The 115,343-nt window shown below is 56.7% G+C and carries 99 protein-coding genes, 2 tRNA genes and 1 other RNA gene (1 of these 102 running past the window's edge); 54 read left to right on the top strand and 48 right to left on the bottom strand.

What is annotated here, in order from left to right; all coding sequences use genetic code 11:
- The 3 genes from IEX86_RS09975 to IEX86_RS09965 all read right to left on the bottom strand — a co-directional run.
- Positions 1-627: the 5' end (the start) of a GMC family oxidoreductase gene (locus IEX86_RS09975; protein WP_188865981.1), read on the bottom strand. 978 nt of this gene lie to the left of the window's left edge; only the first 627 of its 1,605 coding nucleotides appear in the window; the start codon lies at positions 625-627; its stop codon lies off the left edge, out of view.
- A 3-nt stretch (positions 628-630) separates the two neighbouring features.
- Entirely contained in the window at positions 631-1,173 is a 543-nt protein-coding gene (locus IEX86_RS09970; RefSeq protein ID WP_188865980.1) for a sugar dehydrogenase complex small subunit, read from the bottom strand.
- A 165-nt stretch (positions 1,174-1,338) separates the two neighbouring features.
- Positions 1,339-1,548, bottom strand: coding sequence for a hypothetical protein (locus IEX86_RS09965; RefSeq protein ID WP_188865979.1), 210 nt, complete (start codon positions 1,546-1,548; stop codon positions 1,339-1,341).
- Positions 1,549-1,559: 11 nt separating this feature from the next.
- On the opposite strand from IEX86_RS09965, the gene aptA reads away from it, so the two are divergent.
- Together aptA and IEX86_RS09955 are read left to right on the top strand one after the other, a co-directional pair.
- On the top strand, positions 1,560-2,903 hold the full coding sequence (aptA, locus tag IEX86_RS09960) for an omega-aminotransferase AptA (protein WP_188865978.1): 1,344 nt from the start codon (positions 1,560-1,562) through the stop codon (positions 2,901-2,903).
- A 61-nt stretch (positions 2,904-2,964) separates the two neighbouring features.
- Positions 2,965-4,461: a CoA-acylating methylmalonate-semialdehyde dehydrogenase gene (locus tag IEX86_RS09955; protein ID WP_188865977.1), complete on the top strand. Its 1,497-nt coding sequence runs from the start codon at positions 2,965-2,967 to the stop codon at positions 4,459-4,461.
- Between the two features lie 38 nt (positions 4,462-4,499).
- On the opposite strand, the gene IEX86_RS09950 is transcribed toward IEX86_RS09955, so the two are convergent.
- The gene (locus IEX86_RS09950) at positions 4,500-5,009 is read right to left on the bottom strand and encodes a hypothetical protein (protein WP_188865976.1); all 510 of its coding nucleotides are present in this window, start codon (positions 5,007-5,009) and stop codon (positions 4,500-4,502) included.
- A gap of 227 nt (positions 5,010-5,236) precedes the next feature.
- Between IEX86_RS09950 and IEX86_RS09945 the strand changes: the two genes are divergently transcribed.
- Positions 5,237-6,487, top strand: a complete 1,251-nt coding sequence (locus IEX86_RS09945; protein WP_188865975.1) for an acyltransferase family protein — start codon at positions 5,237-5,239, stop codon at positions 6,485-6,487.
- 408 nt (positions 6,488-6,895) lie between these two features.
- A complete protein-coding gene (locus IEX86_RS09940) occupies positions 6,896-7,597 on the top strand; it encodes a DUF1294 domain-containing protein (RefSeq protein WP_188865974.1) in 702 nt (233 codons plus the stop codon).
- Between the two features lie 55 nt (positions 7,598-7,652).
- Here IEX86_RS09940 and dctM read toward each other — a convergent pair whose 3' ends face one another.
- From dctM to dctP, 3 genes are all read right to left on the bottom strand, one after another.
- Positions 7,653-8,936, bottom strand: a complete 1,284-nt coding sequence (dctM, locus tag IEX86_RS09935; protein ID WP_188865973.1) for a C4-dicarboxylate TRAP transporter large permease protein DctM — start codon at positions 8,934-8,936, stop codon at positions 7,653-7,655.
- On the bottom strand, positions 8,933-9,562 hold the full coding sequence (locus IEX86_RS09930; RefSeq protein ID WP_188865972.1) for a TRAP transporter small permease: 630 nt from the start codon (positions 9,560-9,562) through the stop codon (positions 8,933-8,935). The genes dctM and IEX86_RS09930 overlap by 4 nt, the downstream gene beginning before the upstream one ends.
- Positions 9,563-9,670: 108 nt before the next feature.
- The gene (gene dctP / locus IEX86_RS09925; RefSeq protein WP_188865971.1) at positions 9,671-10,663 is read right to left on the bottom strand and encodes a C4-dicarboxylate TRAP substrate-binding protein DctP; all 993 of its coding nucleotides are present in this window, start codon (positions 10,661-10,663) and stop codon (positions 9,671-9,673) included.
- A gap of 651 nt (positions 10,664-11,314) precedes the next feature.
- Between dctP and IEX86_RS09920 the strand changes: the two genes are divergently transcribed.
- Positions 11,315-12,013 carry a hypothetical protein gene (locus IEX86_RS09920; RefSeq protein WP_188866332.1) on the top strand — a complete coding sequence of 233 codons (699 nt, stop codon included), beginning with the start codon at positions 11,315-11,317 and terminating at the stop codon, positions 12,011-12,013.
- A gap of 58 nt (positions 12,014-12,071) precedes the next feature.
- On the opposite strand, the gene IEX86_RS09915 is transcribed toward IEX86_RS09920, so the two are convergent.
- The 3 genes from IEX86_RS09915 to IEX86_RS09905 form a co-directional block, all read right to left on the bottom strand.
- Positions 12,072-12,413: a zinc ribbon domain-containing protein YjdM gene (locus tag IEX86_RS09915; protein ID WP_188865970.1), complete on the bottom strand. Its 342-nt coding sequence runs from the start codon at positions 12,411-12,413 to the stop codon at positions 12,072-12,074.
- 71 nt (positions 12,414-12,484) lie between these two features.
- Complete coding sequence (locus tag IEX86_RS09910; RefSeq protein ID WP_188865969.1) at positions 12,485-13,108, bottom strand: YdcF family protein; 624 nt, start codon at positions 13,106-13,108, stop codon at positions 12,485-12,487.
- Positions 13,109-13,200: 92 nt separating this feature from the next.
- Entirely contained in the window at positions 13,201-13,740 is a 540-nt protein-coding gene (locus tag IEX86_RS09905; RefSeq protein ID WP_188865968.1) for an invasion associated locus B family protein, read from the bottom strand.
- A gap of 188 nt (positions 13,741-13,928) precedes the next feature.
- On the opposite strand from IEX86_RS09905, the gene IEX86_RS09900 reads away from it, so the two are divergent.
- Complete coding sequence (locus IEX86_RS09900; RefSeq protein WP_188865967.1) at positions 13,929-14,408, top strand: GNAT family N-acetyltransferase; 480 nt, start codon at positions 13,929-13,931, stop codon at positions 14,406-14,408.
- 202 nt (positions 14,409-14,610) lie between these two features.
- Here the strand turns inward: IEX86_RS09900 and IEX86_RS09895 are convergent, their stop codons facing one another.
- Entirely contained in the window at positions 14,611-15,450 is an 840-nt protein-coding gene (locus IEX86_RS09895; protein WP_188865966.1) for a DMT family transporter, read from the bottom strand.
- 130 nt (positions 15,451-15,580) lie between these two features.
- On the bottom strand, positions 15,581-16,648 hold the full coding sequence (locus IEX86_RS09890) for an NAD(P)-dependent alcohol dehydrogenase (RefSeq protein WP_188865965.1): 1,068 nt from the start codon (positions 16,646-16,648) through the stop codon (positions 15,581-15,583).
- A 260-nt stretch (positions 16,649-16,908) separates the two neighbouring features.
- Here IEX86_RS09890 and IEX86_RS09885 point away from each other — a divergent pair, with 260 nt between their 5' ends.
- Positions 16,909-17,826 (top strand): AraC family transcriptional regulator, encoded by a 918-nt coding sequence (locus IEX86_RS09885; RefSeq protein WP_188866331.1) that lies wholly within the window; start codon positions 16,909-16,911, stop codon positions 17,824-17,826.
- 78 nt (positions 17,827-17,904) lie between these two features.
- Here IEX86_RS09885 and IEX86_RS09880 read toward each other — a convergent pair whose 3' ends face one another.
- A complete protein-coding gene (locus IEX86_RS09880) occupies positions 17,905-18,399 on the bottom strand; it encodes an LEA/WHy family protein (protein WP_188865964.1) in 495 nt (164 codons plus the stop codon).
- A 363-nt stretch (positions 18,400-18,762) separates the two neighbouring features.
- Positions 18,763-19,533 (bottom strand): phytanoyl-CoA dioxygenase family protein, encoded by a 771-nt coding sequence (locus tag IEX86_RS09875; RefSeq protein WP_188865963.1) that lies wholly within the window; start codon positions 19,531-19,533, stop codon positions 18,763-18,765.
- A 244-nt stretch (positions 19,534-19,777) separates the two neighbouring features.
- Between IEX86_RS09875 and gabP the strand changes: the two genes are divergently transcribed.
- The 9 genes from gabP (at position 19,778) to IEX86_RS09830 (ending at position 32,251) form a co-directional block, all read left to right on the top strand.
- Positions 19,778-21,190 carry a GABA permease gene (gene gabP, locus IEX86_RS09870; RefSeq protein ID WP_188865962.1) on the top strand — a complete coding sequence of 471 codons (1,413 nt, stop codon included), beginning with the start codon at positions 19,778-19,780 and terminating at the stop codon, positions 21,188-21,190.
- A gap of 506 nt (positions 21,191-21,696) precedes the next feature.
- Complete coding sequence (locus tag IEX86_RS09865; RefSeq protein ID WP_188865961.1) at positions 21,697-21,912, top strand: DUF1127 domain-containing protein; 216 nt, start codon at positions 21,697-21,699, stop codon at positions 21,910-21,912.
- Between the two features lie 319 nt (positions 21,913-22,231).
- A complete protein-coding gene (locus IEX86_RS09860) occupies positions 22,232-23,410 on the top strand; it encodes an efflux RND transporter periplasmic adaptor subunit (RefSeq protein WP_188865960.1) in 1,179 nt (392 codons plus the stop codon).
- Positions 23,407-24,480, top strand: coding sequence for an efflux RND transporter periplasmic adaptor subunit (locus IEX86_RS09855; RefSeq protein WP_188865959.1), 1,074 nt, complete (start codon positions 23,407-23,409; stop codon positions 24,478-24,480). Before IEX86_RS09860 ends, IEX86_RS09855 begins: the two co-directional genes overlap by 4 nt.
- A complete protein-coding gene (locus tag IEX86_RS09850) occupies positions 24,480-27,530 on the top strand; it encodes an efflux RND transporter permease subunit (protein WP_188865958.1) in 3,051 nt (1,016 codons plus the stop codon). Before IEX86_RS09855 ends, IEX86_RS09850 begins: the two co-directional genes overlap by 1 nt.
- A gap of 242 nt (positions 27,531-27,772) precedes the next feature.
- Positions 27,773-28,711 (top strand): LysR family transcriptional regulator, encoded by a 939-nt coding sequence (locus IEX86_RS09845; RefSeq protein WP_188865957.1) that lies wholly within the window; start codon positions 27,773-27,775, stop codon positions 28,709-28,711.
- A 122-nt stretch (positions 28,712-28,833) separates the two neighbouring features.
- On the top strand, positions 28,834-29,022 hold the full coding sequence (locus IEX86_RS09840; protein WP_188865956.1) for a hypothetical protein: 189 nt from the start codon (positions 28,834-28,836) through the stop codon (positions 29,020-29,022).
- A gap of 308 nt (positions 29,023-29,330) precedes the next feature.
- The gene (locus IEX86_RS09835) at positions 29,331-31,139 is read left to right on the top strand and encodes an aminopeptidase P family protein (protein WP_188865955.1); all 1,809 of its coding nucleotides are present in this window, start codon (positions 29,331-29,333) and stop codon (positions 31,137-31,139) included.
- Positions 31,140-31,210: 71 nt separating this feature from the next.
- Positions 31,211-32,251: a threonine aldolase family protein gene (locus IEX86_RS09830; protein WP_188865954.1), complete on the top strand. Its 1,041-nt coding sequence runs from the start codon at positions 31,211-31,213 to the stop codon at positions 32,249-32,251.
- Positions 32,252-32,476: 225 nt separating this feature from the next.
- Here the strand turns inward: IEX86_RS09830 and IEX86_RS09825 are convergent, their stop codons facing one another.
- Both IEX86_RS09825 and IEX86_RS09820 read right to left on the bottom strand, forming a co-directional pair.
- The gene (locus IEX86_RS09825; protein WP_188865953.1) at positions 32,477-32,893 is read right to left on the bottom strand and encodes an organic hydroperoxide resistance protein; all 417 of its coding nucleotides are present in this window, start codon (positions 32,891-32,893) and stop codon (positions 32,477-32,479) included.
- A 207-nt stretch (positions 32,894-33,100) separates the two neighbouring features.
- Positions 33,101-33,535 (bottom strand): MarR family winged helix-turn-helix transcriptional regulator, encoded by a 435-nt coding sequence (locus IEX86_RS09820; protein ID WP_188865952.1) that lies wholly within the window; start codon positions 33,533-33,535, stop codon positions 33,101-33,103.
- A gap of 185 nt (positions 33,536-33,720) precedes the next feature.
- Between IEX86_RS09820 and gcsR the strand changes: the two genes are divergently transcribed.
- The 5 genes from gcsR (at position 33,721) to gcvT (IEX86_RS09795) (ending at position 44,001) form a co-directional block, all read left to right on the top strand.
- Positions 33,721-35,259, top strand: coding sequence for a transcriptional regulator GcsR (gcsR, locus tag IEX86_RS09815; RefSeq protein ID WP_188865951.1), 1,539 nt, complete (start codon positions 33,721-33,723; stop codon positions 35,257-35,259).
- Positions 35,260-35,400: 141 nt separating this feature from the next.
- On the top strand, positions 35,401-39,060 hold the full coding sequence (locus IEX86_RS09810; protein ID WP_229685299.1) for a hybrid sensor histidine kinase/response regulator: 3,660 nt from the start codon (positions 35,401-35,403) through the stop codon (positions 39,058-39,060).
- Between the two features lie 344 nt (positions 39,061-39,404).
- Positions 39,405-39,773, top strand: a complete 369-nt coding sequence (gcvH, locus tag IEX86_RS09805; protein WP_188865950.1) for a glycine cleavage system protein GcvH — start codon at positions 39,405-39,407, stop codon at positions 39,771-39,773.
- Positions 39,774-39,783: 10 nt separating this feature from the next.
- The gene (gene gcvP, locus IEX86_RS09800; RefSeq protein ID WP_188865949.1) at positions 39,784-42,642 is read left to right on the top strand and encodes an aminomethyl-transferring glycine dehydrogenase; all 2,859 of its coding nucleotides are present in this window, start codon (positions 39,784-39,786) and stop codon (positions 42,640-42,642) included.
- 240 nt (positions 42,643-42,882) lie between these two features.
- A complete protein-coding gene (gcvT, locus tag IEX86_RS09795) occupies positions 42,883-44,001 on the top strand; it encodes a glycine cleavage system aminomethyltransferase GcvT (protein WP_188865948.1) in 1,119 nt (372 codons plus the stop codon).
- 191 nt (positions 44,002-44,192) lie between these two features.
- On the opposite strand, the gene IEX86_RS09790 is transcribed toward gcvT (IEX86_RS09795), so the two are convergent.
- The 4 genes from IEX86_RS09790 to IEX86_RS09775 form a co-directional block, all read right to left on the bottom strand.
- Entirely contained in the window at positions 44,193-44,384 is a 192-nt protein-coding gene (locus IEX86_RS09790; protein WP_188866360.1) for a hypothetical protein, read from the bottom strand.
- 301 nt (positions 44,385-44,685) lie between these two features.
- Positions 44,686-46,179 (bottom strand): aldehyde dehydrogenase, encoded by a 1,494-nt coding sequence (locus IEX86_RS09785; protein WP_188865947.1) that lies wholly within the window; start codon positions 46,177-46,179, stop codon positions 44,686-44,688.
- A 161-nt stretch (positions 46,180-46,340) separates the two neighbouring features.
- Positions 46,341-46,994 (bottom strand): FKBP-type peptidyl-prolyl cis-trans isomerase, encoded by a 654-nt coding sequence (locus IEX86_RS09780; RefSeq protein ID WP_188865946.1) that lies wholly within the window; start codon positions 46,992-46,994, stop codon positions 46,341-46,343.
- Positions 46,995-47,005: 11 nt separating this feature from the next.
- On the bottom strand, positions 47,006-47,470 hold the full coding sequence (locus tag IEX86_RS09775; RefSeq protein ID WP_188865945.1) for a TIGR02444 family protein: 465 nt from the start codon (positions 47,468-47,470) through the stop codon (positions 47,006-47,008).
- Between the two features lie 164 nt (positions 47,471-47,634).
- On the opposite strand from IEX86_RS09775, the gene IEX86_RS09770 reads away from it, so the two are divergent.
- From IEX86_RS09770 to IEX86_RS09750, 5 genes are all read left to right on the top strand, one after another.
- Positions 47,635-49,545, top strand: a complete 1,911-nt coding sequence (locus IEX86_RS09770; RefSeq protein WP_188865944.1) for an ATP-binding cassette domain-containing protein — start codon at positions 47,635-47,637, stop codon at positions 49,543-49,545.
- Complete coding sequence (locus tag IEX86_RS09765; RefSeq protein WP_188866329.1) at positions 49,545-50,129, top strand: mechanosensitive ion channel family protein; 585 nt, start codon at positions 49,545-49,547, stop codon at positions 50,127-50,129. Before IEX86_RS09770 ends, IEX86_RS09765 begins: the two co-directional genes overlap by 1 nt.
- 15 nt (positions 50,130-50,144) lie before the next feature.
- Entirely contained in the window at positions 50,145-50,777 is a 633-nt protein-coding gene (gene rhtB, locus IEX86_RS09760) for a homoserine/homoserine lactone efflux protein (RefSeq protein WP_188865943.1), read from the top strand.
- A 202-nt stretch (positions 50,778-50,979) separates the two neighbouring features.
- The gene (locus IEX86_RS09755) at positions 50,980-52,893 is read left to right on the top strand and encodes an FTR1 family protein (protein ID WP_188865942.1); all 1,914 of its coding nucleotides are present in this window, start codon (positions 50,980-50,982) and stop codon (positions 52,891-52,893) included.
- A gap of 9 nt (positions 52,894-52,902) precedes the next feature.
- Positions 52,903-53,358: a YaiI/YqxD family protein gene (locus IEX86_RS09750; RefSeq protein ID WP_188865941.1), complete on the top strand. Its 456-nt coding sequence runs from the start codon at positions 52,903-52,905 to the stop codon at positions 53,356-53,358.
- Between the two features lie 28 nt (positions 53,359-53,386).
- On the opposite strand, the gene phaC is transcribed toward IEX86_RS09750, so the two are convergent.
- The gene (phaC, locus tag IEX86_RS09745) at positions 53,387-55,087 is read right to left on the bottom strand and encodes a class I poly(R)-hydroxyalkanoic acid synthase (RefSeq protein WP_188865940.1); all 1,701 of its coding nucleotides are present in this window, start codon (positions 55,085-55,087) and stop codon (positions 53,387-53,389) included.
- Positions 55,088-55,216: 129 nt separating this feature from the next.
- Entirely contained in the window at positions 55,217-55,963 is a 747-nt protein-coding gene (gene phbB, locus IEX86_RS09740; RefSeq protein WP_188865939.1) for an acetoacetyl-CoA reductase, read from the bottom strand.
- Positions 55,964-56,402: 439 nt separating this feature from the next.
- Between phbB and phaP the strand changes: the two genes are divergently transcribed.
- Complete coding sequence (phaP, locus tag IEX86_RS09735; protein ID WP_188865938.1) at positions 56,403-57,068, top strand: TIGR01841 family phasin; 666 nt, start codon at positions 56,403-56,405, stop codon at positions 57,066-57,068.
- A gap of 33 nt (positions 57,069-57,101) precedes the next feature.
- Here the strand turns inward: phaP and phaR are convergent, their stop codons facing one another.
- The 5 genes from phaR to IEX86_RS09710 all read right to left on the bottom strand — a co-directional run bounded on the left by phaR (position 57,102) and on the right by IEX86_RS09710 (position 62,946).
- Positions 57,102-57,632: a polyhydroxyalkanoate synthesis repressor PhaR gene (gene phaR, locus IEX86_RS09730; protein WP_188866328.1), complete on the bottom strand. Its 531-nt coding sequence runs from the start codon at positions 57,630-57,632 to the stop codon at positions 57,102-57,104.
- A gap of 151 nt (positions 57,633-57,783) precedes the next feature.
- Positions 57,784-58,911 (bottom strand): patatin-like phospholipase family protein, encoded by a 1,128-nt coding sequence (locus tag IEX86_RS09725; protein WP_188865937.1) that lies wholly within the window; start codon positions 58,909-58,911, stop codon positions 57,784-57,786.
- 56 nt (positions 58,912-58,967) lie between these two features.
- Positions 58,968-59,957, bottom strand: coding sequence for an SDR family oxidoreductase (locus tag IEX86_RS09720; protein ID WP_188865936.1), 990 nt, complete (start codon positions 59,955-59,957; stop codon positions 58,968-58,970).
- A 143-nt stretch (positions 59,958-60,100) separates the two neighbouring features.
- Positions 60,101-62,242 carry a putative bifunctional diguanylate cyclase/phosphodiesterase gene (locus tag IEX86_RS09715; RefSeq protein WP_229685297.1) on the bottom strand — a complete coding sequence of 714 codons (2,142 nt, stop codon included), beginning with the start codon at positions 62,240-62,242 and terminating at the stop codon, positions 60,101-60,103.
- Positions 62,243-62,391: 149 nt separating this feature from the next.
- On the bottom strand, positions 62,392-62,946 hold the full coding sequence (locus IEX86_RS09710) for a DedA family protein (RefSeq protein WP_188865935.1): 555 nt from the start codon (positions 62,944-62,946) through the stop codon (positions 62,392-62,394).
- Positions 62,947-63,235: 289 nt separating this feature from the next.
- Between IEX86_RS09710 and hemB the strand changes: the two genes are divergently transcribed.
- Entirely contained in the window at positions 63,236-64,207 is a 972-nt protein-coding gene (gene hemB, locus IEX86_RS09705) for a porphobilinogen synthase (RefSeq protein WP_505909228.1), read from the top strand.
- A gap of 18 nt (positions 64,208-64,225) precedes the next feature.
- Positions 64,226-66,463 (top strand): polyphosphate kinase 1, encoded by a 2,238-nt coding sequence (gene ppk1 / locus IEX86_RS09700; protein ID WP_188865933.1) that lies wholly within the window; start codon positions 64,226-64,228, stop codon positions 66,461-66,463.
- On the opposite strand, the gene ppx is transcribed toward ppk1, so the two are convergent.
- Positions 66,450-67,955 carry an exopolyphosphatase gene (gene ppx, locus IEX86_RS09695; RefSeq protein ID WP_188865932.1) on the bottom strand — a complete coding sequence of 502 codons (1,506 nt, stop codon included), beginning with the start codon at positions 67,953-67,955 and terminating at the stop codon, positions 66,450-66,452. The two genes, ppk1 and ppx, sit on opposite strands and share 14 nt — an antisense overlap.
- 534 nt (positions 67,956-68,489) lie before the next feature.
- Between ppx and trxA the strand changes: the two genes are divergently transcribed.
- From trxA to IEX86_RS09675, 4 genes are all read left to right on the top strand, one after another.
- Positions 68,490-68,816, top strand: coding sequence for a thioredoxin TrxA (gene trxA / locus IEX86_RS09690; RefSeq protein ID WP_010796694.1), 327 nt, complete (start codon positions 68,490-68,492; stop codon positions 68,814-68,816).
- A gap of 240 nt (positions 68,817-69,056) precedes the next feature.
- Positions 69,057-70,316: a transcription termination factor Rho gene (gene rho, locus IEX86_RS09685; RefSeq protein WP_188865931.1), complete on the top strand. Its 1,260-nt coding sequence runs from the start codon at positions 69,057-69,059 to the stop codon at positions 70,314-70,316.
- Positions 70,317-70,432: 116 nt separating this feature from the next.
- Positions 70,433-71,899, top strand: coding sequence for a 4-hydroxy-3-polyprenylbenzoate decarboxylase (gene ubiD / locus IEX86_RS09680; protein ID WP_188865930.1), 1,467 nt, complete (start codon positions 70,433-70,435; stop codon positions 71,897-71,899).
- Between the two features lie 134 nt (positions 71,900-72,033).
- Positions 72,034-73,014, top strand: coding sequence for a CDP-6-deoxy-delta-3,4-glucoseen reductase (locus IEX86_RS09675; protein WP_188865929.1), 981 nt, complete (start codon positions 72,034-72,036; stop codon positions 73,012-73,014).
- A 43-nt stretch (positions 73,015-73,057) separates the two neighbouring features.
- Here the strand turns inward: IEX86_RS09675 and glpT are convergent, their stop codons facing one another.
- Positions 73,058-74,389: a glycerol-3-phosphate transporter gene (gene glpT, locus IEX86_RS09670; protein WP_188865928.1), complete on the bottom strand. Its 1,332-nt coding sequence runs from the start codon at positions 74,387-74,389 to the stop codon at positions 73,058-73,060.
- A gap of 285 nt (positions 74,390-74,674) precedes the next feature.
- Here glpT and IEX86_RS09665 point away from each other — a divergent pair, with 285 nt between their 5' ends.
- Entirely contained in the window at positions 74,675-75,700 is a 1,026-nt protein-coding gene (locus tag IEX86_RS09665) for a DUF5924 family protein (protein ID WP_188865927.1), read from the top strand.
- Between the two features lie 3 nt (positions 75,701-75,703).
- Here the strand turns inward: IEX86_RS09665 and IEX86_RS09660 are convergent, their stop codons facing one another.
- Complete coding sequence (locus IEX86_RS09660; protein WP_229685313.1) at positions 75,704-76,375, bottom strand: YoaK family protein; 672 nt, start codon at positions 76,373-76,375, stop codon at positions 75,704-75,706.
- 256 nt (positions 76,376-76,631) lie between these two features.
- Between IEX86_RS09660 and IEX86_RS09655 the strand changes: the two genes are divergently transcribed.
- Complete coding sequence (locus IEX86_RS09655; protein ID WP_188865926.1) at positions 76,632-77,042, top strand: flagellar basal body-associated FliL family protein; 411 nt, start codon at positions 76,632-76,634, stop codon at positions 77,040-77,042.
- A gap of 1 nt (position 77,043) precedes the next feature.
- On the opposite strand, the gene IEX86_RS09650 is transcribed toward IEX86_RS09655, so the two are convergent.
- Positions 77,044-77,478 (bottom strand): EVE domain-containing protein, encoded by a 435-nt coding sequence (locus IEX86_RS09650; RefSeq protein ID WP_229685312.1) that lies wholly within the window; start codon positions 77,476-77,478, stop codon positions 77,044-77,046.
- Between the two features lie 186 nt (positions 77,479-77,664).
- Here IEX86_RS09650 and IEX86_RS09645 point away from each other — a divergent pair, with 186 nt between their 5' ends.
- A complete protein-coding gene (locus IEX86_RS09645) occupies positions 77,665-77,808 on the top strand; it encodes a hypothetical protein (protein WP_188865924.1) in 144 nt (47 codons plus the stop codon).
- A 51-nt stretch (positions 77,809-77,859) separates the two neighbouring features.
- Here the strand turns inward: IEX86_RS09645 and IEX86_RS09640 are convergent, their stop codons facing one another.
- From IEX86_RS09640 to IEX86_RS09625, 4 genes are all read right to left on the bottom strand, one after another.
- Positions 77,860-78,474, bottom strand: a complete 615-nt coding sequence (locus IEX86_RS09640) for a 5-formyltetrahydrofolate cyclo-ligase (protein ID WP_188865923.1) — start codon at positions 78,472-78,474, stop codon at positions 77,860-77,862.
- A gap of 9 nt (positions 78,475-78,483) precedes the next feature.
- A non-coding RNA gene (gene ssrS / locus IEX86_RS09635) (6S RNA) lies at positions 78,484-78,661 on the bottom strand.
- A gap of 28 nt (positions 78,662-78,689) precedes the next feature.
- On the bottom strand, positions 78,690-79,001 hold the full coding sequence (locus IEX86_RS09630) for a cell division protein ZapA (RefSeq protein WP_188865922.1): 312 nt from the start codon (positions 78,999-79,001) through the stop codon (positions 78,690-78,692).
- Positions 78,998-79,219, bottom strand: a complete 222-nt coding sequence (locus IEX86_RS09625; protein WP_188865921.1) for a TIGR02449 family protein — start codon at positions 79,217-79,219, stop codon at positions 78,998-79,000. Before IEX86_RS09625 ends, IEX86_RS09630 begins: the two co-directional genes overlap by 4 nt.
- Before the next feature lie 106 nt (positions 79,220-79,325).
- On the opposite strand from IEX86_RS09625, the gene IEX86_RS09620 reads away from it, so the two are divergent.
- The 8 genes from IEX86_RS09620 to gcvH (IEX86_RS09585) all read left to right on the top strand — a co-directional run bounded on the left by IEX86_RS09620 (position 79,326) and on the right by gcvH (IEX86_RS09585) (position 88,275).
- Positions 79,326-79,880: a UPF0149 family protein gene (locus IEX86_RS09620; RefSeq protein ID WP_188865920.1), complete on the top strand. Its 555-nt coding sequence runs from the start codon at positions 79,326-79,328 to the stop codon at positions 79,878-79,880.
- A 46-nt stretch (positions 79,881-79,926) separates the two neighbouring features.
- Positions 79,927-81,276 carry a Xaa-Pro aminopeptidase gene (gene pepP / locus IEX86_RS09615; protein ID WP_188865919.1) on the top strand — a complete coding sequence of 450 codons (1,350 nt, stop codon included), beginning with the start codon at positions 79,927-79,929 and terminating at the stop codon, positions 81,274-81,276.
- An 11-nt stretch (positions 81,277-81,287) separates the two neighbouring features.
- Positions 81,288-82,484 carry a 2-octaprenyl-6-methoxyphenyl hydroxylase gene (gene ubiH, locus IEX86_RS09610; protein ID WP_188865918.1) on the top strand — a complete coding sequence of 399 codons (1,197 nt, stop codon included), beginning with the start codon at positions 81,288-81,290 and terminating at the stop codon, positions 82,482-82,484.
- A 48-nt stretch (positions 82,485-82,532) separates the two neighbouring features.
- Positions 82,533-83,756: a 2-octaprenyl-3-methyl-6-methoxy-1,4-benzoquinol hydroxylase gene (locus IEX86_RS09605; RefSeq protein ID WP_188865917.1), complete on the top strand. Its 1,224-nt coding sequence runs from the start codon at positions 82,533-82,535 to the stop codon at positions 83,754-83,756.
- Between the two features lie 95 nt (positions 83,757-83,851).
- On the top strand, positions 83,852-84,850 hold the full coding sequence (locus IEX86_RS09600; protein ID WP_188865916.1) for an extracellular solute-binding protein: 999 nt from the start codon (positions 83,852-83,854) through the stop codon (positions 84,848-84,850).
- A gap of 117 nt (positions 84,851-84,967) precedes the next feature.
- Complete coding sequence (locus IEX86_RS09595; RefSeq protein ID WP_188865915.1) at positions 84,968-86,578, top strand: ABC transporter permease; 1,611 nt, start codon at positions 84,968-84,970, stop codon at positions 86,576-86,578.
- Between the two features lie 122 nt (positions 86,579-86,700).
- Positions 86,701-87,783, top strand: a complete 1,083-nt coding sequence (gcvT, locus tag IEX86_RS09590) for a glycine cleavage system aminomethyltransferase GcvT (protein WP_188865914.1) — start codon at positions 86,701-86,703, stop codon at positions 87,781-87,783.
- Between the two features lie 111 nt (positions 87,784-87,894).
- Positions 87,895-88,275, top strand: coding sequence for a glycine cleavage system protein GcvH (gene gcvH, locus IEX86_RS09585; protein ID WP_188865913.1), 381 nt, complete (start codon positions 87,895-87,897; stop codon positions 88,273-88,275).
- Between the two features lie 62 nt (positions 88,276-88,337).
- Here gcvH (IEX86_RS09585) and IEX86_RS09580 read toward each other — a convergent pair whose 3' ends face one another.
- From IEX86_RS09580 to IEX86_RS09565, 4 genes are all read right to left on the bottom strand, one after another.
- A complete protein-coding gene (locus IEX86_RS09580) occupies positions 88,338-88,652 on the bottom strand; it encodes a DUF2388 domain-containing protein (RefSeq protein WP_188865912.1) in 315 nt (104 codons plus the stop codon).
- Positions 88,653-88,775: 123 nt separating this feature from the next.
- Positions 88,776-93,488 (bottom strand): PAS domain S-box protein, encoded by a 4,713-nt coding sequence (locus IEX86_RS09575; RefSeq protein ID WP_188865911.1) that lies wholly within the window; start codon positions 93,486-93,488, stop codon positions 88,776-88,778.
- Between the two features lie 118 nt (positions 93,489-93,606).
- Positions 93,607-95,388, bottom strand: coding sequence for a type IV pilus assembly ATPase TfpB (gene tfpB, locus IEX86_RS09570; protein WP_188865910.1), 1,782 nt, complete (start codon positions 95,386-95,388; stop codon positions 93,607-93,609).
- Between the two features lie 277 nt (positions 95,389-95,665).
- Positions 95,666-97,018, bottom strand: a complete 1,353-nt coding sequence (locus IEX86_RS09565) for a CYTH domain-containing protein (RefSeq protein WP_188865909.1) — start codon at positions 97,016-97,018, stop codon at positions 95,666-95,668.
- 239 nt (positions 97,019-97,257) lie between these two features.
- On the opposite strand from IEX86_RS09565, the gene argE reads away from it, so the two are divergent.
- A complete protein-coding gene (gene argE, locus IEX86_RS09560; RefSeq protein ID WP_188865908.1) occupies positions 97,258-98,418 on the top strand; it encodes an acetylornithine deacetylase in 1,161 nt (386 codons plus the stop codon).
- 75 nt (positions 98,419-98,493) lie between these two features.
- Positions 98,494-99,795: an amino-acid N-acetyltransferase gene (argA, locus tag IEX86_RS09555; protein ID WP_188865907.1), complete on the top strand. Its 1,302-nt coding sequence runs from the start codon at positions 98,494-98,496 to the stop codon at positions 99,793-99,795.
- A 37-nt stretch (positions 99,796-99,832) separates the two neighbouring features.
- Here the strand turns inward: argA and gshA are convergent, their stop codons facing one another.
- The 3 genes from gshA to IEX86_RS09540 form a co-directional block, all read right to left on the bottom strand.
- Entirely contained in the window at positions 99,833-101,416 is a 1,584-nt protein-coding gene (gene gshA, locus IEX86_RS09550) for a glutamate--cysteine ligase (RefSeq protein ID WP_188865906.1), read from the bottom strand.
- 181 nt (positions 101,417-101,597) lie between these two features.
- The gene (locus IEX86_RS09545; RefSeq protein WP_188865905.1) at positions 101,598-101,981 is read right to left on the bottom strand and encodes a PaaI family thioesterase; all 384 of its coding nucleotides are present in this window, start codon (positions 101,979-101,981) and stop codon (positions 101,598-101,600) included.
- Positions 101,982-101,983: 2 nt separating this feature from the next.
- Positions 101,984-104,311 (bottom strand): Tex family protein, encoded by a 2,328-nt coding sequence (locus IEX86_RS09540; RefSeq protein WP_188865904.1) that lies wholly within the window; start codon positions 104,309-104,311, stop codon positions 101,984-101,986.
- A 228-nt stretch (positions 104,312-104,539) separates the two neighbouring features.
- Here IEX86_RS09540 and ompR point away from each other — a divergent pair, with 228 nt between their 5' ends.
- Complete coding sequence (gene ompR / locus IEX86_RS09535) at positions 104,540-105,271, top strand: osmolarity response regulator transcription factor OmpR (protein WP_188865903.1); 732 nt, start codon at positions 104,540-104,542, stop codon at positions 105,269-105,271.
- Positions 105,272-105,294: 23 nt separating this feature from the next.
- Here the strand turns inward: ompR and IEX86_RS09530 are convergent, their stop codons facing one another.
- Positions 105,295-106,158 carry an undecaprenyl-diphosphate phosphatase gene (locus tag IEX86_RS09530; RefSeq protein ID WP_373290425.1) on the bottom strand — a complete coding sequence of 288 codons (864 nt, stop codon included), beginning with the start codon at positions 106,156-106,158 and terminating at the stop codon, positions 105,295-105,297.
- A 202-nt stretch (positions 106,159-106,360) separates the two neighbouring features.
- Between IEX86_RS09530 and IEX86_RS09525 the strand changes: the two genes are divergently transcribed.
- A complete protein-coding gene (locus IEX86_RS09525) occupies positions 106,361-107,674 on the top strand; it encodes an ATP-binding protein (protein ID WP_188865901.1) in 1,314 nt (437 codons plus the stop codon).
- A gap of 7 nt (positions 107,675-107,681) precedes the next feature.
- Here the strand turns inward: IEX86_RS09525 and IEX86_RS09520 are convergent, their stop codons facing one another.
- The 4 genes from IEX86_RS09520 to rimA are packed head-to-tail and all read right to left on the bottom strand — an operon-like array spanning position 107,682 to position 110,779.
- Positions 107,682-108,596 (bottom strand): S66 peptidase family protein, encoded by a 915-nt coding sequence (locus IEX86_RS09520; protein WP_188865900.1) that lies wholly within the window; start codon positions 108,594-108,596, stop codon positions 107,682-107,684.
- A gap of 3 nt (positions 108,597-108,599) precedes the next feature.
- Positions 108,600-109,505, bottom strand: a complete 906-nt coding sequence (gene rimK / locus IEX86_RS09515) for a 30S ribosomal protein S6--L-glutamate ligase (RefSeq protein WP_188865899.1) — start codon at positions 109,503-109,505, stop codon at positions 108,600-108,602.
- A complete protein-coding gene (gene rimB, locus IEX86_RS09510) occupies positions 109,502-109,978 on the bottom strand; it encodes a retropepsin-like aspartic endopeptidase RimB (protein WP_188865898.1) in 477 nt (158 codons plus the stop codon). The genes rimK and rimB overlap by 4 nt, the downstream gene beginning before the upstream one ends.
- A gap of 21 nt (positions 109,979-109,999) precedes the next feature.
- Complete coding sequence (gene rimA / locus IEX86_RS09505; RefSeq protein WP_188865897.1) at positions 110,000-110,779, bottom strand: S6 modification regulatory phosphodiesterase RimA; 780 nt, start codon at positions 110,777-110,779, stop codon at positions 110,000-110,002.
- Between the two features lie 77 nt (positions 110,780-110,856).
- Here rimA and IEX86_RS09500 point away from each other — a divergent pair, with 77 nt between their 5' ends.
- The gene (locus tag IEX86_RS09500) at positions 110,857-111,273 is read left to right on the top strand and encodes an RNA-binding S4 domain-containing protein (RefSeq protein ID WP_188865896.1); all 417 of its coding nucleotides are present in this window, start codon (positions 110,857-110,859) and stop codon (positions 111,271-111,273) included.
- A 5-nt stretch (positions 111,274-111,278) separates the two neighbouring features.
- Here the strand turns inward: IEX86_RS09500 and IEX86_RS09495 are convergent, their stop codons facing one another.
- Positions 111,279-112,079, bottom strand: a complete 801-nt coding sequence (locus IEX86_RS09495; RefSeq protein ID WP_188865895.1) for a phosphatase PAP2 family protein — start codon at positions 112,077-112,079, stop codon at positions 111,279-111,281.
- Between the two features lie 96 nt (positions 112,080-112,175).
- Here IEX86_RS09495 and hslO point away from each other — a divergent pair, with 96 nt between their 5' ends.
- From hslO to IEX86_RS09470, 5 genes are all read left to right on the top strand, one after another.
- Positions 112,176-113,069 (top strand): Hsp33 family molecular chaperone HslO, encoded by an 894-nt coding sequence (gene hslO / locus IEX86_RS09490; RefSeq protein WP_188865894.1) that lies wholly within the window; start codon positions 112,176-112,178, stop codon positions 113,067-113,069.
- A 118-nt stretch (positions 113,070-113,187) separates the two neighbouring features.
- On the top strand, positions 113,188-114,729 hold the full coding sequence (locus IEX86_RS09485) for a phosphoenolpyruvate carboxykinase (protein ID WP_188865893.1): 1,542 nt from the start codon (positions 113,188-113,190) through the stop codon (positions 114,727-114,729).
- 264 nt (positions 114,730-114,993) lie between these two features.
- Positions 114,994-115,067: transfer RNA gene (locus IEX86_RS09480), tRNA-Gly, on the top strand.
- A 14-nt stretch (positions 115,068-115,081) separates the two neighbouring features.
- Positions 115,082-115,157 (top strand) — tRNA-Thr (locus IEX86_RS09475).
- An 81-nt stretch (positions 115,158-115,238) separates the two neighbouring features.
- A partial coding sequence (locus tag IEX86_RS09470; RefSeq protein ID WP_043238044.1) for a GTP-binding protein occupies positions 115,239-115,343 on the top strand: 105 nt, incomplete at its 3' end.

The following is a 115,343-nucleotide window of genomic DNA, read 5'->3' as shown; positions in this document are numbered from 1 at the left end:
ATTGCCACAGCAGGCCGGACGACCGTCATAGTTACGGCTGTTTCGAGCCGTCGTATTGGTAATGACCTCGTAGCCGCCAGTGGCCAGTCGGTCACGAAAGCGTTGTTCCAGCCAGGACATGGCCACCGGCTCCATCGGGAACGGCTTGCTGCGCGGCGAGCCATTGTTCTCCGGGCCGGATACGCCCATCTTGACCTCGGCCTCGTAGTAAAACGCCTCTAGATCGTCATAGCTGATCGGCCAGTCACGTCCGACACCGTATTTGCTCTGAAGCACAAAGTCGTTGGGCAGCATGCGCCAGGCCTGCGCTGCCCAGTGCCAGGAGGTCCCGCCAACCATGCGAATATATTCAGCCGGATAGGGATAGGGACCCGCCTGCTCAAGGTAGCCATTGTCTTCAGGCTGGTAGATTGGATGAGGCGCCCACTCAGAGAAGGGGTAGGGCGACATAAAGTCGTTCTTGCGCGGCGAGTTGCGGAAGTTTGCCGCAATGGTGCCGCGGTCCACGCGCGGACCGGCTTCAAGAATAAGAACGGATGCGCCGGTCTGGGCAATCTTCTGGGCGGCCAATGAGCCGCAGATGCCCGAGCCGATGACGACTACATCAGCGGAAAGCTGTTCTGCCATGGATTAGGCCTCGGAAGGTTTGACGGCCCAGGAGCCATAACCGCCAAAGGCGTAGCTCGGGGGTTTGAGTTGATCGCTGACTACGGCGTACATGAGTGCATCTTCGAATGCGATGCAGCGTGCCTGTTTGCCTTCACCTACGATGCCCATGTACCAGGCGGTGGCGAGTTGGCGCGGCAGGGTAGTCAGGTCTTTCGCGTCGCGGTCAAGGGCAGCCTGAAGGTCTGCAGCGGCTATCTGATGCGCGACAATGTACTGATGCACCGCCTGAATGCGGTCCGTGAAAGCAGGATCGTTCTCGCTCAACGCGGTATACAGGCGCTGGCTTAGGCCGGGATCAAGCTGCGTGCGCCCTGTAATGACCTGTGAAACATTCATAAAGGCAGCCTTGGCTGGCTCCATGCCTGCTACATCAGCAGCATAAGCGAGCGGAGCTAGCTGACGGCCCATAACCCAGCCAGCCGCCGCAAGACTTCCGGCCAAAAACACACGCCGTGACAGCTGAGGCTTCAGCGGTGCGGCCGATTCTTCAGTGGGATACAACATGACAATCTTAAAAGCCCATAGTGGCAGTTTGTCGCACAATGTTGTCGTACAACTAATCTTTTAGCAAGCTATCTATTAGAAGGCTTTTGATATTTATAGTGCTCTATAAGTACCGTCCTTAAGCCGTTTAAAGAGAATAATATTCAATTGCTATTAGTAGGGCCATTAAGCCAAGAGATATGATGTCTTTAAGGGGCCATAAGGTAATGATTGATCTTTTAGATGAGTTTTTACTGGAGTGATGTTGAGAAAAATGCGCTTTAACTCATCTATGTTCAGCCGCAAGCTAGGCTTATAAAAACCGCCGCTGCGTACTGACACGCTGACTGCTTCAGCTGGCTGGGCTTGTGGCGGCACTTGCGTTCCTGTGCTCATCGAGGCCCTCCATGAACCAGCCCCTGACCGTATCGCCACCGCTTGCCAGCGAGCTTGATCTGACTCACCACTGGATGCCCTATACCGCCAACCGCGCGTTCAAGAAAGACCCGCGCATTCTGGTGGCGGCTGAAGGCGCGTACCTGACCGACGATCGGGGTCGCAAGCTGTACGACAGCCTGTCTGCCTTGTGGTGTGTGGGTGCGGGGCATGGCCGCAAGGAAATTGCCGAGGCGGTAGGTAAGCAGGCGCTGCAGCTCGACTATTCACCGGGCTTCCAGTACGGCCATCCGCTGTCCTTCAAGGTGGCCGAAAAGATCGCCAGCCTGACGCCGGGCGACTTGAATCACGTGTTCTTCGTCAACTCAGGCTCCGAGTGCGCGGACACGGCCGTGAAAATGGCTCGCGCCTACTGGCGTCTGAAAGGACAGGCCACCAAGACCAAGATGATCGGCCGCGCCCGCGGCTACCACGGCGTGAACATTGCCGGTACCAGCCTGGGCGGCATCGGCGCCAACCGCAAGATGTACGGCCAATTGATGGATGCGGACCACCTGCCGCATACCCTGCTGCCGGGCAACGAATTCACCAAGGGCATGCCCAAGACCGGCGTCGAGCTGGCGAACGAAATGCTCAAACTGATCGAACTGCACGATGCCTCTAACATCGCGGCGGTCATCGTCGAGCCTATGTCCGGTTCGGCCGGTGTAATCGTGCCGCCGGAGGGCTACCTGCAGCGCCTGCGTGAGATCTGCACGCAGCACAATATCCTGCTGATCTTTGACGAGGTGATTACCGGCTTTGGCCGCACCGGCTCCATGTTTGGTGCGGACAGCTTTGGCGTCACGCCCGACATCATGAACCTCGCCAAGCAGATCACCAACGGTGTGATCCCCATGGGCGCGGTGGTAGCGACCACCGAAATTCACGACACATTCATGAACCAGGGCACGCCGGATTACGCCGTCGAGTTTGGTCACGGCTACACCTACTCCGCGCATCCGGTCGCCTGCGCGGCAGGCCTGGCTGCGCTGGAAATTCTGGAGCGGGACAACCTCGTACAGCGCGTAGCCGAGCTGGCGCCGCACTTCGAGCAGCGTATCCACGGCGTGCGCGGTGCCAAGCACATCGTTGATATCCGTAACTATGGTCTGGCGGGCGCGATTCAGCTGGCCCCGCGTGACGGCGACGCCATTGTCCGCCCCTACGAGGCCTCGCTGAAACTGTGGAAGGCCGGTTTCTACGTCCGCTTTGGCGGCGACACCCTGCAATTCGGCCCACCCTTTATCAGCACGCCGGAAGAGCTGGATCGGCTGTTCGATGCCGTGGGCGAAGCGCTCAACGCCACAGCCTGATCATTTTTCGTACAGCGGCGCGTCACCGTTACTCGACGCGCCGCCTTTACAGGGAATCGACATGACCACCTTGAACCACCTCATCAACGGCGAGCCCTTCGCTGAAACCGGCCGCACGGCAGACGTCTACAATCCTTCGACCGGCGCAGTCATCCATCAAGTGCCACTGGCCAGCCGCGACACCGTACAAAAGGCCATCGACGCGGCCAAGGCGGCCTTCCCGGCTTGGCGCAACACCCCACCAGCCAAACGCGCTCAGGTCTTGTTCCGCTTCAAGCAACTGTTGGAGCAGAACGAACAGCGTATCGTGCAGCTGATCAGTGAAGAGCACGGCAAGACGCTGGAAGACGCCGCCGGTGAACTCAAGCGCGGTATCGAAAACGTCGAATACGCCACTGCCGCACCGGAGCTGCTCAAAGGCGAATACAGCCGCAACGCCGGTCCCGCCATTGATAGCTGGTCCGACTTCCAGCCGCTGGGCGTAGTAGCAGGAATCACACCGTTCAACTTCCCGGCCATGGTGCCCTTATGGATGTACCCGCTGGCGATTGCCTGCGGTAACTGCTTTATCCTCAAGCCTTCCGAACGCGACCCCAGCTCCACGCTGCTGATTGCTGAACTCATGTACGAAGCCGGCCTGCCCAAGGGCGTGCTCAACGTGGTGCATGGCGACAAGGAAACAGTCGATGCATTGATCCAGGCGCCCGAGGTCAAGGCGCTGAGCTTTGTCGGCTCCACCCCGATTGCCGAATACATCTATAAGGAAGGCGCTGCCCGCGGCAAGCGCGTCCAGGCCCTGGGCGGTGCGAAGAACCATGCGGTGCTGATGCCTGACGCTGACCTAGACAATGCCGTGAGCGCACTGATGGGCGCTGCCTACGGCTCCTGCGGCGAGCGCTGCATGGCTATCTCCGTGGCGGTGTGCGTGGGCGACCAGATTGCCGATGCGCTGATCGAGCGCCTGACGCCACAAATCCAGAGCCTCAAGGTTGGCCCCGGCACCTGCAAAGGCCTCGACATGGGCCCGCTGGTCACTAAGGCCGCGCTGGAAAAAGTCACCGGCTATGTACAAGACGGCGAAGCGGCTGGTGCCAAGCTGGTCGTCGATGGCCGCAGCCTCAAGGTTGCCGACCACGACAACGGCTTCTTCCTCGGCGGCTGCCTGTTCGACAACGTCACGCCTGACATGCGCATTTACAAGGAAGAGATCTTTGGTCCGGTGCTGTGCGTGGTGCGCGTCAATAGCCTGGAAGACGCCATCGCCCTGATCAATGCTCACGAGTATGGCAACGGCACCTGTATCTTCACTCGCGACGGCGAGTCCGCACGGCTCTTCAGCGACGAGATCGAAGTAGGTATGGTCGGCATCAACGTCCCGCTACCCGTTCCGGTGGCCTACCACAGCTTTGGCGGCTGGAAGCGCTCCATCTTTGGCGACCTCGCCGCCTACGGCCCGGACGGCGTGCGCTTTTACACCCGCCGCAAGACCATCACCCAACGCTGGCCGCAACGCGCCACGCATGAAGCGGCGCAGTTTGCATTCCCCAGTAACGGCTAGTTCACCCAGTGTCCAGGGGCTAGCCGAAAGGTTAGCCCTCAGGCCTGTGGCTCCGCCTTGATCACAGCCAGATATTTGGCTTGCAGGTCATTGATCTGCGTGTTTGAAACCGAGTACTGAACATTGCAGAGCTGAACGTTTAGGGTGTCATTACCCGCCAGCCGCTGCATTTGGGCGTTGCTCAGCGTCAGGTCGTAGGTGACGTTGTAGTCCGACTTGGTGTACTGCTGGCGTTGCACGACATCAGTCTGAAACTGCTCCTGACCAGAGGTAATCACCGCTGTGCTGCATTCGGAATAGGACGGGTGCTGCGCTGTTCTCGATACGCGCAAGGTGTATTGGCCGTCAGCGGGTTTAATGCTGTCCACGGTTAGCTGCCCACCGTTGGTTCTAACCGATGCCTGAGCATCGTTACCTTCCGGGGCGCCGTTAAACGGAGCACTTACTGCGCAGCCGGCCAATAACAGAGGCGCGATTAACAGGGCAGCCTTACTGTGTTTAATGAGCGCTTTCATGATTGCCTCAGCAAGAAGATTCAATGCGCTCATTATCGAGCCACTCTCCTGAAGCTAAAAATGAAGCACAGAGATACTGACCATCTCGGAAATTGATGCTTCGTAGATGGGATACCTGTTTGCGCCTGACTCAAGCGAGGGCATGTCACTGTCGCTAACGGGTGATGTGTTTCAGCGCGCTAACATATCTCGCAACGAGCCTGCTCCCAATGTTGGCATAATGACGGTTCGATGACTGTTCTGATCGTTTCGCCTTTACTATGACCAAGCATTACTACGGCCTTGAGTGGCTTCGCTTTCTAATGGCGCTTTACATGGTGGTCTACCACCTGGGCGGCTTGTACGGTGATGCACCGTGGCTATTTCAAAAGCTCGTGGGCATGGGCTTTTACGCGACTAGCACCTTCTTTCTGTTGTCCGGCTTTTTGCTGGCGCATGTCTGCCTGGATGACCAGGGTAAGATGAAGGGTAGTCAGGCTGGCTTTATTGCACGACGATTATGCAATCTCTATCCCATCCACCTCATGACGTTGGCTATTGCCTTGGGCGTGCTGGCGATGAATGCCCCTTCGGCAGACGGTGTGCCGGTATATTACAACCAGCATCCCTATGCTTCGCTGGAGGATGGGGAAGGGCTTGAAGAGCTGCTGCCTATTTCCTGGTTTATGGCGGGTGTTCATATCCTGATGCAGGTCCTGCTGCTTCAGTCCTGGGAGCCGCGCTTTCTCTGGCTCAACGGTGCGACCTGGTCCATTTCCGCCCTGCTGTTCTTCTATATCCTCTTTCCCCTGTTGGCACCACGCCTGATGGCGGCTCGCCGCTGGATACTGATAGGGTTCGCGTTATGGGGCGCCTACCTGTTGGTCCCACTGCTTGCGACGTGGCTGCATGCCTATGACTATGTGACCGTAGGCGTCATTCACCGCAACCCGGTGATCCGCCTACCGGAGTTTCTTATCGGCGTCATCCTGTACCGCGCCTTGCAGGAACCTTCACTGGCTCAGTTGGCGGGGCGTTACCGGTATTGCCTGATTGCGGTTGGCCTGAGCGGACTCTTCATCGGCGCATGGCTCTTGCAGCAAGATGGGCGCCGCTGGTTCTATCTCGTTCACAATGGTTTGCTAACGCCTTTCCAGGGGTTGCTACTGTTGGCGTGCGCTACCTTTCGTGCGCCTGAAAGCGCCTCCCTGCAACAACTGGCCCGGCGGCTGGGCGAGGCATCGTTGTGCATCTTTGCCATTCACACGCCCATGATCAGCCTGATTGACCCGTGGACACGGCATCTGCTGGCCTTCTTTACCCAGGCGCATGAGGCCGCTAGCGACGCGATCAGTGATGCTGTCAGCGATGTGCTGAGCGATGTAGTAGCCATCCCCCTGTGGAGCCTTATCCCGCACCTGATCGTGGTTATTGGTCTGGGCCTTTTGATACAACGCTTTCTGGTCGGGCCTTTGCGTCGCTGGCTGGAAGCACACCTGCCTCAGAAGTACAAAAGGAACCGAGGGGCATAGGACGTGTAGCTGACCTGATGTGAGTGACCTATAAAAAACCGCCTCTAATGGCGGTTTTTTATTGCGACCTCAACGCGCCCCTGGATGCCCTTGCAGGTTCTCTTGAGCACCTTCATCAGACCGGTTGAACATTACTGACGCCCCGGTAGGCTTCAAAGGCAAAGGTCGGCGACATAGGAGCATACTTGCCGGGTAGCGGTGTTCCTGATCGACCACTCTGCCAGTGCGCCGTTCAAGGCGTGCGCGCCGTGATCCAAGGGGCTGTATCGCTACGATCAGTCGCTCATAGGAGGGGGCGGTCTGAGGTATGGTGCAGGCTAAGCAACACGATACTCATCAGCCAATCACACCGTTACTGACGCTTATCGTTCCGGTAGCATGCCCGCTTTTTCCAGGCAGAACGGGTAAATGGAACAGCGCGGGACGTTAAAGAGCTGGAACGACCAGAAGGGCTTTGGGTTTATCCGGCCGAGCCAGGGTGGGGATGAGGTATTTGCCCATATCTCGGCGGTACGGGGTGATCGGTGGCCGGTTGCAGGCGACAAGGTCTTGTACATCGCTGCGCCCGATAGCAAAGGGCGCCTGCGGGCAGAGCATATTCGTCTGGATGTTGGGATGGCGCTGGATAAACCCTCGGCTCGCCAACGATCCAAGCCTGCCAAGACTGCCTCTAAACCTACACAGGCATCGCGCCCGCCTCGTCAGAGCCGTGAGGGCATTCGCGATCTGCCAATCAAGCTTGCCGTTTTTGCCTTGCTCTGTATATTGCCGCTTTGGGGAAGCTTGCATGTCCTGTCTACTCGGCATGGCTTCTTTCCGTTGGCCCTGTATGGTGGCGCAAGCCTTCTGGCGGTCCTCTTTTACTGGCATGACAAGCACAGTGCGCTAAAGAACCAGCGGCGTATCCCCGAAAATACCCTGCATCTGCTTGAGCTGGCTGGCGGTTGGCCGGGTGGACTCATTGCGCAGCAGGTCTTTCGCCACAAGACCCGCAAGGTGAGCTATCAGGCTGCCTTTTGGATTATCGTATTGCTGCATCAGGCGCTCTGGATCGATGAGTTGTTTTTGCACCGCTTGCATTTGCTGGACCGCCTGCCGCTGTTTTTCTAAGGGCAGAAAGAAGCAGCCCGGCATGTTAGCCGGGCTGTGGTATTGCAGGACGTAATCAGCTCATACCTAGCCAATTCGGCAAGGCCATCGAAATCGCCGGGATGTAGGTGATAATCAACAGGAAGCTGATCAGCAGCATCAACCACGGCATGGCCGCGCGGATGACGTTGGCCAGCGGCATGCCTGTCACGGCGGATGTCACGAACAGATTCAACCCTACCGGCGGCGTGATCAAGCCGATCTCCATGTTTACCACCATGATGATGCCCAGGTGGATCGGATCGATCCCCAGCTGCATGGCGATGGGGAAGAGGATCGGTGCCAGGATCAGGATGATGGCCGACGGCTCCATGAACGCACCGGCAACTAGCAGCAGAACGTTCACAACCAACAGGAACTGCCAGGGTTGCAGACCCATCTCGATTACCCAGGCAGTAATCTGCTGAGGAATCTGCTCCGTGGTCAGCACATGGGCAAACAGCATGGCGTTGGCAATAATGAACATCAGCATGATGCTCAGCTTGCCGGACTCCAGCAGTACCTTGGGGCAGTCACGTAGGGTCATGTCTTTGTAGACGAACAGGGCCACAAACCCGGCATACACTGCAGCGACGGCGGCGGCTTCGGTCGGGGTGAACATACCTGAGTAAATCCCGCCGAGGATGATCACCATCAACAGCAGGCCCCAGATTGCCTTGCGCGCAGTAGTGAGAAACTCACGAAACGTGGCGCGTGGCAGGGCGGGCAGGTTCATCTTTCGAGCGACAATGTAGATCGCCACCATTAGCACCACGCCCAGCAGCAAACCTGGGATGACGCCAGCCATGAACAGCTTGCCGACCGACTGCTCGGTGGCCGCTGCGTACACTACCATGACGATGGACGGCGGAATCAGAATGCCCAAGGTACCTGCGTTACACACGATACCTGCACCAAAGGCCTGTGGATAACCGGAGCGGACCATGCCGGCAATAGCGATGGAGCCTACCGCTGCAACCGTAGCGGGGGAGGAGCCGGACAGGGCAGCAAACAACATGCAGGCCAGTACGGCCGAGATGGCCAGGCCACCACGGATATGGCCCACGCAGGCATTGGCAAAGTCGATTAGCCGCTTTGCCACACCGCCCGTGGTCATAAAGGCGCCAGACAGCAGGAAGAACGGAATGGCCAGTAGTGTGTAATGCTCGGACGTCTCGAATAGCTTGATCGCCAGTGAGCGAACCGAATCGGGGCTGAACAGCATGATGGTGACCGAGCCGGCAAGGCCCAGCGACACGGCAATGGGTACGCCGATAAACATCAACGCGAACAGTACAACGAAGAGAAAGACGACAGTCATGGTTTCTCCCCCTCATGTTCTTTAAGTTTCAGGGCATCGGCGGCTTCGTCAGCCAACCCAAGGCCTGTCTGTTGGTTACGTATGATTCTGATAAAGATTTCCAGGAAGCGAATAAACACCATCGCGTAGCCAAACGGCACAATCAGGGTGATGTGCCACTGCTTGATCCCGAAGTGGCCCAAGTCTTCCGCGCCAATGCTGGCGCCTAATAAGGTGCTTACCCAGTCAAAGCTGGCAATGGCAATAAGGCCTGCATAGGCCAGGCAACACAGGCAGGCGATAAGACCAATGATGCGCTGAACCGGTTTGCTTGCAAGCTTGACCAGTGCATCGACGCCGATATGCCCGGCCGTGCGTACGCCATAGGCCAAGCCAAAGAAAATCAGCCAGGCAAACAGGGCTTTGGTGAGGGCGCTGCTCCAGGTCATGGACTGGGCCATGTCGAGGATCTTGTCGCCGATAGCCAGTAAGGTTTCGTTGCCGCCCAGGTAGTCACCCAGGCTATAGAAAGGCGTATAGAAGTTGTTGAGAATGACGTAGGTGAAGGTCACAAGCGTCATGGCCGCCAGGAGAAAAGCAATGAAGCCTTCCTCGAAGTGGTCCCAGATACGTCGTAGGGCGCTCATCGATTGATCTCCCGCCAAGCAGGGCAGACGTGAGATGGGTCTGCCCTGAGGCAGCCCATCCGTCATTGCGCGGGTAGCTTTTTAGCTTACCCGCGCTAAAGGGTGTGCTTAGTTCTGGTTGGAAGCGTCAGCGGCCTTGATCAGATCAGCACCGATTTCGCCCTCAAACTTCTTCCAGACCGGCTTCATGGCATCGCGCCACTTGGCACGCTCTTCTGGCGTCAGAGTGATGATCTCGGTGGTTTTGGCATCCAGGATACGCTGCTTGTCACCTTGGTTCAGGCTATCAGCCTGCTTGTTCACTTCGGCAGTCACTTCCACAATGATCTTGTCCAGCTCGCTGCGCACATCGGCAGGCAGGCCATTCCAGAACTTGGTGTTGGTGATCAGCATGTAGTCCAGAAGACCGTGGTTGGACTCCGTGATGTACTTTTGTACTTCGTACATCTTCTGGCTATAGATGTTGGAGTAGGGGTTCTCGGCACCGTTGACCACACCGGTCTGCAGGCCCTGATACACCTCGGCAAAGCTCATCTTGCGCGGATTGGCGCGCACGGCCTTGAACTGTTCTTCAAGCACGGCAGAGGCCTGTACCCGGAACTTCAAACCACGGGCATCCTTCGGCTCGCGCAGTGCTTTATTGGCGGATAGTTGCTTCAGACCGTTGTGCCAGTAGGCCAGACCGGTAATGTTCTTGTCTTCCATGGACTTGAGCAGCTTCTGGCCTTCAGGGCTCTGCTGAAAGCGGTCAACGGCAGCCATGTCCTGGAACAGGAACGGCAAGTCAAAGACCTGGATCTGCTTGGTATAGTGCTCAAACTTAGCCAGGGATGGCGCGATGATCTGCACGTCGCCTAGCAGCAGTGCTTCCATTTCCTTGCCATCGCCAAACAAGGACGAGTTCGGATAGACCTCGACTTTGACCTTGCCGGGCAACCGCTCTTCCGCCAGCTTCTTGAACAGGACCGCACCTTGCCCTTTAGGCGTGTGCTCGGCAACGACGTGGGAGAACTTGATGACAATGGGATCAGCAGCATGGGCCAGTCCGGCAATGCCAAGCGAGAGGGCGCAAGCCAGCGCCTTTACGGTCATTTTGAACATACCTTTATTCCTTTCTTGTGATTATTAGCACTGGGCGGTGAAGGCAGCGCGCGTACCCGCGTTCGTTATTCAATAACGACCTTAGACGGCACCTGCAAAGTTCGCCTCTACACATCGTACGGCAAGCTACATGCCGAGAAATAGAGAGGGTCTGCAGCGTGCAATATTGTGTCACAATGATTTCAAGACTAGCGTTCTAGAGCGCCGAATAGAGGCTTCTTGAATACCGTTAGTCCAGCCCGCTTAACCAAGCGGCAGAGCTTTTGCTAAGCGTTGGCGGCAAACCGCCATTATTGCAGTTATTTGGCGGTTTTCCGCCGCTTGGTAATTGTCCAATTACGACACTTTCTGCTCAGTTATGTCGTAATTGGTGTTTTTTGCAGGGTGCACCTGTGAATCAGTTCAAGCTTGTTGTTCATTTGTCCTTCTCTGTGCGCGCTCTTACTTCTAGTCTGCAGTCTCCATTTTTAGGCATATCGCACAGCATTAAGCGAGCACATCGTTTTTACTGTCTGGCTGAACTGGCCTGCCTTGCGCGGGACTAAGCGCCCGGGCAGTAATTGACGAAAATCGATGATTTCAGTGTTTCCCTGTTTCCCTTCTCTTGCCACGCTGGTCCGCTGTATACAGGCGTGCCGTCTTCGTAATGCGATGCTGCTGAGCTCTCTGGTGTTGGCACTGGCAGGCTGTGGACAGCTCAGTCATTCAGAGATCATGAGCAAAAGTGATTCGGCTGATGCTGGAGAGTTCTTCCAGACCAACGTAGACCGCATGGCAACACTTGCAATGCGTGACAACCTCAACAGCCTCTACCGCCTGCTGAATAAGCTCTATCGCCGTAATCCGGCAGAATGGCGCAAAACGGGCCAGCCAACGATCGAGGCGGCTGAAAAGGTTATTCAGACGGCCATCGAACAGAACCGCGATCTGCCTTCGCTCAATGGCCTACGAGATATCCAGGCGCTCAGCTATGCGCTAAGTCCCGAGTTTCAAGGCGACCGGGCCGGTGCATTCATCTATGCCATCGGTACCATGCTGATTACAGCTCACGGTGGCCGCATGGAGTTCTATATTACCGACACGATCAGCGCCGAATTCATCAATAACGCGGCGCGTAATATCGAAAAAGCTACTTGGATGCTGGGGCAGCGCAAGGATTTACAGGGCAAGCGGTTGCTGCTGGCCAATCAGCTATCAAAGGATGGGCGCAACCTGAGCTTTGCAGTGGAGTTTGGCAAGATCGTAGCGCGGCTCGATCTCATCAGTGAGGTACTGGATGAGCGCTATCGGCGGCTGGGGGTAAGCTATGCGCAAGGGCTCTTGTTCATGAATTTCTTGCCAGTCCAGTAACAGGTCATAGGCTTACACGCGCCCTACACATCTCTGTAGGGCGCATGGACATGGGGCGTTAGACCTTTCTTACGAACTCTGATTTGAGTTTCATCGCGCCAATACCGTCGATTTTGCAATCGATATCATGGTCGCCTTCAACTAGGCGGATGTTCTTGACCTTGGTGCCAACCTTCACGACGAGGGACGAGCCCTTGACCTTCAGGTCCTTGATCACCGTGATGGTGTCGCCATCCTGCAGTGTGTTACCCACTGAGTCCTTGATCACCTTACCGCTATCAGAGGCTTCTGCACTTTCGGTGGCAGACCATTCATGCCCACACTCAGGGCAAACGAGCTGGCTGCCGTCTTCATAGGTGAATTCGGAATTGCATTGAGGGCAGGGCGGCAATGTGCTCACTAGACTTCCTTGGTGGGCGTTAAAAGCCGGACATTATATAGGGTTTTACCACCTGCCGCTGGTCTTGGGCGTTAGTGGGTTGCTTTGGACGTACTTTTTCCTGATGTCAGTAGCGCTCTATAGAGCTGCTCGATGTCGGCTTGTGTATAAGGCTCGCCGGACGGTATTGAGGCAATCCATCCTCGGGCTGAGTAATCGAGTACCTTCTTTAACTCACCAATCAGTTTTTGTTTGAAGAACGGGTTACGCTGAAAGTCTTTTAACGCTTCTTCGAACAGGTTGACGGTAAAGACGTAGTGCTTATGTCCACTGCGGTAACGCTCGAAGGTAAGCCGGCATCTGAGGCTTGCGTAGTTCTTGCAGACGCAGCCTATGTGTCGGATCTCAGGTAGATTGTCTATAAGTGCCAGTGAGTACCTGACGTTTTCTTCCGTGTGACGCGCATACTGCTCCAGTACGAAACGCTCAGCAGGAGCACCGTGCTTGATACAGGCGTCGGCCAAAGCCTCAGCTTCGCCCTGATAGCCGCTTGGGATGACAACACTGGGCTTGGTCGTCTGGATGATCACGTTCGCCGCCTGTGCAATCTCATCAATATGATGCGGACTACCCATAATGATCAGCGCATCGACTGGCATTAGTGAGTCAGCACCAAAGAGCTGCGTGATGAGGGCGGTAATGCTGTCAGGGTTCATGGCTTGGCTTTCCGAGAGCGACAATCTCACACCGGGCAAGCGTGTGAGAGTGAAGGAGACTGCACCTGCAATCTCCTTCTAACGCCACTGGCTTATTTCATCAGCGCGCGGGTGCGCTCGTTGGCCTTGGTAAAGCCCTTGAGTGACAGCGGGCCATGAGCCTCGCCGCCGGTAGCGATAGCTGCCGTTACGTTGAGCGCCTTGCCTTTACGCAGGGCCTTGAGCTGGGTGTTATCGAAGTTCAGCGGAGCAATACAGCCAACCGGCAGGCAGGTATGGAAGTCGACTGTACGGGTATCCTGTTCGTCTACCTGCAAACGTACGCCCTTGGTTACGGCAACGCCAAAGGGCAACACCATGAAGCCGCCAAGACCCTCTTTCTCAGGACGTAGCTCAATGGCCAACATGCGCTGTCCATCCTTGTTGTTGATAACCTGAGACATGGCGCAGACCTTGCCTTCTTCAGGGATGTTCCGACAGATCACGGTCCAGTCACCATAGGTCTCAGTCGCGGTAGGCTTGCCCTGCGCATCGCCAGGAGCGGTTTGTGCCTGTACCGTAGTGGACAGGCCGGCTCCCGTCAGCAGCATGGTCGAAAAGGCCAGCGCCGGGAGAAAGCCGTTCTGTTTCATGTGTCTTCCTTGCGGTTGTGAAGAGTGATGGCCTACAGCATAGGTCATTTGACCCGGTTGGTGCTGCCCTTATGACGACACATGAAGTCCGGCGTGCTGTCAGGGTGAGCTTATGGCAAAGTCAGGGGATGCTCGGCGGCCTGGGTTTGCAGCTATATTGCCCTATTGATCTACCGTGAGGCCCACTGATGCCCCATTACCGCGAAGCGACAATCGATGACATCGCTGGTATTTCCAGGCTGGGGCATCTATTGAACGACATGCACCATCAGGCCTGGCCGCAGATCTTTGCGTCGGCTGAAGAGGTCCAGCGTGACGAGACGAACTGGCGGCGCTCCATTGGGGCGGCAAATGCCACAACTTTTGTGGCAGAAGAGGGCGGCGAGTTGGTTGGGTTTGTCAGTGTTTATCTCATCAGCGAGACCCACACATTCTTTAACCCTATTCGTTATGCCCATGTTGGGTCCATCTGCGTGGATGCCTCTCATCGTGGTGAGGGGATCGGTCGTACACTCATGACGCTGGCTGAGCAGTGGGCGCAGGAGAAGGGTGCGGTAGACATGCGCCTCACTGTTTGGGCATTCAATGAAGGTGCCCAGCGCTTGTATGAGGAACTGGGGTACGGCGTGCGTTCGGTTTCGATGGGGAAAACATTGTTGTCACGCTAGCGCGCACCGTTGAGGCGGTTGGTTTTACACCCACCGCTACGCGCTGGAGGTACTCCAATGCGCTATCAAGCCATGGTTCTATCAGGTTGCGTGCTGTGCTTAGGCTATCCAGGTATGGCGTCAGCCGAGGCGTATAGATACCTCTCTGATAAGCGATACTGGTGGGAGGCTAACCTCGAACCTCCCACCCAATAGGTAATATTCAGGCCTTTTGCCGGGTGCTCAATACCAGAGCTATACCACCTAGTACTGCTACGGTGGTCAGCAGCAGCCGCAGTGTCAGAGCTTCACCCAGCAGCAGCGCACCGGCTAGTGCCGTCAGCACCGGCACGCTGAGCTGTACTGTAGCCGCTTGCAACGAGCCTAGTCCCCGTAAGGCTGTGTACCAAAGTGCATATCCGATCCCGGAGGTCACGGCACCCGACAACACGGCATATAGCACTCCCATGAGATCCGTGTGGCTATAGGCAATTGAGGCCAGACTGATGAGCAGCGCAGGAACGGAGGCCAGCAGAAAATTACCCGCAGTGGCTGCAAGCGGACTGGCAACCCCCCGACCTTTCAGAGAATAAAACCCCCAGGCTATTCCAGAGGCCAGCATCAGCAAGGCACCCATCATCGAGGGTGCGGTCGCGCCGGGCAGGAGTAGCGCCAGCAGCCCTCCCAGAGCCACGAGCAATCCTGATGTTGCCCAGCGGTTCAGTCGTTCGCCCCGTAGCAATCCATGGCTGATCATGGTGATCTGCACTGCACCAAACAGCAGTAGTGCGCCTGTGCCTGCCTCCAGATGTGTATAGGCAAAGGAGAAGGCGGCTGCGTAGATAAAGAGGTAAATCGCCGAAGGCCAGTTGCCAGCTGGAGTACCGTTCTGTTTGCGTAGTAGAAGCCACAGCACCAGCGCGCCCGAGAAAATTCGCAGTGTTGTAAAGCTGGCCGGATCTATTTCAGCGTGCTTGAGTGCCAGGCGGCAGAGAAGGGAATTACCTGCAAAGGCCAGCATGGCCAGCGCGGTAAAGCTCAATGTGCGTATTGTTGTAGGCATGCGTGTTCTGCATCAGAAGACGTGCCCAGAGTGTAGGCTGAATTGCCGTTTGTGAAAGGAATTAAACGGGTTGGGTCATAGTGCATGACAGGAAAAGCAGCGGAGCGGCAAAGCCGCCCCGCATTAGGTATCAGGCCTGGGCCTGTGCCGCTTTCAGCGTCGCCATGTCAATGACGAAACGGTACTTCACATCACCCTTGATCATGCGCTCGTAGGCTTCGTTGATGTTGCGGATGTCCAGCATTTCGATATCGCAGGTGATGCCGTGCTCGGCGCAGAAGTCCAGCACTTCCTGGGTTTCTGCCATCCCGCCAATGAGCGAGCCAGCAATGACGCGGCGCTTCATGACCAGGTTGCCGGCATGAAGGGCGGGCTCGATAGGTTCAATCAGGCCGACCAGGATATGCACACCGTCAAAACGCAGGGTTTCGAGGTAAGGATTCAGGTCGTGCTGCACCGGGATGGTGTCAAGCAGGAAGTCGAAACGACCGGCTGCGGCGTTCATCTGTGCTTCGTCGGTAGAAACGATCACATGGTCCGCGCCCTGACGCTTGGCCTCGTCCACCTTGGACAGCGAACGGGTAAACACGGTGACTTCCGCGCCCATGGCCTTGGCGAACTTGATACCCATGTGACCCAGACCACCCATGCCCAGCACGCCTACCTTGTCGCCCGCCTTTACACCGTAGTGCTTGAGCGGAGAGTAGGTGGTGATACCCGCGCACAGGATAGGCGCTGCGGAGGCCAGATCCAGCTTCTCGGGAATGCTCACAACGAAACGATCGCTGACCACGATACTGTCGGAGTAGCCACCCATGGTGTTGCTGCCGTCTACGCGATCCGGGGTAGCGTAGGTCATGGTAGGGCCTTCCAGGCAATACTGCTCAAGATCCTTCTGGCACGCTTCGCAATGGCGGCAGGAGTCCACCATGCAGCCCACACCGACCAGATCGCCTACCTTGTAGCGGCTGACATCGGCGCCCACGGCAGTCACCCTGCCTACGATTTCGTGGCCAGGCATCAGCGGATAAACAGCAATCCCCCACTCGTTACGGGCCTGGTGGATATCGGAGTGGCACACGCCGCAGTACAGGATTTCAATAGCCACATCATCCTTGCGCGGCGAGCGGCGCACAAAGGAATGGGGAACGAGAGGCGTCGTGGGGGACAGGGCGGCATAGCCGAATGCGTTAGTCATGCAAAACCTCACAAGGAGCAACGTTAGGAGTCCGGCTGCCGCTTCGCCAATGCAAAGGCGCACCGCCGTAGGGCGATGACAGAGCCGCAGCAGACTCATCGAGAAAGGAATAGGGCTATTGTGAGGAACTATGGAGAGGGGGTCATGACGATTCCTCCTGACGTTATGCCTATTCCTCCAGCATTTGGTAGTTATAGACTTATTGCTCCCTTGTTTTTGCGATTATGACCGTGCCTGTTACTCCTTCCGGTACCGTTTCCATGCAGTTGACCCGCCATCTCGATGCCAATGCCACCCTGGTTTCTCTGATCCAGCCGCTTGCCACGCGCGAAGGGTTTTTACCAACGCCTATGGAGCAGGTCCGAATCGTGACTGCACGTAGCAATGTGTCGCGCTCGCCTCAGATCTACGAGCCCAGCCTTATGGTGATTGCCCAAGGCAGCAAGCTGGCGTATCTGGGTGAAAGGACATTGGAGTATGGAGCCGGTCATTATTTGGTTCAGGCTCTGCCGGTCCCCTTCGAGTGCGAGACGTTCGCTACACCCGAGGTGCCGTTGCTGGGTGTTTCCATTGACATCGACCGAAGCGTACTGGGTGAGCTGGTGCTGGCGATGGGACCGGAAGAGGTTCAGCCGGCCCGTGTGCAGACGCCGGAGTCCATGGTGTCTTCCCCGCTCGATACTGCCATGCGAGAGGCGGTAGAGCGGCTGCTGCGGTGTCTGCATGATCCGCTGGAACGCCGGATTCTGGGTGCAATGCGCCTGCGCGAAGTCTTGTTTGTAGCATTGCGCGGCCCGCAAGGGGGAGCGTTGCGGGCATTGGTCGAGCAGCGCGGGCAGTTTGCCCGGATCGCAGCTTCGCTGACCTACCTGCACCACCATTACGCGGAGCCATTGAATGTAGATCAGCTGGCGCGCTGCGCGAACATGAGCACTTCTGCGTTTCACGAGCATTTCAAGCGCAGCACGCTGGTATCACCCGTGCAGTATTTGAAGCGGCTGCGTCTGATCAAGGCGCAGCAACTGCTTGTGGCCCAGCGGCTTAATGTGGCCCAAGTAGCACTTCAGGTTGGCTACCAGAGTGCTTCTCAATTCAGCCGCGAGTACAAGCGTTACTTCGATCATAGTCCGGCCGCCGAGCGGCATGAGCATCAAGCTGCCGAAGCAGCGGTGTCGTGAGTCATGCTGCTTATATGTAACCGTTACCCTTGCGCCTATGGGGTTCAATAGCCGTCTGGGGCCAATCCATTGAGCCACTTACCAGGTGCCAGCCCCTGTCGATTCAGGCAGCGTCAGCTCACCTTTGTCCTTGAAGCGTACCGTTCCCAGGAGGCCTCCGGCCAGCTTGCCGTGGATGGTATAGGGCACGCTTTTGGTAGGGGTATGCTCGGCAAAGCCCCAGAACTGGCGCACGGCCGAAAAGGCTGAGACGGTGACGGGAACGGTCAGTACCGTCTCGCCATAGCGGGGCACGCTGCCACTCTGGCTGCTGACACCACTGGCCAGCGGCTGGCCGTTGATATCCATGTCCAGCGCCAGGCCGTTGTAGTCGATAGCTGTATCGTTCGGATTTTGTACACGCAGCTTCACATTGAAACGCATTTCCAGCCCTTGCCCCGGTAGCGGCTCGATACCAGCTACGGCAATTCGCAGCGGATCACGCTGGCCCAGAGTGCTACAGGCTGCAAGCCCTACGAGAAGCAGGGCGCCGATCAATAGGCGGGAGCAAGAGCGATAGGCAGATAAAAACATGAAAGGCTCCGGTCAGCGGATGATCTATATAGAGGTGGGACCGATCATCCGCTATTTCTACTCCTGCCTACTGCAGCGATACCGTAAAAGCGTGAACCAGACGGCCTCGAACCCAACTGCAAGGGTTCTAGGCGCGTAGGCTCAGAATGCAGCCAGCAGGCTGTCCTGACACATGCGCAGCTTTTGTGTCATGCGAGCGCCAATCAGATGTTCATAGCCCAGAACGCATGGGTGATCTGTGGCGTTAAGAACTCAGTGGGAAGAGAAGGCCGCGAACGGCACTTCAGTGCTCCAGGGTGCAGGGATACCCGTCAGAGGCATATTGATGATTCGTGTAGCGGACCCTTTGGGTGGCCGGCTCACTCAATCGTATTCGGCAGACTCATGATCGCCCAGCAGGCGCCGCTGCCGGGGCGTACAGGCATCCAGCACAGCAGGGTTGAACTGCCAGTCGAGATAGGGTGAAAACTTCTGAGCCACCATGCGCCGACCATAGTGGACCTGAAGGAGGTAACGCGTGCGATCGCGGGTACGGTTGCGACTCCCGGCGTGCCAGAGTTCGCTGCGCAGGAACAAGACATCACCCGGTTGACAGAGTACCGGTTGCGCCTGTTGGCCTCGCCAGCTCGTCTCGCCCTCCAAGGGTTTTCGTCCCGCGCGATGACTGCCTGGGATAACCAGGGTAGGGCACAAGTCTTCGGTGATCTCATCCAGATAAAGCTGCGCGGTGCAGATTTGCATGGGTAGCTCAAACGTTGGGTCCTCTAGCAAGGAGGAAGGAAGCTCCATTGCCAGATAATCCGCATGAAGGTCTGCACCGATAAAGCCGGGGTGGCAGCGCCAGGCTGTTTGCCCAATGACATGGCAATCCTCGCCCATGCCTGCCTCGGCCAGTTCGATTACGCCAGGCAGGTCCAGGTAAGGCAGCCATATCGGATTACGGTTGAGTACACATTTATAGTGATCGACCAGCCCGGTGTAATCCCAGTGGATAGGCATTAGCTGGTCGATAGCGGCACGCACCTCATCGACCAGTGAAGGGCTGAGCACGCCGCGTAGCAATACGAAGCCCTGGTCATGCAGGGCCTGCAAGCGATGCCTCGTCACGCTGATGGCAGAAGCAGTCTGGCTCATGATGGCGTTTCGTAAGGATTTATCTGTTAGAACCTGCTAGGAAAATCGGGTTGCACCTAAATGCAATGATTCATAACGTCGCAGTCACGTTGAATAAGTCATAGATGCGACATTTTTGTGACAGATTCCGCGTTAGCGTAGGTGAAATGTCGCTTCTATGGTTGAAAAGCCCCTGGAGTATCGCTGATATGACGAGGTTAATTAGCCTTGCGCTAAATCATTTCAGCAAGTGACAGGCATTATTATGACAATAAAGACTCACCCTTCTTCAGATGGAACCTCCCTTTCTCCGTCACTGAAACCGCGTCACGTCACCATGCTTTCCATTGCCGGTGTTATCGGGGCCGGCCTGTTCGTCGGTTCAGGTCATGCCATTGCGGCGGCAGGTCCTGCTGTCCTGTTGGCCTATGCGTTGGCAGGGACCCTGGTCGTACTGGTGATGCGAATGCTTGGCGAAATGGCCGTGGCTTCGCCAGACACCGGCTCCTTTTCATCCTATGCCCATCAGGCCATTGGCCGCTGGGCGGGCTTTACCATCGGTTGGCTGTATTGGTGGTTCTGGGTGCTGGTGATTCCGCTGGAAGCGGTTGCGGCTGCAGCCATCCTGAATGCCTGGTTTCCAGCCATTGCCACCTGGCAATTCGCCTTGGCTATTACAGCGCTCCTGACAGTAACCAACCTGTTTAGTGTGGCCAAATATGGCGAGTTCGAGTTCTGGTTCGCGCTGCTAAAGGTCATTGCGATCATCGCCTTTATCGTGCTGGGAGCCGTGGCCATGGTTGGTGCATTACCAGGGCGCGAGGTTAGCGGCCTGGGTACGTTGATGGCGGCCAATGGCGGCTTTATGCCCAACGGCTTCAACGCGGTTATCGGGGCGCTGCTGACCACTATGTTCAGCTTCATGGGCACTGAGATTGTCACTATTGCTGCTGCTGAGTCGAAAAATCCTTCGAAGCAGATCGGCAGGGCGACCAACTCGGTTATCTGGCGTATTGGTCTGTTCTATATCGTCTCTATCTTCCTGGTGATTTCCATCGTGCCGTGGCAGGACGCCCAGCTTCCGGTAGTAGGCTCATACCAGCGTGCCTTGGAAGTCTTGTCCATTCCCCATGCCAAGTTGATCGTTGATCTGGTCGTGTTGGTTGCCGTCGCCAGTTGCCTGAACTCTGCACTTTATACCGCCTCGCGTATGTTGTTTTCCTTGAGCCGCCGTGGCGATGCACCTGCCGCCTTTGGCCGGACCGCTGCTGGCGGTGTACCGCGTGCCGCTGTATTGGCCAGCACGGCCGTAGGCTTTGCCACGACAATTGCCAACTTCACCATGCCGGAAGCCGTATTTAGCTTCCTGCTGGCAACATCCGGGGCAGTAGCCCTGCTGGTCTATCTCGTGATTGCCGTGTCGCAGCTACGGATGCGTCGCAAGCTGAATGAGCGGGGCCAGCCCATCGAGTGTCGTATGTGGCTGTTCCCCTGGCTGACCTGGCTGGTGATCGGCTTCATCATCATGGCGTTGGGTATCATGCTGATGACAGAGGCGCACCGCATGGAAATCTTGGCGACCGGCCTGCTGGCGCTGGTTGTAGTGGCCATTGGTTCCTGGCTAGGTGCCAAAGATCGTAACAACGCCGCTCTGGTAACGGCCTCGCAAGGTCATTGATCGCTTAGGGCCGGTAACGAGGCGTTGTTACCGGCCTTTCTCCTTCAGGGACCCCCCCTTTAACGGTGGCTGTACCTTTTGGTGTACAGCCAGTACACCTCTTTTCACCTATAGCGTTCGGCCCCATTTGCTCCGCTGTTTCGACTCATGCGAGAAGCTGCCCTTTGAGGATACAGGCGCACCGTTTCAGGGCTTTTTTCTGTGCCGAAGCGTCAAAAAGGTAGACATTTCTGTGGCGCTTGGGTAAAAAAGGATTATCTCTCGGCGTTAAACACGCCATGCTGTTATGAAAAAGCAGGCCTTGTTTCTATCGGTAACGTGAATATGCCCGCTAATGGTGCATTGCGTTACAGATTGACCCAATTTGGACCATAACAGTTTCGATTTTTTCATATCTGATCCTGCACAATTCTTCCTGGCTGTTTATGGCGGTAACACTTCCGCGGCACGACAATGTGCGCATCTTAAATAGTTAGTTACCTGCCATAAGCAGGAAGGAAAGCATCATGGAACAGACCCTACGTTCCGACTCGTTCAGTGCTACAAACGTCTCTACATCCAGCACTTCGCTGGTATTGCGCGCCCTGACAACACTGTCTGTTTGGCATCGCCGCATCGTCAGCCGTAACGAGCTGGCCCGTCTGGATGCCCGTATGCTGGCTGACGCTGGTATCACTGAGGCCCAGCGTTACGAAGAACTGCAAAAGCCGTTCTGGCGTTAAGTGTTACGGTTACGCACACTGTAACCGGCAAGACCTGTCGGGAGCCGTCATCGATAGCGGCTCCCATGACATCCCTCCCGCGTTTCTCCTCTCTTTCCTTCCTTTAACCGGCCCTTTGCTTCGCCGGGTTTTCTGTGCCCGCATTTTTTAATGCTGCGCCAGGGCTTCTATTGAATTGCCGGAACCTTGCCTGAGGCTTAAAGTCAGTCGCCTATAACCAGAACAACCCCTGCGCAGCAGACCTTGATGGACGACTCGCGGGTAAATCGCCACGTCGACTGCTGGCATGCATATGGAATGTGAGGGAGGTTAATTGGCAATGCTTTTCTTTTCGCGGCGCGCTAGACCCCTGTTTCGGCGCACTGCCGCGGTGTTTCTGTTAGGGGTGAGTCTGGCCGGTATGGCAGGCTGCTCGGACGATTTACAACCAACACCCCAACCGCCTCATGTAAAAGTCCAGCGTGTTGCCCTGGAAGATGTAGCGACTACCACTACCCTGACCGGCGATGTGCAGGCGCGCATCCAGACAACCTTATCCTTTCGCATCAGCGGCAAGATCAACGAGCGTTTGGTTGATGTAGGTGATCACGTCAAGCAAGGGCAGGTTCTCGCTCGGCTCGACCCTCAGGACCAACGTAACAACGTAGCGGCAGCTGAGGCACAGGTATTTTCTCTACAGTCCAGGGCAAACCTTGCCCGTGTGCAGTTCGAGCGACAAAAAGCATTGATGCCCAAGGGGTACACCACCCAGAGTCAATATGATGAGGCCCAGGCTGCATTGAAGGGCGCAGAGAGCGCCTTGAGTGCCGCGCGTGCCCAGCTGGACGATGCTCGCAAGCAACTCAGCTACGCGAATCTGGTATCGGCTGCCAGCGGTGTGATTACGGAGCGGCAGGCCGAGGTAGGACAGGTTGTTCAGGCGTCCATGCCAATCTTTACCCTGGCGCAGGAGGGCGACCGTGATGCGGTCTTCAATGTACAGGAGTCATTGCTGGCTCATGACCCAGGCGACCGGCCTATCGAGGTTGCACTCCTCCATGATCCCGCAGTCCGCACCACAGGGCATGTGCGGGAGGTTTCACCGGTCATTTCCCAGCAGAGCGGCACTGTGCGTGTGAAGGTTCTGCTCGACAAGGCCCTACCGCAGATGGCTTTGGGCGCTACCGTCACAGCGTCACTCGGGACGCCGGAGAAGCGACAGGTCGTGCTGCCTTGGACAGCGCTCAATGGCACCGTAGAAAAGCCAGCCGTGTGGGTACTGGATACCGACAATCGCGCTCGGCTCAAGCCGGTAAGGGTTGCCCGGTATATCACTGGCCAAGTGATGATCGATGAGGGGTTGGCACCTGCTGATCGCGTGGTAACGGCAGGTGGCCAATTGCTTTATGACGGGCTCAAGGTTGAGGTCGTTGAAGTGACGGACCATGCGCCGCCCATCCAGCCCGCTGCTATCAATCCCGCCGATAAGGCCAAAGGGCAACAGGGGGCGTCATCATGAGCAGGGTACGCTTTCTCCTGTTAGGGCTTGTAACGCTATTGGCAGCGTGCTCTGACAAGCAGGAGCCGCCGCCTCCGGTGCGTCCCGTGCTATTTGTTGAGGCTAAACCTCAGCAGGTTCGCTCGCTGGGTGCATTTACCGGCCATATTCAGGCCCGGTATGAATCAACCTTGAGTTTCCGCGTAGGCGGCCGTATCGCTCAGCGGAAGGCCGATGTGGGAGACCTTGTGAAAAAAGGGACCTTGCTAGCCGCCCTGGACCCCACGGATCAGCAGAATGCCTACCGCAGCAGCGAGGGCGATCTGGCTCAGGCTCAGGCCCAATGGATGGATGCCGAAGCAAATGCCAGACGGCAGCAGGCCCTGTATGCCAAGGGTGTCGGCTCCAAGGCGCAGCTTGATCAGGTCATGGCCCAGCTGCATACGGCACGCGCAGCACGTGACCGTGCGCAAGCTGCCCGGGATCAGTCGCATAACCAGCTCTCCTACAGCGAGTTGTATACCGACTTCGATGGTGTAATCACGGCCTGGCATGCCGAGACCGGGCAGGTCGTATCTCCCGGCGAGCAGGTTGTTACCCTGGCGCGCCCTGAAGTCAAGGAGGCGGTTGTCGACGTACCGGCAGGGTTGGCGGAAACGTTACCTGCCGATACGACCTTTACAGTCACCTCGCAGTTGGACCCCTCGGTTTCCACCACTGGCCACATTCGTGAATTGGCGCCCCAAGCTGATGCGATGACGCGGACGCGGCGGGTACGGCTCACCCTGGGAACGCTACCCCCGGCGTTCAGGTTAGGCTCGCTGGTAACCGTGGCGCTGACCAACGACACGCCCCGGGAGCTTACCGAATTGCCGGCCAGCGCACTTCTTGATGAGGGCGGAAAGACATCCGTCTGGATTGTCGACCCTGAGTCCCGGAGAGTGTCGCTGCGCGAAGTGCATGTGCTGGCTCGAGAGGAGCGGACGATTACGGTCGACAGTGGACTGAAGGCAGGCGAGCGGGTTGTAACGGCCGGCGTACATAGCCTTAAACCCGGACAAGACGTGAAAATGGATGTGGAACAGCGCTGATGAAATCCCTCAATCTTTCTGACTGGGCGCTGCGTCACCAGTCTTTTATCTGGTACATCATGTTCGTCGCGCTGCTGATGGGCACCTACTCCTACTTCAACCTTGGCCGCGAAGAGGACCCTTCCTTCACCATCAAAACCATGGTGATACAGACCCAATGGCCGGGTGCGACGACTCAGGAAACCCTGGAGCAGGTGACTGACCGGATCGAGAAAAAGCTCGAAGAGCTGGATTCTCTGGATTACACCAAAAGCTTTACCCGGCCGGGGCTGAGCACGGTATTTGTGTACCTGCGCGATACCACCAGCGACAAGGAAATTCCTAACATTTGGTATCAGGTACGCAAGAAGGTTTCTGATATTCAGGGGCAGTTTCCGCAAGGGATACAGGGACCGGCCTTCAACGATGAGTTTGGCGATGTATTCGGTAGTATTTATGCCTTCACTGGAGACGGCATCTCGTACCGGCAACTGCGAGACTATGTAGAGCAGGTACGCCTGGATATCCGTGCGGTACCCGATCTGGGCAAGGTCGAACTCATGGGTGCGCAGAACGAGGTCATCTATCTTGACTTCTCGACCCGCAAGCTGGCTGCGTTGGGCTTGGACCAGCGGCAGATCATGCAAAGCCTGCAGGCACAGAACACTGTGACGCCTTCGGGGGTGATCGAGGCGGGTCCCGAGCGTGTCTCGGTGCGCACTTCCGGTGAGTTCAAGTCTGAAAAAGACCTTGAAGCAGTCAATCTCCGAATCAATGATCGCTTCTACCGTCTGGCCGATCTGGCCACCATCCACCGTGATTACGCTGACCCACCCACGTCTTTATTTCGTTTTAACGGTGAACCGGCCCTGGGGCTGGCCATTGCCATGCGCAAAGGCGGCAACGTGCAGACCTTTGGCGCGGCCCTGTCCGAGCGGATGAACGCAATTATTGGCGAGTTACCGGTTGGTGTGGGCGTGCATCAGGTGTCCAACCAGGCAGAGGTAGTGGAAAAGGCCTCCAGCAGCTTTACCCATGCCCTGTTCGAAGCGGTCATCATCGTGCTGGTAGTGAGTTTTATCAGCCTTGGGTTACGTGCTGGACTCGTCGTGGCGTGCTCGATTCCCCTTGTGCTCGCCATGGTATTTCTCTTCATGGAATACAGCGGGATTACCATGCAGCGGATCTCCCTCGGGGCACTAATCATTGCCCTGGGACTTCTGGTGGACGACGCCATGATCACCGTTGAAATGATGGTGACCCGACTGGAGGAGGGCGACTCGCTGCACAAGGCGGCTACCTACGCCTATGACCATACAGCCTTCCCAATGCTGACCGGCACGCTGGTTACCGTAGCGGGGTTCGTACCTATCGGTCTTAACAAAAGTACGGCTGGGCAGTACACCTTTACGTTGTTTGCGGTGATTGCTGTGGCGCTGATCCTGTCCTGGCTCGTGGCCGTGCTGTTTTCACCGGTCATGGGTGTGCATCTGCTACCCAAATCGCTCAAGCACAAAAAGCAAAAGGCGCCGGGCCGATTGGCCCGCTGGTCGCAGGGTTCGCTGGTGTGGGCCATGCGGCACCGCTGGATAACAATCATTCTGACCGTGCTGCTCTTTGCTGCATCGCTATTTTGCATGCGTTTTGTTCAGAATCAGTTTTTCCCCTCTTCGGATCGTCCCGAGATTCTGGTTGACCTGAATCTGCCGCAAAACAGCTCCGTGCTGGAAACCCGTGCGCAGATGGATCGCTTCGAGGCCTCGCTCAAGGGTGATCCGGATATTGCCCGTTGGAGCTCCTATGTAGGGCAGGGCGCGGTGCGCTTCTACCTGCCGCTGGACCAGCAGCTCAACAACCCGTTCTATGGGCAGGTCGTTATCGTCAGCAAAGACCTGGACGCACGCAACCGGCTGATTCCTAAACTCAAGGAGCGGCTCAAGAACGAATTCGTCGGGCTTGATGGGTATGTGCAGCCCTTGGAAATGGGGCCGCCGGTAGGGCGACCGATCCAATACCGCGTTAGTGGTCCGAGCATTTCCGAGGTACGCAAGCAGGCACTGGCGCTGGCCAGTACCATCAGTGCCGATCCGCATATCAGTGACATCCTTTTCGACTGGAACGAGCCCGGACGCGTGCTGAGGATCGATGTGAACCAGGACCGCGCCCGACAGTTGGGGCTGTCCTCCCAGGACGTAGCGCAGATCATGAACAGTGTGGTGAGCGGTACACCGATCACCCAAGTGCGTGACAGCATCTATCTCGTCAATGTGGTGGGGCGCTCCGAGGATGCCGAACGCAGCTCTATCGAGACCGTAGAAAACCTGCAGATCGTGACCCCTTCAGGTACATCGATTCCGCTCAAGTCCTTTGCCACAGTAGGCTACGAGATGGAGCAGCCCCTGGTATGGCGGCGCAACCGACAACCGACCATTACGCTGAAAGCCACGATTGAGGGCGCCATCCAGGCACCGGATCTGATCAAGGCCCTTCAGCCTAAAGTTGATGAATTCCAGAGCAACCTGCCGCTCAACTACCACGTCAACATAGGCGGCACCGTGGAAGAAAGCGGCAAGGCGCAAAAGCCGATTGCAAGCGTGATCCCGCTCATGCTGTTTCTCATGGCCACGTTCCTGATGATCCAGCTCCAAAGCGTCCAGAAGATGTTTCTGGTGGCCAGTGTCGCCCCACTAGGGTTGATTGGGGTCGTACTGGCACTGGTGCCTACGGGAACCCCGCTGGGGTTTGTGGCCATTCTTGGGGTGCTGGCGCTGATCGGCATCATTATTCGTAATTCAGTGATTTTGGTAACCCAGATCGATGAGTTCGAACAGGACGGACGCCATCCTTGGGAGGCGGTTATCGAGGCGACTAACCATCGACGTCGACCGATCCTGCTGACTGCAGCCGCAGCCAGTCTTGGCATGATTCCTATTGCCCGGGAAGTATTCTGGGGGCCCATGGCCTATGCAATGATCGGCGGCATTGTGGCGGCAACCCTGCTCACGCTGTTATTCCTGCCAGCGCTATACGTCACCTGGTATCGCATTCGCGAACCAAACAAGGCGCAATAAGAAAGGAAAAACGGCAGCTGAACCGCCCCGGAGGGGGTGGGCGGTTCCAGCATGCCACAAGGAGCTATCTCTGGAGCTGCAGCAGGGTGCGGGAGGGAGAAGCCGGTGCAAAAGCGACTCTCGTCAGGGCTAACGAGAAGAGCACCAGCAATACTGCAGCTCACATGGCAGAGAATAAAAGCGTAACATCTGGAAATAAATAGGCTGCCAAGCGAAACAGCGTTACGGAGCAGGCAACAATAATGGATACGTTACAAGGTATGCGGATTTTCACCCGGGTGGTCGACGCGGGCAGTTTTACGGCCGCTGCGGCCTTGCTGGAGTTATCGACGGCGCAGGTTTCCCGTGTGATCTCTGATCTGGAAACGCATCTGCAAACACGTTTGTTGCACCGGACTACCCGGCGGCTGGCACTGACAGAGGCGGGGGAGCGTTACCTGGAACGCTGTCGCGGAATTCTTGACTCAGTGGCTGAGGCCGAAGCAGAAGCCAGCGGTGCGCATCTGAAGCCCTCCGGTCGCTTGCGGGTTCACTCCCTGACCGGGTTGGGTACCGAGCATCTGGCGCCTCTGGCGGCGCTCTATGCTGAGCGCTATCCCGATGTCACGCTGGATTTCACGCTATCCCAGAATCGACCTGACCTGATTGAAGAAGGCTACGACGTAGCCATTACCATGGATCGAAATTTGCCTGATTCCGAACTGGTCGCCCAGCGGCTTGGCGAGGTCTACAGCGTTGTCTGCGCCTCGCCCGATTACCTGGCCAAGTGGGGCACGCCCCATCATCCGCGTGATCTGAATGAGCATACGTGCCTGCTGCTTCAGGACCCGACCTTTCCTGAGGAGTGGGTATTTACCAAAGCGGGTGAGGAAACATCGATCAGGCCGCGCTCGATCTATCAGGTGAATGTAGCGGATGCGCTGGCCAACACGGCCAAGGCAGGCTTGGGGCTGTGCCTGCTCCCTAGTTTTATTGCAGCGCCGGCCTTACGGGAAGGGGGGCTGGTACGCGTATTGCCGGAGTACCGTCTTCGCGAGCGGAGCGTGTATGCGCTGTATCCCTCCCGGCGGTTTCTGGATGCCAAGATCAAGGCATGGGTGGACATCCTGAAGGAGGAACTGCCCAGACGCTTTAGTCATGACGATGACGTGGTAGCCATGCATTCCTACTGGGCCATCTGAGCCTGCCTCGCCTGGAATACTTGCGCAATTGGTAAATCTCTATGTACCCAGGCGATATTTTTCAATCATTGTTACGCGTTATCCTAGTGATGAACCCAATCGAAGGGTATCAGGAGTTCATCATGTTACGTTTGTTTACTGCCTCGATTCTTGCTGTATCCGCTGTTGCTTTCACCCAGGTGAGCTTTGCTCGTGATTCCTACGAGCAGAACTACAAGCTCGTTAATCAAAATCACGCTGTCATGGAGCGCTTTCAGCAGGCTCAACAGACTCAGAAAGCCCAGCATGATCGGCAGGTTTCCCAGCGTTAACCCCGTTTGGTCCAGGCGTCTGCCGCACCAAACGTCGTCTTCAGGGTCTGTTCGCCTTTTCTGAGCGCTTTTCACTATTGTCAGAAGTTTCCCCCCTTATGGATCATGCTCACCCTGTGAGGATGTGCATTTCCATTGCCTTCAGGCGTAGTGATAGGTGCTTGTCGATAGTGCAGGCCCTCAAGGAAAAACCATTCTGCTCCTTTGGTTTTTCATCTTTTAGCCGCATCCCTTGATGCGGCTTTTTTGTATCTGCGGTATTTATGGCAGGACTGCCTCAACAGCACCCTTTGCACACCGGAGAGTACATGTCCCATCAAGACCTCGTTTCCATTCCCGATCGTCTGGCTGCATTGCGTCAGGTCATGCATGAGGAAGGCGTCGATGCCTGCCTGATTCCATCTGCCGATCCGCACCTGTCGGAATACCTGCCCGAGCGGTGGCAGGGGCGGTCATGGCTGTCGGGCTTTACTGGCTCCGCCGGTACGCTGATTGTGGCCAGGGATTTTGCCGGCCTTTGGACAGATAGCCGTTACTGGGAGCAGGCCGAGGCTGAATTGGCAGGCTCGGGCGTTGAATTGATGAAGCTGGTTGCCGGCAGTATGCAGGCGCACATTGACTGGATGGCCGAGCAAGTACCGACTGATGGAACAGTCGCAGTGGATGGTGCCGTGCTGTCCTTGGGTGCGGCCGAGACGTTACGCAAAGCCTTTGCTGGCAAGAACATTTCACTACGTACTAATATCGATTTGATTGACCGTATCTGGCCAGGGCGGCCAGCGCTGCCTGCAGCGCCTATTTATGCCCATGAGGCTCCGTATGCTCCCGTTTCCCGGAGCGAAAAACTGGAGCAGGTACGCAAGGCCATGGCCGAGCAAGGGGCTGACTGGCATTTCATTTCCAGCCTGGACGATATCGCCTGGCTATTCAACCTGCGCGGTGCCGACGTGCCCTATAACCCGGTCTTCCTGGCCCATGCGTTGATCGGGCCAGGGCAGGTGCGTCTATTCGTAGGCGCGGGCAAAGTCCCGGCCGCCCTTGAGCGCACCTTGAATGAAGGCGGTATCCAGTTGGCCGCCTATGAAGAGGCTCACGGTGCGCTGGCTGCACTGCCTGCAGGGGCAACACTATTGGTCGATCCGGCGCGTGTCACCTTTGGCCTGGTCGAAGGAGTGCCTTCGAGCGTCAAGCGCATCGAGACGATCAACCCGTCGACACTGTTCAAGTCGCGCAAGACAGCTGCTGAAGCGCAGCATGTGCGTGAGGCTATGGAGCAGGATGGCGCGGCCCTGTGCGAATTCTTCGCTCAATTCGAGGCGGCGCTTGAGGCCGGGGAGCGAGTAACCGAGCTGACGGTGGACGAGTGGCTGACGGCTGCCCGAGCGCGTCGCCCCAATTTCGTGTCCCTAAGCTTTTCCACTATTGCGGGCTATAACGCTGGGGGCGCGCTACCTCACTATCACGCAACGGAAGAGGCACATTCGGTTATTGAGGGTGACGGCCTGTTGCTGATCGACTCCGGCGGTCAGTACTTGGGCGGTACGACAGACATTACCCGCGTAGTTCCTATCGGTACGCCCAGCGCCGAACAGAAGCGCGACTTCACGCACGTGCTCAAAGGTATGATCGCCTTGTCCAGGGCGCGCTTCCCGGCCGGGATCGCCTCGCAGATGCTGGATGCCATTGCCCGTGCGCCAATCTGGGAGGCCAGTATCGACTATGGTCACGGCACCGGACATGGCGTGGGGTATTTCCTCAACGTGCACGAGGGGCCGCAATCCATCACGTTCTATGGCCAACCAACCCCCAATAGTGCCATGCGGGAAGGTATGATCACGTCTAACGAACCCGGTATCTACCGGCCCGGCAAGTGGGGGGTGCGCATTGAGAACCTCCTGCTCAACGTGGCCGAGCCTGAAACCGAGTTCGGCCAGTTCATGCATTTCGAAACCTTGACGTTGTGCCCGATCGATACACGCTGCATCGACCGTACGCTTATGCGCGAGGATGAAATCGCCTGGCTGAACGCCTACCACGCCGAGGTGCGTGAGCGTGTCCTTCCGCTGGTTAGCGGTACGGCGCGCGACTGGTTGGAAACTCGAACCCGGCCGCTATAAGCGCCCGTTTATTAACCGCCATGAACGCCAGTCACAAGCAGGCATTCATGGCGGGCTCTCAAGGAATACCCATGAACGACCATAGTCAGCAATTCGCCAGCGACAACTACTCAGGAATCTGTCCGGAAGCCTGGGCGGCCATGGCTGAAGCCAATCACGGGCACGATACCGCCTATGGCAACGATGCCTGGACGGCCCGTGCGGCGGATCATTTCCGCGAATTGTTCGAAACCGATTGCGAAGTCTTCTTTGCCTTCAACGGTACTGCCGCCAACTCCCTGGCGCTGGCTGCGCTGTGCCAGTCCTACCACAGTGTGATCTGCGCCGAGACGGCCCACGTAGAGACGGACGAGTGTGGTGCGCCGGAGTTCTTCTCCAATGGCTCCAAACTCCTGTTGGCCCCGACCACCCAGGGCAAGCTGACGCCTGATGCCATTCGCCAGATTGCCACCAAGCGCAAGGATATTCATTTTCCCAAGCCCCGAGCGGTCAGCATTACCCAGGTCACGGAAGTCGGCACGCTTTATAGTCTCGACGAGCTGAATGCAGTAGCCGATACCTGCCGCGATCTTGGGCTGCGCCTGCATATGGACGGCTCGCGCTTTTCCAATGCAGTTGCCGGTCTTGGTTGCACACCGGCCGAAGTGACGTGGAAAGCCGGCGTTGACGTACTCTGCTTTGGTGGCACCAAGAACGGCATGGCGGTGGGCGAGGCGATCCTGTTCTTCAACCGTGACTTGGCCGAAGACTTTGAGTATCGCTGCAAGCAGGCTGGCCAGCTGGCCTCGAAGATGCGTTTTCTCTCCGCGCCGTGGGTGGGCATCCTCGAAAACAATGCCTGGCTGCGTTATGCCGAACACGCCAACCATTGCGCCCAGCTCCTGGCTGATCTGGTAAAGGATGTTCCAGGCCTGAGCCTGATGTTCCCGGTACAGGCCAACTCGGTATTCCTGCAACTCTCCGAGACCGCACTGGATCGCCTGCGTGCTCGCGGCTGGCGCTTCTATACCTTTATTGGTAGCGGTGGCGCTCGTTTCATGTGCTCCTGGGACACTCAGGAGTCGCGCATACGTGAGCTGGCTCGGGATATCCGCGACGCCATGCAGGCCTGATCGGACCGTACTGGCAAAAATACCGTGCAGCGATCCTGCACGGTATTTTTGTCCAATGAGCAACAGGCTCCAAGGCCGAGTTGCGTGTCTTCAGCCCGGAGCCGGCCATCACGATGAACATACTGATTACGATGGCTTTGCCATACACGGCTACCCAGTAGGTAGCGGTGTAGGCTTAAGTGATGGCAACCGGCTAATGCGCTTGGGCGTGCCCTTATCAACGGCTTAGACGAGAGTCAGACGGACATCTATATTGCCGCGGGTGGCGTTCGAGTACGGGCAGACCTGATGGGCCTTCTCAATGATGTCTTGTGCCTTGTCACGATCAAGACCGGGCACGCTGACACGCAGTTCGATGTCCAGGGCGAAGCCGGTAGGAATTGGGCCAATGCCTACTTCTGCGGTAACGCTGACGTCACCCGGCAGCGCAACCTTTTCCTTGGCCGCTACGAACTTCATGGCGCCGATAAAGCAGGCCGAGTAGCCAGCTGCAAACAGTTGCTCAGGATTGGTCGCTTCGCCGCCCTGACCGCCTAGCTCTTTGGGTGTAGCCAATTTTACGTCAAGGATGCCATCGGCGCTGATGGAACGACCGTCACGGCCACCGGTGCTGGTTGCGGAAGTCTTGTACAGAATGTTCATGAGCATCGTCCTCGGATTAATATGATTATTGCAATAATCATTTGGCGTTTAAAAAACAACTCTGGAGTTGTTTACCGTTACCGCGCTGCTTACAGGATTTAAGTTATTACGATATCGATTATTGCGCAAACTATTTTTACCTAGGTTCGACGAACGGTCGCTATAGGCGTTGTGAGTGTTTCAGATGACCCGTTTTCGGGCACCTGCTTATTGGTTCAGGGTGTCACGCAGTTTGATCAGGTTTGACCGAAGCTGTCCGATGTCGTCATCGCCCAAGGCACAGGCCAGTTGCACCGAGCCGTTGATCTCTTCAGCTTTCTTGCGCAGGGTTTTTCCAGCGGCTGTCAGTTCGATCGAGAGATTGCGTTCGTCCTGAAGGCTGCGCTTGCGAGTGACATAGCCTTCTGCTTCGAGTCGCTTGAGAACCGGGGTCAGCGCGCCAGAATCCTGATGCAGGCGCTTGGCCAACTCCTTGAGCGTGAGACCATCACTTTCCCAGAGCACCAGCATCATCAGGTATTGCGGATAGGTCAGGCCAATGGCTTCCAGGAGCGGCTTATAAACCTTGGTCATGGCGAGAGAGGTGGAATACAAGGCAAAGCAGAGCTGCTGGTCGAGTTTCAAACGGTCTTCGTCTTTCATAGGATGGAGGTCTCGCAGAGCGGCCCGGATAATGGAAAAGAGCCATCATTCTAGCGTAGACGCTTTACCAGGCGGAGCAACAATAAATACAGGCAATTCTGGGTAGTGAGTGCCCATGGGGAAGGGTCATCCGGTACGATACAGGCTTGCCCATGGCTACACCTGTTTGAGACCTCTCCCATTCCATGCGAATCCACGTCAGTTTTATCGACCGTGTCGGCATTACCCAGGAAGTGCTGGCACTCCTGGGTGCGCGCAATCTTAATCTTGATGCTGTCGAGATGGTGCCGCCTAATGTCTACATCGATGCACCGACGCTGAGTGCCGAGGTGTTGGAAGAATTACGTGGGGCGCTGCTGACCGTGCACGGTGTGCAAGCCGTCCGGGTGGTGGATATTCTGCCGGGTCAGCGACGCACGCTGCATCTGGATGCCTTGCTTGCTGCCATGGGCGACCCTGTCCTGGCTGTAGACCGTGAGGGTAGCATCCTGTTGGCCAACCCGGCCTTTGCCACCATGGTGGATGAGCCTTCGCCCCAGGGTGCAACCGTGGCAACCCTGTTCAATGATCCCGCGTTGCAAACTGAACTACTGGAGCAGGCGTTTCGTATACCCATGCGTGAAGTGACCTTGCGCGGGCAGGCGCTCCTGCTGGATTCGACCCCGATCAGTGAGGCTGCCGAAGGCAATGCCCAGCGACTGGCCGGTGGGCTTCTAACCCTTTATGCACCCAGCCGGATCGGGGCCCGTCTTTCGGCGCTTCGCCATGACCCGGCGGAAGGATTCGAATCGATTCTGGGCGACTCGGCACCCGTTCGGGCACTCAAGGCCCGTGCCCAGCGCGTGGCCGCGTTGGATGCGCCACTCCTGATCCAGGGCGAGACAGGAACAGGTAAAGAGCTGGTGGCTCGGGCCTGCCATACGGTCAGCTTTCGCCGCAATGCCCCGTTTCTGGCACTCAACTGTGCGGCTTTGCCGGAGAGCCTTGCGGAAAGCGAACTGTTTGGCTATGCGCCGGGTGCCTTTACCGGCGCGCAACGGGGCGGCAAGCCAGGCCTTCTTGAACTGGCTGACAAGGGAACGGTTTTTCTCGACGAGATCGGCGAAATGTCACCGTACCTACAGGCCAAGTTGCTGCGCTTCCTATCCGATGGCACCTTCCGCCGGGTCGGGGGTGAGCGCGAGCTGAAGGTCAATGTCCGTATTCTGAGTGCCACACACCGCGATCTGGAAAAGCGTGTTGCTGAGGGGACCTTCCGGGAAGACTTGTTCTACCGTCTTAACGTCTTGAACCTTGACGTTCCACCGCTGCGTGAGCGCGGACAGGATATCCTGGTGCTGGCTCGACACTTCATGCAGCAGGCCTGCGCGCAGATCCAGCGGCCTCCCTGCCGATTGGCGCCAGGTACATATCCAGCGCTCTTGAGTAATCGTTGGCCCGGTAACGTGCGGCAATTGCAGAACGTTATCTTTCGGGCGGCCGCCATCAGTGAGAGCACAGTGGTGGATATCGGCGATCTGGATATTGCGGGCACGGAAGTCGCACGTCAGGTGGACGGCGAGGTGAGTAGTCTGGATGAAGCTGTTTCACGCTATGAAAAAGCCTTGCTGGAAAACCTCTACCCGCATTACCCATCCAGCCGGCAACTGGCTGCCCGTCTCAAAACTTCCCATACCGCTATTGCTCACCGGCTTCGCAAGTATGGTATTCCCAGCAAAAGCTGAGCGTGCCTAGGGTAAGCTCCCTTCCACTGTTTGATTACCAGAGGCGAATTCATCCGCTTCTTGTTTGTCTATGTGCCATAGACCGTTCCAGACGGGTCTCAATCAGGCCTGTCATTAGTTTCTCAAGGATGAGCGGTACTTATGCCTCCACATACGACCCAGTTGTACATGACCGACGCCTCCCACGAGCCAGAGCAGCTACCTGCTGCGTTACAGGATGTGCTTGAACGCTACGGCCTGTTAGCCCATCCACAGGTGCCTGAACTTGCTGATATTGCTCGGCGAGCCAGGGAGACCTATTGCGTTTCGCAAGCCGCTATTCATCTGCGTGATGCAAAAGGGCTTTGGCTGGCGGCAGAGCAGGGAGGGTGGCCCGCGGTCGATGCTTATGCACCCTGGGCGGAGGCATTAACGGCACCTGAAATTCTAGAATTCAGCGGGCCGAGCAGCGATTTGAGCTTTACCCCACCGAGCGCCCTGAACGCCAGCACAGGGGCTTCTTACTATGCAGGTATTGCGCTGAGAACAACGTCGGGTATTCCTGTCGGAGTACTCAGCCTTATGGATACGGCGCCGCGGCAACTGGATTTCACGCAGCGCCTCCTGTTTCAGGAGCTGGCCCGCTCAGTTATGGCGCAACTGGAGATCCACGGCCTTACCCTCGATCGGAACAGGGCGCGTCAGGCTGAAGAGCCGATGCAGGCAGACGCGGTGCCTCTCCCATGGGGTCAGGTTCTCGACAGCGCTGTCGATTACGCTATTTTTTGCCTGGATCTGGAAGGCCGTATCACCACCTGGAATGAGGGTGCGTGTCGTACGCTTGGCTGGGTGGAAGCCGAGGCACTGGAAAAGCCTGGGGCGATGATCTTTACGCCTGAAGATCGCGAAGCCAAGGTTCCTGAAAAGGAGCGCCAGACTGCCCTTGCACACGGGCGTAGCATGGATGAGCGCTGGCATTTGCGTAAGAGTGGGCAGCGCTTTTGGGCCAGTGGTGAGCTTATGCCGCTCAAGAGTGCGTCTGGTCAGGTCACGGGATTCATCAAGATTCTTCGTGATCGCACCGAGCAGCGGCTGATCCAGGAGGAGCTGCGTGCCAGTCATGACAGTTACCGCCTGCTGCTGGATTCTATTTCCGAAGGCTTTTACTCGATTGATCAGCACGGGGTGGTTACCCTGTGCAACGTTGCGTTTGTCAGGCTTTTCGGTGCTAAAAGCGAGAAAGAGATTATTGGCTGGCGCCTGGAAGAGTTGATTGATCCGGCTCACAAGCAGGCGCACCAGGCCATGGCTGATTATCCGATTTATCGTACGGCCCGCGAAGGTACTGCCGAATACGTGGCCGATGGGGCTTTCTATCAGCGTGACGGCACTTGTGTCCCTGTAGCGTATCGGGCCCAGGTCATTTTCCGGAATGGTGAGCGGCACGGTGCTATCTGTACGATCGTAGATAACAGCGAGCAGGTGCGCGCCTATGAGGGCTGGCGCCGGGCGATGATGATCGTGGAGCAGTCTGACGACTTTATTGGCATGGCCTCTCCAGACGGTCAGGCCTATTTCGTCAACGAAGCTGGACGCCGCCTGGTTGGCCTTGCCAGTGAAGAGGCTGTCAGGCAGACCTGTGTGCTGGACTATTTCCTGCCTGAAGATCGTCCCTTTGTTAAGTCGACTATTCTTCCCGCCGTCCTGGGCAAGGGTAAATGGGTCGGCGAGTTTCGGTTCCGTGATCGCCGGACCGAGACGGGTATCCCGGTTCACTACGCTGTGTTCGCGATACGGGATGAAAAAGGCGAGGTGTTGGGCATAGCCGCCATCGCACGTGACCTTTCCGAACAGCAACGCACTTTAAGACGGCTCGAAGTCAGCGAGGCGCGGTTGAGACAGATGACGGATCTGTCTCCAGCTATCATTTGGTTTGGTAATCCCGACGGCTCGCTCAGCTACCTGAACAGCTACTGGTACGACTACACCGGGCAGACACCAGAAGAGGCACTGCCTCTGGGCTGGGCGCAAGTCATTCACCCGGATGATACCCAGCGGCTATTGGATATCTGGCTCGATGCTCGTAGCCGGGGCGTGTTTTATCAGCTTGAGGCTCGATTACGACGAAAGGACGGTACCTACCGGTGGTTTGATATCCGTGCAGAAGTCCTGCGTGATGAAGCCGGAAACGTAACCGGGTGGATGGGCAATAACAGTGATATTCACGATCGCAAGGAAGCCGAGGAAGCCTCCCGGCGCCTGACGGAAACCCTGGAGCAGCGCGTCGCCGAGCGCACGGCAGACCTTGATCGCATGTGGCGCCTGACCACAGACGTCATGCTGGTAGCGCGCTTTGATGGCGTCATGATGGCGGCGAACCCCGCCTGGAAGCAATTACTGGGCTGGCAGGAAGATGAGCTGCTGGGCAAGGTGTTGCTGGATTTCGTCCATCCCGACGATATCGAGAGCACCATGGCCGAGGTAGGTAAGCTTTCCCAGGGGCATACTACGCTGCGGTTCGAGAACCGCTATCGGCATAAGGACGGCAGTTACCGTTGGCTGTCCTGGACGGCAGTCCCCGATGCCCGCTACATCCATGCAGTAGGTCGTGATATCGAGGCGGAAAAGGTTGCAGCGGCCGAGTTGGCGCAGGCCCAGGAGCAGCTCCGACAGAGCCAGAAGATGGAGGCGGTAGGGCAACTAACCGGTGGCATTGCCCATGATTTCAATAACCTCCTGACGGGCATCATCGGCTCGCTTGATCTGATTCGCATGCGAATTCAGCAGGGTAAATTGGCAGACCTTGACCGCTTTGCCAGCACGGCCATGTCGTCGGCCAGTCGGGCAGCTGCCCTGACGCACCGGCTACTGGCTTTCTCGCGCCGACAGCCTTTGGTGCCCAAGGTGGTCAATGCCAATGAGCTGATCACCGGTATGGATGACTTGCTGCACCGCACCATGGGTGAGTCAGTGCAATTAGAGATCGTCAAGGCTGGCGCGCTCTGGCTGACGCTGTGCGACCCCCACCAGCTGGAAAATGCCATTCTTAATCTGGCCATCAATGCCCGTGCCGCCATGCCGGAGGGTGGCCGACTGACTGTCGAAACCAGCAATACCTACCTGGATGAAGCCTATGCATCCCGTGACCGGGATATAAAGCCTGGTCAATACATCTGTGTGAGTGTGACGGATACCGGAACCGGCATGACACCTGACGTCATTGCAAAGGCCTTTGACCCCTTCTTTACGACCAAGCCATTGGGCGAGGGGACGGGGCTTGGGCTTTCGATGATTTATGGTTTTACCCGGCAGTCGGAAGGGGCTGCCAAGATTTATTCTGAAGTTGGTCAAGGCACCACCATCAAGCTTTACCTGCCACGTTATTACGGTGAAAGCAGAGAGGAGCCCACGCTCAGTGAGCCTGTATCATTAAGCCGCCAGTCCGAAGCCAGCGAGGTTGTGCTGGTGGTCGAGGATGAGCATGCGGTTCGCGGCCTGGTAGTCGAGGTATTGAGTGAGTTGGGCTATTGGGTGCTAGAAGCAGTGGACGGCCCTTCTGGCCTTGAGATACTCAAGTCCGATGTGCGCATTGACCTGCTGGTAACCGATGTGGGCCTACCGGGCATTAACGGACGGCAGATGGCTGATGCGGCCCGCGTCAAGCGACCGGATCTCAGGGTACTGTTCATGACCGGCTATGCGGAGAATGCCGTTATCGCCAATGGCTTCCTGGAGCCCAATATGGCGATGATTACCAAGCCATTCCCCATAGAAGTGCTGGCGTCCCGTGTGCAGGACATGGTCCACAATAGCAAGCCATAGTGACCCACCAGCGAAGCGGCTGTCAGGTGCGGAACTTTATGGCTCAGGGCGGCTCGTCTTTTCGTCCTTATTTGAGCGTGAACTCTATATGTATCGAATTCGTTGCACTGTAATGAACTCGATACATATACTCGCAAAGCCTTGCCTTCTCTAGGCTTGAACAGTTCATTGCAGACTTGCTTATCAACGGTGTAGCGTTTTCATTACACCGCCTTTTCTTTATTGATTTCTTGCAGGCCGCATAGGCTCTGGCATAGCGCCATCGGTGCAACCTTGGCACCTGCCTTGCTAAAGAAGAGGTCAGCTAGTTGCCCTGCCGGGCTATCTCTATTCAGGAGTCTGCAATGGTTATGCGCTTTACCGAAGAACACGAATGGCTGCGTCTGGAAGCCGACGGCACCATCACCGTGGGCATTACGGATTATGCTCAGGATGCCTTGGGCGACCTGGTCTTCGTGCAACTGCCGGAACTGCGCGCCTACGCCCAAGGCGAAGAGGTGGCGGTATTAGAATCAGTAAAGGCCGCCAGCAATATCGCCATGCCAATTGATGGCGAAATCCTGGAAATCAACGAGGCGTTAAGCGATGCCCCAGAGCAGGTCAATCAGGACCCTCTCAACGCCGGCTGGTTCTTCCGCATGCGTCCTGCTGATCCGGAAGCACTTGGCACGCTGCTTACCGAAGACAGCTACGCTCAATTGATCAAGGCTTGAGGAAGTGAACATGACCGATTTTCGCGACTCATTCAGCACAGCGGATGAATTCATCCCACGCCACATCGGCCCGCGTGAGCTGGATATCGTGTCCATGCTTGATCTGCTGGGCTATGACTCCGTAGAGGCGATGACCGCCAAGGTCATCCCAGACAGCATTAAAGGCACCAGTGTATTGGATCTGCCCAAGGGCTTGTCTGAAGCGGATGCCTTAGCCGAGCTGCGCGGCATTGCCAAAAAGAACAAACTGCTCAAGTCTTTTATTGGACAGGGCTATTACAACTGCCATACCCCGGCGCCGATCCTGCGAAATCTCTTGGAGAACCCAGGCTGGTACACGGCCTATACGCCTTATCAGCCAGAGATTTCTCAAGGCCGCCTGGAAGCGCTCTTGAATTTCCAGACCCTGATTGGCGACCTGACGGGTCTGCCTGTTGCCAACGCTTCTCTGTTGGATGAGGCCACTGCCGCCGCTGAGGCCATGACGTTTTGCCGCCGGCTTTCCAAGAGCAAGGCCAACGCCTTCTTCGTGTCGCTGCATTGTCATCCGCAGACCCTTGATGTCATCCGTACCCGTGCTGAGCCTTTGGGTATTGAGATTGTGGTGGGTGCAGAAAAGGATATCGATGACCACAGCCGATTATTTGGTGCGCTTTTCCAGTACCCGATGACAACCGGTGAGCTTCGGGATTACCGCGAAGTTATCGAGGACTTCCACGCCGCCGGTGCGTTGGTGGCTGTTGCGGCTGATCTGCTCGCGCTGACCCTCCTGACGCCACCCGGTGAGTTTGGTGCCGATGTCGCTATCGGCACTGCACAGCGCTTTGGCGTACCGCTAGGATTTGGTGGTCCACATGCGGCCTACTTTGCAACTCAGGACAAGTACAAGCGCGATATGCCCGGTCGTGTGGTGGGCGTATCCATCGACCGACACGGCAATCCAGCCTATCGTCTGGCGCTGCAAACCCGCGAACAACACATCCGCCGCGAAAAGGCCACGAGCAACATCTGCACTGCACAAGTGCTCCTGGCTAACATTGCCAGCATGTATGCCGTGTATCACGGGCCAGAAGGTCTCAAGCAGATCGCCACGCGTATCCACCGGTTGACTGCACTGCTGGCTGCGGGCCTGCATGCCCTGGGGCATCGCACCCAAGAGACCTTTTTCGACACGCTAACATTGATATTTGGCGAGAAGACGCAGGCTATTCATGAGGCGGCCCGCGCCAGAGGATTCAACCTGCGCGTGATCCATAACAATGACTTGGGCGTCTCGCTGGACGAGACTACAACCGTTGAAGATGTCATGGCTCTGCTGGACATTTTCAGTGACGGCAAGCCAGTGCCTTCGCTGGACACTCTGGTTGGCCAAGTGGGCGAGCACATACCCGAGTCGCTTCGTCGCCAGTCCGCTTACCTGACCCACCCGGTATTTTCCCAGTACCGCTCCGAAACCGACCTGATGCGCTATCTGCGTAAACTGGCGGATAAGGACCTGGCTCTGGACCGTACGATGATTCCGCTGGGCTCCTGCACCATGAAGCTCAATGCCGCCAGTGAGATGATCCCGGTAACCTGGGCCGAGTTTGGCAACCTGCACCCGTTCGTGCCGGCCGATCAGGCCCAGGGCTATGCTCAAATGATCGCTGAGCTGGAACAGATGCTGTGCGCTGCCACCGGTTATGACGCCATTTCTCTGCAGCCTAACGCAGGCTCCCAAGGGGAATATGCAGGTCTGTTGGCCATCCGTGCCTACCACGAGAGCCGTGGTGATACGCAACGTGATATCTGCCTTATCCCGTCTTCAGCTCATGGCACCAACCCCGCCACTGCCTCAATGGCCGGTATGCGTGTAGTCGTTGTGGCCTGCGACAGCCGCGGTAATGTGGATGTGGGTGACCTGCGGGCCAAGGCTCAGCAGCATGCCGCCAATTTGGCTGCACTGATGATTACCTATCCCTCAACTCACGGTGTGTTTGAAGAATCCATCCGCGAAATCTGCAGTATCGTTCACGAGCATGGCGGTCAGGTCTATATCGACGGCGCCAACATGAACGCCATGGTGGGCCTGTGCGCACCGGGCAAGTTTGGGGGCGACGTGTCTCACCTGAACCTGCACAAGACATTCTGCATCCCCCACGGCGGCGGTGGTCCAGGCGTTGGTCCGATTGGTGTGAAGTCGCACTTGGCGCCCTTCATGCCGGGCCACGGCGGGCTTGAACGCAAGGAAGGTGCGGTATCCGCTGCGCCTTACGGCAGCGCCAGCATCCTGCCGATCTCCTGGATGTACATGAAAATGATGGGGGGAGAGGGCCTGACCCGCGCCTCGCAGATCGCGATTCTCAATGCCAACTACGTTGCTCGCCGCCTCGAAACGCATTATCCCGTGCTGTACTCGGGTGAAGGTGGCCTGGTCGCGCACGAGTGTATTCTGGATCTGCGTCCGCTCAAGGAAACCAGCGGTGTGACGGTAGATGATGTGGCCAAGCGCCTGATCGACTTTGGCTTCCACGCACCGACCATGTCCTTCCCGGTGGCCGGCACGTTGATGATCGAGCCGACCGAGAGTGAGTCCAAGGCTGAGTTGGATCGTTTCTGCGACGCCATGATCGCCATTCGCGAAGAGATCCGCGCCATTGAAGCCGGTACGCTGGATGCCAACGACAATCCGCTCAAGAACGCGCCGCACACGGCACGCGAACTGACGGGTGAATGGGCGCACCCCTATACCCGTGAGCAGGCTGTTTATCCGCTGCACTCGTTGATCGATGGTAAGTATTTCCCGCCCGTAGCACGTATCGATAATGTCTACGGTGACCGAAATCTGGTCTGCTCCTGCCCGCCCATTGAGGCCTACCAGGACGCGTGATTTACGGTTAATAGGCATCGCCTTGCTCGCCCTGTCTACAGAGTGTGTAGGATGGGGGCGAGCGCAGCGATACCCCTCAACGAGCCATCCAGTGGTCGGGTAGAAGTAGCGACGCGGCTTTCTACCCTTACGGCGTTACTGTAGGGCGTTACCAAGCTCGGTGCACTGCGCCATTCGCCATGCCCGACTGCCCCTTTTGCTCGCGTTGGACGCGACTGTACGACTCATGAAGGAGTCCCCATGACCGAATCATTGCTCAAGACCCCACTCCATGCCCTGCACCTTGAACTGGGCGCGCGCATGGTGCCGTTCGCCGGTTACGACATGCCGGTGCAATACCCGCTGGGTGTGCTCAAGGAGCATCAGCACACTCGAGCACAGGCTGGCTTGTTTGATGTGTCTCACATGGGCCAGATTCTGCTGACCGGAGACAGCACCGCAACAGCCCTGGAAAGCCTTGTTCCCGTCGATATCGTAGGGTTACCGGTCGGCATGCAACGCTATGCGCTGTTTACCAATGAGCAGGGCGGCATTCTGGATGACCTGATGGTTGCCAACCTGGGCGATTGCCTTTACTTGGTTGTTAACGCGGCCTGCAAGGAAGCTGATCTGGCCCACCTGAAGGCGCGTATCGGCGCACGTTGCCATGTTGAATCGATGTTTGAGCAGCGGGCATTACTGGCACTGCAAGGTCCGGCAGCGGTATCTGTACTGGCTCGATTGGCGCCACAGGTAGCTGAAATGACATTCATGAATGTCACACGCGTATCGCTACTGGGTCATGACTGCATCGTGAGTCGAAGTGGCTACACTGGGGAAGACGGCTTTGAAATCTCTGTTCCGGTAGAGGGTGCAGAGAGCCTGGCACGTGCCATGTTGGCCGAGCCGGAAGTACAGGCCATTGGCCTGGGCGCACGCGACTCCCTGCGCCTGGAAGCAGGCCTGTGCCTGTATGGCCATGATATGGATACGCAAACGACTCCTGTCGAGGCCAGCCTGGTCTGGGCCATGTCCAAGGCGCGCCGCGCAGAGGGTGCCAGGGCAGGCGGTTTTCCTGGGGCTGAGGCAATTTTTGCCCAGCAGCAGAATGGCGTCTCACGCAAGCGTGTAGGTTTGCTGGTACAGGAGCGAGTGCCAGTCCGCGAAGGGGCGGAGCTGGTTGATGGTAATGGTGCGGTGATCGGCCGGGTTACCAGTGGTGGCTTTGGTCCGACCCTGGGGGCACCGGTTGCTATGGGTTACGTTGATATTGCCTACGCTGCATTGGAGACAGAGCTGTTTGCCATGGTGCGCAACAAGCCAGTGGCCGTTAAGGTTGCCAAGATGCCCTTTGTGCCGCAGCGCTATTACCGAGGGTAAGAGAAATACGGGGTAGGGCGTATGGCGCGTAGCGCCTTATCGGTCGATGGGCTGAGTAACGCTTGCCGTTACTGGTCCACGGTAGGGCAGTGCCCCTCGGCTTAAGACGTGGTGCAAAGCATCCCTAAAGGAATAGGTACAAAAAAGCCGTGCCTGGCTAACCAGGCACGGCTTTTTTTACATCCATTGCTTCAGCGATTCAGCAGCTTACGGCGGCCATCAGGCCAGACTTCCCACAGCTGATCGTTGATCCGCTGGACCTGGCTGGTCACGCGGGTGCGTTGCGTATCGATAACGGCCTGGATCGACTGGCTGACAGAACGATCGGCTTGCTGATAGCCCACCCCTTGCATGGCAGGCTGACCCAAAGTGTACTCTTTCATACGCATGTCCTGCTCGTTAAGGGATTGACCGGCGCGCATAGTACGCGCTGTCGCTAGAGACAGGCTAGAGAGGGATTTGCTCGCACTATTAGTCAGAAGCGTGATCGGCAAAGCAAATCACGCTTCATAAGCCCTTTTCGTAACGCACCTCACGTCAGTTGGCACCACCAATGACGTGTGTGATGACGTAAAGGCCTACTGCGTGCTAACCGAAGGGGCTGCCACCCACGTGCGCCACGCTACGCTTAACATGCCCTAAATCCTGCATAGGACACGATAAGCGCAGCGCGATAGGCTCTGCTTACAGCTTGATCCAGGTGGCTTTGATCTCGGTGTATTTGTCGAACGCATGCAGTGACTTGTCACGGCCATTGCCCGACTGTTTGAAGCCGCCAAAGGGGGCCGTCATGTCGCCACCGTCGTACTGGTTGATCCACACACTGCCAGCCCGTAGCGCCTTGGCCGTCAGATGTGCCTTGGATATATCACGCGTCCACACGGCGGCCGCCAGCCCATACTGGGTGTCGTTGGCTATCTTGATCGCTTCCTCGGCCGTATCAAAGGTAATGACTGACAGTACCGGGCCAAAGATCTCTTCCTGGGCGATCTTCATGGCATTGGAAACGCCATCGAAGATGGTTGGTTCCACGTACACGCCACCGGTTTCCTCCAGGGTACGCTTGCCGCCCGCTACCAGTTTGGCACCGTCGGCATGACCGGCTTCGATATAGCTCAGCACCGTGCTGAGCTGCTGGGTATCGACCAGCGCACCTACGTTGGTTTCTGGGTCCAGCGGGTGGCCGGGTTTCCAGGTCTTCAATGCCTCTATTACCATCGGCAGGAATTGGTCTTTGACCGAGCGTTCGACCAGCAGGCGTGACCCTGCTGTACAGACTTCACCCTGGTTAAAGGCAATGCCACTGGCCGCCGCCTTGGCGGCTGCTTCCAGGTCTGGCGCATCAGCAAAAACGATGTTCGGACTCTTTCCGCCAGCTTCCAGCCAGACGCGCTTCATATTGGATTCGCCCGCATAGATCATCAGCTGCTTGGCGGTGCGGGTCGAGCCAGTAAACACAAGGGTATCTACATCCATGTGCAGGCCTAGCGCCTTGCCTACGGTGTGTCCATAACCTGGCAGCACGTTAAGCACACCCGGTGGAATACCGGCCTCGATGGCCAGCTGTGCAATGCGGATGGCGGTAAGCGGGGACTTTTCGGAAGGCTTGAGTACAACTGAGTTTCCAGTCGCCAGTGCCGGCCCGAGCTTCCAGCAGGCCATCATGAGCGGGAAATTCCACGGTACGATCGCAGCCACAACGCCTACCGGTTCTCGGGTGACGAGGCCTAGCTCGTCGTGGGCAGTGGCCGCCACTTCGTCATAAATCTTGTCGATGGCTTCGCCGTTCCAGCGCAGGGCGCGAGCGGAGAGCGGAATGTCGATGTGATAGGCGTCGCTGATGGGCTTGCCCATATCCAGCGTTTCCAAAAGGCCAAGCTCCGCTGCGTTCTGCTCGAGCAGATCGGCAAAGCGGATAATGATCGCCTTGCGCTTGACGGGCGCCATGCGGGACCAGACACCGGATTCAAATGTAGCGCGGGCGCTGGCTACAGCACGGTCGGCATCAGCAGCATCGCAGCTGGCTACCTTGGCCAGGAAGCGGCCGTCGACCGGGCTGATGCAGTCAAAGGTTTCGCCGGAGACGGCATCACAGTATTCACCCTGGATAAAGGCGCGGCCCTCAAGGGTCATGCCTTGGAAGCGCTGTTCCCATTCGGCGCGGGTTGGCGTGCTCATGCTGATTTCCTCTCAAACGGGGTAGAAGAGGCGGTGGCCGTGAAGCCTGGCGCATCCGCAAAGCTGTCAGCCACCCTAAACCAGCCCAAGGGTGTTAGCAATATTTAACAAAGCCTTCGCCTTAAGGCCTGTCTGTTCAAATTATTGAACACTTATCGGCACTAGCGCGTTGCTTCCAGCGTGACCTCAAAGACCAATGGAGAATAAGGTGGAATCAGGCCCCCAGCACCTTCATCACCGTAGGCCTGGGACGACGGCACTACGATGCGCCACTGCGAGCCGACGGGCATTTGGGTGAGGGCTGTACGCCAGCCCGGGATGACGCTGGATAACTTGAACCACTGCGGCGTCTGCTGCTCATCAAAGGTACTGCCATCAGGCAGCTTACCGATATAGCGGACCTGCACCTGGCCGTCTGCTTTGGGCTGTGGTCCGGTGCCTTGGCGAATAACGGTTACCAGCACACCGCTTGGCAGCTCTTTTACGCCATAGCGGGTCTTTTCATTAATCAGAAAACGGGTTTCTGCCTGCTTGGCGGCCTCGACGCTGTTGGACTCCTCCTGCTGGTTGATCGCTTCCTCATGCTGGGCAACCAGCTCATCAATTTTTTTCTGATCCATTGCCAGCGGTTGACCTTTGTAGGCCTGGTTCAAGCCCTTGATCAAATCGTTGATTTGCAGATCCGGCAGCTCGCTTTTCAGGCGATTGCCAATCTCGGTCCCCAGGCTATAGGCCAGCTCGTCCTTGACCTTGTCCTCGGCCTGCACGGCCAGAGGAAGGAGCAGACACAGGCTTAACAGCGAAAGGCGTAACATCTACAACATCCTCATACATGAAGGGCGGCCTGGGTAAGTGTGTCCAGGGCGCCAGGTTCAGCCGTACCCGCCGGGCCAGCCAGCGCGGCCAGCCAGCCAGCCGGGTCGGGCTGGGCAGTAAGGGACCAGCCTACACTGGCCTGCTCCAGTCGTGTAAGCAGTTCATGCTCAGCATCCAGCTCCAATTGTTTCAAGCGTTCACGTAGCGCGGCCAGCGCTGTATCGGTTTGCGCGGCTGGCTTCCAATAGGTACGCAGCACGCGTAGGGGCTCTACAACAGTTGCTCGCCAGGGGGCTGCCACTATTTCTAATAGCCGCCTACGCTCAATGGTTAGCGTTATGCCTCTGCTTCCCAGCCACGCTCCAGTCAATAACAGGCAGACATCCGCACCGGCCCCTTGTAGCGTCAGGCAGGCCTGCGTAACGCCGGGTCTGGCATACAGTGCGAGTGCATAGGGCCAAAGTGTGTTTTCCATGGTTTGAGTCCTGTAGATAAAGCAGTCCTATGGGCGATTGATCATGGCAGTCAGCGAAGAGTGCTTGCCAGCTGGCGCGAAACCGCCTTTACTCGCCAGTTTTCAAGGCACCCGATCCTTTCCGGGCTCGCCTCACCAAGTCAATAGGCTCTACACTCGCCGCCATGATTCGAATACATAACCTTACTCTACAACGTGGCCCGCAGCGTTTGCTGGAAGGCGCCGAACTGACACTGCATCCTGGCCAGAAGGCCGGTCTCGTGGGGGCCAACGGGGCGGGCAAGTCCAGTCTCTTTGCCTTGCTACGTGGCCAGCTTGTGCCGGATGCCGGTGACTGCCATCTGCCGGCTACCTGGCGTATTGCGCATATGCGCCAGGAGGTCGATACCCTTGACCGGCTGGCTGTCGATTACGTCCTTGATGGGGATATTCACCTGCGTGATATCCAGAGCGGACTGGTCGCCGCGGAAGCCGCGCATGACGGTAATGCCCTGGCGCGCCTGCATGCCGAGCTGGAAGCGGCCGATGGTTACACGGCTGATGCCCGGGCCCGCAAGCTGCTGGCCGGTCTTGGCTTTATGCCAGAGCAGATGGAACGTCGTGTAGGTGACTTCTCGGGTGGTTGGCGGATGCGCCTGAACCTGGCGCAGGCGCTGATGTGTCCTTCCGACCTGCTGCTGCTCGACGAGCCTACCAACCACCTTGACCTTGATGCCATCCTCTGGCTGGAAGACTGGCTGAAGGGGTATCCCGGTACGTTGCTGCTGATCTCTCACGATCGGGACTTCCTTGATGCGGTGGTCGATCAGATCATTCATCTTGATCAGCAAAAACTGACGCTCTACCGCGGTGGTTACTCTGCGTTCGAGCGTACCCGTGTCGAGCGGCTGGCCCAACAACAGCAAGCCTATGAGAAGCAGCAGGCGCAGCGTGCGCATATGGAGAAATTCATTGCCCGCTTCAAGGCCCAGGCAACCAAGGCACGTCAGGCCCAGAGCCGGATCAAGGCCCTGGAACGTCTGGAGGAGCTGGCACCTGCTCACGTGGACTCGCCTTTCGACTTCCGCTTTCGCGAATCCGACAAACTGTCCAATCCCTTGCTGGACCTGAGCGAAGGTCGCCTCGGTTATGGTGACAAGACCATTCTGCACCCGGTCAAGCTGCAACTGGCTCCCGGGGCGCGTATCGGTTTACTGGGGCCCAATGGAGCCGGTAAGTCCACCTTAATCAAGACCCTGGCTGAAGAGCTGCAACCCATCAGTGGACGGCTGACGCGTGGTGAGAATCTCGCAATCGGGTACTTTGCCCAGCATCAGCTGGACTCGCTCGATCCCAAGGCCAGCCCGCTGTTGCACCTGCAACGTATCGCGCCGGGTGAGCGTGAACAGGTATTACGGGACTTCCTGGGTGGTTTCGACTTCCGTGGCAATCGCTGCGATGAGGCCGTCCTGAATTTTTCCGGCGGGGAAAAGGCGCGTCTGGCCCTGGCTCTGATTGCCTGGCAAAAGCCCAACCTGCTATTGCTCGACGAACCGACCAACCACCTCGACCTCGACATGCGCCTGGCGCTGACCATGGCCCTGCAGGAGTTTTCCGGTGCGGTGTTGGTGGTTTCCCACGACCGTCACCTGCTCAAGAGCACAACGGATGAGTTCCTGCTGGTGGCCGATGGCCGCGTACAGGCGTTCGACGGCGACCTGGATGACTATGCCCGCTGGCTGGTGGATTACCGTGCCCGCCAACAGCCAACGTCCGCTCCGGATGCCAATGCCGACAAGGTAGACAAGCGTGCCCAGCGGCAGGCTGCCGCCGCGCTGCGCCAGCAGCTCGCGCCGCTCAAGCGCGAGGCCGACAAGCTTGAAAAGGAGCTGGGCAAGGTTCAGGAAAAGCTGGCAACTCTCGAAACACGTCTGGGTGACAGCGGTCTCTATGAGGCATCACGCAAAGAGGAGCTTCGAGTGGCCTTGGCAGAACAGGCGCAACTGAAATCACGCGAGAGCGAACTGGAAGAAGGCTGGCTGGAGGCCCTTGAGCGGCTGGAAAGCCTACAGCTGGAACTGGAGAACGCTTCGTGATCGAACAAATTCACTTACTGATCCCGGCGGGCTGGGAGCGCGGCGTCGTCCTCGGTGTGCAGGTGCTGACTATCCTGCTCCTCGGGTACATCCTGCAACGGTTCATAGCGCGGGCCATTACCCGCATCGGCGAGCGCTATCACCTGCCGCCGCAGTTTGTATTGGTCATGCGTGGCCTACTGCGCTGGTTGATCATGGGCAGTGCAGTGCTCATGGTCCTGGAGCGCTTTGGTGTATCCGGCTCAGTGCTCTGGGCGGCGCTCTCCGGCTTTATTGCGGTGGCTGCGGTAGCGTTCTTTGCCATTTGGAGCGTTCTGTCCAACCTGTTTTGTGCGGTACTCATCTTTACGATGGGACCGTTCCGACTGGGCGATCGAGTGGAAATTATCGACTCGGCGGACAAGCCCGGCGTAAAGGGACGCGTCGTGGCAATCAACATGCTGTATACCACGCTGGAAGATATGACTGAGGGCAGCAATACGGAGGAGGCCCCTCTGTTGCAGATACCTAATTCACTGTTCTTCCAGAAGGCTGTTCGCCGTTGGCGTGGCACCGACGTGCCGTTTACTTTCCTGGATCGCTGATAAAAGGAGTTACCGATGGCGCTGCATACATGGCTGGCCTTTCTGCTGGCTTGCTGGGTGATCAGTCTTTCCCCTGGCGCAGGCGCCATTGCCTCTATGTCGGCGGGCCTGCGTCATGGTTTCTGGCATGGCTACTGGAACGCCATTGGCTTGCAATTGGGGCTTGCCTTGCAGATTGCCATTGTCGCCGCCGGTGTGGGGGCTCTGCTCGCCACATCGCAGTTGGCATTTGCCGTGATCAAGTGGTTCGGCGTCTTATATCTGGTCTACCTTGCCATACGGCAGTGGAAGGCTGCGCCTATGGACTTTTCCAATGCTCCGGCGCCCGGTGGTGGTGCCAGTGCATCTTCGCTGGTATTCCGTGGTTTTCTGGTCAGTTCCAGCAACCCCAAGGCCGTGGTGTTCATGCTGGCGGTATTGCCTCAATTCATCAATCCCAGTGAACCGCTGCTAGCTCAGTACCTGATCATTGGCGCTACCATGGTCACGGTCGATCTGATCGTCATGGCCGGATATACCGGTCTTGCAGCCAAGGTGCTGCGCCTTTTACGTACCCCACGTCAACAGCGCCTTACGAACCGTATTTTTTCTGGCCTGTTCATGGGCGCTGCTGCGCTACTGGCAACCGTTCGGCAAGCCATCAGCTAGCCTGTAAGCCCCTCCCTTACGCCTTATGCAGCCTGAGCCGCTTTCTAGAGCGGCTTGGTCACTGTGCTGCATCTACTTTTCTACCTTCGTAAAGACACTCAACCGACGGAAACCTGAAAACAGCGACTCGGCAGGCTTGTAACAAAGCATTACAAGTAGAACACTATGGCTAATGCCTTCCATTCTTGTTTGGAATCCGTTCATGTTTAAGCTGTACCGGCTATTTGCTGTACTGTTATTACCCTTGCTTGCCCTGTCCAGTATGGCCATACAGGCCGAGCCCGAGGATGAGGCTGCTCATGCCTTGCACATCCTGGGCTACCTTGGCGCTGACTATCCTGCCACTGTGAAGGAGGGTGCTGTCGTCAAGGAGACGGAATACCGCGATCAGCTGAATTTGTCGCATACGCTTCAGGGCCTTATTGAAGGCTTGCCCGCACGTCCCGAACGCGCCGAGCTGGAGCAGGGCGTTATCCATTTGCGCGAAGCCATCACACAGAAGGCCGACGGCAAGGCGGTCACCCAAGAGGCACGTGCGCTGGCCGCCCAGTTGGCTCAGCTCTACCACGTAGCGCAGGTGCCTGCCATTACCCCTGACCCAACCCGCGGCGCACCGCTCTACGCTCAGCAGTGCAGCGTGTGTCACGGCAATACCGGAGCAGGCGATGGTCCGGCGGGTATCGGTCTGGAGCCGCCTCCCGGCGACCTGCGTGATCTGGCGCGCATGGACCGACTGAGTCTTTACGACATCTACAGCACGGTCACCCAGGGAAGGGACGGCACAGACATGCCGTCTTTTGCCAGCCAGCTCGATGAGCGCCAGCGTTGGGATGTTGCAGCCTATATAGCGAGCTTCAGTGCCGATCCGGCTAAAACCGGTGCAGCCTCGTTCGATCTGGCCCAGTTGGCCGGCCAAACACCTGCTGAAGTGGCCACCGTACAAGGGGAGGAGGCCGCTGCAGCGTTTCGGGCCCAGCGTGCCAAGCCACCCATCCAGCAGCGTGGGCCTGCCCAGCTGATCGACTATACCCGCGCAACCTTGGAAAAGAGCCTGGCTGTGTATCGTGAGGGCGAGCATGACCAAGCCTATGACCTGTCCGTTGCAGCTTATCTGGAAGGCTTCGAGCTGGTAGAAAGCGCTCTGGATAATCTGGATGCAGCGCTGCGTAAGGACACTGAAAAGGCCCTCATGGCCTACCGACAAGCTCTCCAGGATGGGCAGCCGGTTGAAGAGGCTCAGGCGCGTCTGGAAACGGCCAAGGCCAAGCTGGCGGCTGCCAGCGAACTCCTGAGCGGTGACGGCATGTCCGCATCACTCAGTTTCTTTGCCAGCCTGCTGATTCTCGTGCGAGAGGGGCTAGAGGCCATTCTTGTGCTGGCAGCCATCCTGGCTTTCCTGCGCAAGACAGGACAGCAGTCAGCCATCCGCAGTGTCAATATCGGCTGGGGACTAGCCATGCTGGCCGGTGTAGCCACATGGGCGATCGCAGCCTATGCACTCAATATCAGCGGTGCTCAGCGTGAGCTGATGGAAGGTATAACCGGCTTGTTTGCCAGTGCGGTGCTGCTGTGGGTAGGCGTGTGGATGCATGATCGCCGCAATGCCGCTGCCTGGCAGGATTACATCAAGAGTAGCCTGGTGGGTGGCGGTGGCCGTTTTGGCTTTGCTGTGCTTGCATTCTTCTCGGTCTACCGAGAGCTGTTCGAGGTCATCCTGTTCTATGAAACCCTGTGGCTGCAGGCTGGCCCTGAAGGTCACACGGCTGTACTGGGCGGCGCAGTGACGGCAGTCGTTCTTCTGATTGGTTTGGCATGGATCATTCTCCGGGGCTCAATGCGCCTGCCGCTGGGTCTGTTCTTTAGTGCTAACGCCATCCTGCTGTGTCTCCTGTCCGTCATCTTTGCCGGACATGGTGTGGCAGCGCTACAGGAAGCAGGCGTTCTTGGCACACGTCCGGTACCGTTCTTCGAGTTCGACTGGCTGGGTATCCATGCTGATGCTTACACGCTGTCCGCTCAGGCTATTGCGATTGTAGCCATTGCACTACTTTATGCCCGCAGCCACTATGCTGAGCGCCGCCGTGAGGTATCGAGCGGCGCTGTCGAAAAAGCGTAAGAGGTTTACATGCATATCTGGATTGACGCGGACGCCTGTCCGCGGGCTGCCAAAGAGCTGGTTTTCAAGTTTGCATTGAAGCGCAAACTTGACGTCATCATGGTGGCCGGGCAACCACAAATCAAACCGGCGCTCGCGTGCGTCCGTTTGATTGTGGTTGAAAGCGGGATGGATGCGGCAGATGACTATCTGGTTGAGCAGGCTCAGCCGGGTGATCTGGTTATCTGCAGTGATGTGCCGCTGGCGGATCGCCTGGTAAAGAAGGGCGTTGATGCACTCGACCCGCGAGGAAAAGAGTTCGACTCCCGCAACATGGGCGAGCGCTTGGCGGTGCGTAATCTGATGACTGATCTGCGTGATCAGGGCCAGATGGGCGGCGGTCAACCGCCCTATGGCGAGAAGGAGAAGCAGGCCTTTGCCAATGCGCTCGACCGTTTGCTCACTCGGCTGGCCCGGCCGGCTTAAGGCATAAATACCTGCCTTTGATATCTGGTCACTCCGTTACATAGCGACCTGGGGCTGCCTCTAGCGGAGGATACTCTGCATTGCCCACCTGATGCGCAGCAGGGCGAGAGGCACCTGCATGGGGCTTTAGCCAGGTAAACCAGTCGCTCCACCAGCTGCCTGGATGCTTTTCGGCTGAAGCGAGCCAGGCATCAGGGTCCTCAGGCAGTGATTCCTGCGTCCAGTAGTGGCGCTTATTGCTGGCAGGTGGATTAATGATGCCGGCAATATGCCCCGAGCCTCCCAGGACAAACCGGCAAGGGCCATTGAGTAAGCGTGTACCGGCATACACGCTATGCCAGGGCACGATATGGTCACCCTGGGTAGCCACAATGTAGACCGGTGCCTCAATAGCGCGTAGATCCAGCTTGACGCCGCAACACTCAAGCGTGCCGCTTTTCAGGTCGTTTTGCAGATAGGTATGCCGCAGATACCAGCAGTACATCGGGCCGGGCAGATGGGTGCAGTCGTTGTTCCAGTATAGAAAGTCCAGAGAGGTTGGCTTCTGGCCTTTCAGATATTTATCAACGTTGTAGTTCCACCACAGCTCATTGGGGCGTAGCAGAGAAAATGTATTTCCCATGTCTTCGCCGCGACGCAGGCCAACCATACCGCCCTGTCCGCCAATGGTCTGCTCTTGATGGCTGACCATCTCCTCATCGATAAAAACGCTAAGGAGGCCAGTCTCTGTATAGTCGAGCAGCGTGGTTAAAAGCGTCAGACTGGCAATGTCCTTATCGCCTCGGGCAGCCAGAACCGACAGGGCTACGCTTAACAGGGTGCCGCCGATACAAAACCCCATGCAGTTGAGCTGGCGTTGGCCGCTAATAGCTCGGGTGACGCGCAAGGCGCCGATGACGCCTTCCTGAACCAGCTGGTCCCAGGTCGTGTCAGCCTGATCCGGTCCAAAATTACGCCAGGACACCATAAAGACCGAATGGCCCTGTTCCAATAGATGCCGGACTACAGAGTTTTCCGGTCTCAAGTCCAGAATGTAGTACTTGTTGATGACCGGCGGGACAATCAGGAAAGGGCGCTCATACTGGCTTTCTGCGCGTGGGTGATACTGGATCAGTTGGAACAGCGGCGTCTCGAAGACGACCTCGCCAGGTGTGCAGGCCAGGTCGATACCAACCTGGAAGGCATCTTTCTCACTCTGCCGCAGCTTGCCTTCCTGCATGTCGCTGATCAAATGCAGCATGCCGGTGAAGAGGCTGGCACCCTGGGTCTCGACAGCCAGTCGCAGCGCATCAGGGTTACTTGCAAGAAAGTTGCTGGGTGCGCTGGCAGCAATGGCCTGCTCTACCAGATAGCCTATTCGGCGCCGGGGCTTCTCTGAGTCAATGGGCAGGCTTTCAACCAGTTGCAGCAGGAAACGGGAGTTAAGCAAATAAAACGCTGCTAACGAACCAAACAGTGGATCGCTCCAATTGCCGCTGGCAAAGCGGCGGTCTTCAAAGCTGAACGGCTGTAGCATCATCAGGCGCAGCCCAAGCGAACTCCACTCCTGCTGATAGTCGGCCTGCAATTGCTCCAGACGCTGAGTCGGCACGTTAAACCACTCGCTCTGGTCATGCCCTGAAAACCAGGGGTTGCTGCCTGCCCACAGGCGCAGCTGTTGAAGTGCAACACTGGCAACAAATGGTGCTTGCCCTGACCAGTAACCGGTAAAGGAGTGCTGGTTATCCATAGACTGTCCGCACGTTGAAGGTTAAGGCCTGCACGAGTCGTTTCCGAAAGGCGCCTGCAAAGACTTACGAGGTTATTGATAACATCAAGTCTGTCGACTGGAGCGAGCAGGCGCAATGCGCTAAGCGCCTTACTGCATATTCATACCGCCATTTACCGAGAAGTCTGCACCGGTGGAATAGGCGGACTCTTCAGACGCCAGCCAGGCTACAAGAGAAGCAATCTCCTCAGGCTGCCCCAGACGCCCTACCGGGACGCCACCAATGATTTGCTCAAGAATCTCGGGACGTATCACGTCTGTCATGCTGCTTTTGACATAGCCGGGCGACACCGTATTAACGGTCACGCCTTTGCCGCTGACTTCACGTGCTAACGCCATCGTGAAGCCATGAATGCCTGCCTTCGCAGCCGAATAGTTGGTCTGGCCGAACTGGCCACGCTGTCCGTTGACGGAAGAAATATTGATGATCCGCCCCCAACCTTTGGCCAACATATCTTCGATGACCTGTTTCGTCGTATTGAACAGGCTGTTGAGGTTGGTGTTGATAACCGCATTCCAGTTTTCCGGGGTCAACTTGCGAAAACTGGCATCCCGCGTGATGCCAGCGTTATTGACCAGAACATCAATAGGGCCAAAGCCTTCTCGTACGTGGGCAAACGCCTGCCGGGTGCTTTCCCAATCGGCAATATCACAGTCGATAGAGTGAAAATCGTACCCCGCTTCACGTTGCTGACGGAGCCAGTCAGGTTTACGGCTTGACTGAGGTCTGCACCCTACGATCACCGTAAAGCCGTCTTGATAGAGGCGTTGGCTGATAGCAGTGCCGATGCCACCCATGCCACCGGTGACCAATGCAATACGATTATTGTTTGCCATGAGCATGTCCAACCAGGGAACTAAGCGAATTCATTTTGGAGGCGCACCAGAGAATACGGGCCTTCGCACGCAAAGAAGCGTTCATTCGGACGCCTATGATTCGTATGAGGCACTGCTTGAGCCTACGTGTTTTCTTACTGACCATCAGATCAGCGAAATAGCACGCCCTGACTATGAGAAATCCTTGAAATAGAAGGGAATTTTGCTCTGCAAAAAGAGATTTTCCGAGACGGTAAATTTTTACACGCCTCATTATTTGCACGTGCGCGCTAAAAATTAGTCAAATTATCCATACGTCGGCAAAGTGGCGCGTCTGGGTGTTTTGCAACGCAAAATGTTGCAGTGGGTTTTTTGCAGTGCAACAATTACTGGGCGCGTCAGTTTGATGAGGTCGCGTGCGAGGCCATGTCGGTCCTCCCACTATCAGGAGATCCTATCCATGTCTGTTTTCGATTCAGAAAAAATGCACAGCGCTCAGCAGGCTAATCTCGATGCGTTGCAGCAGATCAGTAGCAAAATGTTTGAGAACGTAGAGCGGCTCAGTCAGCTTCAGCTTAATGCACTGCGTACGCTTAGCGAGGAGCAGTTCAATCAGTTCAACAAGCTACTTTCTGTCCGCGATCCCCAATCGTTTACCGAGTATCAGGCGTCCTTTACAAGCCAGTCGACAGCCCAGGCCGAACGTCTGCTGGCATTCAATCGACAGGTTTATGAGCTGATGTCCAGCGCCCAGGCAGATATGGCTCAGTTTGCTGAGCGCCAGGGTGAGGTTGGGACACAGCATGTTCAGGACATGATGGATCAAGTCGCCAAGAATGCACCGGCTGGTGCTGGTCCTGCTATGGCGGTACTCAGATCAACTATGGACAACGCCAGTAGCTTTTACAAAAGCGCTCAGATGGCCATGAAGCAGGCCATGGATATGACCCAGCAAACCATGGCGTCTGCTGCCTCAATGGCAGGCCAGACTACGCAAAATGCCAGCCAGACGGCTGAACAGACTGCTAACGCCAGCGAGAGTGCCGCTTCGGGTCCGGCGCAGGCTGCCCGAAATGCTGCAGCCAAAGCGGCTGAGGCGGTTAGCTCGGTGGTCAAAACGAAGTAATGAGCCTTGGGCGGTATCGGATGGCGACCAGGGTTACTCCTTGTCGCCATCGTTGTTTTTAGGCGCCTCGTCCGGCTTGGCTTTAGGCATGCCGCCAAACAGCCCAAACAGGCTCTGAGTATTGAGGTAAAGGTTTTTAGAGTGCTCGACATACTGAGTCATCAAGTCTTGCATCACTGGCATCTGTTTATGCAGGAACTCACTCCAGGCCTGTGACGATTGCGCACCGGCCTGAGCCTGAACGTCGATTACCGTTTGAATGCTCTTGTCCAGGTAGCTGCCGAGCATCCCCTGAAAGGGACCATAGAAACGGATGATGTTCTTGAGCATATCGCTTGAAAAAATAGGCTCACCCTGGCTTTCCGCTTCTTGAATAATCTGCATCAGAATGGCACGGGTCAGGTCTTCGCCTGTCCGGGCGTCCACAACCTGAAACGGAATGTCGTCAATAACGAACTGGCGGATATCAGCAAGCGTGACGTGGGCGCTGGTATGCGTGTCATACAGGCGCCGGTTAGGGTATTTCTTGATCAGGCGAGGGCTGGTCCGGCTGTTGTCTGACATGTACGACATCTCATGCTCATTAGGGTGGCGCAACCAGTTTATCCTATCCCTGGTTAAGCTCGGACGCATAACAACCGGAGGTATACGAGCTGAAGCGCGCTATTTGCCCGGGTAAATCCTAAGCACGGCCTGCCCAACATGATGCTGAGTGTCAGGCCTGTTGGCCATCAACATACTTAAGCTCACCGCCGCTGAATGCATGTACCACGAACTCTCCCGGCGCTGCACGCTGAGTGCCGAGCGTTTGCAGGGCTTGCTCCATATCGGTACGGCCTCTTTCCCAGCGCTCGGTCAGAACCGGACGGGAAAAGTCGAACGCTCTCATCTCAGTATCTTCCGAGACCTGGGTGTGGTTGAGCAGGAGCAGCGTAGTGGCTTTATCGATCTTGGTACCTTCGGCCAAGGCGGGTGCAAGTGCGGGGTCTTCCCGGCGCTCTGCGGGGAGCCAGTTACCTAACAAGTGCAGTTGGCGCCTTAGCTCATGAACCTGGCGCAGACGCTTTAGCGCCTTGGCGGTCTGGCCAGATAAAAGCAGCTCAAGCTGGCGTTCCACGGCCTGTCCAACGGTTTGTAAGCCCTGGCTATGCCGACGGAACAGATCCAGCGCAATGCACAGGCGGTTGTCCGTACTATGCTCATCCAGTGCCGCTTCCAGCGGCAAGTTTGAGCTCATCCCTCCATCGACCAGTCGGCGTCCGTCCACGGTAATGGGTGGGAAAAAGGGAATAAAACCACAGCTGGCTAGCAAATGATCCAGTTCGATAGGTGCCTTGGCGCTATCAAACCGTATTTCCTCTCCGCTCTCTACGTCTACCGCCACAATAATCAGTCTTATTTCTCCGCTGTTCAGTCTGTCGAAATCAACGGCTTTTCTCAGGCTTTCACGCAGAGGGGCTAGGTCATAAACGCTCGTATCCATTGGCATGCCAGGCAACATGGACAGGGCGCCGGGTAACCGGGGATGATAGATGCCCGGGCTGCCGAGCAGGGAAGACTGCATGAGTCGGGTTCGCTTGATATCCCAGGCCATGGGCCAGTACTGGGGTGTAAACGTCCAGGTCGGCGTCTCTTGTGCGGCCGCTGACCAAAAGCGGCGTAGTGCATCTATTCGCTTTTCCGGTGCGCTGCCAGCAATAAGAGCTGCATTAATAGCACCGGTGGAGACGGCTGCAATCTGATCAGGGTATAAGCCCAGCGCCTCCAGGGTCTCGTAAGCGCCAGCCTCATAAGCGCCCAGCGCATTGCCTCCAGAAAGAATAAGCGTAATCCGTTCGGTCATGGTGATTTCCTCAGTCTGCCGTTGCCGACAAAGCGAAACGTTTGTGTCGATTAGGGCTACGATTGGCGATCCGAACGACTCCAATGACGCCATGCCAGTATCCCGATGGGAAGCCCGAGCAGAGCCAGGGCTGCCCAGGAAGGAACACCACCATTGTTTGGCCCTTTACGCCAGCCGCCCCGTACGGTGTGCTCGTCATACATAGGCTCGAATACGGTGCCGGTCGTGTCATCGCTAGGCTCGTTTGCCAAAAAGCCCTTATGAAGCAGTCGACCGTTGATCCGCGTCATCAGCGAAGGCGCAAGGCGCCTTAAAGCACTGGCCAGGCGGCCGGAGCCTCCTACTACAGCCTCGGCCCGAGGTCGCCGTACAAGACCTAGTACAGTTTGGGCGACTTTTTCAGGGGTATAGACGGGCGGCGCTGCACGTACACGCTGCTGGCTGAAGTTTGCCGCATGGATGAAGAAGGGGGTGTCGACCACCGAGGGAAGCAGGGTACAGATATGGATATTTGGCTGATCCAGCACTTCTTGGCGTAGGGACTCAGAGAACCCGCGTACCGCAAACTTGCTGGTGGCGTAAGCCGTGGAATCTGGTTTGGCGATACGCCCCACGATGGACGCATTATTGATCAGGATGCCATGGCCTTGCATACGGAACTGACGCATCGCGGCTTTGGCGCCATGCATATAGCCGAAGACATTGGTCTCGATGACTCGGCGCCATACATCACTCGGGATATCTTCGAACCGGCCAAACACACCCACTCCGGCGTTGTTAAACCACACGTCGATACGCCCAAACCGCGCGATGGCCTGGCGTGCCAGCCCTTCGACATCCTCTTCGCAGGTTGTGTCGGCCGTCATGGCAAAGGCAATGCCGCCCAGACTGCGACATTGCTGCACGACATCGTCCAGCCGTTCGGTTCGCCGGGCCGCCAAGACGAGCCGGGCACCACGCTCGGCAAAGGCATAAGCGGTAGCACGTCCAATTCCGCTCGATGCGCCTGTGATAACGACAACAGTTCCGGCAAAGATTTGCTTCATGGCCTTCCTCAACTGAGCATCTGACGCCATAGGCCTCGTTTGCTCAGAGGGAACGACCGGGTGAGAAGTTCAAACACGGCGGCTGGCTCTTTTGCGAGGCCAGTACCTCAGTTTGCCTCAGCAGAAAGGCAGCCTGTAGGGGCTCAGCTCTGCAGCTCACAGGATGCGGGCTCGATATACTTTTTGTACTCATGCCCTCCCAGCCAGGCCTGCAACTGCGTGAGCGAGAGCGGCTTGCTGAATAGATATCCCTGAATAAAATCGCATTGATTGTCGCGCAGGAAGGCCAACTGCTCTTTTGTTTCTACACCTTCAGCCACTACTCTAAGTTGCAGCTTGTGCGCCATAGCAATGATCGCTGCCGTGATTTCCATATCGGTCTGCTGATTAGGAATATCACGAATGAAAGAGCGATCTACCTTAAGCGTGTCGACCTTGAACTTGCTCAGGTAAGCCAGGGATGAATAGCCACTGCCAAAGTCATCAATCGAAACTTTCACACCTAGCGCTCGAATCCGCTCCAGCAATTCAATTGCCAGGTTGAGGTTATGCATCAGGGCATTTTCAGTCAGCTCGAGCGTGAGCGCTTCGGGCGGTAGTTCGGCTTCGATGAGCGCTTCTTCCACACGCCTTGGAAGCGTCCGGTCAGTAAGATTTAACGGTGAGCAGTTTACGGCTACCCGTAGCTCGTCGTAGCCCAGATCGCGTAGGGTTTTCAGGTCCCGGCAGGCACGCCGCATGACCCAATGATCCAGCTGGCCAATTTGTCCGCTCAGCTCGGCTACATGGACAAAACGATCAGGCCGGATGGGGCCAAGGGTCGGGTGATTCCAGCGAACCAATGCCTCCAGGCTGGCGGTTGTCCGCGCATCACTGGTGACAAGAGGCTGGTAATGCACCTCTAGTGTGCCGTCGGTAATGGCCTGACGCAGCTCCTGCTCCAGGTGAAGCGTCTCTTCGGCCTGGATTTGCAGCTCCGGCGCAAAGTGCAGGAAGCGATTACGTCCATTGCGTTTGCATTGACCCAAGGCAAGGCCTGCGTTACGGAGCAGTTCATTGGCTGACCGGCCATCCTGCGGGTAGTGGGCAATGCCGATACTCAAGGTCATGCCGATCTGCTGTCCGCTCAGGTTGAAAGGCGGACGGAGTTGCTCCAGCAGTCGCATAGCGAGGTTTTCGCTTTGCTCAGGCAATGCTTCGGGCACCAGAACTAGAAACTCGTTGCCTTGACGCGCCACATGGACATCGGCATCAAGCACCGCCGTAATGCGCTGGGCGACTTGTGTGAGCAAGTCATCGCCTACGTTGTAGCCCAGGCTGTCATTGATTCGCTTGAAGTGGTCCAGATCCAGATTGAGCAAGGCAAGACGCTCTTCAGGCGTGGCCTTGTTGATGATCCGTGCCAGTGTCTGGGTAAAGCTATAGTCATTCAAAAGCTGGGTAAGCGGGTCGAGCAGCGTAACCTGACTCAGCGCCGTTGAGACTTCTTCCAGGCGCACACCCTGTTCATGGAAGCGTTGCTCCAGGCGGGTCGCCGTAAGGCCTGCGCAGATCACGACCAAGGTCAAAAACGCAATGATGGTTCCTAGAAGTCCATGATGGGCATCATGGGCCATCATCATGACGGGTGTACCTTCTGGGACCACCAGTGTTAGCGCGGCCATGCCGGTGAAGTGCATGGATACGATCGCCCCCCCTAGAAGGAGGCTGCCCAGGATCATGAGCAAATGGGTATGACGACCTACCTGGTTGCGGACGTAGAACGCCATGACTAGCGCCGCCAGCGAAGCCAGGATGGAAACTACGATGGAAACCAGAAACAGGAGCGGGTTGTATACCTGGACGCCAATAGAATCGATTGCAGACATCCCGGTGTAGTGCATGGCGGCAATGCCGCAGCCAGCAGCGATAGATGCCGCGAGGTACTCCCAGACGGCCATTCGCTCACGGCTGATGAGCCACATGACGATGCAGGAGACCGTAACGGCAAGGCCTAGTGACAGCAGCGTCATGCCATACCCGTATTGCATGCTTATCGGCGAGGCGTAAGACAACATGGCGATAAAGTGCATCGACCAGATACCGCTACCCAGCGCCAAGCCACCTACGCCGCACCAGAGCAGGCGGTTTTGACTCAAGGCTGCCGACGAGGCGCGTCTGGCCATGTAAAGGGCAGTATAGCCAGCGGCTGTCGCGACCAGATAGGACAGCATCACCAGCACGAGGTGGTGGTGATCGGAGCCGACCGGTATAAAGCCGTCAGGCAGGGATGTGGCAAGCAACATGATTACAGACTCGAAAGGACATTCCACTGCATCGATATCTTTGATATCGCCACGGCAAGGCTACTGAATACGTTGGTAATGCCCTTATCGGCCGCCTGTCGGCCAAGCTTGAGGGCGACCGACAGGTGGAGACAGGAAAAGAGGGGAATTTATTTTTTCGGTGCGCGCATCCGGCGCCACAGCCAAAGCGCTATGCCCAGAACCAGTAAGGCGCCCAATACCATCAGCTCGTAGCGCTTGAGATTGCCTAAAGCCCCTTCGAGTACCGCGCCAAAGTGATAGGCAGCCAAGCCTAGAACAGTTGCCCAGACAATAGCGCCAATGCCATTGAGCAGCAGGTAGCGCGCCGGCGGATAGCCAGACATGCCAATGGCCACCGGCATAACCGTCCTCAATCCGTAGACGAAACGAAAGCTGAGCACCCACAGGTCTGGATGACGGCGAATATGATCCAACGCCTTGTCACCCATGGCCTCCCAGCGCGGTTTGCGCTTGAGCAATTTGCGGCCATGGCGGCGGCCCAGGAAATACCAGAGCTGATCACCGGCATAGCTCCCCAGGAAAGCCACCATAATGACTGTCTGGATATTCATGTATTCACGGAAGGCTAGAAAACCTGCCAGAACCAGAATAGTTTCACCCTCGAAAAATGTGCCGAGGAAAAGGGCGAAATAACCAAAATCATGGAGGAATTGTTGCAGCATCGTCACGACAACAGGGCGAAATGAAGGCCCAGCCTAACCCGGTTAGCCGCTGGAAGGAAGGTGTCGCTTCGTCTAATCCCTCTAAAAGGCAAGGGATTTGCAGATCGATGTGCCAAGCCGAAGCTAGAGGTCGTCTGCATTGAACAGAGTTGATAGGCATGCCTTATTGTCATCAGTTGTTACCATTCGGTCATGATAGTGACTTATAACTCATCACACTGACTCTGCCTGAGTCTGGGAGTACACCGTGAGTTTCACTTCAGTAAGCCGTTCCTTTCCCTCCACGCGGATGCGCCGTCAGCGTCGGGATGACTTTTCCCGTCGTTTGATGCGTGAACACACGCTGACCGTCGATGACCTGATCCTGCCAGTGTTCGTACTTGACGGTGAGAATCGCCGTGAAAGCGTTCCCTCCATGCCTGGCGTCGAGCGTCTGTCCATCGATCTGCTGCTGGAAGAAGCGGCTGAGCTTGTAGCATTAGGCATTCCTGCCATCGCTCTGTTCCCTGTAACACCACCTGAAAAAAAATCGCTTGATGGCGCCGAGGCCTATAACCCCGACGGCATCGCCCAGCGCGCCACGCGTGCACTGCGTGAGCGCTTTCCTGAACTGGGTGTGATTACCGATGTTGCGCTCGACCCGTTTACCACTCATGGTCAGGATGGCATCCTCGATGAGAAGGGCTATGTGCTAAACGATGTATCCGTCGAGGTCCTGGTCAAGCAGGCACTGTCCCATGCGGCTGCAGGTGCCCAGGTTGTGGCGCCATCCGACATGATGGATGGCCGGGTGGGTGCTATTCGTGCCGCCCTGGAAGACGCGGGCTATCACAATGTGCAGATCATGGCCTACTCGGCCAAGTATGCGAGCGCCTATTATGGGCCTTTCCGAGATGCTGTCGGCTCAGCAGCCAATCTGGGTAAAGGCAACAAGGCGACCTATCAGATGGACCCGGCTAACAGTGACGAGGCCCTGCAGGAAGTGGCAGGCGATCTGGCCGAAGGGGCCGACTCCGTCATGGTCAAGCCGGGCATGCCTTACCTGGACATTGTTCGCCGGGTAAAGGACGAATTCCGTGTGCCGACCTTTGTTTATCAGGTCAGCGGCGAATATGCCATGCATATGGCGGCTATCCAGAACGGCTGGTTATCCGAGGCCGTCATTCTGGAGTCTTTGCTTGCCTTCAAACGTGCAGGCGCAGATGGCATTCTGACTTACTTTGCCAAACGCGCTGCCCAACAATTACGTCAGGAGCATTAACGCTCCTAAGGAGCTGCTATGAACAGCCAAGGACTCATTGATACTACTGCGCGCACCGAGGAGGCCGCATTGACGACCGATACCACGGCCACTGATAACGCCAAGCCTACCGCTGAGACCGCACCTGCTGTCACGGTGTCAGAGACTCCGGCCCCGGCTTTGCCAGCGCTGCCTGCCATGAACGTTGACGACAGTAGCCTGTATATCAATCGGGAGCTGTCACAGTTACAGTTTAATATCCGGGTGCTTGAGCAGGCGCTCGATGAGTCCTATCCGCTGCTTGAGCGGCTCAAATTCCTACTGATCTTTTCCAGTAATCTGGATGAGTTTTTTGAAATTCGTGCAGCGGGTTTGAAAAAACAGGTCACTTTTGCACGCGAACAAGCCGGTGCTGACGGTTTGCTGCCGCATCAGGCGCTGACTCGAATCAGCGATATTGTGCATGGGCAGGTTGCACGGCAGTACACCATTCTGAACGATATCCTGTTGCCGGAGCTTGCCAAGCACCAGATTCGCTTCATTCGTCGCCGTAACTGGGATATGAAGATCAAGGGCTGGGTGCGAAAGTTCTTCCGCGACGAGATTGCGCCGATCATTACACCGATCGGCCTTGATCCAACCCACCCGTTCCCGCTCCTGGTCAACAAAAGCCTCAACTTCATCGTTGAGCTGGAGGGAATGGACGCGTTCGGCCGTGACTCGGGCCTTGCGATCATTCCCGCACCGCGTTCATTGCCGCGCATCATCAACGTACCCGAAGAAATCGGTGGGCCAGGGGACAATTACGTCTTCCTCTCTTCAATGATTCACGCCCATGCCGATGACTTGTTCCCCGGTATGAAGGTGAAGGGCTGCTTCCAGTTCCGTTTGACCCGTAACGCCGATTTGTCGGTGGATGCCGAAGACGTGGACGACCTTGCCCGCGCGCTGCGAGGTGAGTTGTTCTCGCGTCGCTACGGTGATGCGGTGCGCCTTGAAGTGGTCGAAAGCTGTCCGAAAAACCTGACTGACTACCTGCTCAAGCAGTTCAATCTGGCTGAGAACGAGCTGTACAAGGTTAACGGTCCAGTCAACCTGACGCGTTTGTTCAGCGTCACTGGTCTCGACAGTCACCCTGAACTGCAAAATGCGCCGCTCACACCTAGCATTCCCAAACTTTTGCAGAAGAAGGAAAACCTCTTCAACGTCCTGGGCAAGATCGACGTGCTGTTGCTGCATCCGTTCGAATCCTTTACCCCGGTGGTGGACCTGCTGCGTCAGGCTGCCAAGGACCCTAGCGTTCTGGCTATCAAGCAGACCCTGTATCGCAGCGGCGCCAACTCGGAAATCGTCGACGCACTGGTAGAAGCCGCGCGCAGCGGTAAGGAAGTTACCGCGGTTATCGAATTGCGGGCGCGTTTTGATGAGGAGTCCAACCTGCAACTGGCGAGCCGCCTTCAGCAGGCGGGCGCGGTTGTGATCTATGGGGTCGTCGGCTTTAAGACCCATGCCAAGATGATGCTCATCCTGCGTCGTGAAAATGGCGAGCTGCGCCGTTATGCTCACTTGGGCACTGGTAACTATCACGCTGGCAATGCCAAGTTGTACACCGACTACAGCTTGCTGACCGCTGATATAGCGCTGACTGAAGACGTGCATAAGCTGTTCAACCAGTTGATCGGCATGGGCAAGACCCTGCGCATGAAAAAGCTCCTGCATGCGCCGTTCACGCTTAAGAAAAATCTACTGGAGATGATCAACCGTGAGGCCGCTGCGGCAGCCGAGGGCCGTCCTGCGCATATCATGGCCAAGGTTAACGGGCTGACCGATCCAAAGGTCATCCGGGCGCTCTACAAGGCAAGCCAGGCGGGTGTGAAGATCGATCTGGTCGTCCGCGGCATGTGCTGCCTGCGCCCAGGCGTACCCGGCGTGTCGCACAATATTCAGGTGCGCTCGATCATCGGTCGCTTCCTTGAGCACAGCCGGATTTATTACTTCCTCAATGGAGGGGATGAGCGGATGTACCTGTCCAGTGCTGACTGGATGGAGCGAAATCTCGACATGCGCGTGGAGACCTGCTTCCCAGTAGAAGGCAAGAAACTCATTTCGCGGGTTAAAAAGGATCTGGAAGCCTACCTCACTGATAACACCCAGAGCTGGGTGCTTCAGGAGGATGGCAATTATCAGCGTCTTTCACCAACAGGCAACCAGAACGCGCGGACGGTACAGGCGACCCTTATGGAACGCCTGAGCAGTCCGGGTATCAACACACGGTAAGGGTATAGCCGATCCGCGCGAGCCACTGTGCTTCCTGTTCGAAGTCAGCCTGGGTCAGCGGATTCTGCTCCAGCCAGCCGACCGGGAAGCACACTTCGAGGCTGCGCGGGCCTGCCTTGAGCGTCACGATGGGGCGCTCTTGGTTGCTGCGAATATGATGGAACAGAATCGCAAAGCGCAGCAGGATGCACAGGCGGATCAGGCTCTCGCCTTCCTCGTCGCCCAACTCAGTAAAGCGATCCCGAGGAATATTCCGACGGTGCCCCCGTACCAGTAAGCCCAGCATCTGCTGATCGCGGCGGGAGAATCCTGGCAGGTCCGAGTGCTCGATCAGATAGGCGCCGTGCTTGTGATAATGATAATGGGCGATGTCCAGCCCGATCTCATGCACACGCGTTGCCCACGTCAGCAGTTCGCGATAGCAGGGGTTGCTCAGATTCCAGGCTTCGGTTACCTGCTCGAAAGCTTTCAAGGCCCGACGTTCTACCCGTTCGGCCTGACGCTTATCCACGTGGTAGCGCTCGGCCAGGGCAGACAGCGTGCGCTCGCGTACATCTTCATGGTGCTGACGACCGATCATGTCGTAGAGCACACCTTCACGCAGCGCGCCCTCGGACAGGTTCATCTCTTGCAGTTCCAACGCCTTGAAGATTGCTTCAAGAATAGCCAGGCCGCCCGGCAGAATAGTGCGGCGGTCAGGTTTCACCCCTTCGATATCGAGCTTATCGATCTCGCCCTGCTTGAAGATCTTGCGCTTGAGCCACTCGATCCCTTCGGCATTGACCTCGCCCTTGCCACGTCCGGCGGCCTGAATAGCCAGGGCTACAGCGCGAATGGTGCCGGAAGCGCCTACGGCTTCCTGCCAGCCTTTCTCACGCAGGCTCTGATCGATATTCATTAGCTCCAGGCGCGCAGCCGTATAGGCTTGGGCATAGCGGGACGCTGTAATCCTGCCATCTGCAAAGAAGCGCTTGGTATAGCTGACACAGCCCATTTGCAGGCTTTCGCGCTGATGGGTTTCGAAGCGCTGGCCGATAATGAACTCGGTACTGCCACCGCCGATATCGGTAACCAGGCGACGGCCTTCCATGTCCGGCATGGTATGGGAAACGCCCAGGTAGATCAGGCGAGCTTCTTCGCGTCCGGAAATGACTTCTACGGAGTGCCCCAGTACCTGCTGGGCACGCATAATGAATTCGCTGCGGTTCTTGGCTTCGCGAAGTGCGTTCGTACCAACAATGCGCACGGCGCCCTGGGGCAGGCCGGTAATCAGTTGGGCAAAGCGGCGCAGGCATTCGAGCCCGCGTTCCATGGCCTCTTCGCTGAGTCTTCTCGATTCGTCCAGCCCTGCGGCCAGCTGAATCTTTTCACCCATGCGTTCAAGGATGCGGATTTCGCCATGGTCAGTCCGCGCCCGAACAATGTGAAAGCTGTTGGAGCCAAGGTCGATGGCAGCAATCAGGGGAAACGGTTCTGCGGATGAATGCGGCATGCTGACGGTCTCATACATAAACGTTGACAATCGTGCCACGATCGAAGAAGTCTGCCAAACCTCAACGTGCAGTCAAACCGTTTCAATCGATGGGCTGTGCCTTGGATCAATGGCCTGAACCGACAAACTGGACCGGCTCTGGCGTCTTGGGGGCAGCGAATAATAGCCTGGGATTACCCTGCTTATGCAGTACGCCCTGGCGCATGAAGACCCATACATAGTCACCTTACGGGCAACGCGCATCGCGTAGGCGTCATGAGTGGCTTTGAGTGAGTGGTTTGGCCACGGGTGCCTTACCGGTCAACTCCAACACTAGAGGCTGTGCCTGTTTCTGGCCATATGCTTCGCCTGCGCGAGGCCAAAAGGCAATCTAGCGGGCATAACGGTATGTTTTCCAGTGGTCTGCTAAATGGCGTAATTGAGAGTCTTTAGCGGTCCCTATAAAGAGACTTAATGGCTTTTGCCTTCCTGTTAAGCGCTGGCAGGGCTATAGTGGTCGTTCTTTTTTGTCGTTTCCGAATTCGGAGAAAGTCCATGAGCGAATACATCACCAACGTCAGCGATGCCAGCTTCGAGCAGGACGTGCTCAAGGCTGACGGTCCCGTGCTGGTCGACTACTGGGCCGAATGGTGTGGTCCCTGCAAAATGATTGCGCCGGTTCTGGACGAAATCGCCAAGGACTATCAGGGCAAACTGAAAGTTTGCAAACTCAATATCGATGAAAACCAGGACACCCCGCCAAAGTATGGTGTACGCGGTATCCCAACATTGATGCTGTTCAAGAACGGCTCCGTTGAGGCAACCAAGGTGGGTGCACTGTCCAAATCCCAGCTGGCAGCGTTCCTCGATAGCAATATCTAATTTTATTGCTCTCGATCAAAGGCCCTGCTTTTAGCGGGGCTTTTTTATTATTTAGCACTAGACGTCCTGTCTAGCAGGGTGCTACATTCGATCTCGCAACGGCACCTATGCGTGTCGCCCTCTGCATGCCTTCGCCGATTCTCTTATTAGAATAACCAACGCGATTCTGTCGTTAGCCGCGGCAAGGCTTCTCAAGCTAAAAAGATTCTTACTCCCTCCTTTTCTCAGTTAGCAACGTCTATGAACCTTACCGAACTCAAGCAAAAGCCAATCACGGAACTGTTGGAAATGGCGGAAGCCATGGGCCTGGAAAACATGGCTCGCTCCCGTAAGCAGGACGTGATTTTCTCTCTGCTGAAAAAACACGCAAAAAGCGGTGAAGAGATTTCCGGTGATGGCGTGCTGGAGATTCTGCAGGATGGCTTCGGCTTCCTGCGTAGTGCGGACTCCTCCTACCTGGCCGGCCCCGACGATATCTACGTCTCTCCCAGTCAGATCCGCCGTTTCAATCTGCGCACCGGTGATACCATCATCGGCAAGATTCGCCCGCCGAAAGAAGGCGAGCGTTACTTCGCGCTGCTCAAGGTCGATACCATCAACTACGATCGTCCTGAGAACGCGAAAAACAAGATCCTGTTCGAAAACCTGACACCGCTGTTCCCCAACAAGCGCCTGACGATGGAGGCCGGTAACGGTTCCACCGAGGACCTCACCGGTCGTGTAATCGACCTGTGTGCGCCGATTGGCAAGGGCCAGCGTGGTTTGATCGTCGCTCCGCCAAAGGCGGGCAAGACGCTGATGCTGCAGAATATCGCTAGCAACATCACCCGCAACAATCCCGAGTGCCACCTGATCGTTCTGCTGATTGATGAGCGCCCGGAAGAAGTAACTGAAATGCAGCGCACCGTGCGCGGCGAAGTGGTTGCTTCTACGTTCGACGAACCGCCGACCCGTCACGTACAAGTTGCCGAAATGGTGATCGAGAAGGCCAAGCGCCTGGTTGAGCACAAGAAGGACGTCGTTATTCTGCTGGACTCTATTACGCGTCTGGCTCGTGCTTACAACACTGTGATTCCAAGTTCCGGCAAAGTACTGACCGGTGGTGTGGACGCCCATGCTCTGGAGAAGCCCAAGCGTTTCTTTGGTGCGGCGCGTAACATCGAGGAAGGCGGCAGCCTGACTATTCTGGCTACGGCGCTGGTCGATACCGGTTCGAAGATGGATGAAGTCATCTACGAAGAATTCAAAGGTACCGGCAACATGGAGCTTCAACTGGATCGCAAGATCGCAGAGAAGCGCGTATTCCCTGCCATCAATATCAACCGCTCCGGCACCCGCCGTGAAGAGTTGTTGACTAGTGAGGAAGAGCTGCAGCGTATCTGGATTCTGCGCAAGATCCTGCATCCAATGGAAGAAACCGGTGGTATCGAGTTCCTGCTCGACAAGTTGCGTCAGACCAAGACCAACGACGAGTTCTTTGACTCGATGAAGCGCAAGTAAGACAAAAAGGCCGGGTTTCCCGGCCTTTTTACTTTCCAGGCAGGCTTTTCATTTTCGAAAAGGGGGCCAGGGGCGGTACACTTTCCGCTTCACTCTCTGCCGAGATACGTCCCGCTATGCAATACCGCGACCTTCGCGACTTCATCCGCGGCCTGGAACAGCGTGGCGAGTTGAAGCGCATTCAGACGCCCATCTCACCCAACCTTGAAATGACCGAAGTGTGTGACCGCACCCTGCGCCGCAAGGGGCCGGCTTTGCTATTTGAAAATCCTACCGGATACAGCATGCCTGTGCTGGCTAACTTGTTCGGCACGCCTGAGCGAGTGGCGATGGGTATGGGCGCGGACAATGTTGGCGAGCTGCGCGAGATCGGCAAGTTGCTGGCGTTCCTGAAGGAGCCAGAGCCGCCCAAGGGATTGAAGGACGCCTGGTCAAAGCTGCCTATCTACAGGAAAGTCATCAGCATGGCGCCCAAAGTCATGAAGGATGCCCCTTGCCATGAGATAGTAGAGGAAGGCGAAGCGGTCGATCTGTCCCAGCTGCCGATCCAGCATTGCTGGCCGGGTGATGTGGGGCCACTGATCACCTGGGGCCTTACGGTTACCAAGGGACCAAACAAGGAGCGGCAGAACCTGGGCATTTATCGCCAGCAGGTCATTGGCCGCAACAAGGTCATCATGCGCTGGCTCAGCCACCGCGGCGGTGCGTTGGATTTCCGCGAGTGGTGCGCCAAGTATCCAGGCAAGCCTTATCCGGTAGCAGTTGCACTGGGTGCAGACCCGGCAACGATTCTGGGCGCGGTTACGCCAGTGCCTGATACATTATCCGAATATGCATTCGCAGGACTCCTGCGTGGTAGTCGAACCGAGCTGGTGAAATGCATTGGTAGCGATCTGCAAGTGCCAGCCAGCGCCGAGATTATCCTGGAAGGCTTCATCTATCCTGGCGAGATGGCCGATGAGGGCCCCTATGGCGACCATACCGGCTATTACAATGAAGTGGATCGCTTCCCGGTGTTTACCGTTGAGCGTATCACTCGTCGACGTGACGCTATCTATCACAGCACCTATACGGGACGTCCGCCAGATGAGCCGGCTATCCTCGGAGTTGCCTTGAATGAAGTGTTCGTGCCGATCCTGCAAAAGCAGTTTCCCGAGATTGTCGATTTCTACCTGCCGCCTGAAGGATGCTCCTACCGCATGGCGGTAGTGACCATGAAAAAGCAGTACCCCGGCCATGCCAAGCGGGTGATGCTGGGTGTCTGGAGCTTTCTGCGCCAATTCATGTACACCAAGTTCGTCATCGTGACCGATGACGATATCAATGCGCGAGACTGGAACGACGTGATTTGGGCCATTACAACGCGCATGGACCCCAAGCGCGATACTGTCATGATCGACAACACGCCGATTGACTATCTGGACTTTGCCTCACCTGTGTCCGGCCTGGGCTCAAAAATGGGGCTGGACGCCACCAATAAGTGGCCCGGTGAAACCAACCGCGAGTGGGGCAGAGCAATCGTCAAGGACGAAGCCGTGGTCAAGCGGGTCGACGAGCTCTGGGCCAGCCTGGGGATCGATTGATGAATACCACTGGCTGGATGGGGATAAGTTGCGTGTATTGCGCGTCGAACCTTATGCATACGGAGGGTTTTCAGACATGAGGTTCGCATACGGTTATCTCCAGACATTCACTTTTGCTCAAAAGGCGTCCTGACATGAAGGTCACGCTACGCCCCTCTGGGGCTGTACTCGAGACGTTACCCGGCGAGCGCATTCTGGATGCAGCGCGCAGGCTAGGGTACGAGTGTCCGCACAGCTGCCGGAATGGTAACTGCCACGTCTGTGCAGCCTTGTTGATTGAAGGGCAGGTCAAGCAGCAGAACGGCGTCATCGACCATGGCGAGATATTCGTCTGCCTGGCAGAGCCGCTCGGAGACTGTGAGCTGCATTGGGACGGTGTACTGGCGCCGGGTGAGCTTCCAGTAGGAACGTTTGCCTGTCAGGTACTGGCGTGTGAAGAGGTAGGCGGGGATGTGCGCCGTGTACGGCTTCGTGCTCCAGCAGGTCAGCCGCCTCGCTACCATGCCGGGCAATATCTGATGCTGGAGCGGGACGATGGTAAGCAGTCGGCTTTTTCGCTGGCGTCTGCACCGCATCAGGGGCGGGATCTGGAGTTGCATATTCTGACGCGAGAGGAGAGCAGCCAAGCGATTGTCCAGCAGCTTGAGCGTGAGCGCATGGTGCGGGTTCAGTTACCTTTTGGCGATGCGCATCTGGCCGATTTGCCTCCAGGCCCTCTTGTTCTGATTGCGGCGGGGACAGGAATGGCACAGATGCACAGCCTCATCGAAGACTGTCGCGCCCGCGGATTCGATCAGCCGCTACACCTGTACTGGGGCGTCCGGCATCCTGATGATTTCTATGCACTGCCGCATTGGGATGAGTGGGAGCAGGATTCGCGTCTTTACTTGAACAAGGTTGTCAGCGACCTGTGTGGGTGGGAGGGGCGCTGTGGTCTCTTGCACGAAGCGGTACGTGAGGACTTCAAGGATATGAAGTCACTGCATGTCTATGCCAGCGGGTCGCCTGCCATGGTTTACGCCACGCTGGATGCCCTCGTGGAAAGCGGAATGGATCCCCATCAGATGCGTGCGGATGTATTTGCTTATGCGCCGAGGGAGTCGCTGGGAGTATGAGTCGGATCGATCCAGCCGTTGCAGCTGGATCGATTCATTACTCTTAGTTCAGCGCAGGTCGTTTGTGGCCTAGCGTCAGCGCCAGAAAGACAATAGCGAGCACGCATGAGGCAACCAGCAGCATGAAGCCGCCATCCCAGCCATACAGGTCTACTGTATAGCCTACCAGAGCGTTAGCGGCGACCGAGCCGCCCAGGTAACCAAACAGGCCAGTAAAGCCGGCCGCTGTTCCAGCAGCCTTCTTGGGCACTAGCTCCAGCGCCTGTAAGCCAATCAGCATCACCGGGCCATAGATTAGGAAGCCAATAGCAATTAGGGCGAACATGTCGACGGTGGGATTGCCAGGCGGGTTGAGCCAGTAGACCACTGTACTGACAGCTACCAGTGCCATGAAGACCACGCCGGTGGCGCCCCGGTTACCCTTGAACAATTTGTCCGAGAGCCAGCCGCACAGCAACGTGCCGGGAATGCCTGCCCATTCATAGAGAAAGTAAGCCCAAGAAGACTTGTCCACCGTAAAGTGCTTGACCTCCTTAAGGTACGTAGGCGCCCAGTCCAGCACGCCGTAACGCAACAGATAGACGAATACGTTGGCCAGTGCGATGTACCAGAGCATACGGTTTTTCAATACGTATTTGACGAAGATCTCCTTCGTGCTGAATTCACGCTCGTGGCTCTCATCGTACCCTTCGGGATAGTCTTTCTTGTATTCCTCAATAGGCGGTAGCCCGCAAGACTGCGGTGTGTCACGCATGGTCAAAAACGCGAAGACGGCTATGCCCAGTGCCACGGCAGCCGGCACGTAAAAGGCGGAATGCCAGTCGTTGAACCAGCCCAAGCCCAGCAGGAACAAAGGCCCGATTAAGCCGCCACCCACGTTGTGGGCGACATTCCAGACCGAAACCACCCCGCCGCGCTCCTTCTGGGACCACCAGTGCACCATGGTTCGTCCGCTGGGCGGCCATCCCATCCCTTGGGCCCAGCCGTTGATGAAAAGCAGAATGAACATGATGGTCACGCTCGACGTCGCCCAGGGTGCGAAACCGAAAATAAACATCACAACAGCCGAGACGATCAGACCGAAGGGTAGGAAATAGCGCGGATTCGAGCGGTCGGAAATCATACCCATGAGAAACTTGGACAAGCCGTAAGCAATAGCCACCGCGGATAATGCAGTACCTAGCTCCCCGCGACTGTAGCCTTCCTCTATGAGGTAGGGCATTGCTAGGGAGAAGTTTTTGCGTAACAGGTAATACCCTGCATAGCCAATAAAGATACCGGCAAAGATCTGCCAGCGTAGACGTCTGTAAACCGGATCGATGCAATCAGAAGGCAGGCGCGTCGTGTGAGCGGCTGGACGAAAGAGACCAAGCATTTGAGCTCCAAAGATCATTGTTTTTATGAGAAAGGGCTTGCGCAGCAAATATTACAGTTTCATTTCAGAAAAATGACCGATACCGCTGTGCGATAAACGAAAAAAAACGCTCGTGAAATGTTGTTTTTCGAATGCTGAGGTGCGCTTGCCTGTTCAGGGGTGGGTAGCGGTGTAAAGGCTGTCTGAAATTTGCGTTCTGTAACCGGGTGCGTATGCTGCGCCGCCTGGACTGCACTTGACTGCCCGTCATGAGTCTCAACCATAACCGCCTGTGTTCTGATCACCATGCCCTACTGGAAACGTTACCTGTCACGTCTGGTTGATTTCGCCACGATGCTGATCAATCGCTATCCACGCCTGATTGCCCTGGCAGGTTTTGTTTCGGGCGTATGCAGTTTTCTCCTGGTTGATCGACAGCATGGCTTTGCCAAAGTGATGGCAATTGTGATGCTCGCCAGCTGGCTGTGGCTGATGATGGAAAATGTGCTGCGCCAATGGATGACGAAGCGGTTTGGCTGGAATCTGCCCCCTGGGCTTCTTCGCTATGCGACCCAGATGATCCACCAGGAAAGTCTGTTTTTTGTGCTGCCTTTCCTCTTTGTCACAACCACCTGGAATAGCGGGCAGGCTATCTTTACCGGCCTGCTGGCCGCCATGGCCGTCGTGTCGGTCGTCGACCCGTTGTATTACAAGTCGCTGTCCAGGCGGCGCTGGGTCTTCCTGGGCTATCACACGTTGACCTTATTTGCTGTCTTGCTCACGTCCTTGCCCATCATCCTGCACCTGACCACTACGCAAAGTTATCGGCTGGCATTGGGCGTGGCGGTATTACTGTCATTTCCAAGCATTCTCGTGGCGCTCTCGATCCGGCGCTTGTGGCAATGGCCTGTCGTGCTCGGCCTTAGCCTGATGATCGGTGGTCTGGGATGGATGCTGCGAACCTGGGTTCCGCCCGCCACGCTATGGCTGACTGATGTTGCGGTCACCAGCCGCTTCGATAATCTCAAGCGTGAGCCGGGTAAAAGCCTCGATGAAATCAGTGCCTCTCAGCTCCGATCACAGGGGCTTTATGCCTATACGGCCATTAATGCGCCACGTGGGCTAAGCGAGCGGATTTATCACGTTTGGCTGCATAACGGTAATGAAGTGGACCGTATTCCGCTTGAAATCAGCGGCGGCCGGAAAGCGGGGTATCGTGCCTGGACGCACAAGCAGAACTTCCCGGGAGAGGTGGCGGGCCGATGGCGGGTACAGGTCATAACTGAGGACGGCCAGATGATTGGCACCTTGCGCTTCGAGGTAACGCCTTAATATTCATCGTGGCATGTAATGCAATTGCCAGCGCCTGGGAATCAACAGGGAGGCTAGACCGATCAAAGCGGCCCAGCCACTGCTGGCAAACAAAGCCATAAGGCCAAGATGATGCTGGAGCCACGCGCCCACGATGGCGCCGCCCAACATGCCGATCCAGGGGGTCGCTTGCATCAGCCAGTCTGGGTGCCGTGCGCCTAGAAGCCAGCGTCCCAGGCCCCGCCCCAGACGTGAGAGCGCGCCTGTGACATAGGTCAATCCAACAGACTGCCCATTCACCTGCTCCACCGCTGCGTTAATCATACCCATGGCCAGTACTGCGGCTATAAGCGGAAGCAGTACAGCGCCAGGAAGGCTGCCGACGGACCAGCCGGCCGCTGCGGCCAATAAACCGGCGGTTAAAAGCAGAAGCGGTAGCGCTTGGCGGCCGCTCAGGCGTGCGACAACAATGCCGAGCGCATTGCCCACTACGAACAGGCTGATAATCAAAAGCAGTCGCAGGAGCGTAGCGCTATCGCCCAAGGCTATGGCAACAGCCAGACGTGTCGTATTGCCACTCATGAAAGATACATAGTCACCGGCCGATAAAAAGCCGATGGCGTCGGTCATGCCAGCCAGGACCGACAGGCCGGCAACCAGTACCAGCCCTACGCGGTTGTGTCGGTGCGCGCTCAGGCGATGATCCTGATCAGGGGAGGCGGGGTGCGAAGAGTCGGATGCCAAGCGGGTGTTATCCTATTGTTGTAGGGAGTCAATCCTGGGCAGAGCCTGTCTGTGACCGCTAACGAGGCGGTTTTTATATTCTGTCATATTCTGGCTATTACCTATCTGAATCGCATGGCTTCAGAAAGACACTGTTTAACCGATAAGCTGTGACAGGCATAGTAATCGGTTAGCTATGCACCACTCTTTTTGTTTGAGGAATTGCCCCGTGAAAGCCCTGCTTGCATTCGTACTTGCTTTCTCACTCGCTCTGCCTGCCTGGGCTGAGGAAAAAAAGGAAGCCGAAGAGGGCGCGCCGCAGCCTGACTACATAAATCTTACGCCTGCGCTGGTGGGCAACTACGGTACAGGCCCAAAGCTTAAGTACTACAAGGCTGACATTGCTCTGATGACGATGAGCAAGGAAGACTCAGCGCGCGTGTCCTTCCATGAGCCGCTAATTCGCAATCAGCTCATCATGTTGTTTGAACAGCAGACCGATGAAACGCTGACCGGCGCCGATGCACGCGAAGCATTGCGTCAGGCTGCCCTCAAGCAAGTCCAGGACATCATCAATGGCGAGGAAGGCAAGCCGATGGTGGAAGACCTCCTGTTCAACAACCTGATCGTCCAGCCTTGATTCAACGGCAGGCTACGATGGCCTGCCATTCTTCGTCAGTTACTGGCATGACTGAGAGGCGGCTGCCTTTTTGCAGTAACGCAAAATTACTCAAGGCGGCTATTTCACGAAGACGAGTCAATGAAATGACCTGATCGAATGCGTCAACAAAACTGACGTTACGCGCTATCCAGGGATTCTTTTCCTGGGTGGCTTTCGACGAATGGTATGGGCTTTTTGGGTCAACCGCGGTCGGATCAGGAAAGGGATCGTTTTCTATGCGGCCTATGCCGGCTACGCCAGGCTCAGCGCAGCTGGAATGGTAGAAAAGGAAGAGGTCCCCTGCAGCCATGGCACGCAGGAAGTTACGGGCCTGATAGTTGCGGACGCCATCCCAGCGCCCATTGCCGAGGCGTTGCAGATCATGGATAGAAAATTCATCGGGTTCCGATTTCATCAGCCAATAAGGCACGAAGATTGCTCCTGGGAAAACGGTTCTGGACTTTCTGACGGTTGGTTGACGCAATGTTTGCGTCAGAAAAATGGTTAGCGCAGAATGCCGCGGTTTTAAGTGGCCGTACGACCTGACATATAACAGGCCGGCGGTATCGTTGATTATGCCAATGAAGGGGTAGGCACATAAATGAAACGCAAGCCGGACTTGCTTTGGGTACTGGTCGCGCTTTTTAGCTTGGGTGTTGTTACGACAGGCTACACTCAAAGTCTCTGGGACAAGCAGCAGGACAATTCACCGTCTGCTCATGTGATTCAAAAAGTGTCCCGCTGAATCTTCGCAATACGCTGTCGAATACCCTGCGTTGTAGTCCTGGCGCAGGGTTCAGGCCTCTCGCTTTTTCTCGTACCACCCCTTGTTCGTCACCGTTGCCTTCATTGGCACATCCCAACTGGCCAGCGTCAGCTGATCTACTTTCTGACATTCGTGGGCTAATCCTAACAATTTAGGTGAGTGCCAGGCGCGACGGCGCTTGAGATAGGCAAGGCTTCGATCGTAAAAGCCACCCCCCATACCCAGTCGACCCCCTTGTGCATCGAAGCCCACCAGCGGCATCAGGATCAGATCCAGAGTCCAGGGCTTGCGCTGTTGTGCGCGATTGGGCCTGGGTTCAATGATCTTGAAGCGGTTACGTACCCAGCGCTCGCTAGGGCGGACACGCTGAAAATGCATGCGAGTGCTTGGCCAGCGGCTTAATACCGGTAGGAATGTAGCTTTACCGCGGCGTTGAGCTGTTCGAAGCAGAGGGCGCGGATCGATTTCGCCGTCATTAGGCAAATAAAAGGCAATCTGCCGAGCGCGTCGGAATAGGGGATGATGACTAAGCTGGCGATGTAGCTGCTGTGCAGCCTGTCGTTGCTCGACAGGGCTTAACGCTCGACGTTTTTGGCGTAGCAGTCGGCGCAAGGCCGAACGAGAATGATCAGATGCTTTGATCATGAAAGAAGGTAGCTCCCCGGAATGCCGCTGCCGGTGTAGCCCTTGAACCCGAGAGTTCAAGGTGGGAGAAGTCGTGGGCCATTAGGCTTTCCGGCGTGCGGACATGCACACAAGCCCAGCGAGCGACCCCCGTGGTGTTGCTTATCGGCTCAGGGACATGACCGACTGGCAAACACACCAGAGAGTGTGTTCAGTATACCCCTTCGCCACGAGAATCAAACCCCCCGTTCGTCCTGCTCTGTTGTCAGAGCCCGGTCGACACGGTCTAGCAGGTCACGAACGCGCTCGCGTGTACTGCTGACTTCGAAGTTCACGCCATCCTGGCGATGCAGCAGATCGTGGGTAATGTTAAGGGCGGCCATGACCGCAATACGGTCGGCGCCAATCACTTTGCCGCCGGCGCGGATCTCTCGCATCTTGCCGTCGAGGTAGCGCGCAGTGGTTTCAAGGTTGGCGCGCTCGTCCGGTGGACAGCTGATGCAGTAGTCCTTGTCGAGTATGTGGACGGTGACGGTGTCGGTGCTCATGAGTCCTGCTCCAGGGCTTTCAGGCGTAAAATCATCGCTTCGACCTTATGTCGGGCCAAATCGTTCTTTTCGATTAGCTTGACTCGTTCTTCTCGCCAGGCACGCTCATGCGCGCGCAGCTGGCGATTCTCTTTCCTAAGCTGTTCGATGTGTTCGAGCAATTGCTCAATTTTATCGGTCAGTACTTGGAGATCGTTTTCGATCGAGGACTCGCGCATGGATGGCTGCTGCTCCGAGCTATACAAGGTTGGCCGGTAACAAGGTCAACGCGTAGGATACAAGGTTCATTCTAGCCATCACGTCGACGAACGACCATAGCCATCCATGACGAGTACATCATCTGCATACGCCGCGTTCACACAATTATTGAGCGAAGCGGCTCTTCCTGTCTCCCCAGCCGAGCTTCACGGGCACCTAATGGGCCGTATTTGCGCCGGCGCCGGCTTTGACGAGTCTGACTGGCTCGTCGCAGCCGCCGACCTTCTGGGCGGCGCACCCAGTGACCGCCTGAAATCAGCGCTGGTAGGGCTCCTGGGCATGGTCCAACAGGAATTCGCGACCAACGAAGTAGCCATCGTGCTGCTCCTGCCAACCGACGAGGCACCGCTCAAGGAGCGCCTGGCCGCCATGGGCCAGTGGTGCCAGGGTTTCCTGTCCGGCTTTGGCTTGGCCAGCCGTACGATTGAACTGTCCAACGAAGCTAAAGAAGTTTTGCAGGATCTTGCAGCCATTGCTCAGGTGCAGGACACGCTAGAGGAGTCCGAAGAGGGCGAAAACGATTACATGGAGGTTACCGAGTATCTTCGTGTGGCACCTGTCATTCTCTACAGCGAGTACGGCAAGGACCCTTCGTCTGCACCTAAGCCTTCAATTCATTGAGGCGTGGCGCCGTGGGCGAAGGCGGTTCTTCCGTTAAGGAGTTCGCATGATCCGCATTCCGAAGGCTGAGTTCGCCCGGCGGCGTCGAGCGCTTATGGCCGAGATGGCTCCAGGCAGTATTGCGATCCTGCCGGCTGCGCCGGTGCGTGTCCGTAACCGTGACATCGAGTATACCTATCGTCAGGACAGCGATTTTCAGTACCTGACCGGCTTTCCAGAGCCGGATGCCGTCATGGCGCTGATTCCTGGCAGGGAGCATGCTGAGTATGTGCTGTTCTGTCGGGAAAAGGACCCTGTTCAGGAGATGTGGGCGGGCCCGCGTGCAGGGCAGGAAGGGGCGATCCGCCAGTACGGTGCCGACGATGCCTTTCCTATCAGCGATATCCACGACATCCTGCCGGGGCTGATCGAGGGACGGGAGCGTGTCTACTACGCCATGGGTTCGAATCCTGATTTCGACCGGCAGTTATTGGACTGGATCAATCTGATTCGCGCAAAGGCCAATCAGGGCGCTCAGCCGCCCAAGGAGCTGATCGCACTCGACCCTCTCCTGCATGAAGCTCGGCTCTTCAAGACTGCCGCCGAGATCAAGGTGATGCGCGAGGCGGCGATTGTATCTGGTGATGCGCATATCCGGGCGATGCAGGCCTGTCGGCCGGGCCTCAGGGAGTATCATCTGGAGGCGGAGCTGGATTATGTCTTTCGCAAGGGCGGTGCACGCATGCCTGCCTATGGCTCGATCGTCGCTTCCGGCCGTAACGCCTGTATCATGCACTACCAGCAGAATGATGCACTGCTCAAGGACGGGGACCTGGTGCTGATCGATGCTGGCTGCGAAATCGACTGCTATGCCAGTGACATCACCCGCACTTTTCCGGTCAGTGGGCGGTTTTCACCCGAGCAGAAAGCGATCTATGAGATCGTTCTGGCAGCCAACGAGGCAGCCTTTGCCTGTATTGCGCCCGGCCGCCACTGGGATGAAGCCCATGAGGTGACGGTGCGCATCATTACGGAAGGATTGGTTGATCTTGGTCTGCTACGGGGCGAGATCAATACCCTGATCGAAGAAGGCGCATATCGTGACTTTTATATGCATCGGGCTGGACACTGGTTGGGCCTGGACGTGCATGACGTTGGCGATTACCGCATCGGCGATCAGTGGCGAATGCTGGAGCCGGGTATGACCATGACGGTCGAGCCAGGTATTTACGTTGCACCCAATAACCTGCGGGTAGCAAAGAAGTGGCGGGGTATCGGTGTCCGTATTGAGGATGATGTGGTAGTCACCCGTCACGGATGCGAAATTTTGAGCCGCCATGTACCCAAAGCGGTTGATGAGATTGAACGATTAATGGCTGACGCCCAGGACGCTTCGACGTCCGGCGCGGCAGTGTAAGGAGAGAGAACATGCAGCGCTGCAATGTGGCAATCATTGGTGGCGGGCTGGTAGGTGCGAGCCTGGCCTTGTCGCTTCAGGGGCTGGCAAAGGCGCGTGGCTGGCGGATTGTAATGATCGAGCCCTTTGCGCCGGGTAACGCCTTTCAGCCCAGCTACGATGCCCGCTCCTCGGCGCTGTCCTATGGCTCTCGCCTGATTTACGAGCGGCTCGGCGTATGGAAGGCCTTGGCCGAGCGCGCGGAGGCAATCACGCATATCCATGTGTCTGATCGCGGGCGCTTTGGCGCGGCCCGCCTGGATGCCTCCGAGCAGCGTGTCGACGCATTAGGGTATGTCATAGAAAACGCTTGGCTAGGCCATTGCCTGTGGCATGCTCTGGACCGCGACATTATCGAATGGCGTTGCCCTGCCGAAGTTCGCCGTCTTGTGGCGGGACCGGACGGCTATACACTCACCCTGGATGACGACACCGAGCTGACGTGTGATCTGGCTGTTTTGGCCGATGGTGGTCGCTCGGCGCTGCGTGAGCAGTTAGGTATCCATGTTGAGCAGACGACCTATGATCAAACGGCGCTGATTGCCAACGTCACACCGGGCGATCCGCATCAGGGCTGGGCCTTTGAGCGCTTTACCGATACCGGCCCGTTAGCCCTGCTGCCGTTGCCCGAGAACCGATGCGCCCTGATCTGGACACGTCCGCAGGCGGATGCAGAACGGCTGGCTACTATTGATGAGCGCTCTTTTCTGGCGGAGTTACAGCAAGCCTTTGGTTACCGACTGGGTACATTCCGGCAGGTAGGCGCACGGCACAGTTATCCGCTGACCTTGATCAAGGCGCAGGAGCAGGTAAGACCGCACCTTGTGGTGCTGGGCAATGCCGCCCACAGCCTGCATCCGATTGCCGGACAGGGGTTCAACCTGTCGCTGCGCGATGTTTCGGCGCTGGCGCAAGCGCTGGAGAGCAGCGAGACCAAGCCCGGTGATTTTGCAACGTTGCAGCAATATCTACATGACCAGCGCCTTGACCAGCTGCTGACTATTGGTTTTTCTGATCAGGTAACGCGACTGTTTTCCAACGGTAACCCCTGGCTGGCGATGGGGCGTAATGCCGGATTGATCGGTTTGGAGCTGTGGCCTTCCGCAAAGGGGGCATTTGCCCGTCAGGCGATGGGGCTTGGTACGCGCCCGGCCCAGACGCTGTTTTGAGTGTTCCTGTCCTGTTATGCCTCTAACCGCTTCAAGGGAGCTTTGATCGTGGAAACCCAAGTAGACATCGCGATTGTCGGTGCCGGTATGGTGGGTAGTGCCCTGGCGCTGGCATTGGAGGGCAGCGGCCTGAAGGTGCTGCTCCTGGACCGTGGTCCGATGACAGTAAAGCCTTTCGAGCCGGCCCAGCCATTCGAGGCCCGCGTCAGTGCCTTGTCTGAGGCCAGTCGGCGTATTCTGCAGAACCTGGGGGCCTGGGACGGGATTTTATCGCGCCGTACCAGCCCTTACCGACGCATGCATGTCTGGGATGGCTCAGGTACCGGCGCTATTGATTTTACGGCCAGCAGCGTCCATGCCGACGTGCTGGGTCATATCATCGAAAACCGTGTTATCCAGGACGCGCTGATGGAGCGGTTACAGACCTCCAGCGTCCAGCTGATGCCGGACGCCCGGATGGAGCTGTTGCGCCATTCCGGTGATGACTGGCTGATCCAGCTGGCAGGGAGGCAGGCCGTTCGCACCTCGCTAGTCATTGCAGCCGATGGTGCACATTCGACAGTACGGCACTTGGCTGGTGTCGAAACGCGAGAGTGGGATTACCTGCACAATGCCATCGTGACCAGTGTTCGTTGTGCGCACCCACATCAAAAGACCGCGTGGCAGCGCTTTACGGATGATGGCCCGCTGGCCTTTTTGCCACTGGATCGCGAGGGGGATGTGCACTGGTGCTCTATCGTCTGGTCCTGCACGCCCAAGGAAAGCGAGCGGTTGATGGCCATGGATGACAACGCCTTTTGTGCTGCCCTGGGGCGTGCCTTTGAGAACCGCCTGGGTGCTATCGAGCAGGCTGATCCCCGTGTCTGTATTCCGCTGCGCCAGCGCCATGCCAAGCGTTATGTCGAGCCGGGTCTGGCATTGATTGGCGATGCGGCTCATGTCATTCACCCATTGGCCGGGCAGGGCGTCAATCTGGGTTTTCTGGACGCTGCGGTCTTGGCTGAGGTGTTGCTGCATGGGCACCGAAGGGGCGAGCACTTGGCCGATGTGCGGGTATTAAGTCGTTATGAACGCCGCCGTATGCCGCATAACCTTGCCATGATGGGCGCCATGGAAGGTTTCCAGCGTTTATTCCAGGAAGACAACCTGGCTGTACGCTGGCTGCGTAATACCGGATTCAAGCTGGTTAACGAGCACTTCGAGGCAAAGGCAATCTTTGTTCGTCAGGCCTTGGGTCAGACAGGAGACCTGCCAGAATTGGCACGCGCCTGATCAGGGCCGTGACACAACTCGACACATTTGTTGAGGCGGCTCGATAGGCGAGAGTCTTTATCATTTGCACCTATCTTTCAGATGAGGTGCTTTACATGCCGTTTCGCAAAGTGTTTTTGGCGTGCGCGTTATGGCTGACGGCTGGAGTGGCCCAGGCAGCTGATGAGGTAGTGGTCTACTCCTCGCGGATTGACGAGCTGATCAAGCCCGTTTTTGATGCCTATACCCAGCAGACCGGCGTGAACGTCAAGTTCATTACCGATAAGGAAGCGCCTCTGATGGCCAGAATCAAGGCTGAGGGTGCTAACACTCCAGCCGATCTCTTGATTACTGTCGACGCCGGTAACCTTTGGCAGGCGGAGCAGATGGGCATTCTGCAACCGATGCAGTCGGCGGTTATCAACCGGAATATCCCCCCTCAGTACCGCTCCTCGACGGGACGCTGGACAGGGCTCACGTTAAGGGCGCGCACTATTGCCTATGCGCCGGACCGTGTGTCCGTGGATGAACTGAGCACCTATGAAGCGCTGGCAGGCTCTGAATGGGAGGGTCGCCTATGCCTACGCACGGCTAAGAAGGTGTATAACCAGTCGCTGACGGCTACCTTGATCGAAGCCCACGGTGCGGCCAAAACTGAGGAGATCCTGACGGGCTGGGTACGCAATCTGTCCACCAGTGTCTTTCCAGACGATAACGCAGTGCTTCAGGCCATTGATGCCGGACAGTGCGATGTGGGTATCGTGAACACCTATTACTACGGGCGGATGCACAAACAGAACCCTGATTTGGGCGTGAAGCTGTTCTGGCCCAACCAAGACGACCGTGGCGTGCACGTGAATCTGTCAGGCGTTGGCCTGACGCAGCATGCGCCTCATCCAGAAGCGGCCAAGGCATTGGTCGAGTGGATGACCGGCCCTGACGCCCAGTCGCTGTTTGCAGGCATCAACCAGGAATATCCGGCCAATCCAAATGTCCCGGCTTCGGCTGAGGTTGCCAGTTGGGGCCAGTTCAAGGCTGATACGATCCCTGTCGAAGTTGCAGGACGCCGCCAGGCAGAGGCTATCAAAATGATGGACCGCGTAGGCTGGAACTGATGGTTGGCGCACCGCGATCACGCGGTGCGCCCTCTTTCCCAATCACTGCTCAACCGCCATACCGACTTGAGGCATGCGCCTACCACGCCGCCTCTGCCTGCTTTACAGGTGTACCGCGTGTCTCATTCTGCTGTTCGTCGCTGGTCTCTCATTGCGTTTATGGCAGCAGGTCTGGTGCTTATGCCGCTGTGCGTGCTGCTGCTCAGCTGGCAGCACATCGATACCGAGATCTGGTCACACCTCTGGAGCACACAACTACCTCGCCTGCTAGGCAATACCGTGACGCTGTTGGTCGGGGTGGGGATTGGCGTCACGCTGCTGGGGGTAAGTCTGGCTTGGCTTACGAGCCTTTGCGAGTTTCCAGGCCGCCGTTGGCTGGACTGGGCACTGATGCTGCCTTTTGCGATCCCGGCTTATGTATTGGCGTTCGTGTTTGTGGGACTGCTGGACTTCTCGGGACCTGTGCAGAGCTTTCTGCGCGAGCTGTTTCATATGCGGCTGCGTTTTCCGCCGGTACGATCGACGGGTGGGGTCATTATTGTCTTAGTGCTGGTCTTTTACCCATACGTCTATCTACTGGCTCGTAGCGCCTTTCTCGCGCAGGGTAAAGGGCTCACCGAGGCCGCACGCACACTTGGGCTTTCACCTTGGCAGGCCTTCTGGCGGGTTGCCTTGCCAATGGCGTGGCCGGCCATTGGTGCCGGGCTGGCATTGGCCATCATGGAAACACTGGCCGATTTCGGCGCTGTCTCCGTGTTTAACTTCGATACGTTTACGACGGCAATCTATAAGACCTGGTATGGCTTTTTCAGCCTGTCCAGTGCAGCCCAGCTGGCTAGCCTGCTCTTGGTTGGGGTTGGCGTGGTGCTGCTCGGGGAGCGCAAGCTGCGTGGGGTAGCCCGGCCCGCCAATGAGCGTGCCCGCAGCGGTGCGCTGTACCGACTTACCGGGTGGAAAGCGGCCCTGGCTACCGGCTGGTGCAGCCTGGTCTTCGCCTGTGCCTTTATCATTCCGGTTGTGCAGCTGGTTGTCTGGTTCTGGCAGCGTGGCCGCTTTGATCTGGATGAGCGCTACGTCGGCTTGATTTTACATAGCCTCGGCCTGGGGCTGGTCGCAGCGCTACTGGTGGTTACGCTAGGGTTGCTCCTGGTGTTTGCGCGTCGGCAGGCCCCGCGGCGTACGGTCCGCTCCGCTATTGCGTTGGCTAATTTGGGCTATGCATTGCCGGGCTCGGTACTAGCAGTGGCTATCATGCTGGCCTTTAGTTTGCTGGACCGAGAGGTGGTTGTACCGGTATCCCAATGGTTGGGTGGTGCAGGCAAGCCCCTTCTGCTGGGGAGTCTGGGGGCGCTGCTCTTGGCGTATCTCATTCGCTTTCTAGCAGTTGCCTATGGACCGCTGGAGTCAGCCCTCGCACGCGTCCGCAAGTCGTTACCAGAAGCCTCCCGGAGCCTGGGGGTGGGCGGCTTGGGACTGTTTGTCCGGGTGTATGTGCCGCTGCTTGCGCCAGGGGCGCTCTCGGCTGCGTTGCTGGTGTTCGTAGACGTGCTCAAGGAGATGCCCGCTACGCTGCTGATGCGCCCGTTCGGCTGGGATACGCTGGCTGTGCGTGTCTTTGAAATGACCAGTGAAGGCGAGTGGGCACGTGCAGCGCTGCCAGCCCTGACGTTGGTGCTGGTGGGGTTGTTGCCGGTCATTGGCCTGATTCGTCGCTCGGCACGGCACTGATCGCCTCCACTGCGGTCTGTGTGTGCCATCAAGACAGATGGGAGAAATTCAAACGCCCGCTTGTCATCTCGAACGACTACAATGCCGGCCGCTGCAGCCAGCCGGACAACAAGGAGATCCCCATGGGACAGCGCACCCCGCTTTACGACTTGCATGTAGCCTTGGGCGCTAAGCTTGTGGATTTCGGTGGCTGGGATATGCCGCTGCACTATGGATCGCAAGTCGAAGAGCATCATCAGGTGCGGCGTGACTGTGGTGTATTTGATGTCTCCCATATGACTATTGTTGATATCGACGGCACGCAGGCCGAAGAGTATCTCTCTCGCCTGATGGTTGGCGATGTGACACGTCTTTCCGCGCCGGGCAAAGCGCTTTACTCGATTATGCTTAATGCCCAGGGCGGTGTGGTGGATGACCTGATCCTGTATCGCCTGGAGCAGGGTTACCGGCTGGTTACCAATGCTTCGACCCGCGAGAAGGTGCTTGTATGGCTGGACGTACAGGCCGAGGGATATGCCGTTACCCTTACGCCCCGTCCGGAATTAGCTATTCTGGCGATCCAGGGGCCGGAGGCGTGCAAGAAAATTGCGGACGTCGTGTCGCCGGAACGTGCCGAGTTGATCCACTCGCTCAAACCTTTCCAGGGTATGCCAGAGGGTCAGTGGTTCATTGCCCGGACCGGTTATACCGGAGAGGACGGACTGGAAATCATTCTTCCAGCCGATGAAGTGGTCAGCTTCATGAATGAGCTGGTGGGGGCCGGAATCGGGCCGGTGGGGCTGGGCGCGCGCGATACGCTGCGCCTGGAGGCCGGCCTGAACCTGTATGGCAATGAAATGGATGAGCATGTTTCCCCTCTGGCGTCCAATCTGGATTGGACCATTGCGTGGGAACCCAAGGAGCGGGATTTCATTGGCCGCAAGGCTCTTGAGGAGGAACGTGATGCCGGGCCCCGCTCACGGCTGGTGGGTCTGGTGCTGGAGGAGCGCGGCGTGTTACGTGCGCATCAGGTAGTGCGCGTCGCCGGCTGTGGCGAAGGTGAGATCACCAGCGGCAGCTACGCACCAACGTTGGGCAAGTCCATTGCGTTGGCTCGGGTGCCGGTTGAGACCGGTGAGCGGGCAGAGGTCGAAATCCGGGGAAAATGGCTGCCGGTGCGGGTAGTCAAACCGTGCTTTGTACGCTTTGGTAAGACGCTTATTTGAGCAGGCAGACAAGATTTTGGGCTTTTTTCTCGTCAGGCGTGGCGGGCAGGTCATCTGACACGCTACGCTTGGGCTATTACGATTAGCCGATTGCCTTACAAGGAGCCGAACATGAGCACGATTCCCGCTGAACTTCGCTATGCGTCCAGCCACGAGTGGGCCCGCCTGGAAAGCGATGGCACCATCACGGTCGGTATTACCGATCATGCCCAGGAAGCCTTGGGCGATGTTGTGTTCATCGAATTGCCTGAAGTGGGTAAGACACTGGCGGCTGGCCAGGAGGCAGGCGTGGTGGAATCGGTAAAGGCAGCATCGGACATCTATGCACCGGTGTCCGGTGAAGTGATAGCAGTGAACGAAGCGCTGGCCGATACGCCTGAGCAGGTCAATACCGACGCGTATACGGCGTGGTTCTTCAAGCTCAAACCCAGCGACACGGCTGAGTTGGATAAGCTGATGGATGCCGATGCCTATCGTGCGGCGAACGACTGATCCGACTGAAATAAAAAGCCCCGCCGGGCGATCCCGGCGGGGCTTTTTTTTGGCAAAGATCTTTACTGTTGCGCAGTAAGAATCTTGGTTGCCAGATCAATATCGCTGGCGGAACTGCCTGGAGTGGCATTACGCATTTCACGCAGCGCTGCTTCCAGGTAAGGGCCACGGATTTCACCGTTGCTCGCGAGGAAAGCGCTAGCGTCGTCCTGGGTTGCGATAACCATCTTGTGGTCGTCACGGCTACTCAGATACGTGGAGCCGGTTGTTGCTCCCGAGGTTGCCGCATGACGCCAGAATTTGGCATCAGCCATGGCGGAGCCGGCAGCGAATGGCAGCAGTACGAGGGAAACCAGGGCAAGCTTTTTGAGGCGCATAGCTACATCTCCTTCTAAAGGTTCCCTTTAGATGATGTACAGATCAAACGAGTTCCTTTGAAGGCAAAGTGCCTTCAAAGGACGTGAGCCGCTTGGCTTTCGCTCTGATACCTGGTTTGAGCTTTAAGGTGTCTGGATCATCTCGTGGATCTTGCTGGCCAGTGCATCGATATCGAAGGGCTTGGTCAGCATGTCCATGTTCTTGCCCAGAAACTGACTTCGGACCTCGGCATTCTTGGCATAGCCGGTAATAAACAAGACTTTCAGATCGGGTCGATGCGTGCGTGCTACCTCAGCCAATTGACGGCCATTCATGCCGGGCAGCCCTACATCACTCACAAGAAGGTCGAGTCGCTGGTCGCTCTGAATAAGAGGAATCGCCTGCTCGGCGTCGCCAGCCTCAAAGGCGGTGTAGCCAAGCTCGGATAAGACTTCGAGCACGATCATGCGGACCGCGGCTTCGTCTTCGACGACAAGCACTGTCTGGCCTTCCTGGGCCCGAGGCATTCCATGAGGTGTTTCGGGCACAGGGCTTTCCACTACAGGATCGAGATGACGCGGCAGCAACAGATTGATGGCTGTACCGTGCCCGACTTGACTATCGATCCGTACGTTGCCGCCGGATTGCTTGATAAAGCCGTAGATCATCGCCAGACCAAGTCCGGTACCTTGTCCAGAGGGTTTGGTGGTGAAAAACGGCTCGAATGCTTTAGCCATGACTTCGGGTGTCATGCCTTGGCCGGTGTCTTTGACCTGGATACGAATGTAATCGCCAGGCTCCACTGTCTCGCGCCGTGCCGCCTCGCTATCGAGCGTAACGTTTAGCGTTTCGATAGTTAGGTCCCCGCCGTCCGGCATGGCATCACGCGCATTGATAACCAGGTTGAGCAGTGCATTCTCAAGCTGATGAGCATCGCTGAACGCCATCCACAGATCAGCACTCAGGTGTGTTCGGATCTTGATCTGCTCGCCTACGGTGCGGACAAACAGATCACGCAGCGAGTCGATCAGCTCGTTCAGGTCCACCGGTTTCGTATCCAGGGTCTGGCGGCGGGCAAACGCCAGCAACCGATGGGTCAGGGCGGAGGCTCGGTCGGCTGATGCAGTGGCAGCATTGATGTAACGGTCCAGATCATCCGTCCTGCCGCTGATGACACGCATGCGGATGAGGTCGAGCGCGCCAACGATTCCGGTCAGCATGTTGTTGAAGTCGTGTGCAATGCCGCCGGTAAGCTGGCCAATGGCTTCCATTTTCTGGGACTGGCGCAGGGCCTCCTCTGCACGCTCACGCTCATAGATCTCAGCAATCAGCCGAGCGTGGCTCTCACCCAGCTCCTGGGTACGTTCGGCGATCTTGGCTTCCAGAGCGTCAGTCGCGGTACGGGCCTCGGTAATATCTACATTGCAGCCGATATAGCCGAGGAAAACGCCCTTGTCATCGAAGCGGGGAACAGCTTCACAGCGTAGCCAGCGAATATCACCCCTCTTGTCGCGGACACGCATTTCGCTGCGATAGGGTTGCCGCATTTCGAATGCCTGTTGGTATTCGGCTAAAGCGCGCTCGGTATCCTCAGGAAGGATGATGCGTGTCCATCCATAACCTAGGGTCTCCTCATAGGAGAGACCATATTCCACTTCGTAACGGCTGTTGGTAAAAATGGTCTTGGCTTCGGCGTTAGCGGCCCAGATGAGTGCCGGAGCACTGTCCGCCATCAGCCGGAAACGCGCCTCACTCTGCCTTAGGGCCTGTTCGGAATGGGCGCGCTCGATAGCAGCCCAAACGCGGTCAGTAATATCACGCAGGAAACTGACTTCCTCATCGGTCCAGGTGCGGGCATGGTTATCACAGATAAACAGATACGCCGCAAAGCGGCCATGCTCCAGCAAGGGAACACAAACGAAGGCTCGAATATCATTGGACTCGTACAGGGACTGGTAGGCGCTTGTGCGCGGATCCTGTGTCACATCCTGGACAATGACGACTTCACCCCTCTGCAGCTCATCGAGGTAGGTACCGTTCTCGCTGAGGCGGAACGTACCCATCAGACTGCTCGTGCTATGACTCCAATCATGGGTGACGATAGCCGTTTCGCCGTCGGGTTCGACCTGGGCATAGCCAACCCGTGAAACGTTCAGAATACGTGCCAGGGTCTGGGAGACGATACCGCCAATATCGTCGGTATCGCTCGCCTCACGCAAGGCGTCGCCCAGCTCAATCAGCGCTGCCTGCCGCTCGGCAGCAGCGGTGCGCTCTTCAATCTGGCGGGTGAGTTCACGGTTGATGGCATTGAGCGCATCTGCATTCTGGCGCTTCTTGGTAATGTCTCGTGCAATACCAATGATGCGGCGAGTGCCGTCTGGTTCGGTCACGCGTCGGCCCCGTACGCTCAACCAGACCGGCTCGGTGCTATTACGGCCCCGTACGCGAAACTCCAATTGCGCCTCGCCTTCGCTATCCCCGGCGGTGGCCATCTTGAATACCGCCTGGACGTTTTCGCTGTCTTCCGGGTGCAGGATATTGATGAGCAGGTCGGTCACACTGCGGGACGTACTGGCCGGAATGCCTGTCATTTCGGTAATACGGTTGTCCCAAGTGATCACGTCTCGATCGATGTCATAATCCCAGACGCCCAGGGCTGCGACATCAATGGCGAGACTGATCCGCTGCTCGGCCAGGCGCAGGTCTTCTGCCGCGCTGGTGCGCTCCACGACCACGCGGATGCGCTCGGCCACTTCACGAACCAGGGCAATATCCTCGGTCGACCAGTTATGTGGCGTGCTGGCATGGACATAGAGGACGCCCTTGAGCTGACCTTTGTCATGCTGGGGAACCAGCATCATGGCGTGGATAGCCCACTGTTTGAGCTTTTCCCGCTGAGCCTGTGTGCGTGGATCGGTAGCCGTATCGCTCACAACGATGATTGCACCGTTAATGAGGTCAGCATTCAAGTCCGCACTAAAGTCATTAAGCGAAAAGCTGCCGATTTCTGGCGTAACACTGGCATCGCTCCAGTTGCTCTCTGCATTGAGCACCCCAAAGCGATCGAGTAGCGCATAGCCGATACGCTGCACACCCAGGACGTTGCCAAGGCTCTGACCCAAGGCGTTAGCGACGTCGGTGGGCGTGAGAGTGCCATGTAGACGGTCGCCCAATTCAAGCAGGAAGCGTTGACGATCATGGGTACGGAGCCGCTCGCTGATATCCATGAACGTGCAAATGGCGCCTTGCAGCTCACCGTCACGCCAGATTGGCTCGGAGCGGTACTCTACAGGAAGGCGGCTGCCATCTTGGCGGAAAAAACAATCCTGCTCTGCATGGTAGGGTTTACCCGTTGTTGCGGTAAGAAATATCGGGCATTCATTTTCAGGGAGTGGCGTCCCGTCCGCACGGCTGTGGTGGATGAGACCATGCACAGAGCGTCCGAGGACTTGGCTACGGTCGGTAAAGCCGAGCATGTGCAGGAAAGCTTCGTTGCACAGAGTGGTCCTCCCCTGTTGATCAATGGAGTAGAACCCTTCGCTAATCGAGTCGATCAACAGGCGTGTGAAGGCTTCGCTTTCCAGACGCGCGGCTTCGGCCCGCTTGCGGTCATCAATATCCAGCGCTACGCCGACCCAGCGCTCGATTTCACCGGCAGCATTGAAGGCCGGGGTAACACGTGCTTCGAACCAGCGGTATTGGCCGTCCACTGCGCGGAAGGGCGCTTCGATCTTGGCGGCTGTGCGACGAAGAATAGTGTCACGCCAAGTGCTTTTAACACGCTGGATGTGGTCTGGATGGACGGCACGCATCCAGCTGTCAGGGTTCATATCGTCTGGATCAAGCCCGGTATAGGTGTACCAATAGCGGTTGGTGTACTCCATGAATCCGTGCCGATCGCCAAACCAGACAATCTGCGGACTAACATCCACCAAGGCCCTGTAGCGGGCCTCGTTCTGCTCGGCGGTTCGCTGTTGTAGCCGTTCGGCCGTGACATCCTGAAGGCTCAGCAGAAAGCCGTTGGCTTCGTGACGCTCGGTTTGCAAGGCCTGAAGGCTATAGCTGGCATGCAGTATGTGCTTGTCTTTGCGCAGGTACAGACCTTCGCCTTGGTAGTGTCCTTCCTGTCTGGCAGTTGTAAGTAGCGTCTGGGGAAGCTGACGGGCCTGGTCTTCGGCTGTGAACAGCAGCTCCAGTGAGCGCCCGCGTAATTCACTTTCGTCCCAGCCCAGGGCAGACTCGGCGCCTGGGTTGCAGGCCAATATGTGCCCCCTGTCATCCAGCGTCAGTAGAGCCTGGGCCAGCTGATTATCCAGGAGCTGACGATTCATGGACTCGCTGCGCTCGTAGGCAGTTCGTACCAGGCGTAGATCCAGGAGTTGCATGACTTGCCGGCCAAGTGCTTCGAGAGACTTTGCCTGGGCTGCCGTCAGCGCACGGGGTTGCCAGTCCAGCACACACAAGGTTCCAAGAGGGATGCCGGCGGAGGACACCAGCGGGACGCCTGCATAGAAGCGCAGGCCGTCCGACGTCTTGACGAGTGGGTTACTGGCGAAGCGATCATCCCCGCGTAGATCAGGGATTACCGTTAGGCCAGGATGCTCAATGGTTTTGGCGCAAATGGAGAGATGCAGCGGCATTTCCCGAACACCAAAGCCTTTTTCGGCTAGAAACCATTCACGGTTTTCGGCGACCAGGTTGATGACGGCTATCGGGGCATGGCAGATCTGCGAGGCCAGCTGGACGATGTCGTCAAAGGCTGGCTCGGCGGGTGTGTCGAGAATGTCATAGCGGTACAGCTCCGCGAGTCGCTCGCGCTCGCTCCAACCTGTTGGCAGTACAAGGGTATTACTCAACACAGGCTCCGCATGATTCATCATCGTCCATAAAACCCATATACAACATCAGGGAATTTCCATTCTGCGTCACTTCATTATGCAGTGGTACCGGTTTTTGGCGAAGTTCATCGGTCATTCATCGCTCGCTTTGTGGCGTAACGCGTAGGACTTCTTCCATAGTAGTCAAACCTGCCGCAATTTTTTGTGCGCCGGAAAGGCGTAGGCTTCGCATGCCTTCTTTGAATGCCTGTCGACGCAGCGCCGTGATGTCAGTATCCGGTGAGATCAGCTGCCGGGTTGCATCCGAAAGCACCATGATCTCGTACACACCGGCCCGACCCCGATAACCCGTATCACGGCATTCGGAGCAGCCAACGGGCTGCATGGCTCCGGTGGGAAGCGGTGCACTCCAGGGGCGGGTAAGCTCCTGCCAGTCCTGCTCACTGAGTTCAATGGGCGCCTTGCAGTGAGGGCAGAGCGTACGCACCAGACGCTGAGCCATGACACCCAGCACTGTCGCTCGAATCAGGTAGTAAGGCACTCCCAGCTCGATCAGGCGGCTGATGGAACTGGGCGCATCGTTGGTGTGTAGGGTAGACAGCACCAAGTGTCCAGTCAGGGCCGCCTGGATGGCCATTTCGGCTGTTTCCAGGTCGCGGATCTCACCGATCATGATGATATCCGGGTCTTGACGCATGAGGGCGCGCACTCCGCTGGCGAAATTCACCTCAATATTGTGCTGCACCTGCATCTGGTTAAACGAGTCCTCGACCATTTCGATCGGATCTTCGATGGTGCACACATTCACTTCCGGGGTCGCCAGTTGCTTGAGCGTGGTATAGAGCGTTGTGGTCTTGCCTGAACCGGTCGGGCCGGTTACCAGGATGATGCCGTTGGGCTGACCCGTCATGGCGGACCAACGACGCAGGTCATCGGTTGAGAAGCCCAGCTGATCAAAGCTCTTGAGCAAGACATCCGGGTCGAAGATACGCATTACCAGCTTTTCACCAAAGGCGGTTGGCATGGTTGAAAGGCGCAGCTCTACTTCTTTGTCGCCGGGCATGCGCGTCTTGACGCGACCATCCTGCGGCTTGCGCTTCTCGGCCACATTCATACGGCCCAGGTTCTTGATACGGCTGATAACTGCCAGAGTTACCTGGGCCGGAAACTGGTAGACGCTGTGAAGCACACCGTCGATGCGAAAGCGGACCGTACCCTGGTCACGGCGGGGCTCGACATGAATATCACTGGCGCGCTGCTGAAAGGCATACTGGAACAGCCAGTCCACAATATTGACGATGTGAGCATCGTTGGCATCCGGCTCCTGATCGCTGGCGCCCAGGTTGACCAGCTGTTCGAAGTTACCGACGTTGACACCGCGCTGCTCGACTGCCGAGGCACCAGTGACTGATTTAGCCAGGCGGAAAAATTCCTGGGTGTAGCGCTGAATATCAACAGGGTTGGCTACTACACGCTTTATGGGACGCTTGAGCACGTGGGTAAGGTTGCTTTCCCAACTGCTGATAAACGGCTGAGCGCTTGCAATAGTGACTTCATCAGGTGCAACGGCCACTGCCAGGATCTTGTTACGCTGGGCAAACGCATACGACATCAGCGGCGTAATCGAAGCTACGTCGATCTTTAACGGGTCGATCCGAAAGTAGGGTTGACCTGCAAGCTCTGCCAGCCACTGGGTCAGTGTTTCCAGATCCAGCTTCTTACCGGGGCGCTTGAGGTCTTCTACATTCTGCGACGCCAGAAACTCAAGCGGATGCTGTTGAGGGTTTGTAGAGCCGCGGCGAATGGTCAGGCATTGTTCGGCCGCCTGTTGGTCAATCCGACCTTGTGTAACCAGTTCGCGCAGGACGTCGGAGAGCTCCAGCCAACGGTCCTGAGCGGGGGATGCGATAGCGGACATGCAGGTCTCCTCGTCTGTAAATTACTGCTTCAACGCTTGATCGGAGCGCCCGGTTGTACAGATAACGGCATGTGGTGGCTTCGTTTTAATCGTTTAGGCATGCGCTCGGTCGCCTATACACAGCTGAGCCTTAAGCCTATAGGAAGTTCTGTACGTCCGACGATACGTCAAGGGAGCTAGAAAGGCTCCCAAAGAATGGCTGGTTATTATATGAACAGCTTCCTTGGGACGAAATCATGGCGCACCGCCACTAGAGCAGGTGCGCCCTGTTATTCGGTCAGCGGGGCAGGGCTTTCCAGGCAGGCAACGAAATAAGTGTTCGTGCCTGAACAGCAACTGCTTCGTACTGGTCATGGGCAATCAGTGCCGGCAGCTTCGCGAGTTCGCCATAGAGACGATCCGCTTCCGGGATATCAAGTACCGGACGGGCGAGGCGAAGCCATACCAGCATGCGCTCAACGCGCGGTAGTTGCTCTGCCACCAGCTCAGGCTGGTTCATGCCGCGCTGCAGAGGGATGGCGTCAGCCTCTTCTCCTAAAGTACGGGACAACCATTTGCCCAGCGCCAGCTGACCCAGTTTATTGCCGCGATCATTGCGGCCTTCTGTCCAGTGGCGATCATGCAGCCATCGGGCGGTCATTAACGAAAAGTGGCCCCAGCGAGGTTTTGCCAGTTCAGCGGCGAAGCGGTCAGGTGCCTGCTGGCGCGCGTCCTCATCTTCCTGGCCGATGGTCGCAATTACTTTCCAGTCGACCAGCAGGGCGTCCAGTATCTGGCGCAGATCACGGCTGGCCGCGCGGGGGACCGCCTGACCAAGGCTGCTTAGCAGGGCGCGCAGATCAACGAGTTGATGTACCCATTCCACCAGCAGGCGCCAGTGACCACTCCAGCGGTACTGCTCAGCCAGGCGTTGACTGCTGCCAAGCAAATGCCAGGCGACTGCTGCGAAGGCATCATCCAGGGCAGTTTCTTCAGTCAGCGCAGGAGGCGTCAGGTGCAGGGTATAGCTGGCCGCATCGTGTAGGCGATAGCCACGTTCGGCCTTGCTGATGTCGCACGGCATTAATGGCAAGTCAGCCGCCAGCTGCTCCGCCAGTTCCAGCAGTTGGGCCGGTTCACCTTCACGCAGCTCAAGCTCAAGCTCGCAGATGGCCTCCTTGTGCTCGCCTGCCAGCACTGCGCCCTGATCCAGCGCAGCCTCTATGACGGTACGGCTTTTGTCGCTTTCCCAGACGATATCGGCATAGTCACGAGTAAAGTCTGTCGTGAAGATCGGCTTGAGCTGGCTCTTGTTCAGATCCGCCAGTGCAGCTGGCCAGCAATCAGGGCCCAGCAGGCTGGTATCCAGGTCAGGACCGCTCAGGTTCCATTCCCACTCGTTGCGCTCGGATAGGCCTGCCATGCTTTGGCCACGACTCTTGAGCGTCTGGATGTACTGGTCACCGTCGCGGCGGACCCGTAACGCCACACGGGCATGGGCCAGCTCACGGGTATCGGTGTCGTAATACTGGTTATATAGCTCGCGGCGTTTCCAGCCTTCCTTGTTGTGCTTTTTCAGTACCGGGTGCTCACGCAGAGCAGCAAGGGTTTCGGGAGTTGCACGTAGTTTGATTTCGGTTTCTTTGGCCATGGCAAAAAGGTCTGGTGCCTGAAAGATCTATGAAGTGAAGCGTTCGACCGGCGGGCGCAGCGGTACAGCCAGACAGTGAAAATTCGCTGGGCTATTAGTCGACTGATTAACTACCAGTGTATCTAACCCTGCACACCATGACAGGAGATTTGCACGGGCGATGCATGATCTTTTCAAGAGGTGGCGTTGACCCGGGCATTCAGCGCTCTAAGATGAGGATTAGCCGAAGGAGTACGCTCATGCCCATTCCCGCGCTCAAACAGCAGTTTTCAATCTTACTGGCCGAGTCCTCTGTCAGTTGTACGCAGCCGCAACTGGATCAATCCAATGCAGGCGTTATTGCGCAACTATCAGGTTGGCTGGGTGATCTGGGCTTTCGGTGCGAGACCCAGGAGATCCTACCCGGCAAATACAATTTGATTGCAACCTATGGCAGCGGGCCGGGCGGTCTGGTGCTTTCCGGGCATACAGATACCGTACCTTACGATGAGCCGCTCTGGACCAGTGATCCCCTTACGCTGCGTGAAGCGGATGACCGTTGGTATGGTCTGGGCAGCTGCGACATGAAAGGATTTTTTGCGCTGGTAATAGAGGCTGTCCGTACACTGATCGACCAGCCGTTCCGCCATCCCCTGATCATCCTGGCGACTTGTGATGAGGAGTGCTCAATGGATGGCGCCAGGGCGATTGCCGAGGCGGGCAGGCCGCTGGGGCGAGCTGCGGTCATTGGTGAGCCGACGAGCCTCAGGCCCATTCGCATGCACAAGGGCATCATGATGGAGCGTATCGAAATCCTTGGGCAGAGCGGGCACTCCTCGGATCCCAGTTTGGGAAGAAGTGCCATGGAGGCTATGTATGCGGTTATGGGCGAGCTCATGGCGCTAAGGCAGCAGTGGCAACAGGAGTACAACAATCCTTTTTTCAATGTGCCACAGCCGACCTTGAATCTGGGGTGTATTCACGGGGGCGATAACCCCAACCGGATCTGTGGGCAGTGTGCCTTGGAGTTTGATCTGCGCCCTTTGCCAGGCATGCAATCGGACGAGCTGCGTAATCTCATTAAGGGGCGATTGCAGCCGCTCGCAGAACGCCACGCCGTCAGAATTGATTACAAGCCCTTGTGTCCAGCCGTCCCGCCTTTCGAACAGTCGGCTACCAGTGAGCTGGTCCGAGTTGCTGAGCAACTCACCGGCTGTAGTGCTCAGGCGGTAGCCTTTGGCACCGAAGCGCCGTATCTTCAGCAGCTGGGGATCGAGACGCTAGTGATGGGGCCCGGCGATATTGCCTGCGCCCATCAACCAGACGAACATCTGGAGCTTTCCCAGATCGAACCTACGGTGAAAGTGCTTCGCCAGTTGATCCACCATTACTGCATAACGCCCAGAATAGCCAAGGAGTGACCGTGTTGCTGCGACGACGATGAACGAGCGCTTACCGTTCACCTTTTACTTTTGCTGCACAAGGCTTTCTCCTCAATGCACGATTACGTTAATTGGCTTCGCCACGCGTCTCCCTATATCAATGCTCACCGTGACCGGACCTTTGTGGTCATGCTGCCCGGAGACGGGTTGGAGCATCCGAACTTTGGCAACATCGTTCACGATCTTGTCCTCCTGCATAGCCTGGGTGTACGCCTGGTGCTCGTACATGGCTCGCGTCCTCAGATCGAGACACGGTTAGCCGCGCGAGGCATTGCTCCACGCTTTCACCGTGACTTGCGTATTACGGATGCTGCTACGCTGGAGTGCGTGATTGATGCGGTGGGCAGTCTGCGCCTATCCATCGAGGCTCGTCTGTCCATGGACATGGCAGCATCACCCATGCAGGGTGCTCGCCTGCGGATAGCGAGCGGAAACCTTGTCACGGCGCGGCCCTACGGCATCCATGACGGCATTGATTTCCACCATACCGGTGAGGTGCGACGCATTGACCGCAAGGGCATCAGCCGCCTTCTGGATGAGCGCACCATTGTGCTGTTATCACCACTGGGTTATTCGCCCACAGGGGAAATCTTCAACATCGCGTGTGAAGATGTCGCAACCCGTGCCGCTATCGATCTGGCGGCCGACAAGCTGGTGCTTTATGGCGCTGAGCAAGGCCTTCTGGATACCGGCGGCCATCTGATCCGTGAGCTGCGTCCCCAACAGGTGCCCCCACACCTGGAACGCCTCGGCAGTGGCAATTACCAGGCAGAGCTGCTGGATGCAGCCGCCCAGGCTTGTCGAGGTGGTGTACGGCGTACGCATATCGTCAGCTACGCCGAAGATGGAGCGCTGCTCAACGAGCTCTTCACCCGTAGCGGTAGTGGTACGCTGGTTGCCCAAGAGCAATTCGAATCCATTCGCGAGGCCGATATCGGTGATGTGGGGGGGTTGATCGATTTGATCCGTCCGCTGGAAGAGCAGGGCATTCTGGTACGTCGCTCACGGGAAGTGCTGGAACGCGAAATCGACAAGTTCAGCATTGTCGAGCGGGAGGGACTCATCATTGCCTGCGCCGCGCTGTATCCAATCGCCGACTCAACGGCAGGCGAACTGGCCTGTCTGGCGGTGAATCCTGATTACCGGCACGGCGGGCGAGGTGATGAATTGTTAGAGCGCATCGAGCAGAGAGCCCGCGCTCAAGGCATCAAGACCTTGTTTGTCCTGACGACCCGTACGGCTCACTGGTTTCGTGAGCGAGGCTTCGAGCCTAGTAGTATTGATCGGCTGCCCAGCGCTCGGGCCTCGCTGTACAACTATCAGCGCAACTCAAAGATTTTCGAAAAAACGCTATAAAGGATTCTGGCCGGTCTGCCCGGCCAGAACCCGAACGCTAAACGCTCAGTGTGCCAAGAATGCTAGCCTGATAGGCCGCTGCAAAGGTATCGAAGTCGCCCTGGTCGGCAGCCTCCAGCTCCTCTTGCTCTTTCAACGACTGCTTCGCCATATGCTCGAACTGTGTTTGTTGCTCAGGGCTTAGCTCAGCCTGGCGGAAATAGTCTGCATGTGCCTTGCTCTGCCGCAGCGAGAACTCAGCAAAGCTTTCGTCATGCTTACGCATTTCTGCCAAGACTTGAGCTGAAGGCGTCAGGGCTGGGTTGATAAACTTGTGGCGCTGCTCTTCAACCGAGGCGTGATAGGCATTGCCACCATAGGCGTTATCCAGCAGTTTCGCACAGCGATCAATGCAGCCCAGCAACCGCTCGGCCCAGTCCAGCATTGAAATCGGAGCGCCTTGGCGTTGCAGGAACAGGCCAGGCTTGCGGCCTTCCTTCACGATCTTGGTAAAGTTCTGGGTGCACTCGCTGCATTCGCCGTTCAACGGCGGACTTTCTTCGAGGGCGCAGAACAGCAGGAAAGCATCCAAAAAGCGCGATTCCACTACATCGATGCCTAATGGCAGGAACGGATTGATATCCAGACAGCGGACTTCAATGTACTGCACCCCGCGAGCAATCAGCGCCTGGACGGGGCGCTCGCCTGTACGGGTAACGCGCTTGGGCCGGATGTTCGAGTAGTACTCGTTTTCAATCTGCAGGATATTGGTGTTGAGCTGCACCCATTCGCCATCGCGGTGAGTGCCGATTTCAGCGTAAGGTGGATAGGGCGTTGCCACAGCCTTACGCAAGCTTTCAGTGTAGCTCTGCAAGTCGTTGTAGCAGGGCGTCAGGCTGGCCTGTGCCTCGCTCTGATAACCCAGATCGCTCATCCGCAAGCTGGTTGCATAGGGCAGATAAAGCGTGTCAGCGTCGAATGTCTCCAACTGATGCGGACGGCCACGCATAAATCCGACATCCAGCGCTGGAGACGCGCCAAACAGGTACATCAACATCCAACTGTATCGGCGGAAATTGCGAATCAGTGCAATATAGCGCGAAGACTGGTAGTCACGGTCGCTACGGGTATCGCCTTCCGCCTGGCGCAGCAATGGCCAGAGCTTTTCCGGTAGCGAGAAATTGTAATGAATACCGGCGATACACTGCATGGTACGGCCGTAGCGTACGGCCAACCCGCGACGATACACGTGCTTGAGCTTGCCGATATGGGAAGTGCCATAGTGAGCAATCGGAATCTGCTCTTCCTCTGGCAACGGGCAAGGCATTGATGGGCTCCACAAGAGCTCATCGCCGAGCTGGCGGGCAGCGAAGCGGTGAATAGTGTCGAGCTGCTCAAGCACCTTAACCGGGTCGTGCGCCGTCGGAGTAATGAATTCAAGCAGGGCTTCCGAGTAGTCCGTCGTGATCTGCGGATTCGTCAGCGCCGAGCCTAGGGCCACTGGATGGGGCGTCTGGGCTAGATTACCGTGCTCGTCTACACGGAGGGTTTCACGTTCAATGCCATGCTGACATTCAGTCAGCAACGACAGATGGGCAGAATCGCCGAGCAGGGCCAGGCGGCGGGTCAAGATATCGCTCAAGATGTTTTCCTTCGCTCGACAGTGGCCCCACTATGGGGATGAGTGAGCCGGTGTACAAGTCTGTCGAATAGACTTCAATAGGCGCACCACGGTTGCATTCGAAAATGGACGAAGTACACCGCCGGTGCGATAGCCGTTATGGCTGGATAAAAGCCCGGCGCAGAGCGCACCGGGCGAACCGTTACAAACAGGCGAATGTTGCCTGAGCTTTGGCCACCAGCTTGTCGTTCTGATGCACTTCCGCTTCGATGACATGCGTCTTGCGCCCAGGGTGGATTACCTTGGCACGGCAGACAATCTCTCCTTCGCTGACACCGCGAATGTAGTTGACCTTGCATTCCAGGGTCACGCTACCGGGCTTGCCTTCGAACAGGCTGTGACTGGCCTGCCCAAGTGCTGTATCGATTAGCGAGAACAGCGCGCCGCCATGCATCTTGCCGTGCAGGTTGAGAAGCTTGTCCTGCATGCTCATCCGTACTTCGGACTCTCCATTTTCAGCCTTGAGGATACGCATCCCCAATAGCTGGCTGAACGCACTGTCATTACCTGCCACGGACTGGCTCATGGTTACTTCCTTAATTGTTTGGCGTTGGCGAACAGCGCTGCCATGGCGCCGTTGGCTGCCGGTTTGCTGTCATTGCGAGGCGCATTACGATCACGCGGCGGGTTGTTTGCAGGTTTGCCGCCACGTGATTGCCCGCCACGCGGGCCTTCTACCTTTTCACCGGGTGTATCGTCCATGCGCATGGACAAGCCGACACGGTTACGGGGGATATCCACCTCCATGACCTTGACCTTCACAATATCGCCGGCCTTCACCACTTCGTAGGGGTCTTTGACAAACTTTTCGGACAGCGCACTGATGTGTACGAGGCCGTCCTGGTGAACACCAATATCGACGAATGCGCCGAAGTTGGTCACGTTTGTTACCACGCCTTCGAGAATCATGCCGGGTTTCAGGTCCTTGAGGGACTCGACGCCCTCCTGAAATTCCGCTGTCTTGAACTCAGGGCGCGGGTCGCGTCCTGGCTTGTCCAGCTCGCTCAGGATGTCCGTCACGGTTGGTAGACCAAAAGTCTCATCGGTAAATTTCTTTGGGTCCAAGCGCTTAAGGAAGCTGGAGTCTCCTATCAGGGAGCGAATATCACGACCGGTATCGGCGGCGATGCGCTCAACGACAGGGTAGGCTTCCGGGTGGACGCCCGAAGCATCCAGTGGATTATTACTGCTCATGACGCGCAAGAAGCCTGCGGCCTGCTCAAAGGTCTTGTCTCCCAGACGGCTTACCTTTCTCAGTTCATGACGGGACTTGAACGCACCGTTCAGGTCGCGATAAGCCACAATGTTCTGCGCCAGTGTTGCGTTCAGGCCTGAGATTCGGGCAAGCAGGGCCGCAGAAGCGGTATTTACATCCACGCCCACGGCGTTTACACAGTCCTCAACCACGGCGTCCAGGCTACGGGCCAGCTTGAGTTGGGATACGTCATGCTGGTACTGGCCAACGCCAATAGACTTGGGCTCAATCTTCACCAGCTCGGCCAAGGGGTCCTGCAAACGACGGGCAATGGATACGGCGCCGCGTAGGGAGACATCCAAGTCTGGGAACTCCTTGGCCGCAAGCTCAGACGCGGAGTACACAGAGGCGCCCGCCTCGCTGACCATGATCTTGGTCATCTTCAGCCCTGGATATTTTTTGATCAGCTCGCCGGCCAGTTTATCCGTCTCGCGGCTGGCAGTGCCGTTGCCAATGGCAATCAGGTCAACAGCATGTTTGGCGCACAGTTTGGCAAGCGTATCGATAGTCTGATCCCACTGGTTTTTAGGTGCATGTGGGTAAACCGTGTCAGTTGCCAGCAGCTTGCCGGTGGCATCGACCACGGCCACTTTCACGCCTGTACGCAACCCTGGGTCCAGGCCCAGCGTAGCGCGTGGGCCCGCAGGTGCTGCCAGCAGCAGATCATGCAGGTTGCGGGCAAATACACTGATGGCATCGTCCTCAGCTTTCTCGCGCAGCTCACCCAGCAGGTCGGTTTCCAGCGACGTGTACAACTTGACCTTCCATGTCCAGCGCACTACCTCAGCAAGCCACTTATCCGCTGCGCGGTTCTGGCTCTTCACCTCGAAATGCTCAGCAATCATCACCTCGCAGGGGTGCATCGTGCCAGGCGCTTCATCACCTACCTTGAGCGAGGCGCTCAGAATACCTTCGTTACGACCCCGGAAAATCGCCAGGGCCCGGTGTGGCGGTACATTTCTAAAGAGTTCATCATGCTCGAAATAGTCGCTGAACTTGGCCCCCTCCTGCTCCTTTCCAGCCACCAGGCGAGCTGAGAGTGTCGCTTCCTGCTTTAGGAACGAGCGTAGCTTTTCCAGGAGGTCGGCATCTTCAGCAAAGCGCTCCATCAGGATGTACTTGGCACCTTCCAGCGCGGCTTTCACATCGGCGACGCCCTTGCTCTCGTCTACATAATTGGCCGCTTCGGCCTCGGGAGACAGGTTCGGGTCATTGATCAGGGCATCTGCCAGCGGGCCAAGACCGGCTTCCAGTGCAATCTGTCCTTTGGTGCGACGCTTCTGCTTATAAGGCAGGTAAAGGTCTTCAAGGCGGGTCTTGGTATCGGCCTGCTTGATATCGCGGGCAAGCTCTGGCGTAAGCTTGCCCTGTTCTTCGATACTTGACAGGATCGCTGTGCGACGCTCTTCCAATTCGCGCAAGTAGCGCAGGCGTTCTTCCAGATGACGCAGATGCGTATCGTCGAGGCTGCCGGTGACTTCTTTTCTATAGCGGGCAATGAAAGGAACCGTCGATCCCTCATCGAGCAGTGCCACGGCTGCGGCGACCTGTTGTGGGCGGACGCCGAGTTCTTCGGCGATGCGGGAATTGATACTGTCCATGAAACCACCTGAAAACCAGAGAAGCGGGCCTGACCGGCAGGCTTGAAAGCGCTGCATTATACCTGTCGAGTACTAACGCGCTGCGGCAATTTGCCAAGGATAAGTGTGTGCTTTCAACTTCTTATGCAGGCTAATCACCCATTCCCAAGAAAAATCTGCTAACAATGGACTGTCCCTCTGCGGATGAGGCCTGCGCCATAATCCACTTCCCTATTTCAAGGAGCTGACATGAGCACCACCCCCGTTTCGGAAGGTGAAAAGATTCTGGTCGTAGATGACGATGCTCGTCTGCGTCGCCTGCTCGAGCGTTTTCTGGCCGAGCAGGGCTACCGTGTGCGTACCGTAGAAAGCACCGAACAAATGGACCGCCTAATGTCCCGTGAGCTGTTTCATCTGGTCGTATTGGACCTGATGATGCCAGGCGAGGACGGTATGTCGGCCTGTGCCCGTCTGCGCGAGCAGAACAATCAGATCCCGATCATTATGCTGACTGCCAAAGGCGATGAAGGCAGCCGTATCCAGGGGCTTGAGCAGGGCGCTGACGATTATCTGGCAAAGCCTTTCAATCCTCGCGAGCTTCTGGCTCGTATCAAGGCGGTTCTACGCCGTCAGGCCCCTCAAGTGCCAGGCGCACCGGGCAGTGAAGATGCCGTCGTGACCTTTGGTGATTATGAGCTTTCACTGGCAACCCGCGAACTGAAACGCGGCGATGAAGTGCATATGCTGACGACAGGTGAATTCGCAGTGCTCAAGGCTCTGGTTCAGCACGCACGCGAGCCGCTAACCCGTGACAAGCTGATGAATCTGGCGCGTGGACGTGAGTGGGATGCATTGGAGCGGTCGATCGACGTACAGATTTCTCGCCTGCGCCGAATGATCGAGCCTGATCCTTCTAAACCCCGTTACATCCAGACAGTCTGGGGTGTGGGCTACGTATTCGTGCCGGACGGCAACAAGTAACAGTCCGGCACGTAGGGACACAGTTAGGCGAACAAGCCGTTGTGAATACCTACCAGTAGGAAGATACCCAGCAGCGCTCGATAGACAATGAAGATCCAGGTTGAGAAGCGCTCCAGAAAGCGCATCAAGCCCCAGATGGCTGCAAACGCCGAAAGGCTTGCCACCAGGATGCCTACCAGCAGAAGCGACCAGGCTTCTGCCGGGATGGACGCATGCCAAAGGACTACCAATTCCTTAAGGCCGGCCAGTGCAATTGCTGGTAGGCCGAGCAGGAAGGAAAAGCGGGCCGCTTCTTCACGTTTGAGGTTGAGGAACATGGCTGCTGTCAGCGTCGAGCCGGAGCGAGATACACCCGGAATCAATGCCCCGATCTGAGCAATCCCTACAATCAATGCATCACGTAGACGCATCTCGCTCATGTCGCGTTTGTGTTTACAGGTGAGCTCGGCAATTGCCAGCAGCGCTGCCATACCCAGGCAGGCATACCCAATGACGCTTAAGCTCCGCAAGGGCGAGTCGCAGGCATTGAGTACCGGGGAAAGCGCAAGCCCGACCACACAGATGGGAATCGTAGCCAGAATGATGGCCATGGCCAGAACAAAGGCACGGCTGTTGTAATCTTTCTGACGAACCGCGTTGACGCTGCCAACTGTAACGGAGCTGACATCACGCCAGAAATAGCTAATGACAGCTGCCAGAGCAGCCATTTGCATGGCGGCGGAAAAGGCGGAGCCAGGGTCTTGCCAACCTAACAGGGCTGGGACAACACGCATGTGAGCAGTAGAGGAAATTGGCAGGAGCTCGGTGATACCCTGCACAACACCTAGGAAAACTACCTGGGCGTAACTAAGGGATGCAAAGCCAATGTCCAAGCCGGTATGGCACATATCGGACACGAAATATCTCCAGTGTGGGAGGTCTAAAAAGAAAGTCGGGCAAATGTATCAAAATATTTCTTAGCGAAACGAGGCTGTGAGGCAGTTAAAAAGCCGTTTTGTTCAGTCACTCAACAAAATCAATGCCTTTTCCATGAAGTGTGCCTTCGCGGGATGGTCAATATGCTCGGAGCATTAACGACGTGTGGTTACTATGAAAACGCCTGCCTGGTTCCCTCAAAGCTTCTTTGCACGTTCGCTCTGGCTGGTTCTGATTGCTGTGCTGTTCTCAAAGGCACTGACGCTGGTTTATCTGCTGCTCAACGAAGATGTGCTGGTAGATCGCCAATACAGCCATGGCGCTGCGCTGACACTACGCGCCTATTGGGCTGCCGACCCAGACGACCGTCCGGCTGTCGCTCAGGCATCCGGACTGCACTATGAATCGCCGGAAACGGTTCCAGCGGGCGAATACCACTGGCCTTATAGTGAGATCTTCGATCGACAGATGCAGCAGGAGCTAGGGCCGGATACCCAGGTCAGGGTGCGTGTACAGCAGGGGCCTGCACTTTGGGTGCTGGCGCCATCACTAGGGCCTGATTGGATCAAAATTCCGCTGTATGCCCACCCTCTGCGGGGCCAGCGCATCTGGAGCGTGCTGGGCTGGTTCTTCGGGATTGGCCTGTTTTCTACGGCTGTGGCCTGGGTATTTGTCGGTCAGCTGAACCGGCCGCTCAAGCGACTCGTCGTTGCAGCACGAGAACTGGGGAAGGGGCATAGTGTTCGTCTGCCGGAAAGCGATGCGCCAAGCGAAATCATGGAGGTCTATCACGCTTTCAATCAGATGGCTCATGATGTGGAGCAGGCGGGGCGTGAGCGTGAATTGATGTTGGCAGGTGTTTCCCACGATTTGCGGACGCCGCTGACACGCCTGCGTCTCGCTGTTGAGTTGCTGCCAGAAACGGATGAGATGACGGAGGACATGGTTCGTGATATCGAGGACATGAACCTTATTCTTGATCAGTTCCTGGCTTTTATACGTGATGGCCGGGACGAACCGCTGGAAGAGACAAACCTGAACGATCTGATTCAGGAGGCAGTAGCGCCCTACAACCAGAATGAAGAGCGCGTACGACTCTCTCAAACTGACGTACCGCCAGTCGCGCTGCGACGCGTATCGATCAAGCGAATGCTAACCAACCTTTTGGAAAATGCTTTCAAGCATGGCGGCGGTGCTGTAGAGGTCAGAGCGCATGTGGGGGGAGACTCGACTGCGCCCTACGTGGTGCTGAGTGTTCTGGATCAGGGCCCAGGTATCGACCCTAATGAGATAGAAGAAATCTTCAACCCTTTCATCCGCGGCAATCGGGCGCGCACCGGCTCTGGAACCGGGCTGGGACTAGCCATCGTCAGGCGCATTGCCGCCCAGCATGGGGGCAGCGTAGAGCTACGAAACCGTGACGGCGGTGGAGTCGAGGCGCGTGTTCTGTTGCCGTTAGGCTTGCTGCTGCCTCGTACTGCTAGTTGACCTGACGCTACCAATGGAGCCCGTCGTGATCGAGACGGGCTTCCCGACCATAAGGCCAAGCCTGGTTATCTGGACCGTGCCCACTCGGCAACCCACTAAATAGCGGAACGCCATGCGGTGCTAGCCATTCAGCAACAATCTCTTCGATGCTGTGTGCAACGCCTTTGCGAGGGCAGTCTGTAAAGGTCCCAAGGCAGACAGCGCCAAGCTGGGCGCTATCGATACTGTTCAGTAGTTGCCAAAGACTACGCTCGATTCGGTAATAAGGTTCGCCCACGTCTTCCAGCACCAAAATGGCGCCAGCAGGCGCATAGAGGCCATATCCTGTGCCTTCAGCGCTGGCCAATGCAGTAAGGTTGCCGCCAATCAGTGGTCCCTGAATGGTTTTGCCTACACGGCTGACAGGCTTGGCGGGTAAATAGCCTTTGGTTGACTTGAGCAGCCGATCAAGACTGCGGAACGAGTCCTCATGATGCTCCTGCTCTTCGCCGCCATATGTTTTCGCCAATGCCGTAGCCACTGGGCCGTGCACCCCGGGCAGGCCATGACGATGGAAAGCGCTAAGCATGATCGAAATATCGGAAAAGCCAATCAGCGGCTTGGGGCCAGCCCGTCTGATACGCGCCCAATCGATATGCGGTAAAAGCTGAGCACAACCATAACCGCCGCGTAGGCACCAGACAGCACTCACTTCCGGATGCTCAAAGGCCGCATAAAGATCGGCCAGGCGCTGATCCAGGGTGCCTGCCAGATAGCGGTGGCGAGCCCTTGCATGCTCGCCTGCTATATAGGAGACCCCCATTTCAGCCAACTGAGCGTAAGTCACTTCCAGCGCCTCGTTGGCAATGGCTGCGGCTGGTGCGATCAGAGCCACCTTGCCTGCAAAGCTGGAAGCATCAAGAAGAGAAGTACTACCTGCCATGCCTTAGCCTTTACCCTTCGTGCGTGTCAGGTTGGGGGCGCTGTTCTTTTCCAGATGCTGGATAATCATGCCGGCAATATCCTGGTTGGTAGTTTGTTCAATACCTTCCAGGCCTGGCGAAGAATTCACCTCCATGACCAGCGGACCATGATTGGAACGGAGAATATCGACACCTGCCACATTCAAGCCCAGCACCTTGGCGGCTCGAATAGCAGCCATACGCTCTTCCGGCGTAATCTTGACCAGGCTTGCCGTACCGCCTCGGTGCAGGTTTGAGCGAAACTCGCCTGGTTTGGCCTGACGTTTCATGGCTGCAATTACTTTGTCGCCCACCACAAAACAGCGAATATCTGCACCACCTGCCTCGCGGATGTACTCCTGCACCATGATGTTCTGCTTGAGACCCATGAATGCTTCCAGAACCGACTCGGCAGCCTTCTCTGTCTCGCACAACACCACACCAATACCCTGAGTACCTTCCAGCAGTTTGATGACCAATGGCGCGCCACCCACCATGCGGATCAGATCAGGTACATCATCAGGAGAATGTGCGAAGCCAGTTACCGGCAGACCTACACCCTTGCGTGACATAAGTTGCAGAGAGCGCAGCTTGTCGCGAGCGCGGCTAATCGCCACCGATTCATTGAGTGGAAAAACACCCATCATTTCAAACTGCCGCAGCACTGCGCAGCCATAAAACGTTACCGACGCCCCAATTCGCGGAATCACGGCATCGAAGTCTTCGAGCGGCTTGCCTCTATAGTGAATCTGCGGTTTGTGGCTTGCGATATTCATATACGCGCGCAACGTATCGATCACAACCATCTGATGACCACGTTGCTCCCCGGCTTCCACCAGGCGACGAGTGGAATACAGGCGAGGATTACGCGACAGCACAGCGATTTTCATGCAGCACCCGGAGCGGGAGAGAGGGATAGGATAGGTTTGTCTTGCGCATAACTGATGGCCGGATTCACGATCAGGCCACCTTCGACCAGTGCTTTCGAGCCTAGGAGCATTCGGTAGCGCATGCTCTTTCGGCAGGCCAGCGTAAACTCTACTGGCCAGGATCGATCACCCAGGGCGAGATTTGTTCGAATCACATAGCGGTTCTGGGCATGGCCATTGGAGCTTCTTATGGTTTTTTTAGCAACCAGTGGCGCCTCGCAATGCCGATGCCGGGATTGCACCAGTGTGCCCAGATGGACCGTAAAACGTACCCAGCGTTCACCGTTGCGCTCAAAAGGAACGACTTCCGTTGCATGCAGGGCCGAAGTGCTCGCTCCTGTATCAATCTTGGCTCGCAGGCCGATTACGCCCAACTCCGGTAGGGCGACCCATTCACGTAGGCCGATAATGGCCAGCTCGTCGAGTGTGTCCAAGCGTAATCCTTGAAGTCGGGATCAATGTCCCCATATTTGCTTATCGATAGAGGCTAGCGCGTTGAAAGCAGGTTTGGCGAACCAGTAACCCTGCATCAGCGTAATGCCAATGTCACGCAGGCAGTCGCGCTCGGCGGTGGTCTCAACACCTTCGGCAATAATGCCGATATTCAACTCCATGCAAATGGAGACAACACCTCGAACAATTGCCTGACGAACGCGATCATGATCGATATTACGAATCAAGGCCATATCCAGCTTGATGAGATCTGGTTGAAATTCCGCTAGTAGATTCAAACCCGAATGTCCGGCGCCAAAGTCATCGATTGCCGTCATGAAGCCGAACTGCCGATATTCTCGCAGGATATGCGTCAGATGCTGACTATTGCCAATATGCTCGCTTTCAACTGTTTCAAAAATAAGATTGCTCAGCGGGAAGTTATGTTGCTTGGCAGCTTCCAGAGTGCTGCGAATGCATAACTCCGGTCGATAGACCGCGTTCGGCAGGAAATTAATGGAAAGCTTTTCCTTCATTCCAAGCCTTGCAGCACCTGAAATCGCCTTGGTTCGGCACAGCTGATCGAAACGGTAGCGGTTGTGAGCATCCACTTGTTGAAGCACTGAAAGTGCGCCTTGGCCTTCTGGGCCGCGGATTAGCGCTTCATGGGCAAAAATACTGCGAGTGCTCACATCAACAATGGGCTGATAGGCAAAAGCGAAATCAAACCCAAGAGGTTCGCTTTGATGACAGCCTTGGCACCGCATGGGATTGGTCAGCTCTTCAGGAAAGAAGGTTTTCATGATCGTACCTTTAGAATGCCTGTAACCAGCCCTGGTCTAATGGCAAAAATAGATAAGTATTCGGAGCGTTTTCGTTAATGACGTCTATTCAAGATATAGATGAAAAAGTCCGTCTGGATAAATGGCTATGGGCTGCACGGTTCTTCAAAACACGAGCCTTGGCCAAAACGGCTATCGAAGGAGGCAAGGTTCAGTGTCGTGGTGAGCGTTGCAAGCCTAGTAAGGAACCCAAGGTCGGCGATGAGCTAACGATTCGTCAGGGTTTCGACGAGAAGACTGTTGTGGTCCTCTCGCTGTCTCAACAACGTCGCGGGGCGCCCGAGGCCCAGTTACTGTATCGGGAGACAGAGGAAAGTCTTGAGCGACGTGAGCGCGCAACTGCCATGCGTAAGGCAGGGGCGCTTGGGTTGGCAACGGATGGTCGTCCGACCAAGAAGCAGCGTCGCCAGATTCATCGATTCCGGGGCGACGCTGACTCTCGGGCGAATGACTAAATTAGTCAGCAGTATCTGACAAGGCTCAGCCGATTAATAACCGGCAGATGAGCGGATACACGAAAGAGTGGGGTCGTGATCTGGGTCAGGAGACGGCTGCCGGCATGGGCGAGGGGGGTGTAAAGCCCCCAGGCCATTGCGAGAAGGGCAATGGCAACTCCGCCTATATAGTCGTCCGAGGCCCAATGAGCGCCTGCCACTAGGCGCGGCATCATGAACAGGAATACCAGCAGCCAGGTGACCATAAGTTGTAATGGCTTGCGCGTAAAAGCGGTTAGAAAGAAGCCCCAGAGTAGGAGCACCGAAGCGTGATCTCCAGGGAAGCTGGCGCCGGAGCGATCCTTTAGCTCCCATGTCCTCTCCCAGGTTTGGAAGTAATCGCTCATATGAATAGCATGGGCCAATAGGTCGGATGGACTGGCATGCTGCAGGCCAGCCGCTTCAATGGCTTTGGTAAAGAAACTGCGTATAAGTAACAGCGTTAGCAATACCGTAAGCAGTCCGAACAAGGCGCTGCGCACCTGCTCTGGCTTGAACACCCAATTGCCGCGTACGGTAAGCGCAAGAAGAATCACACCTACAACGATGTCAAACGGCCGCAGGCTGGCTACAGCCCAGACGTGTAGCCAGACCGTATTGCTTTCCAGTGGTGAGTTCAATACATGGAATAGGTGCGCATCCATATTAAGAAGGGCGATGCGTACAGAAGGAATAAGCCAAAGAGTAATCAACAGCAGCGCCACAAGGTGGCTAATTAGGAACGCTCGCCATTGCCACTTGGCTTGGAAGAGTGTTGCATTGTCCATAGAATGAAATGAATCCATATGAGTAAACAGAAAACGTGACTGTACGTAAGTGTTGTCACGCTTTTGTCATTTTCCCTGTTCAAGCGTACTTTTGTCATGACTCCATTTGATTACACACAGCGTTTCCTTTTTGAAGACACCGATGTTCGCGGCGAGCTTGCATTGCTCGAAAGAAGCTATGTAGAAGTTCTCGCAAAACATCCCTACCCTGAACCTGTTGCCCAGCTCTTGGGTGAAATGCTTGCGGCAGCAGCCTTGCTCTGCGGCACGCTCAAGTTTGATGGCCTGCTTGTGCTGCAGGCACGTTCCAGCGGTGCGCTGCCTTTATTAATGGTGGAATGCTCAAGCGCCAGACAAGTTCGTGGTATCGCTCGTTACAACGCAGAAGACATTGCCCCAGATGCCACGCTTAAAGATCTGATGCCTGAAGGTACCCTGGCCATCACAATAGACCCAACCAATGGTCAGCGTTACCAGGGCATCGTTCCGCTTGAGGGGCAGACACTGGCTGAATGCCTCTCAAACTATTTTGCTACTTCAGAGCAATTACCTACCCGATTCTGGCTCAACGCTGATGGGCGTCGTGCCCGCGGATTCCTGCTTCAACAACTGCCGGCTGATAAGCACAAGGACAAAGAGTCGCGTGAGGCTAACTGGGAGCACCTCACAACGCTTGGTAATACGTTGACTGCAGAGGAATTACTGGGTCTGCCCAACGAAACGGTATTACACCGTCTCTATCATGAGGAAACCGTCAGGGTCTTTGATCCACAACTCGTAGAGTTCCATTGTGGCTGCTCTAGGGAACGTTCTGCTAACGCGCTTGTCTCTGTGGGCCAGGAAGATGTCGAACTGCTACTGCAGGAGCAGGGTGGTCAAATAGAAATCGACTGCCAGTTCTGTAATCAGCGATACCTGTTCGACGCTGCCGATGTCGCGCAGATTTTTGCAGGCGGTGGAAGCCAAACACCGCAAGAAACCCGTCACTAACCATTGCAATCAGGAATAGGCTTTCTGGCATAATCGCGCGACTTCGTTTTTTATGTAGCCAAACTCGGGTTAAGCTACAAAACGCAAAAGGACCGGCCGAGGGCCGACGGGGAACTACATGACGCAAGCCAACGTTTATACCGATATTAGCGCCGCGCAGCTGGTAGAAGAGGCGCTTCGGCGCGGCGAGGGTGAGTTAGCCGCCAATGGCTCTCTTGTAGTCAGGACTGGACATCGCACCGGCCGCTCGCCAGCCGATCGCTTCATTGTTGAAGAGTCGTCTACGCGTGATGCCATCGATTGGGGTTCCATCAACCGTCCTTTTCCGGCGGAGAAATTCGATGCGCTATGGGATCGCGTCTCGACTTATGTCGGCGAGCGGGATCACTTCGTTTCGCATGTTCATGTAGGCTCCGATCCGGAGCACTACCTTGCGGTCAAGATGACTACGGAAACCGCCTGGCATAACCTTTTCGGTCGTTGCCTGTTCATTAACCCGGAAAGTTACAACCCTCAGTCTCGCCAAGAGTGGGAAATCCTCAACGCCCCTTGGTTTGTCTGCGAACCTGAGCGTGATGGAACCAATTCCGATGGCACCGTCATCATCAATTTCGCTGCTCGTAAAGTACTAATCGCGGGTATGCGTTATGCCGGTGAGATGAAGAAGGCCATGTTCTCGGTACAGAACTTCCTGCTGCCCGAGCACGATGTGCTCCCCATGCACTGTGCGGCCAACATGGGTGAGGAAGGCGACGTTACGCTGTTCTTCGGCCTGTCAGGAACAGGTAAGACAACCCTGTCTGCTGATGAAAGTCGTTACCTTATCGGTGATGACGAGCACGGCTGGGGCGTTGGTACCGTCTTTAATATAGAAGGTGGCTGTTACGCCAAGTGTATCGACCTGTCCGAAAAGAATGAGCCTGTTATCTGGAGAGCTATCCAGTTTGGCGCTGTACTGGAAAACGTGGTGCTTGATCCGCAGTCGCGTCAGCCAGACTACTCAGATGATAGCCTGACCCAGAATAGTCGAGCGGCATATCCTCGCGAGCTGATTGAGAAGCGTGCTGAGCTTAATCGTGGTGGTGAGCCTAATGCCGTAATCTTCCTCACCTGCGACTTAACGGGTGTGCTACCTCCAGTATCGATCCTTAATAATGAACAAGCGGCCTACCATTTCCTTTCAGGTTACACAGCGCTGGTAGGCTCGACTGAAATGGGTTCGGGGTCAGGTATCAAGTCTACATTCTCTACCTGCTTCGGTGCGCCGTTCTTCCCGCGTCCGGCTGCTGAGTATGCTGAGCTTCTAATTAAGCGCATCAATGGCTTTGGCTCCAAGGTTTACCTGGTAAATACAGGGTGGACCGGCGGCGGTTACGGTGTGGGTAAGCGCTTTAATATCCCGACTACGCGGGCAGTGATTGCCGCGATCCAGAGTGGCGCGCTTGTTGATGTCGAGACAGAGCATCTACCTATCATTAATCTCGACGTTCCAAAGGCTGTGGCGGGTGTTGATACCGTGCTGCTTAATCCTCGTAATACCTGGGCAGACAAAGATGCCTATGATGAGTCGGCTAAAACACTGGCAGGCAAATTCATTGAGAACTTCAAAAAGTTCAGTGGCGTATCTGACGGAATCAAGGCCGCAGGCCCGCAGCTTTAATTTTTAAGCTAGAAAATAAGGGGTCGCTTAGGCGGCCCTTTGTTTTTTAAGAAAAATTTAGCGAAAGTTGCATTTAATGATTGCATGCCGAAAATTAAATGCATAAAATGCGCCCGCCTTGAACATGTAAGTCCACTTGTTGGCAGTCAAAGCAACGTAAGTTGAGGAAAAGTAAGAAAATCCTTGACACGACGGCAGCAAGCGAATAGAGTGCTGCCTCCTTTGGAGGGATCCCTCCACCAAATTGCAAGAGCTACAGGCTCTGCGGGTATAGTTCAGTGGTAGAACCTCAGCCTTCCAAGCTGATGATGCGGGTTCGATTCCCGCTACCCGCTCCAGTTTGTTGTAGTTTGCTCATGTAGCTCAGTTGGTAGAGCACACCCTTGGTAAGGGTGAGGTCAGCGGTTCAAATCCGCTCATGAGCTCCATTATTAAGGGCAGATATGTGAATATCTGCCTTTATTTTATGGCGGCGTTACTTGCTCAATTCTTGATGGGAGAGAGTGTCGATGGCTAAAGAAAAATTTGAACGTAACAAACCGCACGTCAACGTCGGCACCATCGGCCACGTCGACCATGGTAAGACAACGCTGACCGCAGCCCTGACCAAGGTT

The organism is Pseudomonas asuensis, assembly GCF_014646755.1.
Classification (GTDB): Bacteria; Pseudomonadota; Gammaproteobacteria; order Pseudomonadales; family Pseudomonadaceae; genus Chryseomonas; species Chryseomonas asuensis.
This window is presented reverse-complemented; position numbering and strand designations above follow the sequence as displayed.

Bases quoted from the DNA above. Each gene is read 5' to 3' on its own strand.
- IEX86_RS09525 (WP_188865901.1), top strand. From the start codon at position 106,361: ATGAAAACGCCTGCCTGGTTCCCTCAAAGCTTCTTTGCACGTTCGCTC.
- IEX86_RS09965 (WP_188865979.1), bottom strand. From the start codon at position 1,548: ATGAGCACAGGAACGCAAGTGCCGCCACAAGCCCAGCCAGCTGAAGCA.
- IEX86_RS09920 (WP_188866332.1), top strand. From the start codon at position 11,315: ATGCTGCTGAGCTCTCTGGTGTTGGCACTGGCAGGCTGTGGACAGCTC.
- ompR (WP_188865903.1), top strand. From the start codon at position 104,540: ATGAGCACCACCCCCGTTTCGGAAGGTGAAAAGATTCTGGTCGTAGAT.
- IEX86_RS09930 (WP_188865972.1), bottom strand. From the start codon at position 9,562: ATGAGCGCCCTACGACGTATCTGGGACCACTTCGAGGAAGGCTTCATT.
- IEX86_RS09940 (WP_188865974.1), top strand. From the start codon at position 6,896: ATGGAACAGCGCGGGACGTTAAAGAGCTGGAACGACCAGAAGGGCTTT.
- dctM (WP_188865973.1), bottom strand. From the start codon at position 8,936: ATGACTGTCGTCTTTCTCTTCGTTGTACTGTTCGCGTTGATGTTTATC.
- gabP (WP_188865962.1), top strand. From the start codon at position 19,778: ATGACAATAAAGACTCACCCTTCTTCAGATGGAACCTCCCTTTCTCCG.
- IEX86_RS09955 (WP_188865977.1), top strand. From the start codon at position 2,965: ATGACCACCTTGAACCACCTCATCAACGGCGAGCCCTTCGCTGAAACC.
- IEX86_RS09530 (WP_373290425.1), bottom strand. From the start codon at position 106,158: ATGTGCCATACCGGCTTGGACATTGGCTTTGCATCCCTTAGTTACGCC.
- IEX86_RS09675 (WP_188865929.1), top strand. From the start codon at position 72,034: ATGAAGGTCACGCTACGCCCCTCTGGGGCTGTACTCGAGACGTTACCC.
- IEX86_RS09725 (WP_188865937.1), bottom strand. From the start codon at position 58,911: ATGACCGAACGGATTACGCTTATTCTTTCTGGAGGCAATGCGCTGGGC.
- IEX86_RS09845 (WP_188865957.1), top strand. From the start codon at position 27,773: ATGGATACGTTACAAGGTATGCGGATTTTCACCCGGGTGGTCGACGCG.
- aptA (WP_188865978.1), top strand. From the start codon at position 1,560: ATGAACCAGCCCCTGACCGTATCGCCACCGCTTGCCAGCGAGCTTGAT.
- rho (WP_188865931.1), top strand. From the start codon at position 69,057: ATGAACCTTACCGAACTCAAGCAAAAGCCAATCACGGAACTGTTGGAA.
- rimK (WP_188865899.1), bottom strand. From the start codon at position 109,505: ATGAAAATCGCTGTGCTGTCGCGTAATCCTCGCCTGTATTCCACTCGT.
- ppx (WP_188865932.1), bottom strand. From the start codon at position 67,955: ATGCCGCATTCATCCGCAGAACCGTTTCCCCTGATTGCTGCCATCGAC.
- IEX86_RS09855 (WP_188865959.1), top strand. From the start codon at position 23,407: ATGAGCAGGGTACGCTTTCTCCTGTTAGGGCTTGTAACGCTATTGGCA.
- IEX86_RS09780 (WP_188865946.1), bottom strand. From the start codon at position 46,994: ATGTTACGCCTTTCGCTGTTAAGCCTGTGTCTGCTCCTTCCTCTGGCC.
- IEX86_RS09810 (WP_229685299.1), top strand. From the start codon at position 35,401: ATGCCTCCACATACGACCCAGTTGTACATGACCGACGCCTCCCACGAG.
- IEX86_RS09500 (WP_188865896.1), top strand. From the start codon at position 110,857: ATGACGTCTATTCAAGATATAGATGAAAAAGTCCGTCTGGATAAATGG.
- IEX86_RS09620 (WP_188865920.1), top strand. From the start codon at position 79,326: ATGACGAGTACATCATCTGCATACGCCGCGTTCACACAATTATTGAGC.
- IEX86_RS09945 (WP_188865975.1), top strand. From the start codon at position 5,237: ATGACCAAGCATTACTACGGCCTTGAGTGGCTTCGCTTTCTAATGGCG.
- IEX86_RS09885 (WP_188866331.1), top strand. From the start codon at position 16,909: ATGCAGTTGACCCGCCATCTCGATGCCAATGCCACCCTGGTTTCTCTG.
- IEX86_RS09775 (WP_188865945.1), bottom strand. From the start codon at position 47,470: ATGGAAAACACACTTTGGCCCTATGCACTCGCACTGTATGCCAGACCC.
- IEX86_RS09750 (WP_188865941.1), top strand. From the start codon at position 52,903: ATGCATATCTGGATTGACGCGGACGCCTGTCCGCGGGCTGCCAAAGAG.
- gcvH (WP_188865950.1), top strand. From the start codon at position 39,405: ATGGTTATGCGCTTTACCGAAGAACACGAATGGCTGCGTCTGGAAGCC.
- phaR (WP_188866328.1), bottom strand. From the start codon at position 57,632: ATGTCAGACAACAGCCGGACCAGCCCTCGCCTGATCAAGAAATACCCT.
- IEX86_RS09545 (WP_188865905.1), bottom strand. From the start codon at position 101,981: ATGAGCCAGTCCGTGGCAGGTAATGACAGTGCGTTCAGCCAGCTATTG.
- ubiH (WP_188865918.1), top strand. From the start codon at position 81,288: ATGCAGCGCTGCAATGTGGCAATCATTGGTGGCGGGCTGGTAGGTGCG.
- IEX86_RS09820 (WP_188865952.1), bottom strand. From the start codon at position 33,535: ATGAAAGACGAAGACCGTTTGAAACTCGACCAGCAGCTCTGCTTTGCC.
- IEX86_RS09770 (WP_188865944.1), top strand. From the start codon at position 47,635: ATGATTCGAATACATAACCTTACTCTACAACGTGGCCCGCAGCGTTTG.
- IEX86_RS09910 (WP_188865969.1), bottom strand. From the start codon at position 13,108: ATGAACCCTGACAGCATTACCGCCCTCATCACGCAGCTCTTTGGTGCT.
- IEX86_RS09665 (WP_188865927.1), top strand. From the start codon at position 74,675: ATGCCCTACTGGAAACGTTACCTGTCACGTCTGGTTGATTTCGCCACG.
- phbB (WP_188865939.1), bottom strand. From the start codon at position 55,963: ATGGCAAACAATAATCGTATTGCATTGGTCACCGGTGGCATGGGTGGC.
- IEX86_RS09830 (WP_188865954.1), top strand. From the start codon at position 31,211: ATGAACGACCATAGTCAGCAATTCGCCAGCGACAACTACTCAGGAATC.
- argE (WP_188865908.1), top strand. From the start codon at position 97,258: ATGCCCATTCCCGCGCTCAAACAGCAGTTTTCAATCTTACTGGCCGAG.
- IEX86_RS09895 (WP_188865966.1), bottom strand. From the start codon at position 15,450: ATGCCTACAACAATACGCACATTGAGCTTTACCGCGCTGGCCATGCTG.
- gcsR (WP_188865951.1), top strand. From the start codon at position 33,721: ATGCGAATCCACGTCAGTTTTATCGACCGTGTCGGCATTACCCAGGAA.
- hslO (WP_188865894.1), top strand. From the start codon at position 112,176: ATGACTCCATTTGATTACACACAGCGTTTCCTTTTTGAAGACACCGAT.
- IEX86_RS09860 (WP_188865960.1), top strand. From the start codon at position 22,232: ATGCTTTTCTTTTCGCGGCGCGCTAGACCCCTGTTTCGGCGCACTGCC.
- IEX86_RS09950 (WP_188865976.1), bottom strand. From the start codon at position 5,009: ATGAGCGCATTGAATCTTCTTGCTGAGGCAATCATGAAAGCGCTCATT.
- IEX86_RS09720 (WP_188865936.1), bottom strand. From the start codon at position 59,957: ATGAAGCAAATCTTTGCCGGAACTGTTGTCGTTATCACAGGCGCATCG.
- glpT (WP_188865928.1), bottom strand. From the start codon at position 74,389: ATGCTTGGTCTCTTTCGTCCAGCCGCTCACACGACGCGCCTGCCTTCT.
- gcvP (WP_188865949.1), top strand. From the start codon at position 39,784: ATGACCGATTTTCGCGACTCATTCAGCACAGCGGATGAATTCATCCCA.
- IEX86_RS09840 (WP_188865956.1), top strand. From the start codon at position 28,834: ATGTTACGTTTGTTTACTGCCTCGATTCTTGCTGTATCCGCTGTTGCT.
- IEX86_RS09850 (WP_188865958.1), top strand. From the start codon at position 24,480: ATGAAATCCCTCAATCTTTCTGACTGGGCGCTGCGTCACCAGTCTTTT.
- IEX86_RS09565 (WP_188865909.1), bottom strand. From the start codon at position 97,018: ATGGCCAAAGAAACCGAAATCAAACTACGTGCAACTCCCGAAACCCTT.
- IEX86_RS09540 (WP_188865904.1), bottom strand. From the start codon at position 104,311: ATGGACAGTATCAATTCCCGCATCGCCGAAGAACTCGGCGTCCGCCCA.
- IEX86_RS09640 (WP_188865923.1), bottom strand. From the start codon at position 78,474: ATGATCAAAGCATCTGATCATTCTCGTTCGGCCTTGCGCCGACTGCTA.
- IEX86_RS09880 (WP_188865964.1), bottom strand. From the start codon at position 18,399: ATGTTTTTATCTGCCTATCGCTCTTGCTCCCGCCTATTGATCGGCGCC.
- IEX86_RS09865 (WP_188865961.1), top strand. From the start codon at position 21,697: ATGGAACAGACCCTACGTTCCGACTCGTTCAGTGCTACAAACGTCTCT.
- IEX86_RS09710 (WP_188865935.1), bottom strand. From the start codon at position 62,946: ATGCTGCAACAATTCCTCCATGATTTTGGTTATTTCGCCCTTTTCCTC.
- phaP (WP_188865938.1), top strand. From the start codon at position 56,403: ATGTCTGTTTTCGATTCAGAAAAAATGCACAGCGCTCAGCAGGCTAAT.
- gcvT (WP_188865914.1), top strand. From the start codon at position 86,701: ATGGGACAGCGCACCCCGCTTTACGACTTGCATGTAGCCTTGGGCGCT.
- IEX86_RS09650 (WP_229685312.1), bottom strand. From the start codon at position 77,478: ATGAAATCGGAACCCGATGAATTTTCTATCCATGATCTGCAACGCCTC.
- IEX86_RS09785 (WP_188865947.1), bottom strand. From the start codon at position 46,179: ATGAGCACGCCAACCCGCGCCGAATGGGAACAGCGCTTCCAAGGCATG.
- IEX86_RS09495 (WP_188865895.1), bottom strand. From the start codon at position 112,079: ATGGACAATGCAACACTCTTCCAAGCCAAGTGGCAATGGCGAGCGTTC.
- ppk1 (WP_188865933.1), top strand. From the start codon at position 64,226: ATGAACAGCCAAGGACTCATTGATACTACTGCGCGCACCGAGGAGGCC.
- IEX86_RS09835 (WP_188865955.1), top strand. From the start codon at position 29,331: ATGTCCCATCAAGACCTCGTTTCCATTCCCGATCGTCTGGCTGCATTG.
- IEX86_RS09900 (WP_188865967.1), top strand. From the start codon at position 13,929: ATGCCCCATTACCGCGAAGCGACAATCGATGACATCGCTGGTATTTCC.
- IEX86_RS09715 (WP_229685297.1), bottom strand. From the start codon at position 62,242: ATGTTGCTTGCCACATCCCTGCCTGACGGCTTTATACCGGTCGGCTCC.
- IEX86_RS09645 (WP_188865924.1), top strand. From the start codon at position 77,665: ATGAAACGCAAGCCGGACTTGCTTTGGGTACTGGTCGCGCTTTTTAGC.
- IEX86_RS09790 (WP_188866360.1), bottom strand. From the start codon at position 44,384: ATGAAAGAGTACACTTTGGGTCAGCCTGCCATGCAAGGGGTGGGCTAT.
- argA (WP_188865907.1), top strand. From the start codon at position 98,494: ATGCACGATTACGTTAATTGGCTTCGCCACGCGTCTCCCTATATCAAT.
- rhtB (WP_188865943.1), top strand. From the start codon at position 50,145: ATGGCGCTGCATACATGGCTGGCCTTTCTGCTGGCTTGCTGGGTGATC.
- IEX86_RS09905 (WP_188865968.1), bottom strand. From the start codon at position 13,740: ATGAAACAGAACGGCTTTCTCCCGGCGCTGGCCTTTTCGACCATGCTG.
- IEX86_RS09825 (WP_188865953.1), bottom strand. From the start codon at position 32,893: ATGAACATTCTGTACAAGACTTCCGCAACCAGCACCGGTGGCCGTGAC.
- IEX86_RS09970 (WP_188865980.1), bottom strand. From the start codon at position 1,173: ATGTTGTATCCCACTGAAGAATCGGCCGCACCGCTGAAGCCTCAGCTG.
- IEX86_RS09875 (WP_188865963.1), bottom strand. From the start codon at position 19,533: ATGAGCCAGACTGCTTCTGCCATCAGCGTGACGAGGCATCGCTTGCAG.
- IEX86_RS09520 (WP_188865900.1), bottom strand. From the start codon at position 108,596: ATGGCAGGTAGTACTTCTCTTCTTGATGCTTCCAGCTTTGCAGGCAAG.
- IEX86_RS09600 (WP_188865916.1), top strand. From the start codon at position 83,852: ATGCCGTTTCGCAAAGTGTTTTTGGCGTGCGCGTTATGGCTGACGGCT.
- trxA (WP_010796694.1), top strand. From the start codon at position 68,490: ATGAGCGAATACATCACCAACGTCAGCGATGCCAGCTTCGAGCAGGAC.
- hemB (WP_505909228.1), top strand. From the start codon at position 63,236: ATGCGCCGTCAGCGTCGGGATGACTTTTCCCGTCGTTTGATGCGTGAA.
- IEX86_RS09580 (WP_188865912.1), bottom strand. From the start codon at position 88,652: ATGCGCCTCAAAAAGCTTGCCCTGGTTTCCCTCGTACTGCTGCCATTC.
- gcvT (WP_188865948.1), top strand. From the start codon at position 42,883: ATGACCGAATCATTGCTCAAGACCCCACTCCATGCCCTGCACCTTGAA.
- IEX86_RS09625 (WP_188865921.1), bottom strand. From the start codon at position 79,219: ATGCGCGAGTCCTCGATCGAAAACGATCTCCAAGTACTGACCGATAAA.
- IEX86_RS09755 (WP_188865942.1), top strand. From the start codon at position 50,980: ATGTTTAAGCTGTACCGGCTATTTGCTGTACTGTTATTACCCTTGCTT.
- IEX86_RS09890 (WP_188865965.1), bottom strand. From the start codon at position 16,648: ATGACTAACGCATTCGGCTATGCCGCCCTGTCCCCCACGACGCCTCTC.
- ubiD (WP_188865930.1), top strand. From the start codon at position 70,433: ATGCAATACCGCGACCTTCGCGACTTCATCCGCGGCCTGGAACAGCGT.
- dctP (WP_188865971.1), bottom strand. From the start codon at position 10,663: ATGTTCAAAATGACCGTAAAGGCGCTGGCTTGCGCCCTCTCGCTTGGC.
- IEX86_RS09630 (WP_188865922.1), bottom strand. From the start codon at position 79,001: ATGAGCACCGACACCGTCACCGTCCACATACTCGACAAGGACTACTGC.
- IEX86_RS09485 (WP_188865893.1), top strand. From the start codon at position 113,188: ATGACGCAAGCCAACGTTTATACCGATATTAGCGCCGCGCAGCTGGTA.
- pepP (WP_188865919.1), top strand. From the start codon at position 79,927: ATGATCCGCATTCCGAAGGCTGAGTTCGCCCGGCGGCGTCGAGCGCTT.
- gcvH (WP_188865913.1), top strand. From the start codon at position 87,895: ATGAGCACGATTCCCGCTGAACTTCGCTATGCGTCCAGCCACGAGTGG.
- rimA (WP_188865897.1), bottom strand. From the start codon at position 110,779: ATGAAAACCTTCTTTCCTGAAGAGCTGACCAATCCCATGCGGTGCCAA.
- tfpB (WP_188865910.1), bottom strand. From the start codon at position 95,388: ATGTCCGCTATCGCATCCCCCGCTCAGGACCGTTGGCTGGAGCTCTCC.
- phaC (WP_188865940.1), bottom strand. From the start codon at position 55,087: ATGGATAACCAGCACTCCTTTACCGGTTACTGGTCAGGGCAAGCACCA.